This window comes from Lysinibacillus sp. NPDC098008 (genome assembly GCF_044760715.1).
Taxonomy (GTDB): Bacteria; Bacillota; Bacilli; order Bacillales_A; family Planococcaceae; genus Lysinibacillus.
The window spans coordinates 1-98742 of record NZ_JBIWBA010000016.1; the positions used below are offsets into that span (position 1 = coordinate 1).

Genomic DNA, 98742 nt, shown 5'->3' on the forward strand with positions numbered 1-98742 from the left:
ACCAACCAGTATAAAGGATTTTTTTATGCTTGGAATAGATGACAGAAATTTCAGTTTAATTAAACGCGTTGGATTATTTTAATGCGACGCTAGTGAATAGGTATAAATAATACAAAGGTTTCTTGGTATTTTGATTTAGGGATTTATGTGGCCTTACTGATGCTTTTATTAGTATTTGTATCAGCTGCGTATGAGTGGGTAAGTCAAAAGAGATTTTATTTAGAATCCTATATTTACTACGACAAAAATCATAAACTAGATTCTGTGAAAATCGCACCTAAAGATGAAGTTAAAGTATTTTTATATGTATCGCTAAAGGGTCCGAAGAATAAAATGCCGCAAAAAATTAAAGTATCATATACTGATCAATTGGACTTTCAGATTAAAAAGAGTGATTATATAGGTCCAGATGATACAAACAATTGCTATTTTATTTTTTTAGATAAATTAGTTCCTAATCAAAAAAACGTTGATTTTGAGATTAGTATACCTATAGATGTAGCAAATAGTGATGCAGGTTATGGAGTAACGATTACTCCAGCAATAATAGATGAAAAATTCATTATCCATAAAGTTATGGTGAAGGACTTTAAGTTCAATGTAAAGGAGGAGTAAATGATGGCCTTTTCAAGGTGGACCAACAATACAGAAATGAATTTTACAGAGATAGTTTCTAATATCTTTAACCATGGTGAATGGTTTGAACCGAATATAGATCCATATAATAAAGAAAGTTTACCTTATACAGTAAAATCCGTTTTTACGGAAAATCAAGAAATATTATTGAATGACTCAAAGATATACTATAACAGTTTTATATTTGAATATTCGAGGGTTAGACCAGGGGAAGAAAATAATCCTTTATATGCTAGTAGAATTCAAACTATCTCAAGCTTAGTTATTGTTTACTCAGACGGAAAGGATACGCAATTTATCATTAATAAATCGGGAAATTTAGCTAGAACCGTTTTGAGAAAACTGAATAATCACACTAATAATAATACAGTAAAAGTTAGTCCATATAATATATCGAGAGATTTCTTTGATTGGTTAATCTACATACTTTTAGAAGGTGACATGGCAGTATTAAATGAGGAACCTACAATAGAATTGAAAAAAATTGTAGGGTTTAAAGGAACTACAGATGATGAGGGACAGAAACTTGCTGAAATAATAGGATCTGGCGACAGAATAATGAAAGCTATAAGCACCTTAGCTTTTTTATTAGAAAGTGATGAGGTTGAATATGTTAAGCCGTTATTAGCTTATAATAATGACAAAACTGATCAGGATCATGTTGTGGAGATTTTATTAAGATTAAATGGAACGATTGATTTTAATTTTGAAAAATATACAGGAAGTTTCTTATTTGAGGAAGAATATCGGCTTAAAACGAAATTAATTTTACTTGTAAGTTTAGAGATTATTCCAATGATAATATCTAAATATGGAGAAAGTATAGAGGAAGATGCATGGAATACTGAAATAAAGATTAGTATGTTGGATAGTATAGGGAAGCAAATTTTAAGTAAGGTACAAGAAAAAGTAGAGGTAATCCGTAAAACATGAAAGAAAAAGTTTATCGTAGTTAAAACCGTAGTTAATCAATTTATTGAGAGGCTAAAAACCCCTAGTAATACTGCTATTACAGCAATCTACGGTGGTGTTCCCAAAAGCCCCGCCGTTTCCATACAGCTGAAAAAGAGAGCAAAAAAGACTCCTGTTAAAGAAAACCCTGAACTATCCTGAGAAACTTTAATTTAGCGTTTCACAATAGTTCAGGGTTTAATTTGTTTATTTAAAAACTATTAGGAATTTACAATGTACAAATTAGGTAAGCCAGAATTTCTTTATTCAACGAAAAAATAGTAAGGAGAGTTAGACGGAAAAACTTTGTTTGTAGTCGGAAGCATATAAACGTGCAGGGAAAAATTTAACGTCAAAAAACTTTTAAATTGATAAACGAACTGCATTGAAGGCTATAGAAACAATAAATACTAGCCAGCCGCTATCGGCAAAGTTGATTAAAGAAGTAATTCAGAATGAACAGTGTCTACCTGACTAGACACCTTTAAAACGAATATAGCTATTTTATTTGAGGAAACCCACTCAGTGAATTTGAATACCTAGCAGATCACATATACTTCCAACACCTCGCCAGTAGCTGGGTACGATTGGTTACTTGGAACTTTCTATACAAGTTTTGTAGGTGTTTTTTGATTGTGTTTTCACTGACGAATAGCTGCTGGGCGATTTCAGCATTTTTCAGACCCTTGCAAACAAAATGTAAAACCTCTCTTTCTCGTGCTGTCATTTCCAACAGTATAGAAGGCTGTGAATATTGATGTAAGGCGTACATATTTTCGATACTTTTTTTCAAATATACTAGCCTCATAACATCCTTGGCATTAAATGACTGCTCGCCAATTTTTCTTAAAAAGCCGATAACTGCTACGAGCTTATTGTCTACCTTCAAGTACATTGCCATTTCATCCTTATAACAATTTTCTCTTAAAAACACTTCCTTATAGTGCGTTTGCTTTTGTAAGCACATTGCATCATTTTTATTCATTAGCTGAATGGAAGGCTGTGTATTTATATTTTGAGGATGTAATGGGTCAAAATGTTTATATGTGTGTAAATAATCATTTAGTATATTAAGCTCTATATTAAAATGTACAGGTGCGTTTAATTCGTTGTTTGACATTTCCCAAAATAGCATATGGTGATAGTCGAGATGTTCACTTAATGTCTGCAAAAGCTCACTTTTAAAGCCTTCATTACTTTGCTTTACATTTATGTTTGAAAGATGGTAGCTAGCTTTAAACATTTTATCTATGTCATTTCCACAAAACATACAAGCACCTCATTTCTCTATTAAGCACTTATATTCTGCTTAAAGGAGAATTATCCTTTCGGGTAATATAAAAATTTTAGAATATTCAGTACATTGGAGTTATAAACTTATATGAGGTGATGATATGAATTTACAAGAATATGCGTCCTATGATGGGATTGGATTAGCAGAGCTAGTGAAATCAAAGGAAGTAACACCGCAAGAGTTAAAAGCATTAGCATTAGAAGGCATAAAAAAAGTAAATCCATCTATTAATGCAGTGGTCAGTGTGCTAGAGGAGCAGGCTGATAAAGCAATTGAGCAGGTTGATGAGCATGCTCCATTTGCGGGTGTTCCATTTTTAATTAAAGAGCTTGTGTTACATGCAGAGGGGGTTCCGCATAGTATGGGGAGTCGTCTAGCTGAAAATACAGTGCTACCTGTTGATAGTGAGCTAATGGCTCGTTTTAGAAAAGCAGGTTTGATTTTAGCAGGTACTACGACAACACCTGAGTTTGGCTATAATGCCGCTACTGAAGCAGTTATTTATGGTGCTACGCGTAATCCGTGGAATTTACAGCATAGTCCAGGTGGTTCGAGTGGTGGCTCGGCAGCAGCTGTTGCAAGTGGTATTGTACCAATTGCTCATGCAAATGATGGTGGTGGCTCTATTCGTATTCCTGCATCCTGCAGTGGGTTAGTTGGCTTAAAGCCTACGCGAGGGAGAATTCCAGCTGGTCCATTTAATAGTGAGCCTTTAAATGGTATTGCCATTGAATTCGCTGTGACTCGTACCATTCGTGATACAGCGGTTTTATTAGATCAAGTAGCAGGCCCTGACTTAGGGAGCTATTCTAAATTAGAGGTAACACATGCGCCGTATGGACAGTTAATTCAAGAAAAGGTGCGCCCTTTAAAAATAGCATGGACAACTGAAGCAAATTCTGGCGCATTTGTTGATCCAGAATGTATTGAAGCTGTGCATAAAACTGTTCAGACTTTAAAGGACCTAGGACATGAGGTAGTGGAAGCGCATCCGAAATATGAGCAAGCATCCTTTACAAAGGCAACAGTCGATATTTGGACAGCGAATATTTATCAAATGATTCAGGGGGCAGCAGCGGGAACTGGTAAAGCAGCTTCACCAGAAAATATTGAAGCGGCGATTTGGAAATGCTATGAATATGGCAGTACCTTAAAAGCGGCTGATTTATTAGAGGCTATTCATACAAATGCCGTCGTTTCACGTCAGGTAGCGGGCTTCTTTGAGGACTATGATATTTTAGTAAGCCCAACAATCGGCACACTTCCTGCTAAAATTGGTGAATTAAATGCGAATAACCCTAGTATTTCAGCTGTTGAATGGACAGAGCAAATTTTTACGTATGCGCCGTTTACGAATTTATTTAATGCTACAGGTCAGCCCTCATTATCGCTACCTTTAGCAGAAAGTAAATCAGGGTTACCAATTGGTCTACAAATGACAGCTAAATTTGCAGATGAATTAACGCTATTGCAGCTAGGAAGACAGCTAGAGGAAGCAATGCCTTGGAAGGACCGTCAGCCAGCAGTGCATGTAAGTGTAGAACAGCCTCAGCCAACAGTATAATAAATCATTAACGCACTGAGCCATAGAATAAGTATGGCTTAGTGTGTTTTGAATGCTTGAGTAAAGTAATAGGTTTAAAGTTCATATACATAAAGTAAAAGCTAATAGGAGTAGTGATGATTGGGCAAACAGCATCATAAGTACAGGTGGCTTGTGTTTGTTTCTGTGTTGTTTACGTATTTGATGATGGCGAGTCAACGAACTGCTCCGGGATTAATTACAGATCAATTGATGAAGGATTTCGGTGTGGCGGCATCGACAATTGGGTTATTGACGAGTGTACAATTTTTGGTGTATACGAGCTTGCAAATTCCAATGGGGATTTTAGCGGATCGCTTTGGTCCGAATTTTTTTCTTATCGTTGGTGCTGCTCTTACAGGCTTAGGAACGATTTTTTACAGTCTTGGTACACATGAATTTGTGCTATTTTTTTCGAGGCTGCTGATTGGGATAGGCGATGCGACGATATGGGTGAATATGGTGCTTATTTTGGCACAATGGTTTCAGAAAAAGGAGTTTGTTCGGTTAATTGGCTTTGCAGGTATGACAGGCAGCTTAGGCTTTTTATTAGCAACAGTGCCTTTTGCTACAATGATCCTTTTATTTGGCTGGCGAATAACATTTTTTGCAGCAGGAATTCTATTATGTTTATGTGGTGTGCTGCTGTATGCTGTGCTTGTGAAACATCCAAAACGTATTTTTCCAGAGGAGCCGGTAGCGGTAACAGAGGAGGCACAACGTGAGAAAACGGCTGTTTTATTACGAAGAATCTGTTCAAATCAGCAGGCATGGGCTTTATTTTTTTGCCATTTCGGGGTTGTTGGGGGATATGTTGGCTTTATTAGTTCATGGGCAGTGCCGTATGGGCTGGATATGTATGGGATGACACGGTCAGATGCAAGTCAGTTAATTATGATTGGTCTTATCGGGGCACTGCTTGGCGCTCCTTTAACAAGTGGGATTGCCAGCTGGCTAGCAACGATTAAAAAGCCATATATTGTTGTTCATATTACTGTTTTATTAAGCTGGTTGACGTTTCTATTATGTAAAGGGCAGCCATCATTTTTCTTGCTTGTTGTACTTTTCTTTCTCATTGGCTTTGGCTATGGGGCAAGTGCTTTAACCTTTGCGGCTGTTCGTCAGTCTTTTCCTCTAGCAGAGTCTGGTCTTGTTTCGGGCTTTGCGAATACAGGTGGCTTTTTAAGTGCTGCATTGCTACCAATGATTTTTGGTTATGTGTTGGATATAACTGGACGTTTAGAGGATGGATATTTCTATGGTTTCATTATACCAACCATCTTTTCTGCAATCGGCTTGATTGGTATTATTTGTTTAAGGGAGCAGCGGCAGAAAGCGGAAAATAATAGTCTTTAATAAAAACAATAGGGGGATATTGAAGGAGAGTTAGGCTCTTATTCGATATCCCCCTTCTATGTTGCTATCTAGTAAAAGAAGAATCATGAAAACTTTAGTAAAAAATCCACAACTCTATTACTTTTATGCTATATATTGTCTGGAGATGCGCTATTTTAAATGCTACACTAGTGAAGCAAATCTTAAAATTCAGAATAAGAGGGAGCCGTTTAGGAAATGAACAGATTGAAAAAAAGTATATCCATACTTAGTATAGTGGTCTTGGTTCTTGCAGCAGGTGCTTTCTTTAGCCAAACAGCTGTAAATGCACAAGAGGAGGAGCAGGATATTCATGTTACACTTCTTGCTACATCAGATATTCATGGGCGCTCTATGCCATGGGATTATGCGACGGATGGACCGAATTTAACAGGAAGCTTAACGCAGCTATATACAATTATTAAAGCTATTCGTCAAGATAATCCAAATACAATTTTATTGGAGAATGGTGATTTAATACAGGATAATTCGGCTGAATTGTTCAATGATCAACCAAAATCGCCAATGCTAGCTGCCGTAAATGAAATGGGCTATGAGGCTTGGACATATGGCAATCATGAGTTTAATTTCGGCTTGGATGTATTGGATAAGGTTTCAAGTCAATTTAATGGGGCAAGACTTGCTGGTAATGTATATAAAGAAAATGGAGAGCGGTATTTACCTGCATACACAATTATTGAACGTGAGGGTGTTAAAATTGGCGTTATTGGGATGGTAACACCGCTTATTACAGAGTATGAAAAGGGTACAAATCATTTAGACGGATTGGTTGTTAAAAATCCAATAGAAGAAACGAAAAAAGCAGTAAAAGAATTAGAGGGTCAAGTAGATGTAATGATTGGTCTTATGCATATGGGCTTGGAAAATGAAAATGGTGTTCCAGGAACGGGTGTTAAGGAAATGGCAAATGAAATTCCAGAGCTAGCAGCTATTTTTGCAGGTCATAATCATGTGCTTATTAATAAGGAAGACGTGAATGGGGTTCTTATTACAGAGCCTAATAAATATGGCTCACATATTTCACGTATTGATTTAACATTTGCTCATCAAGGGGAGCAAATAACATTAAAGGAAAAAGATGCGTCTACAATTCCAGTTAAAAATGAGGATGGAACTTTTGTTGAATCTGATAAGGAGCTAGAGGAGCTATTAAAGCCATATCATGAATTTGCACGTGCAGATGCAAATATTGAGGTGGCACAGCTAAAAGGAACAGACCTTGTGCCAGAAAATGAAATTAAAGGTATTCCCTCTGTACACATTCAAGAAACACCTTTATCAGACTTCTTCCATGAGGTAATGCTTCATTATAGTAATGCAGATGTAGTTGCACATCAGATTGATAATGATAAAGCAGCATTAGATATAGGTCCGATTAAGAAAAAGGATATTGCCTATAATTATCAATTTGCTGGTGGCGAAGTATCTGTTTATGAAGTAACAGGTCAAGATTTAAAGGATTATATGGAGTGGGCTGTTGATTATTTCAATAGCACTCGTGATGGGGATGTAACAGTAAGCTTTAATCCAACACGACGCGCCTCTAAATATAGCACAAATGATTATTTCGGTAATGTTAAATATGATATCGATTTAACAGAGCAATATGGTAATCGCATTAAAAATCTTCGTAAATTAGATGGCACACCAATTCACATGGATGACCAATTAAAGCTAGGCATGAACGCCTATCGTATGGATTTCCTTGTATCAAAGGGTCAAGCACTTGAAGGGCGTACATTTAATATGATTTGGTCTTCGAAAGAAGAAAGTGCTTACGGGGAAACAGGAGGCACAATCCGTAATTTAGCAATTCGCTATTTGCAAGAGGAAATGAATGGCGTGTATGAGCCTGTTACCCAAAATAACTGGAAAATTATTGGCGTCGATACAAAATCGCCTGCTCGTGCCGCTGTTGTGGAGCTAGTGAATAAAGGTATTTTAGACATTCCTACATCAGAGGATGGTAAGTATACAAATATCGCTTCGATTAATGTCAAAGATGCTATAACGAAAGAAGAAGTTGAAGCATTAGCAGCAAAGGCGGAAGTAGGTGCAAGTCAATTTGCTAAAGTGAAAACAACAGGAGAGTTTTATCAGAAGCTTGTCAAGGTGTTAAATACTCCTAAGGATAAGGAAGAGAAGCCAGCACCAGATAAATCAAAGCCTGTTGTAACACAACCAGAATTACCGAAAGGCATTGTGACTGCGTATCACTTAAATGTTCGTTCAAAGCCATCGAATGCTGGAAAAGTATATGGTACACTTGCCAAAAATACAGAAATAACAATTTTAGGTAAAGAGCAGGGCTGGTATAAAATCTCGTATAAAAATAAAACAGGTTATGTTTATAGTCGTTATGTAAAAATTAAAAAGTAAGTAAGAAGAAAAGAAGCAATCCTATACGGCACTTAAAAATTAGCATAAAATAACTAATTTTTAAGATGCGGTGTCGTAGGTTGCTTCTTTTTATTTTTGATAGAGTATTCATTTAAGAATATAAATCCTATAGGGCAATTCGTTGAATTGCGAAAATTCAGAAAATAAAGGAATTTTGTTAGAAGATGTCGTATTTTAACTAATATAGATATATATTGGAGGGATTTTATTATGTGGAAATTATATGAATCTGGTGTATTTTATGATGAAATGCTAGATGGGAGCAAACCTCAAAAGCATTATCAAACGTTCTATCAAAAACTGCAAGCATTTTCCGAGCAACAGCTATATGATAAGCATCATGCAGCACAATCCAGCTTCTTAAGACAAGGAATTACATTTACTGTATATGGAGCAGAAGGTGGAACAGAACGCACCATGCCATTTGATTTTATTCCGATAATTATTCCAGAAGATACATGGAAAATGATTGAGAGTGGTATGAAGCAGCGAGTCAAGGCATTAAATTATTTTTTACATGATGTTTACCATGAGCAAGAAATTGTCCAGGCAGGCATTGTTCCGAAAACGCTTATTGAGAATAATCCATACTACTATAAGCAGGTTGTTGGTACAAATATCCCGCTACAAAACCATATCTTTCTTGCTGGTATTGATTTAATTCGAGATGAAAATGGCAAGTATTGTGTGCTTGAAGACAATTTACGCAATCCCTCAGGTATGAGTTATGTCTATCAGAACCGCTATGTGATGCGTAAAATTTACCCTGAATTTTTTGATGATTATGCTATTGCGCGATTGGAGGGGCAATTGCAGCACCTACAGGAGGCAGTGCTTTCACATCGTCCGATAAATATGCCCGTGGATGAAGAGGTGCATGCGGTTTTATTAACGGCAGGTATTTATAATTCTGCCTACTATGACCATGTATTTTTAGCAAAGCATTTGAATATTCCGCTTGTAGAAGGACGCGACTTAGTAGTGAAGGAGAATGTTGTTTATTTAAAAACGATTCTCGGTCTTAAACGAGTAGATGTGATTTATCGACGGATTGATGATGATTTTCTTGATCCTGTTCATTTTAGAGAAGACTCTATGCTTGGTGTACCACATTTACTAGATGCTTATAATAAGGGCAATGTGGCGATTTTAAATGCAATTGGTAATGGTGTTGCAGATGATAAGGCGATGTATCAATATGTACCAGAAATGATTCGCTTTTATTTGGAAGAGGAACCTATTATTGATAATGTGAAGACATATTTACTTGAAGATGATGCTACAAGAGAATGGGTGCTAGCACATTTAGAGGAGCTTGTGGTGAAAAATGTGGGTGCATCTGGTGGCTATGATATGTTAATTGGACCACATTCTACGGAGGAGGAGCGGCAAATCTTCTATGAAAAAATAGTAGAGTCACCACATCAATATATTGCACAGCCAACGATTAAATTATCACGTGCTCCTGCATTTCAAAATGGACAGTTTTATCCATGTCATGTGGATTTGCGTGTCTTTGTGATGAGTGGTGAGGACATATATGTGCTGCCAGGAGGGTTGTCGCGTGTGGCTTTAAAAGAAGGTTCGCTTGTTGTGAATTCCTCTCAAGGTGGAGGCGGTAAAGATACGTGGATTGTGAAGGGAGTTGGTGAACATGCTTAGTCGTGTAGCGGATTCATTGTATTGGATTGGACGTTATGCTGAACGTACACAAGCAAATGCTCATATTTTATATGCACAATTAGAGTATACACTAGAGTCAAATCATAAGGATTCGGTGTATGAAAAGGAATCACTTATTGTGCCTACAATTTGTGGATATATTGAAGATTATCAAATACGTTATCCACAAAATACTTTAGAGGATATGATGCATTATTTAATCTATGATCGCGATAATTTAAATTCGCTAATAGCTACCATTACGAGTGTGCGCATGAATGCACGTAACACAAGGGATTGTTTGCCGAATGAGCTGTGGGAGGAATGGAATGACTTGTATTTAGACATTCAAGAGGGTGCATATCCAGAAACATCTACATTGCTCAATACGACAAATTTTTTAACACATATTCGGAAAACGGCTTTGACAGCAACAGGCGTTATTGATTCATTGATGACTAGAGATATGGGCTATAAATTTTTAAAGATTGGTAAATGGCTGGAACGTTCTGAGAAAACAGCATTAATTTTGCATCATTTATTAGAAATAGAAGGTGAATTAGAGCCAGATCGTGCTATACGATTAGGCTTACAGCTTACGAATACTGCTGAGGAATATGCATATCGTTCTCGTGTGTTAACAGTAGACAGTGTGTCGAATTTTTTAATTAGTGATGTAAAATGTTCTCGCTCTGTGGCGTATGGGCTATATAAAATTCGAGATACAGTGTATGATATAGAACAGGGATTAACAAATCAAAATGTAGAAAATATGTATCGTGCGTTAGATGAATTGATTGCTTTGACAAATGTTGATATGGCGACGTTAACGTTAGCAGAGCAGAAGCAGAGGGTAAAAGCTATTCGACAAAATTGTACAAATTTCGGTCCTATTCTAGCACAAGCCTATTATTTAACACCACCTATTCTGGCTGTGTAAAGCATGCAACACGCTACGTATACAAAAGGAGAAAACGTATGAAGTACCATATCACACACAGCAATATTTTTCTCTACGAAAGCGAAGTGGAACAATCACTGAATACAATACGTTTAAAGCCTAGAGCGGGCGAATGTCAGCGTGTTTTATCGTATAATTTAAATATTTCACCACAGTCAATGATAAAGGAATATATGGATATTTGGCTAAATAATGTTGGCAGCTTTTTTATTGCAGAACCGCATAAGGAGCTTGTCATTACTGCAACTTCTACAGTGAGTGTGCAAAAAGCGCCATATGTTTATCAAATTAACTTTTCAGAAGAAATGCGTAATATTTTTAAATCACAGCTATTTAAAAGTCATTATTTACCTTATTTGAATACATCGAAGCTGACATCACTACGTGAAGAGCAAATTCAGGAGATTTTAACGGCTATTGGAGGCCAAAGGGACAATCCATTAAAACTAGCATGCGATGTGATGACGTACTTATACTATGCGATTAAGTACGATCCACATGCAACAACAGTGAACACAACAGCTACAGAGGCATTTGAGTTGAAGGCTGGTGTGTGTCAGGATTATACACATATTATGCTAGGAGTATTGCGTTATTGTGGTATTCCAGCACGCTATATAAGTGGTTATTTATATGTTGGTAAAGATGATGACCTTATTGGGGATACGGCGACACATGCTTGGGTAGAAATTATGGTACCTGGTATCGGGTGGATAGGGCTTGATCCAACAAATAATGTAGAGGTGCTAGATAATCATATTATTTTATGTGTGGGACGTGATTATCGAGATGTAAGCCCTGTCGAAGGTGTTTACCAAGGAGGGGCACACGCATTAACCGTCAAAGTGGATGTGACAAAAATTGAGCATTTATAAGATGTGAAGTTTAACTCTATGAAATTTAATAAGATAATATAAGGTTAGCATAAAAGGATGCTAGCCAATAGAAAACCCGAATGATATTACCAAATGCTCATCTAGCGTTTTGTAATAGTTCGGGTTTTCTTGTTCTATTATTTTGTTAATTTGAGAATGATACGGCTTTTATAATGGACAAATGAGTTATGTCTCAGCTTTTCATGGCATGACTAAGTATGAATGGGACTGTTTGAAAAAGTGAATAAGAAATCATGGATTAAAAACGAAATGTTAATAAAGTTTATACTACTATATTTTCAGTGTTAAAAATATAGCTACTTTAATGATACATACATGAAGGTTGTTGAAAGATAAAAATTTCACCTTCATTTTCATGATAAAGTATACTATCATTATAAATGATATTGATTATCGTTATCAATTTGAAAGGATGGAGAAAGACAAATGATTTCAATTAAATATGAAAAAATTAATCAGTATGATGTTTCAATCGTCTTACCATCGGGCTATGATCCAGCAAAGAAGTATCGTACCATTTATATGCATGATGGTGGGAATGGTGCTATACAGGCGATGAACTATATTGATCATTTAATCATTACAGCGCAAATTGAGCCACTGATTATTATTGGTATTGTACCAATTGATCGGAATAATGATTATACACCATGGGAAGCGCCGTCTCTTATGCCAAATACATCTAATTTAGGTGGGCAGGTGAAAAATTATTTGGATACGATTGTGAACCAAATAAAGCCGTATATAGATACGCACTATGCTACAAATTCTGCACCTTCCTATACAGCTATTGCAGGATGCTCCTTTGGTGGGCTTGCTTCGATCTTTGCTTCATATTATTATCCAGAAGTATTTCATCAATATATTGTGTTATCCGCTTCTTTTTGGTATGAGGATGTTCTACAGTATATGCGAGGAGAGGAAGTAAAACGTCAAGGGAATACCTATATAAAGCCAACTGTCAATCGTCAAAATCATCAATTGTATTTATATGTGGGAGAGTTAGAAGGCATTCATAGAGATAACATTCAAAAGAATATGGTGGAGGCTACGAAAAAAGCTTATCAAGAATTAACAAAGGAGGACTATTTGGAAGGAAATCTATTATTTGAATTAAATCCTGAAGGCACACATGATGTATGTTTCTTTAGTCAGCACTTTATTCGTGCGCTTCTTTGGTTATATGCTATAGGCATGCATCAAGAAGATTGATTTCACTATTTGTCATATAAGCTGTTATGATAACATATATGAAAACAACTAATGGAGGCTATTATGGCAGAGATCAAATACGAAATTGTCGAGCATATTGGCGTGCTCTCAGAATCAGCAAAGGGCTGGAAAAAGGAGCTAAATCGTATTAGCTGGAATGGGCATGCACCGAAATATGATATTCGCGAATGGGCGCCAAATCGTGAGAAAATGGGCAAGGGTGTAACATTGTCTGACGATGAGGTACAGGCTTTAAAAGCACTATTAAAGTAAGCGAAAAGAGAGCATCCATCTATCGGATGTTCTCTTTTCACTGTTACCCCATATAAACACTTTCACACGTTCCAGCGGCAGGCTCATAAAAGCAATGATTTTTAAATTGCCCTGTAAATGGCTGGCCATACCATGTTGGCGGGCATGGTGCATACGGATTGAAATACCAAAGTGCATATTTTGCTGGATGCTCTCTCCAAAAATCCAAGTTTTGCTTTGCTAGCTTTTTTTCAGATGATCGAGCCCGCTGGTAAAATAAATTGCCCTTTTGAACGGCTTCAAAGGAATAATTATTACCTTGTACTTGAAAAATTACTTGCTCAATAGTTCTCACATCATTGAAATCTAAACAGTCCGCAATAGCACGATTGACGATAACATTACCGACGTATAGCATTCCTTGATTTCCTTCAGCCTCAGCCTCGGCTCTCATCATTCGTGCCATTAAGGCAATATCAGCATCACGATATTTTACTCTTGGCATATTACCACCTCCACCATATAGTATGAAAATGGACAGAACTCATGTCACTAATAAGCAAATAAAAACATGCCACCTTACTAGAGATGGCATGCTTTCTTAAAAGTTTCTTTTAAAGTATGGTGTTTTTTTCAGTACAATACATACAGGAATGGCAATGATTAAGCCAACAATATTTTGAATAATATCTCCAGGAATCGATGCCAATGGTGCAATCCAGCTATTGAACATAATAGCTTGCCCAACATAGTAAACCGCAATCATCATAGGCATTGATACTACTGCTCCTAAAATATTTAGCCCGATATTATCACCTTTATAGCCTTTAGACCAAGCGATTTTACCAACGATAAAGCCTTGTAATGCACGTGAAATAATAGTAGTTGGTGCCCAAATGAGCCAGCCGCCTACAATATCAAATAAGCCCATCCCGATAGCGCCAGCAAGTGCACCTTTTTTAGGTCCGAATAAAATAGCAGAAATAAACAGCATGGATGTTCCTAAGTGGATAAGTCCACCTTGCCCGAATGGAAGCTTGAGATTAATAAACATTGTGGCAACAAAAACAAGTGCCGCTAAAATAGCTGTAATAACTAAGTCAAATGTTTTTGTTCGAGGTTTTGTATAAGAATATCTTTGGATACTGTGCATTTTTCTCTTCCTCACGATCATGAATAGTTTGTGGTTTTTACTTTAGCAAAGGACTGACTGTTGTAAAAGTGTCAATTTTATAAAAAAGTAAGGGGTCAGATGAATATTATTTTCGCAATTATGTAATTGTGATACGATGAGGATAGTATATATAGGATGAGTTAGGTGGAATGGAGAATGAAAAAAGTTGCGGTGATTCAGGATATGTCATCGTTTGGCAAGTGCTCATTAACGGCTGCAATACCTGTTCTATCTGTAATGGGGGTTCAGGCAGTACCTTTGCCAACAGCGATTTTAACAGCACAAACGGGATATGCTAGCTTTTATTGTGAGGATTTAACATCAAAGATGGACTACTTTGTGGAGGAATGGAGTAAGCTTGGAGCAGCCTTCGATGGCATTCATACAGGCTTTGTTACAGGCAAGGAGCAAATTGATAATATTTTTCATTTTTTAGATAGATTTCATACAAAAGAAACCACGCTGCTTGTTGATCCAGTAATGGGCGACCATGGTGAGGTTTATAAAATGTTTACAGGTGAGCTGCTTGATCGTATGGGGGCGCTGGTGAAAAGTGCTGATCTGATTACCCCAAATGTAACGGAGTGCTGTTTGCTTACAGGAGTGTCCTATGATAAGCTACAGCATTATCAAAATAAAACGGATTATATGCAGGCGCTTGAGGAGGCAGGGCAGCAGCTCCAGCAGGCAACGGGTGCAAAGGTGCTGATTACTGGCTTGCATCCACCAGCAACAGCTATCAATAAACATTATGTAGGTAATATGTATATTGATGAAAGTCGTTCGTTTTCTAGTATGCGTGACTACAATGGTCAAAGCTATTCAGGCACAGGCGATTTATTTGCATCTATTATTATGGGTGGAATGATGCGTGGACAGGATTTAGTGGAGTCCATGAAGCTTGCAGAAGCATTTTTAGCTACGGCTATTGAAGCCACAGTAAAGGAACAAATACCGAGCGAGGCAGGCGTGCATTTTGAAAAATTTTTACATATGCTGCTGTAGTAAGAATGAAACGGCAATTATTCATATGTTACATGACTGAAAGGAATAAAAAATTATTGCACCTGAAGGACGAGGGCGCAATGTGAAATGAAAAAGCAGATAGAAGCCAGCTTTGTTGTCTTTGCACACAAAGCTGGCTTTAAGTTATTTAATAGGAGATAACGATTTTTCCATAATGTTAAAATGATGCTGCTCATGAATAGCGAGCAATTGGATCGCTTGAATAAGATTTGGATAATGTGCGACAGGGTCTGGAAAGCGAATATGTCCAGCAATATCCTCTTCAATATCTTTCACCAGCTTTTGCAATGTCAAGGTTTCATGAACAAGTTTGTGTTCAATATCACAACCGCTAAGCACAAAGCATATCTTTTTAGGAGGTAGTAATATTTTAGGGGCTGGCATACCTTTTCCTTTTTTTAATGGATATGCTGCATAAATATCATGTATTTCTGTCGCGAAGGGTTTGTTTCTTTGTATTTTGGCAATAGGTGTGAAAAATAAAGTGTACTTCGTTACGACATTCAGCATTTTAAAAATTAAATAAAGATGATAAAAATGCTCACCAATAGACCATTTGTTTTCATATGGGCGATGCCATAGCTCTTCCTGCGAAAGTGTGCGAATAGCTGGCAGGTAGCGAGTCCGTTGCTCCTCCAATAGGAGGAAATACTTAGCTATACTATGGGATTTCATAAGTTTTTGACTCCTTTATTGATGCCATTATAAAGATGATACATTAGCACTTTTGATTGCGCTTGATAATTTAATCATACACTAAAAAATTTGTAAAATTCACATAGTTTTATGGTATTATAGTTGGAATTCATAAAAATAAGCTGACATAAAAAGCTAGGGAAAGGCGGGGTTCAATGGAAACGGTAATTATTCATAAACGTAATGTCTATATGGTAGGTGTAGCTAGCTTATTACTGTCAGCGATTTTAACATCTATTAGTCAGGTTTATTATTCAAATCGTGTACAGGCAGTGCATCCATTTTTGTTTACAGGCATTAGCTTTTTTATCACCACGGTATTTTTTCAGCTTATTGCAAGTAAACAAAAGATAACAGCTAATTGGCAGACAGCAAGAATGCCGTTATTGAAGCTTAATGGTGCTTCGATTTTAGCCTTTATGGGATTTTACTTTGCACTGAAGTATATTGAGCCAGCAATTGTTAGCTCATTGGAGATGGGACTGGGACCGTTATTTGCACTTGTGCTAGCCATTCAGCAAAAGAGGCATGTGTTAAAAGCACAATGGGGTATTGCATTTGGTATATTTGCAGCAAGCTTATTATTGATTGGCGCTATTTTTACAGGAAAATCTGCCGTACAAACATGGGATCAATCGAGTATTTTAGGGGTTGGCGCAAGTATATTATGCGGTCTTGGTGCTGTGCTATGTACAGTCTATTCTAAACAGCTAAGTCAGCTAGGATGGACAAGCTCGATGATTTTATCGAAAAGGTTTTACGGTATTATCGGGCTATCCTTTGTTGCAACATATGATGTGCTGTTCGCCTATTTATTCGAAAATATTGGTTGGATTTTATTGATGACTGTGATAGGTGTATTAATACCAATGTATCTGTTACAAAAAGGAATTCAATATTGTGAGGTTTTTTTAGTGATGATGTCGCTATGCTTTATTCCTGTCTTCACCTTCTTTTTCCAGCTTTTTGATCCAAGATTGCAATGGTCAACGATTACATTGATAGGTGTGCTATTACTTTTAATTTTTGGTATTTTAAGTGTTATAGTGGAACAGAAAAATCGGAATGCTGCTTAGTTAGAGCATTCTTCAAGGGAGGAGGTAAGTGATGGAAAAGCTTCATGTTGCGATTGACGATGAAGGGCGTTGTCAACATTATCATCAACAAAATGATACAACGCTTATCAAGTTCAAGTGCTGTGATCAATATTATCCTTGCTATAAATGTCATAGCGAGCATGAATCCCACACTGCACAAGTATGGCAAAAGGAAGAGTTTCATAAAAAAGCTATTCTTTGTGGGGTATGTAGAAATGAACTAACGATCCATGACTATTTACAGCATGCCACATGTCTACACTGCCATACAGAGTTTAATCCAAATTGTGCAAAGCATTATCATATTTATTTTGAGATGGATCAAACGAGCTGTTCTCAATAAATTATGGCTAGGAAATGAACGCTCATAAACAGTATGTTCATACGCTAGTGATATGAAGGTGGAAAATATGGAAATTAGGCTTTTAACAGTAGCAGATGCTGTAGTATATAGGAAATTACGATTAGAGGGGCTACAATCAAATCCAGAGGCATTTGGCTCTAGCTTTGAGGAAGAGAAGGATATGCCGCCTGGGCTTTTTGAAAAAAGACTTGAGGCACGGTATTCCTATACACTAGGTGCATTTGCTCAAGGTGAATTGATTGGGGTTGCGACATTGCTACGGGAAAGCAAGGTAAAGCTACAGCATAAGGCAAGTGTTTTTGCCGTTTATGTTTCTCCGCAAAAGCGAGGGCTTGGTGTAGGAAAAGCTTTAATGCTAGCTGTCATCAATAAAGCACAATTATTAGATGGCATTGAGCAAATTAATTTAACAGTTGTATCCTCTAATCTATCTGCCAAAAGGCTATATGCTTCATTAGGCTTTGAGTTATTTGGAACAGAGCGGAAGGCACTAAAAATAACGCAGCAATATTTTGATGAGGATTATATGGTATTATTTCTTTAAAAAATAAACGCCAATATAGCCCTTGAGAGGCTATTTGGCGTTAAATCATTTAGCCTTTTAGGAAATCCGGCTTTTCAAAGCTTGGGTTTGGATATGTGTAGAAGCCTTCACCTGTTGCACGGCCAAGTTTGCCCTTGTCAATATACTCAGTTTTTAACAGATAGGCAAGCTTGTGCATGTTTTCATCATCAGTTGCTGCTGCTTTAGCTTCTACAATATTATGGGCGGTGTTAATGCCAACAACATCTAGGATGGCAAATGGTCCAAGTGGAGCGCCTGTCCCAATCATCCATGTTTTATCGATTGTTTCTGGATCAGCTACTTCTTTAATTAACAGTAATTCAGCCGCGTCTAACAATGGCACTAATAAAGAGTTTAGAATATAGCCAGGCTGTTCTTTATATAATGGAAGTGGTACCATACCGATTGCACGGGCAAATTCCACAACCTCATCAAATACCTTCATATCTGTATCCGCATGCTTCATAATTTCAGCCGTGTTGTTTTTCCAAATTGTATTGGCAAAATGCAAAGCTAAAAATTGTGCTGGACGGCCAGTTGCCTCTGCAAATTGGCTAGGCAATAAAGTAGAGGAGTTCGTTGCAAAAATAGTTTTTGCAGGAGCTACTTTACCCAGCTTTGTGTAGAAGTCTGTTTTAATTGCCACAACCTCAGGAATAGCTTCAATTACAAGGTCTGCATTGGCAACCGCTTCTGCTAAGTCGCTGTTAAATGTTAACCGTGCATAGGCAGCATCTACTTCCTCTTGTGTTGCCCCTAAGTCTTGCTGATAAAGTGGCTTTAATTTTGAAATGCGGTCTTGGGCATGTTGTAATGCTTCGTCATTAATATCATAGACAGTTACTTGAAAGCCTTTAAAAGCCGTTTGATAAGCAATTTGACTTCCTAGTACACCACTGCCTGCAACTGTAATATGTTGATAATTCATCGAGCTTCCTCCTTTAAAATGCTACATTGATATAATAATTTTGGTGTTTACAACTACATACTACGCCTTTTAGTAATTAAAAATCAAACCATGACCCTTATAAGGATGCTAAGGCATAAAATAAGGGGCTATGTTTACTATGTGAAGAGTAGCTCTTCTTTATAAATCACAAGGAAAAATAATGTGGAGCGGCACAGCTATATGGATTTTTATTCTACTAATATATGAAAGCTATAGCTTAATAGATAGCCTAGAAACAGATAGATGATAAAGGATTTTGCGCTAACCGCTCGAAGATGATGTAAAATAAATTCGGAAATGCTAGCAGTGGCAATTAGTCCGATAGAAATGCCCATTAAAATACCTTGCGCTTTATTTGTTAATGCCCAATATTGACCAAACCAAATAAATAGACTAAAGAAAATCGAGAAAATAAAGAAATAAATAAAGAGCTTCCATAGTCTTTCGCCTTGAGCAATGAGTGCTGTTGATAAAGCAAAGCCTTCGGGAATATGATGTAGGATAATAGAGGCTGTAAGGGAAATCGTTAATGCTGCATTGCCAAGTAAATTGCCAACAGTCAGGCTAATAGGGATTGTGTGAATAATCATCGCAAGTGTTAATAAGGAAATAGAGGACTGTTTCGTAGAAGATGTATGTAATAAGCTATCAAGTAGTTGAAAGATACAATAACCAATAAAAATGCCGAGTATGATTGCTAATGATTGATAAATATAAATAGAGGAGGGGATAATATCCAATATAAGCAAGCCAATTAAAAAGCCTCCACATAATAGTGACAGTCCCTGCGTTGTATGCTGAAAGAGCTTTGAGAAAACCCAGGCAATAGCGCCACCTACACTTATACTGAAAAATAAAAATCCACCAAGTATCATTGCACTCACCTGTAAAATTCCTCCACTCTACAATAAATTAAACATCGTTTTATCAAATATATGCGAGCTAGCTATGAATATGTTTGTAGCACTATAACTTTCAGATTGTTTAAGGGAGCTAAGGCTTATAGCGTATTTTTATAAAAGATTGGTTGAATTTGTACATAAAAGAAAAACATCCTATTTTCTTAATTTCAATAATGGTACTATATAAGAATATTTAGGTAACTCTCAATGAGCAAAAATAATTATGATAACTTTCATGTAAGAAGTAAGAGCGGGCTATATAAAAATAGATATGCTGATATTAGGTATTTACTAGCTGGTGGATGTACAAGGTGGCGACTCTAGCTTTCTATAGAGGACAATAGTAAATGAACAGGCACAATAGAAATAATTATTTTGGCATTTGCTCGTTGTGAGTCAGCAATAAAATAGAGCAGGGAGTGTGTTTATAGATTGATTAATGTGCTTGGAGGCATTGGTTTATTTTTGCTTGGCATGACAATGCTAACAAATGGTTTAAAGGAGCTTGCTGGTGATGCATTAAAGAAATGGTTGAATCGTTTTACTGGTGGAACCATTAGCTCTGTTTTATCGGGTACATTGATGACAATGCTTGTGCAATCCTCAACTGCTACAACGTTGATTACAATAGGCTTTGTTAGTGCAGGGCTACTAACATTTGTACAGTCAATTGGTGTAATTATTGGGGCGAATATTGGTAGTACCAGTACAGGATGGATTATTTCATTAATAGGCTTTAAGATCAATATGCAAACAATGTCCTTGCCCTTTATTGCACTTGGTGTTTTTGTACAATTGCTTGCACCTCGTGATTATAAAGCGGTGGGCGGACTTTTTACTGGTTTCGGGCTATTATTTTTAGGCATTGATGTTTTGCAGGGAGGAATGGCAGCCGTACAGGATAAAATTCCGTTTGATGCATTTGATGCCAATTCGATCAGTGGAAAGCTAATTTTAATTGTATTAGGTATTGTGATGACGGTTATTATGCAGGCATCGAGTGCAGCAATAGCGGCAACGTTAACTGCTTTATACGCGGGCGCTATTGACTTTGAGCAGGCGGCTTATTTAGTGATTGGGCAAAACATTGGTACAACTGCTACGGCATTATTTGCAGCAATTGGGGCATCCACGGCTGCAAAACGAACTGCTGTTACACATGTGCTATTTAATGTTGTAACCGCCCTTATTGTCACAGTTGGAGCAACATTTATCTTTACATTTACTGAATTTATCACAAAATCCATTAATGGTAGCTTTGATGCAACATTAGGGATTGCGATTTTCCATACATTATTCAGCGTAATTGGTGCGATTATCTTTATGCCATTTGTTCGTCTATTTGCCAAGGTTATTGAAAGAATGATTCCTGAAAAAGGTAATTATTTAACACGTAATTTAGATGATAGTGTCACAAAATTACCCGGTGTAGCAGTAGAGGTATCCTTTAATACATTGCAGGATATTACAAAGGAATTAACAACAGTTATTATCTCTCTGATTCGGGGAAGAAAACGAACAGCTGAGATTGATGGTCAATTAGTTCAAATTGATGATGCGATTGAAAAGACTCGTTTGTTTATGGATGCCATACAGTCCTCCTCACAAAAGGAGCGCTCTAAGCATATTGCTTTGCTACATGCTTTGGATCATTTGTATCGCTTATCAAAGGCATTACATGAGCAAAGCCCTAATGCCTTTCAATTGCAGGCAGCCTTAACACAGCAATGGCTAGAGGTGCTAGAAAAGGTGCTTGTAATTATTGGTGAAGATGAACGCTTGCCTGAGGTAGCCGATTTGTTGGAAGCTACATCCTCTGAAATGGCTGCTGTACGACGAGATAAACGAAATGCCTATTTCGAGCATACTGTTGAAAATGTAGTAGAGTTAGAAACAGCCGTGTCAAAGGTGGAGGCCTTGCTCTGGATTGACGGTCTTGTTTATCATTATTGGCGCACAACGGCTCGCTTAGCTGAGTATCAAACTGTCACAAAAAAAGGTCGTCATGCGGAAGCTGAAAAGGCACATACTGCTACAGCTGAATAATAAAAATACTCGTTTCTTCAAAGCGTGGGAACGGGCATTTTCCCTAGCTTTTTTCAGGAAAGGAGTCACACTATGACACAGCATAAATTTACAATGGATTTAACATGGGCAGAAGGAAGAAATGGAGCAGGAACGATAAAGGCACGTCATTTACAAACACAAATTTCTATTCCGCGGGAAATGAATGGACCAGATATTGGCACAAATCCTGATGAAATGCTGTTAGGCGCTGCGGCAACCTGCTATTTAATTACATTGGCGGCACTGCTCGAAAATTCAGCTATTGCTGTACATAAGCTAGCCATGCAGGCAGAGGGTTTTGTCGATGTTACAAATGGTATTTTTACGTATGAAAAAATTGTTCATAAGCCATGTATTGTTGTTCAAGGACTATCAGAGCGTTTGGAGAGGAAAATTGCTCGTTTAGCGCAAAAGGCAGAGCAAACATGTATGATTAGTAAGGCATTAAAGGGCAATGTAGTCATTGAATGTCATGTGCAAATTATTGGAGCCAATCTATAAGATAATCAAAAGAGTTATTCAACCTATTGTGTTGATAACTCTTTTTTCATATTTCTATAAATTTTTAATATACATATATAACGGTATGTACAATATTAATAGATTGTGAATATTGAAAGGAAAGGGGATATTCTTGCAGTTAATTCGTATTCGAACAGATGATGAGCTGATGTGGTACAAGGAAATTTGGGACGATATGTTAGAACAAGAGAACAATGATAACCCCTTTATTGAATTTGCTTGGTTTTATAATTGGTGGCAAATACTAGGTCGTAAAGCGCAAGTAGAGCTTTATGCTGTTGAACATCAAGGGATGATTATTGCCTTTTTCCCTTTTACTGTAGCTATGCAGTGGGGGATAAAAATCTATAGCTTTGCAGGTGAACAGTTCGCTAATTACACAGAAATTATCGCTAAAAAAGAATGGTTACTGCAAGCTACAAATTTTGTATTGGACGAGCTTCTTGCCAAGCATCAGCATATTATTTTTGCATTGCATGGTTTATTAGAAAGTAAGCTATCGACTAAAGTCATTGAGCAATACTTTGTGGAAAAACAATTGCCTGTTACTATTTTTCGAGTAGTGACACCGTATCTTGCTTTATCAGAGCAGCAAGGTCATTTGCCAACAACCAATCAGCAGGAAAGCAAGCTGCGGAATTTAGGCTTATTAATAAAACATGTACCTGTGCAGGATGAGCTTTGGCAAATGTTTCGATTATTTGATCGTCAGCAGCGTAAAGGCTTTGACGCAAGTGACTTTACAAGAGGCAAGAGCAGGGATTTTTTTGAGCGTCTAACAATGCTACAAGGGGAGGCATTGCAAGTAAAGGTCAATGCACTTATGTTTGAAAATCAATGGATTGCCTGCACATATGGGCTTTGTTGCCGTGGGCGTTATATAGCTTATGCACAAGCAATTGAACCTTTATTTCAGTTATTTCATATTGATCGCATCGCTAATCAGGACACGATTCAGCGAGCTCTTGCTGCCAAATATCGATTATTTGATATGGGGATTGGCTATAAGCCGTATAAATTAGAGTGGCGCTCTGGTGTTGATTTTTCAAGAGATATGCTGGCTAATAGTGCTACTAAGCGGACAAAATTACTGGCTGGCTTGTTAGCGCTAAAGGAGCGTCTAAAAAGGCTTGCAAAGGGTAATCAGCATTGGCAGCAGCCTAGATTTGGACATACACGAACTTTAGTAAAGTATGGAAAGATAAAAGATTGGCTAGAATATGGACAACAATTCGTAGAAAAATTTATTCGTTTGCAACAAGTGACTTTATATGAATTATCCCCATCGACGGTTGTTGCTCCACAGCAACCCATTGGTCATCTATTTGAGGAAATGTCAATTCAGGAAGCGATGCAGCTAGAACAAGAAGAGCTAATGGCTCTCTTTAAGAAGGGATATATGATTTATAAAGATTCTTTTGCAGAAACGAATAAGCCAGCGTTTGCGTTACATGCCTCACATTGGCATATGGATACATTGCAAATTGCCAAAGCTTTACCAAAGGAAACCTGTTATTTAACCTATGATGATGCTAGGCAAATTGGTATTATCACAGCTTATTTTCGCACTATCAAACCTGAACAAGCGCTATGGGTAGCGACAAGCTTTTGGCAATGGCGGAAACGAAAACGCTTAACACAATTAGGCTATCAACCTATTTCTCGAATAAAACATTGTAAATTGGCTCGTTTTGAGTCGCAGCGTATTGAAAAATATAGAGAGAGTGGGGGCGATGTTCATTCTGTCCATTAAAAGTAAGCGATGGAATATCGCAATGCAGCATTTTTATTTGTTAGAAAAGCCAGCGAATATTCGAAAATCCATGAAGGTTGTAGGTTATACACATTCACTTGTACCAAGTCGCAAGCTTGTACGAAGTGAGGCGGTTCATATTGCACTTCAAGAGCATGAGCTTTCATTGTATTTAGCGCTGTCAGAGGGCAATCGAAAAATTTTACGACGCGCACAAAAGGAATGCTATCAAGTGATTCTGTATCAAGAGCCATCAGAGGAGAATTTACGAGCCTTTCAACAGTTTTATAATCAGTTTGCCAAACGGAAAAAGCTTGAGGGCATTGGTAAGTCACAAATGGCAACGATCCTCTTATTAAATCAGCAGGGAGCTTTATTATTATCTGAAATTCGAAGTATGTGTGGACAAACACTATGTTATCGACTTGATATTGTCCATGCCCAAAAAGCGTTATCCTATTATGAAGCAACTTGTGATGCAGCAACGATCGCACCTGCTTTAAAACGACCACTACGTTATGCCAATCGCTTTTTACTTTGGCACAATTTGCTTCATTTAAAAGAGCAAGGTTTTATTTTATATGATATGGGTGCATTAACAGATAATCCAAATGTAAAAGCCTTTAAGCAAAGCTTTGGCGGACAGGTTGTCAATGTGTATTCGGGCTATATTGCACCATCTAAAATACGTGCATTGCTACTAGGCATACAAAAATGGAGGAAGTAGCAGTATGAATGGCGGGGGTCTGATTATTTCATTAGATTTTGAGCTAAATTGGGGTGTCCATGATACTTTTCGCTATGGACAATACAATAAAAACTTATACGGTGTACGCAATGCCCTGCCTCGAATATTAGCATTATTTGAGCGCTATCATATCCATGCAACATGGGCAACAGTTGGGCTATTGTTTGCAGAATCAAAGGCAGAGATGGCACATTATTTACGAGGTATCCCCGTTAAATATGAACAAATGCGCTATGCAGCATATACGCAGCTTGCAAAAGTAGGCGATAATGAGCAAGTGGACCCTTTACATTTTGGTAAATCCTTAATCGAGGAGATTAAACGTACACCTTATCAGGAAATAGCAAGCCATACCTTTTCACATTTTTATTGTTTAGAGAAAGGGCAAACAGCAGCAGATTTTGCAGCAGATTTATATGCAATGAAAATAATTACGGATGGCTATATTACTCCTATAAAATCGATTACCTTTCCACACCATCAAATAAACAAAGACTATTTTCATGCATGCTTAAAAGCGGGCTATATTTGCTATAGAGGTCCAATCAATCATGTCTTGTACAATGCGTCACAGAGCAGATGGCAAGGAGCAAAGCAATGGTTAGATAGTTATATTAATTTAACGGGTCATCATATAGTGACATTTGAAGACATACAAAAGGAACCACTGCTTAATATTCGTGCAAGTGCTTTTTTACGACCTTACTGTAGCCCGTTGCGTGTGTTTGAAAGGTTAAAGATCAAGCGTATAAAAGAAGGGATGCTAGAGGCTGCTAAAGCACAAGCATTTTATCACTTATGGTGGCATCCTCATAATTTTGGGAAGCATATTGATAAAAATTTAGCAATGCTAGAGGAGCTATTATGTTATTTTCAGGAATTGCGCAATCAATATAATTTTAAAAGCTATTCGATGCATGAGGTGGCAGCACTATGCCTCCATTCAGAAAGAGGTATCTCAAATGATCTTTGAGATGCCTTTTTTGCTGCTTATACATAGTCGCAATCAAGAAAAATTTTTAGAAGTAGGAGAAAAACATAACGAAGATATGTGTACAAATGGTACTATAACGTTAATAAAATATCTATTAGGTCATTTTAAGGAGAGTATAAGTTGGCATAGGTCAATTTGACTTGAGGCGAAATAATATAAAGGTGGAGATGAATATGTTTATACAACCAAAATGCCAATGGAAGCAGGAAAATGGTTCAGCATTACATCAATGGATTAAGCAACAGGCGAATCCTAACCCAAATGATGTGGATATTATTGTATATGGTGCTTTATTATCATATGCCAGCGAAAGGACGATGACAGCGCAATATCCGCATGCCTTTCGGAAAGTGTGGCCAAGCTTTCAATCGTATAATTTGGATGAGCAAATAAATTTACGTGCGCTGGCTGTTGCTGATATTGGGGATGTAGCAATTAATGAAAATGATAGAATGCTATCAGAGTCTGCGATTGAAGCAGCAGCAGAAAATTTAAGCATCGCCTATCCAAAAAGCTTTACTTGTTTAATAGGAGGCGACCATGCGATTACAGCATGCTCATTAAAAGGGATAAAAAATGCTTTTCCACAGGATCGCATTGGTGTGATTCAAATTGATACACATTTAGATGCAAGAAATCAGGAGGAGATTGGCTTAGCACAGGATTCACCAATTCATCAGCTAATAGCGGCAGGAATTGTAAAGGGGGAGCATATCTATAATGTTGGCTTACATGGCTTTTTCAATTCCCCGGAAATGATTCATTATGCACGAGAGCAAGGTATTCATATGATTACTTTAAAGCAAATGCGACGTGATGGCATTCAGCTAACAATACGTGAAATGCTGCGTCAGCTGATGTATGAGGTAGATCGAATTTATGTATCTGTTGATTTAGATGCACTGGATATTATGTTTGCACGAGATGTGCCAGCAGCAACACCAGGTGGTTTAACAGCCTATGAATTATTTGATATTCTTAAGCTGATTGGCGAAAATGAAGGGGTTCGGCATATTGATTTTGTCTATGCAGACCCAAAGGAAGGCACGCTTCGACCAGAAACCGTAAAAATAGGCGTTACAGCATTTTTACAATGGTTAACAGGCATTCAATTGGATCATCGTAATCGTATTTCCAAAAAAGGAAAGGCGATGCTGTAAAAGCACTAGATGGACAAAGCCTATAATTGAAAGTTTGTTATAATATGAAAGAGCAAACCTTGTATTGAAATAGAGAGGATTTTAGTATGACAACAAAACCAAAGCTATTAATTGTTGACGGTATGGCACTGTTATTTCGCTCCTTTTTTGCCTCTGCGGCAATGGGACATTTTATCCGACTTGCAGATGGGACACCAACAAATGGTGCGCAAGGGTTTGTACGCCATGTACTCACGGCACAATCCATTATGAAGCCAACCCATATGGCTGTTTGCTGGGATATGGGCGCACATACATTCCGCAATGATTTATTTGATGGCTATAAAGCAAATCGTCCAGCACCACCAGAGGAGATGCTGCCACAATTCGATATGGCAAAAAATTTAGCACAGCAAATCGGCTGGCAAAATTTTGGCGTAGAAGGAATGGAAGCCGATGATTTAATCGGCTCTATGATTACCAAATGGCAGGATGAGGCGGATATTACGGTTATTAGTGGCGATAAAGATTTACTTCAGCTTTTAAGACCATCCACAGAGATTGCTTTTACCAAAAAAGGCTATACAGAATACGATATCTATACACATGCGCGCTTTCAAGAGGAGTACCGTATTGAGCCAGCACAATTTGCTCAAGTGAAAGCCTTTATGGGAGATACGAGTGATGGCTATCCAGGTGTAAAAGGCATCGGCCCTAAGCAGGCACTTACGTTAATTCAAACATATGGCTCTATCGATAATATTTTGGCATCACTGGATGAATTAAAGCCTGGCCAACGAACAAAAATTCAAGAAAATCTAGAGATGTTGCAATTATCACATGAGCTTGCAACCATTCAAACAGATGTACCAATCGAAGCGGATTTTACAAGCTTAGTATTGCCAAAATATGAACGACAAACGTTTCAAGAGATAGAGGAGCGTGGCTATACGCTTATTGCCAAGCATGCTCGTTCGTTGTATTCGGTGTAATTTTTACAAAAGATAGCACCTTTGCATTATTGTGGAATAGTGCTTGCTGAATTTTGCTATTACGATTTGGGCCACCATTATCATGAAAAATCAGCCATAGCTGGTCATTTTTTATTTCATAGCCAATAAGGGGGACCCAATGGTAGGCAAAGGTAGAGGTTTGATCTCGCCAATTTAGACTAAAATAGCGATCAAAGCGCATTGCAACAGGACGACCTGCGTCAATTTCCTGTAAAGCTTCCTTTAAGGAACAGCCGCGAATATCCCAAGTTGGCTGTAAGCGACGAAGATAATAAATAAGCCGCCACTTAAATAAACCAATTTTTGTGCTACCAAGCTGTTGATATAGCTCGTTAATGCTAGGGGCTGATTTGTTGAAGTAGTTTAAAATCACATAAATTGTTGCTGGCCCACAGGCAGAGTTGCGATAGCTTGGTGCAACAGATGCATCATATTGTGATGTTCCAGTTAAAATCAATTGTTGGCGCATCCTATCGTGTCCTTTCAAAAAGAGCTGCATTCTATGAAAAGAATGCAGCTCGTTGGTTATTGTTGGGCAGCTAAAAACTCAGTTACTTGCTGAGGTGTTTTAGCGTTTGCACTATGTAAGTGTGCAAGCTTTTCACCGTTTTGGAAAATTAATAAGCTTGGAATGCCCATCACATCATATTTTTCTGCGATTTCTGGTAGCTCATCACGGTTTAGCTCATACCAATCATATTGGCTGTATTCCTCGATAATTGGGTCGATAAACATATTCATACGCGTGCAATCTGGACACCAGCCTGCATAGAATTTTACTAGCACCTTTTGGTCACCAGCAATTAGTTCATTAAATTGTTCTGTAGTAGTAATTGTTTTCATAGTATTCACGCTCCTTGCCTTCCATTCTACACATTTTTTGTGCAGTCGGAAAGTTTTCTGTTTCGCTGTAATGTTCGCTACTTATTGTGTGCTTTTCGCTCGTAAAAAACGAAAAAAGTTGTATAGTGCAAAAATAAATCGTGAAAAAAGATTGCTAAATTAAACAAAATAATCTACACTAAAAACAGAAAAAGTAGTTTTATCTTCATTACCTAATGCAAATGGAGATAAGCCTTAGCTGTATTCGGTTGAAAAATTCAACACAGAATAAAAAATCACTAAGGTTACACTTGATATTTTTTTGGTCAAAAAATGAATGGCTATTCATTCAATGGGAGAATAAGGGGGAATTGCTTGTGACTTACAACATTCAAAAAGCAGCTGTTCTAGGTTCTGGGGTGATGGGCTCTGGAATTGCAGCACATTTAGCAAATATCGGTATACCGACACTACTATTGGATATTGCACCAAAGGAACTGACGCAAGAGGAAGAGGCAAAGGGACTTTCTTTAGAGCATCCAGCTGTTAGAAATCGTATTGTCAACGGAGCCTTGCAAAAGTTATTAAAGCAAAAGCCAGCACCACTTACTTCTAAGAAAAATTTATCACTACTAACGGTCGGCAACTTTGAGGATGATTTAGATAAATTAAAGGATGTCGATTGGATTATCGAAGTTGTTGTAGAAAACTTAGCAATTAAACAAAGTTTGTATGAAAAAATTGATGCGATTCACACACCGGGCACAATTATTAGCTCTAATACATCAGGCATTAGCATTAATGCCATGGCAGAGGGACGCTCAGATGATTTTAAAAAGCATTTCCTAGGAACACACTTTTTCAATCCACCTCGCTATTTAAAATTACTAGAGGTAATTCCAGCTGATACAACTGCACCTGAAGTTGTAAGCTTTATGAAAACATTTGGTGAAGATGTACTTGGAAAAGGTGTTGTACTTGCAAAGGATACACCAAACTTTATTGCCAACCGCATTGGCACTTATGGTTTATTAATTACTTTACAGGAAATGTTAAAAGGGGGTTACTCTGTTGGTGAGGTAGACTCTGTAACAGGTCCGCTTATCGGCCGTCCAAAGTCTGCAACTTTCCGTACGCTAGATGTAGTTGGTTTAGATACATTTATTCATGTAGCGAAAAATGTTTACGATCAAACAACAGGTGAGGAGCAGCAAGTATTTGCAGTACCTGAATTTTTACAAAAAATGGTGGAAAATGGTTGGCTTGGAGCGAAATCAGGTCAAGGCTTCTTCTTAAAGCAAGGAAAAGAAATTCTTGAAATTGACCCAACAACATTTGCATATAGTCCAGTAAAAAAATTAAAAACACCTTCTATTGAAATGGCAAAACAAACACGTGGATTAGCAAATAAAGTAAAAGCATTAACATATGCAAAGGATCGTACAGGTGAGCTGCTATGGGGAATTTTTGCACCAACATTAATTTACTCAGCACAGCTTCATGGTGAGATTGCAGATGATATCGTAGCCATTGATAATGCGATGAAATGGGGCTTTGGCTGGCAGCAAGGACCATTTGAAATTTGGGATGCTCTTGGTGTAAAGGACTCTGTAGCAAAAATGGAAGCAGAGGGTCGAGAAGTACCAGCATTTGTAAAAGACATGTTAGCACATGGCTTTGATACCTTCTATTCAGAAATAGATGGTGATTTAGCTTACTATAATGGTTCGCAATATGTAAAAGTACCAGTCAATGAAAAAGAGATTAATTTAAAACGCTATAAGAAAAAGCATGGTGTTATTAAATCAAACACAGGTGCTAGTTTAATAGATTTAGGTGATGGTATTGCGCTGTTAGAATTCCATTCCCAATCAAATGCGATTGGCTTAGATATTATCCAAATGATTAACTTTGCAGTAGATGAAGTAGAGGCTAACTATAAGGGCTTAGTCATCGGTAATCAAGGGAAAAACTTCTGTGTTGGGGCAAATCTAGGAATGATTTTAGTAGAAGCACAGGATGATAATATATTTGAGCTAGATTTCGTTATTAAATCATTCCAAGATGCCATGCAAAAAATTAAATATTGTCGTAAGCCAGTTGTAGCAGCACCATTTGGTATGACATTAGGCGGAGGAGCAGAGGTTTGCTTACCAGCTGCACATATTCAGGCAACGATGGAAACGTATATGGGCTTAGTAGAAGTAGGCGTTGGTTTAATTCCCGGCGGTGGCGGCAACAAGGCGCTTTATGAAAAGTTCTTAAAAGGTTTACCAAATGGGGTGGAGGTAGACTATCAGCATATTGCTAATAAAGTATTTGAAACAATTGCAATGGCAAAGGTTTCAACTTCTGGTGAGGAAGCACGTGAAAATAACTTCTTAAATTTTGCGGATGGTATTTCTGTGAATCCAGATCATCAATTATATGATGCAAAGCAAGCGGCATTAGCGCTTTATGAGGCAGGCTATCAACCACCTGTACCAACAAAAGTGCCAGTGGTTGGTGCATCAGGCTACGGTACATTACTGATTGGTGCGCAAGGTCTGTTTGAGTCAGGCTTTATTAGCGAGCATGATTTAAAAATTGCTAAAAAACTAGCCTATGTAATTGCGGGTGGTAAGGTTCCATACGGCACATTAGTGGATGAACAGTATTTATTAAATCTAGAGCGTGAGGCATTCTTAAGCCTAGTAGCAGACCCGCTTTCTCAGCAACGAATGCAGCACATGCTGTTAAAAGGTAAACCACTTCGTAACTAATAGACGGAATAGACAATTCTTGCACATGAAACAAAGGGGGATTAATACGATGCGTGAAGCCGTTATTGTAGCAGGAGCACGAACTCCAATTGGAAAAGCAAAAAAAGGTTCTTTAGCAACAGTAAGACCAGATGATTTTGGTGCTGTCGTAGTCAAAGAAACATTGAAAAGAGCGGGCTATGAAGGACCGGTTGATGATTTAATTTTAGGCTGTGCGATGCCAGAAGCAGAGCAAGGGATGAATGTAGCACGCAGTATTGGTGCACTTGCAGGATTACCAGATACAACGCCTGCTTTAACGATTAATAGATTTTGCTCATCAGGCTTACAGGCAATTGCCTATGCAGCAGAGCGAATTATGCTAGGTCATTCAAAGGCAATTCTTGCTGGCGGCGTAGAGTCGATGAGCATGGTCCCGATGGTGGGAAATACACCACGTTTAAATCCAACGTTAGCGGAAACAGCTCCACAATACTATATGGGCATGGGGCATACAGCGGAGGAAGTAGCTCGTCAGTATAATGTTAGTCGTGAAGACCAAGATGCTTTTGCTGTTCGCTCACACGAGCTTGCTGAAAAGGCAATTAAAGAAGGTAAATTCAATGATGAAATTGTGCCAATCGACGTGGAACAGTATTACGTAGATGAGAATAATAAACCGCAAGTGAAAAAATTTACATTTAGTATGGATGAGGGTGTGCGTCCAGGAACATCTGTAGAGGGCTTAGCAAAGCTACGTCCAGCCTTCCATGTGAAAGGCTCTGTAACAGCTGGTAATGCCTCTCAAACATCTGATGGAGCAGCAGCTGTACTAGTAATGGATCGTGAAGAAGCGGAAAAACAAGGTTTGACACCAATGGCAAAATTCCTAGGATTTGCAGTAGGTGGTGTGCCGCCTGAGGTAATGGGTATCGGTCCAATTGTGGCAGTACCGAAGGCATTAGAAATTGCAGGACTATCAATAGAAGATATTGATTTATGGGAAATTAATGAAGCATTTGCCTCACAATCATTACAGGTGGTACGCCATTTAGGCATCGACCAAGAGAAGGTTAATGTGAATGGTGGAGCGATTGCATTAGGTCATCCGCTAGGCGCAACGGGGGCGATTTTAACATTAAAGCTGATCCATGAATTGAAGCGTCAAGGGAAGAAATATGGCGTTGTAACAATGTGTATCGGTGGCGGTATGGGCGCTGCTGGCGTATTTGAAATTTTATAATTTTGCTAGATCAGCTTGGGGTGCACTGTTTCCGGTTGCCTCCGAACATTGTGCCTCAGGCTTTTCTATAAATAGGGGACTACATTAGATATATTGGGAGGAATATAACATGACAGAAAAAACAACGGATTTCATTAAAGGCGGCGGGTTTCTTATTGAAGATGTGGAATTAGATCGTGTATTCACACCTGAGGATTTCACAGATGAGCATAAAATGATTGCAAAAACAACAGAAGAATATGTAGCAAACGAAGTATTACCAGTCGTTGAAAATTTAGAGCATCATGAATTCGAGCACTCCGTACGACTGCTAAAAAGCGCGGGGGAGCTAGGCTTACTTGGAGCAGATGTACCTGAAGAATACGAAGGGCTTGGCTTAGACAAAGTTTCCTCTGCTTTAATTGCAGAAAAAATGTCTGTAGCAGGCGGTTTCTCTATTACACACGGTGCACACGTTGGGATTGGGTCATTACCAATCGTATTATTCGGTAATGAAGATCAAAAGCAAAAATACTTACCTAAGCTTGCTTCAGGTGAATTAATTGCTGCCTATGCATTAACAGAGCCAGGTTCAGGTTCAGATGCGTTAGGTGCAAAAACGACTGCGAAGCTCAATGATGCAGGCACACATTATATTTTAAACGGTGAAAAGCAATGGATTACAAATGCAGGCTTTGCAGATGTGTTTGTTGTCTATGCGAAAATTGATGGCGACAAATTCTCGGCATTTATCGTAGAGCGAAGCTATAATGGCGTTTCAGTAGGACCAGAAGAAAAGAAAATGGGGATTAAATCTTCATCTACACGTACATTAGTGCTAGAAGATGCGGAGGTACCTGTTGAAAACCTATTAGGCGAAATTGGTCGTGGTCATGTTATTGCGTTCAATATTTTAAATATTGGTCGTTATAAACTAGGTGTTGGGACAATTGGTGGCTCTAAGCGTGCATTAGAGCTTGCGATTCAATATACCAACCAACGTCAACAATTTAAAACAAAGCTTTCTGACTTTAATTTAACAAAAGAGAAACTATCAACAATGGCTTCTCATTTATATGCATCTGAATCATTAAACTATCGTACAGTAGGTTTATTTGAGGATCGTTTAAGCCAGCTAAGCCCTGAGGAGCAAAAGCAAGGGAAGGTAATTGCAGGAGCTGTTGCTGAGTATGCGATTGAATGCTCCATTGCAAAAGTATTTGGTTCTGAAACTTTAGACTATATTGCGGATGAAGCGGTACAGCTACATGGTGGCTATGGCTTTATGGCTGAATATGAAGTAGAGCGTATTTACCGTGATTCTCGCATTAATCGTATTTTCGAAGGTACAAATGAAATTAACCGTATGATTGTACCTGGCACATTTATGAAAAAGGCACTAAAAGGCGAGCTGCCATTATTACAAGTGGCGCAAAACTTACAGCAGGAGCTGTTAATGTTAATGCCAGAAGATATCGGCACAGAGCCACTAGCACAAGAAAAATATTTAGTGAAAAATGCGAAGAAAATTGCTGTATTAGCAGCAGGCTTAGCAGCGCAACGCTTTGGTGCAAAGCTTGATCAAGAGCAAGAGGTTTTGGTGAATATTGCGAATATCGCCAACCAATTATTTGCGATGGAATCTGCAGTGTTACGTACAGAAAAGGCAATTGCTCGTGATGGTGCTGAAAAAGCACATCAAAAATTGCTATATACGCAAATTTTCTGTCAGGAGGCATTCGCAGAAATCGAAAAAGAAGCAAAAGATACAATTCTTGCTTCAGCAGATGGCGATGTAGCACGTATGACATTATCAGCATTGCGCAAGCTAACACGCAATAATCCATACAACTTAATTGCCAAAAAACGCGAAGCTTCTGTGAAATTAATTGAAGCAGAAAAATATATTGTTTAATGATATGATGATGCGAAACCTAGCTCCTATTTCTTCTGGAGAGCTAGGTTTTTTTATGGGCGAAGGGTGGTAAGGTGGATAGAAGCTCTAAATAGATGGATAGAATGGTAAAGGTGACGGATAGCTGCCCAGCCAACTAGTTATGATGGTATACTATAAAAAAACAGTAGAGGAGCATTTTAATGACGATTCAATTTATTCATTATCCAAAATGTACAACATGTAAAAAGGCACAAAAGTGGTTAAATGATCATGATATTTCCTATCAAGAGGTGCATATTGTAGAGCAAACGCCAACAAAAGATGAGATCAAGGCATTTTGGCAGGCGAGTGGACTGCCTTTAAAGAAGTTTTTCAATACATCTGGCATGAAATATCGCGAGCTAGGATTAAAGGATAAGCTTGCTGAGATGACAGAGGAGGAGCAGCTTGAATTGCTTGCTTCTGATGGCATGTTAATCAAACGTCCAATTGTAACAGATGGAAAAAACGTTACTTTAGGGTTTAAAGAATCAGATTTTGAACAAGCTTGGAAATAACCGCATTTCTCCTTGTTTTTATAGGAGAAATATGGCACACTGAAAGTGAATCGATTACATATTTATGGAGGGGTTTTGGCATGAGCACACCTAAAGATTTACGATATTCTGAAGAGCATGAATGGGTAAAAGTAGAAGACGGTAAAGTACGTATTGGTATTACACACTTTGCACAATCTGAGCTAGGAGATATCGTATTTGTTGAGCTTCCACAAGTTGGCGATGAAATCAAAACAGATGACCCATTCGGTAGCGTAGAATCAGTAAAAACAGTTTCTGAATTATATGCGCCAATCTCAGGCACTGTTGTTGAAGTGAATGCAGATTTAGAAGATAGCCCAGAATTCGTAAATGAATCACCATATGAAAAAGCATGGATGATCGTTGTAGAGCCTGCTGATGCATCAGAAGTTGACAAACTTATGACAGCAGAGCAATACGAAGAAATGATTGCAGAATAAGACAAGCTATAATCAAAAAACGTCGGCAACTACCGGCGTTTTTTATTATATAATAATTTATAAGTGGGGATGTCTAAACTGGAGGTGGCGTAATGTTCGAGGGAAAATGCTTGATAGTAGAAGGACGCTCAGATAAGCTTCAGATTGAGCCTATTTTAAATGAGAATGTTACAATACTATGTACAAATGGCACAATTGGTGTACATCAATTAGAGGAGTTGCTTGATCCGTATGAGGGCTGCGAGCTTTTTACATTTTTCGATGCAGATACTTCAGGTGATAAGCTACGTGCATTAATGGACAGACATTATCCAGAGGCTGAGCATTTGCGTACAATGCCAACCTATAAGGAAGTGGAAACGACACCTAGAAAAGTGTTGGCGATGATTTTATTGCGTGCACATTTCTCCATCCATAATGAGTATATTTTGTAAGTAAGGTTGCGTGAATAATGAAAGAATGGTCAACAGAGCAGTGGGAAGCGGCTATACAGTCGGGAGAGCAAGCTGCATTTTATTTATATACACCAATGTGTGGAACATGTGCAGTGGCATCGAAAATGATGACAATTGTTGAACAATTACTACCACAGCTGCAGTTAGGTAAAGCGAATATTAATTTTTTAGAGCATATTGCAAGTGAGCATCAAATTGAAAGTGTTCCTTGTTTGCTTGTCTGTGATGACGGAAAAGTGACAAATAAGATCTATGCATTTCAATCCGTACCATTTTTATATGAATTATTAAAAAAAGCAATTGACTGAACTTTGCTGGCATGGTAAAGTAACACATAGATTACGAAAACATTAAATATATCGAACTCTTATAAAGAGTGGCGGAGGGAAGTGCCCTATGAAGCCCGGCAACCATCACAGTGTGAAAAGGTGCCAAATCACTCAAAGATTCTTCTTTGAAAGATGAGAGAACGGTTAAACGTATAAATACGCTAACCCCTTCTGCTTGTCTGTGAGTGAAGGGGTTTTCTATATGAGAAAAGAGGAGTATTGGCGATGATCCAGCTTCATAATATTACAAAAAAATATAAAACAGCAAATGGCGAATTAACGGCAGTCAAAAACGTAGACCTCTCTATCGATAAAGGTGAAATTTTTGGCATTATCGGCTATAGTGGTGCTGGTAAAAGTACGATGATTCGTTTATTAAATGGACTAGAGAAACCGACATCAGGAACGGTTATAGTGAACGATCAAGAGTTCTCATCCATTAAAGGGCAAAAGCTTCGAGCTGCTCGACAAAAGGTAAGTATGATTTTCCAGCATTTTAATTTGCTATGGTCTAGAACCGTTGCAGAAAATATTGCTTTTCCATTAGAGATTGCAGGTGTTCCAAAGGCGCAACGTGAGGCACGTGTCAAAGAATTAATTGCACTTGTAGGATTGGAAGGGCGTGATAAAGCTTACCCATCACAGCTTTCTGGTGGACAGAAGCAACGTGTTGGCATAGCGCGTGCACTAGCCAATAATCCAGAGGTGCTATTATGTGATGAGGCAACATCTGCGCTTGATCCTGAAACGACAGATGCAATTCTAGATTTGCTTGTGGATATCAATGAACGCCTAGGTTTAACCATTGTGCTCATCACCCATGAGATGCATGTAATTCGTAAAATTTGTCATCGTGTGGCTGTAATGGAAGCGGGCGAAATTGTAGAGCGTGGCGAGGTATTACAAGTTTTCCAATCACCGCAAGCAGCTATTACGAAAAAATTTGTAGCGCAAATTACAGATACAAAGGAAACACAGGAAACAGTAGCACAAATCAAAGCCAATTATCCAACTGGACAACTTGTTAAACTGATTTTTGTAGGTGAAAAAACAGAGCAGCCTGTTATTTCGCATCTAGTTAAACAATTTGATGTGGAAGTTAGTATTGTTCATGGTAATATTTCGCAAACAAAAAATGGAGCATACGGTACATTAATTGTACAAATCGATGGCTCGGAGGCAAATGTAGCAGCAGCACTTGATTACTTAAATACAGTCGAAGTACAAACGGAGGTGATTGTAAATGCTAACTAATCTCTTTCCGAACGTAGACTGGGAAAATATGTGGGAGGCTACATATGAAACACTATATATGACAGCCATCTCTACTGTTGTGACATTTGTTTTAGGGTTAGTGATTGGAATTGTGCTCTTTTTAACAAGTCCTAATCAGCTATGGGCTAATAAGATTGTGAACTTTTTAACAGGTTCACTTGTGAATATTTTCCGCTCTATTCCATTTATTGTGTTAATTATTTTATTAATTCCATTTACAAAGTTTTTACTTGGTACAATTCGTGGCGCCAATGCCGCATTGCCTGCATTAATTATTGGCGCAGCACCATTTTATGCCCGCATGGTTTTAATAGCTTTACGTGAAATTGATAAAGGTGTAATAGAAGCTGCTCGCTCAATGGGTGCAAAGACATCGACAATTATTTGGAAGGTACTAATTCCTGAATCGTTACCAGCATTAATCTCAGGTATTACTGTAACGGCTGTGGCGCTTGTTGGTTATACAGCAATGGCAGGAATTATCGGTGCGGGGGGTCTTGGTAACTTAGCTTTCTTAGACGGCTTCCAACGTAATCGTACAGATGTGACATTAATGGCAACTATTTTGATATTAGTGGTTGTATTTATTATTCAATGGATTGGTGATTTGATTACCGAAAAAATTGATAAACGTTAACAGGTTATTCCGGTTTTTTACCGCTAACATACTTTATACAAAATAAAAGGGAGTGTTATACATGAAGAAGTTATTAGCAGGATTATTTTTATCAATACTTGTACTAGCTTTAGCAGCTTGTGGTGCTGATAAAAAGGAGGATGCCAATTCAGCATCTGATGGGGAAACAGATAGTAAAGAAAATGTAACATTAAAAGTAGGTGCTTCTAATACACCACACGCTGTCATTTTAGAAAAAGCAAAACCGATTTTAGCTGAGCAAGGTATTGATCTTGAAGTTGAAACGTATACAGATTATGTACTGCCAAACCAAGATTTAGAATCAAAAGAGCTGGATGCAAACTACTTCCAACATATTCCTTACCTTGAGTTGCAAATTAAAGATAATGGCTATGATTTTGTAAATGCTGGTGGTGTTCATATTGAGCCAATCGGTATTTACTCTAAAAAATATAAATCTTTAGAAGAGCTTCCAGAAGGTGCAACAATTTTACTTTCTAACTCAGTATCTGACCATGGTCGTATGCTATCATTATTAGAGGCTAAAGGCTTAATTAAATTAAAAGAAGGCATTGATAAAACAGCAGCAGAATTAAAGGATATTGAAGAAAATCCTAAAAACTTTGAATTTGATGCAAATACAGCTCCTGAAATGCTTGTACAAATGTATGAAAACGATGAAGGAGATGCGGTTTTAATTAACTCTAACTTTGCCATTGATAATGGCTTAAACCCAATTGAGGATGCTATTTCTCTTGAGGATAAAGAATCTCCATATGTAAATATTATTGCAGTACGTGCAGGCGATGAAACAAAAGAAGAAATTAAAAAATTATTAGAGGTGCTAACATCCCAAGAAATCCAAGACTTTATTTTAGAGGAATGGAAAGGTGCAGTAGTACCCGTAAAATAATAGTAGATTTTAGAGTACATAGGCTTTCAACCTATGTGCTCTTTTTCTTTAGTGAGTAATCAATAAAAAAATCGCCTTTATTGGCGACTCAGACTGTAGACAAACTCAATGAATTTTGAGTTTGCCTACAGTCATTTTTCTTTTACAATGAAATCAAGGAAAGCCGCTGATTGCCACTACGGGCGGACGCTTTCCGCGGGAGTCGCCGCCCTTCGTTCCAATCAACTTCTACATAAAGAACGCCTTATGCATATGTTGATAAAAAGTAAATTTTTGAGGTGATCACTCCTGATGACAAAGCATCAAATTCATGAACTTGAACAAGTAGAAATGCTAACGATTTTTCCCAAGACCATTTAGTATGAAAATTAAAGGCTGCTATTGATTTTTCATCTAACCATTAGTAGGAAATCTCTATTCATCACAAAAGAAATGATGCATCATGAACTCCTCCATGCAGACCCTCTATTTATTGATGCTACACAAAGAAATTTTCCCATAAGCATGTATATATTAAAAATAAACACTATAGAAGAAAAAATGACAAAAGGAATCGAGAAGTTCACGCTCGATTCCTTTTGTCTACAATCTGAATCGCCTTTATTGGCGACTTTTTTATTGGAATTGTGATAGGCGAGAGAAGAAGTTTTTGACAAAGTCTAAAAAAATGATTTCAGATGGGGCAATTTCCCGATTAACAGGTGAAATAATGCCGACAGTTCTAGGAATTGTAGGTGCTTTAATTGGAACCTTTACGGTAAAGCGAGCAGTTGAATCATAAAGTGAACTTTCGGGCAAGAGGCTAACGCCGATACCTGCTGCAACTAAACCTTTTAATGCATCTAAGTCTTCTCCCTCTGAAATGATATTTGGCAAAAAGCCTGCGGCACGGCAAGCATCCATTGCTACTTTATGCAAAATATAGCCGTCTGGGAATAACACAAAGAGATCGTTTCTTAATTCCGCGAGTTGAATGCTTTCTCTTTTTGCTAATGGGTGATTTGCTGGGAGTAAGGCTGCGATATTTTCCGTAAATAATATGGTTGATTGAATGGATTCATCTTTTGGGGGAAGTGGTCCCAAAAAGGCTAGGTTTAAATCTCGATTTTTAACAGCATCGATTAAAAATCGATAGGAGCCCTGACGTAGCTGAAATTGTAAATCAGGATATTCACGTTTAAAGGCAGATATAACGGTTGGCAGTACATAGCTAGCTAAACTTGTTGGAAAGCCGATTTTAATGGAGCCCTTGGCAGGATCAAGATATTCCTCTACCTGTTTGGCAGCAAAATCAATCGCTTTTAAAGCAGTAATGGTATGCTCAAGAAATATTTTTCCGATTGGTGTTAATTTTACATTTCGACCGACACGTTCAAATAATGGCGTGCCTAATTCATCTTCAAGATTTGCTATTTGCCGACTAATGGCAGATTGTGCAACATGGAGATGCTCAGCAGCCTCTGAAATATGTTCACGTTCAGCGACCTCGACAAAATAACGTAATTGACGTAACTCCACTAACTTTTCACCTCTATTAATCTAAAAATAAGATTGATTTTATTTTAATTATAGTATTTAAGATGAAAAATGACTATCAATGTTTACAGGTTATTTTAAACATATAGCTAAAATATTTGTTTCCTTAATTGATTTCATTATCGTGAAAAAGGTTATAGTATAGATAGCACTCTCTATGTATTTTTGTTAGAAAACCGCTATAATTCGCCCTTTTCACGGGGTTTCCACTATGTAGCTAGATGAAATTAATTCTCAATTAGAAGTAATTTATTGAAAATGGAGAAACGTTATTCTCATTGATAAGTTTGCTAAGTAACTAGCTGAAAATGCTTACAAAGTCTTTATTTTTCAAGATTTTATTTAAGAAAACCGAAAGTAATTGAAATGGTTTGCATAGAGAACAATTTTCAGTTAAGATTAGAATGATGATAATTAAGGAATGGATATCCATTCACTGAACACTATGGAGGTATTTTCATGTCAACTTTAGTAATTAAAGATCTTCACGTTGAAATCGACGGGAAAGAGATTTTAAAAGGCGTAAATCTTACAATTAATACAAATGAAATTCACGCAATTATGGGACCAAACGGAACTGGTAAATCGACACTAGCATCTGCTATTATGGGTCATCCAAAATACGAAGTTACTTCAGGTAGAGTTGAACTTGATGGTGAAGATGTGCTTGAAATGGAAGTAGATGAGCGTGCTCAAGCTGGTTTATTCCTAGCAATGCAATATCCATCTGAAATCGCTGGTGTAACAAATGCTGATTTCTTACGTTCAGCTATTAATGCACGACGTGAAGAAGGCGATGAAATCTCATTAATGAAATTTATTCGCGAATTAGATAAGAACATGGAATTCCTTGAAATGGATGAAGATATGGCACAGCGTTACTTAAATGAAGGATTTTCTGGCGGTGAGAAAAAACGTAATGAAATTCTTCAATTAATGATGATTAAGCCAACATTTGCAATTTTAGATGAAATTGACTCTGGTCTTGATATTGATGCATTAAAAGTTGTATCAAAAGGTATTAATGCAATGCGTGGCGAAGGCTTTGGCTGCTTAATGATTACACACTATCAACGCCTATTAAACTACATTACACCAGATCATGTACATGTAATGATGCAAGGTCGTATTGTGAAATCAGGTGGTGCAGAGCTTGCACAACGTTTAGAGGCAGAAGGCTATGACTGGATCAAAAAAGAATTAGGCATCGAAGAAGAAACAGAAGAACAAGAAGCATAAGAGGGAGGACGAACTAGCATGACAGTGGAACTTAACTTGCCTGTAACAGTACAGGACGTGCGCTCGTTCTCAGAAGCAAATGGTGAACCAGCTTGGTTTACAGAGCTTCGTGCGGCAGCACTAGACAAAGTAACTGGTTTAGACTTGCCAAAACCAGATAGAACAAATATTACAAAATGGGACTTTGTAAATTTCCCAACACATACAGTTCAGAGTGAGGCATTTTCTTCATTGGATGCGTTACCTGAAGAAGCAAAAGGTTTAATTGACCTTGAAGCACAAGAAAACCTATATATTCAACGTAATAATACACCAGCTTATTTAAAAACATCACAAGGGCTTGCTGATAAAGGTGTTATTTTTACTGATATTTTAACAGCAGTTCGTGAACATGGTGAGCTTGTTCAAAAGTACTTTATGTCAGAGGCAGTTAAAGTAGATGAGCATAAATTAACAGCACTTCATACAGCGCTTGTTAACGGTGGCGTATTTGTGTATGTGCCAAAAAATGTAGTGATTGAACAACCATTACAAGTTATTTTCCTCAACGATAATGCAGAAGCTTCACTTTATAACCATGTTTTAGTAGTAGCAGAAGCAAACGCTGCTGTAACATATGTTGAAACATATATTTCAACAGTTGAAGAAGCACAAGGTCAGGCGAATATTATTTCAGAGGTAGTTGTTCAAGATAATGCACAAGTAACATATGGTGCAGTGGATGTACTGGCTAAAGGCTATACAACATATGTCAATCGTCGTGCACGCCTAGCACGTGATGGAAAAGTAGATTGGGCTCTTGGTTTAATGAATGACTCGGATACAATCTCTGAAAACATTACACACTTAGTTGGTGACGGTTCTCATGCTGATACAAAAACAGTAGTAGTTGGTCGCGGCGAACAAAAATTGAACTTCACTACAGAGGTTCGTCATTGGGGTAAAAACTCCATCGGGCATATTCTAAAACATGGCGTTATGAAAGATGCAGCGCAATCTATTTTCAACGGTATTGGCTATATTGAGCATGGCGCAACAAAAGCAGATGCACAGCAAGAATCACGTGTATTAATGCTATCAGAAAAAGCTCGAGGGGATGCAAACCCTATTTTATTGATTGATGAAGATGATGTAACAGCAGGACACGCAGCCTCTGTTGGTCGAGTAGACCCACTACAACTTTATTATTTAATGAGTCGTGGTATCTCGAAAACAGAAGCAGAGCGCCTTGTTATCCATGGATTCCTTGCGCCAGTTGTTACGCAATTACCAATTGAAGGCGTTCAAAAGCAACTGACGGAGGTTATTGAAAGGAAAGTGCGCTAATGATGAATAAAGATATTAAAAGCTACTTCCCAATTTTAAATCAGGATGTAAACGGTCATCGACTTGTTTATCTTGATAGCGCAGCAACGTCACAAAAGCCTGTTCAAGTGATTGAAGCAATCAAATCTTACTATGAATTTGATAATTCCAATGTGCATCGTGGTGTCCATACATTAGGAAATCGTGCTACTGATCGCTACGAAGGTGCACGCGAAAAGGTTCGTAAGTTTATTAATGCAACGTCAACACAGGAAATTATTTTTACACGTGGTACAACAACATCTTTAAATACAGTAGCAGCGAGCTATGGTCGTGCAAATGTTGCAGAAGGTGATGAAATTGTTATTACACAAATGGAGCACCATTCCAATATTATCCCTTGGCAGCAGCTAGCGAAAGAGAAAAATGCAACATTGAAATATATAGAGCTAGAAGCAGATGGCACTATTAGTTTAGAAAAAGTACGTGCAACGATTACGCCTCAAACGAAAATTGTTGCGGTATCAATGGCGTCAAACGTCCTTGGTACGATTAATCCAATTAAAGAAATTGCTCAAATTGCACATGCTAATGGAGCTGTTATGGTAGCTGATGGTGCGCAGGCAGCCCCACATATGAAAATTGATGTGCAAGATTTGGATATCGATTTTTTAGGGTTCTCAGGGCATAAAATGTGCGGACCGACTGGAATAGGTGTACTATATGGTAAAAAAGAACACCTTGAAAAAATGGAGCCAGTTGAATTTGGTGGCGAAATGATTGACTTTGTTGGGCTTTATGACTCAACGTGGAAGGAATTACCGTGGAAGTTTGAGGGCGGCACACCTATTATTGCAGGTGCAATTGGTTTAGGTGCTGCTATCGACTTCTTAACGGATATTGGACTAGATACAATTGCAGAGCATGAGCATAAGCTTGTAGGCTATGCAATGGATCAGCTTGAAACAATTGACGGTCTGAAAATTTTCGGCCCACGTGACCCAATGAAGCGCTGTGGACTTGTAACATTTAACTTAGATGATGTACATCCACATGATGTAGCAACGGTTCTGGATATGAATGGTATTGCTATTCGTGCAGGACATCATTGCGCACAGCCATTAATGAAATGTCTTCAGCAAGTAGCAACTGCACGTGCAAGCTTCTACCTGTATAACACAGAGGAAGATATTGATCGTCTAGTTGCAGGGTTACGTTCTGCGAAGGAGTATTTTGGCGATGTCTTTTAATAATTTAGATCAACTATACCGTTCTGTTATTATGGATCACTATAAAAACCCTCGTAACAAAGGGTCTTTAGAGGGTGATGCCGTAACAATTGATATGAACAATCCGACATGTGGCGATCGTATTCACTTAACATTAAAAGTGATGGACGGCGTTGTAGAGGATGCAAAATTTGATGGTGAAGGCTGTTCTATCTCCATGTCATCTGCATCCATGATGACACAGCTTATTAAAGGAAAAAAAGTAGAGGAAGCATTGGAGCTTGCCGATATTTTTTCTAAAATGATGATGGGTGAAGAATACAGCGATAAATATGACCTTGAGGATGTTGAAGCACTACAAGGCGTTTCACAATTTCCTGCACGTATTAAATGTGCCACATTGGCTTGGAAAGCAATGGAGAAAGGTATTAAATAACAACCTTGTGGCTGAGTGAAAGTACCCTTTACTTTCACTCAAAGCAAGGATTGAATATCTTGAAAAATATAACTCAATGAACGGAGGAGAAACGATGGCTAAAAAAATGCCTGATATCGGCGATTACAAATACGGATTCCATGACAAGGACGTATCAATTTTCCGTTCAAAACGTGGTTTAACTGAAGAAATCGTCCGTGAAATTTCAAATATGAAGCAAGAGCCAGAGTGGATGTTAGAGTACCGCTTAAAAGCGCTTGAAACATTCTATACAAAACCAATGCCACAATGGGGTGGTGATCTTAGTGACTTAAATTTCGATGAGATTACGTACTATGTAAAACCATCAGAAGCTACACAAAGATCATGGGATGAGGTACCTGATGAAATCAAAGCTACTTTCGATAAATTAGGTATTCCAGAAGCAGAACAAAAATATCTTGCAGGTGTATCTGCGCAATACGAATCAGAGGTAGTGTATCATAATATGAAACAAGACCTTGAAGACCTTGGTATTGTCTTTAAAGACACAGACTCAGCGTTACGTGAAAACGAAGATATTTTCAAAGCACACTGGGGTAAAGTTATTCCTTACACTGACAATAAATTTGCGGCACTTAACTCAGCAGTATGGTCAGGTGGCTCATTTATCTATGTACCACCAGGTGTAAAGGTAGAAACACCATTACAAGCATACTTCCGTATTAACTCAGAAAATATGGGTCAATTCGAGCGTACTTTAATTATTGTGGACGAGGGTGCACATGTACACTATGTTGAAGGCTGTACAGCGCCTGTTTATACAACAAATTCTCTCCACTCAGCAGTTGTAGAAATTATCGTGAAAAAAGATGCCTATTGCCGTTACACAACAATTCAAAACTGGGCAAACAATGTCTATAACCTTGTAACAAAACGTACAGTTGTTGAAGAAAACGGAACAATGGAATGGATTGATGGTAACATCGGTTCTAAATTAACAATGAAATACCCAGCATGTATCCTAAAAGGTGAAGGTGCTCGTGGTATGACATTATCCATTGCATTAGCAGGTAAAGGGCAACACCAACATGCTGGAGCAAAAATGATCCATATGGCACCAAATACATCTTCAACAATCGTGTCAAAATCGATTGCAAAACAAGGTGGTAAGGTAACATATATGGGACAAGTTCGTTTCGGTCCTAAAGCAAGTGGTGCACGTGCCAATATTGAGTGTGATACGCTCATTATGGATAATGAATCAACGTCTGATACAATTCCATACAATGAAATCTTTAATGATAATGTTTCTTTAGAGCATGAAGCAAAAGTTTCTAAAGTATCTGAAGAGCAATTATTCTATTTAATGTCACGTGGTATTTCTGAAGAAGAAGCAACAGAAATGATCGTAATGGGCTTTATCGAGCCATTTACAAAAGAATTACCAATGGAATACGCAGTCGAAATGAATCGATTGATTAAATTCGAGATGGAAGGTTCTATCGGTTAATAAAGCTCAATCCCTGTCACATAAAAATTTGTGGCAGGGGTTTTTTAGTCGAGAATATCAGGTTTAATTAAGAAATAATGTTAATTAAAGTAGATTGAGGATTTAAAAAGAATCCAATTGTTCAAAATATGAATGCCTGTAAAATAATCAACTATTCGTCAATATTGTAGACCCATTAATGGAGGGTGGACTAGCTTATAGTCGTATTGAATTTTTAAAAGGTATTGAAGAAAAACTTGTTAAATCAAGTAGATTGGTATGAGTTCAATGATAGAGGAATTCATGCCTTTTTGTTTGTCAAAAGTGACATAATGATTTCCCCCTATTAGAATGAAAAGAAAGCGATAATTTTTACAGGATATTTAATTGTAGTGTGAAACTGTATGCTATGATTATGTACATAGAGGAGGGGGTCACATGATTGTAGTTGGCTTAACTGGTTGGGGAGATCACCCTTCACTTTATAGTGGAGTGACTACCTCAAAAGATAAATTATTTGATTATACAGGTCATTTTTTAACGGTAGAGGTGGATACTTCTTTTTATGCCATACCATCAAAAGAGCATGTTCGTAAATGGTGTGAGGATACACCAGAACATTTCCGCTTTGTTGTGAAAGCCTATCAAGGTATGACAGGTCATTTACGAGGCGATATTCCTTTTGAAACAAGAAATGATATGTTTAATGTATTTATTGAATGTGCCAATGAATTTAAACGTTATGGTAAATTAGGGATGATTTTAGCCCAATTTCCACCATGGTTTGATTGTCAGGCAAAGAATGTTCAATATTTATTGTATATTCGACAGCAGCTCAAGGATTTTGAGGTGGCAATCGAGTTTCGCAATCAAACATGGTATGCAGATAAAGTAGTGCAACAGACGATGGATTTTTTACGAGAGCATCAATTTATTCATACAGTTTGTGATGAACCACAGGCTGGTGTAGGGTCAGTTCCCTTTTATCCTGTTGCAACTGCCAAGAAGGCACTTGTGCGTATTCATGGCCGCAATATTCATGGATGGCGCAATACAGGAAATGCAGAAAATTGGCGTAAAGTTCGCTTTTTATATGATTATAATAAAGAGGAGCTACAACAACTTGGACAAAGTATTGAAAAGCTTCATGCAGAGGCGGACGATTTATTTGTCTTATTTAATAATAATTCAGGGCATCATGCAGCAAAAAATGCGAAGGAGCTACAGGAGATTTTGCATATTAAAGATGATGGGCTAGCGCCAAAGCAATTAAATATATTTGAAGGGGAACTATAATGGAGTTTATTTTACTAATCATCATTGCACTACTTGCTGGTCTAATGGGTGCATTGGTGGGGCTAGGTGGCGGTGCCATATTAGTGCCAGCTACATTATATATTGGCTTAAATTTAGGAATGATACCAGATATTACACCACAAAAAGTCGTTGGTTTATCTGTCATTATGATGATTTTTACTGGGCTTGCCTCAACATTAAGCTATATGAAATCAAAAACGGTAGATTATAAAAGTGGTTTTATATTTTTTATTGGCAGCATTCCGGGAACAATTCTAGGCGCTTGGGTCAATAAAGGATTAGACTTACCTTCATTCAATTTATATTTCGGTATTTTATTAATTATTTTATCAATCATTTTACTTATTCGAGATAAATTAAAGCCTGTCAAATGGTTTATTAAAAATGGTACACAGCAAACATTTACAGATGCTGAAGGGAAAACATATGTATATGGTTATCCTATTTGGTTTGCAATTGCATTAACATTTGGCATCGGCTTTGCTTCGGGCTTGTTTGGCATAGGTGGTGGCTCAATGATTGTGCCAGCGATGATTATTTTATTTTTATTTCCACCACATGTTGCAGTGGCAACATCAATGTTTATGGTATTTTTAACATCTATTGTTAATTCTGCTAGCCATATTTATTTAGGTCATGTACCATGGCTTTATACAATTCCTGTTATTCCAGGCGCTTATATTGGTGCCAAGCTAGGAGCAGCATTAAATAAGAAAATTAAATCAGATACGCTTGTACTAGCACTGAGAATTATTTTATTATTATTAGGGATTCGTTCCATTATTGAAGGTATATTAGCGAGTAGCTAATTGAAGTGAGGTGGCTTAAATGCTTGAAAAAATCCATATTTTTCACACAAATGATTTGCATAGTCATTTTAAGTATTGGCCACGAATGCAAAGCTATGTGAAAGAGCGGCGCAAAGAGCTAAAGCGAATAGGAGAAACAAGCTATTTGTTTGATATTGGAGATCATCTAGATCGCTCTAATATTTATACAGATGCAACGCTTGGTAAGGGTAATGTGCAATTGCTAAATGAGGCAGGTTATGATGTTGTAACAATCGGTAATAATGAAGGCATTACCCTATCCCATCAAGAGCTTTTTCATCTATATGATGATGCAAAGTTTGATGTTATTGTTGCAAATGTTTATGCTACAAATGGCAATAATCCAGCTTGGTTAAAGCCTTATATTATTCTAACAACAGAGCAGGGAACAAAGCTGGGAGTTATTGCTGCTACAGCTATGTTTGAAGTGTATTATGAGGAATTAAATTGGCAAATGGACGAGGCACGAAGTACGCTGTTACGACTAGCGCATCAGCTACGTAAAGAGGTCGATATTGTTGTATGCTTATCACATCTAGGTATTACAGAGGATGAGCTACTTGCTGAAGAATGTCCTGAAATTGATGTTATATTTGGTTCTCATACACATCATATTTTTCCAAATGGTAAATATATTAATGGTGTCTTATTAACAGGTGGGGGCAAATTTGGGCAATATATTGGACATTTGACAATCTTGTACGATAAAAAAACAAGGAAAATTGTTGAAAAAAAGGATGTCTTATTGCATAATAAGAATTTGCCAATTGTGCAAAATGAACAAGATATTGTACAGTTTTTAGAAGATGAAGGAAAAAGAATATTGGATACTCCAGTATTTACAACAACGAAAGCTTATAATAAGGAATGGTTTCATTACTCACAGCTTTCCGATTTATTTGCACATGCAATTTTAGAGAAAAGCGGTGCAGATTGCGCTTTATTTAACGCTGGAATTTTTTTAGACGGTCTTCCTAAAGGAACGGTGACATCATTAGATTTGCATCGAATTTTTCCACATCCCATTAATTTATGTACAATTGAATTATCAGTTGCTGAAATGAAGGAAATTTATCTACAATCCAAAAATGAAGAGTGGCCTTATATTGAATTAAAAGGATTAGGCTTTCGAGGTGTTATTTTTGGGAAAATATTAACATATGGCTTTGCAATAAATGATAATCGGCAACTGCTAATTAATGGTAAGCCAGCAGACCAAGATCGTATTTATAAGCTTGTAACGCTAGATTTATTTACATTTGGCTACTTTTATCCAAGTTTTAAATATGCAAAAAAACAATATATTTTGCCTGATTTTTTACGAAATATTATGATAGATTATGGTCAAAGATTCTTTCAGCCGTAAAGATAGCTGGAAGAATGGATTGGGGAAGAAGTCATGCGATTAATTTCAATCGATGTATTAAAAGAAGGTATGGTTTTAGGGAGAACTATTTGGAATGAAGCAGGTCACCCGCTTTTAAAAAAGGATGTTGTTATAAATGCTCGTATTATTCAAAGACTTCAACAGTTAAATATCCATTATTTATATATTGATGATGAAATTTCTGAAGGTATTGAAGTTGAAGAAACAGTGCCACCTACTATGCGCAATAAAGCCATTTCAACGATTAAAAGTTCGTTCCAGTCACTAGATGGCTGTAATCCAGTAAATGCTTCATATATATTAGATCAGCAGTCTAAAACAATTGTGTCCATTGTCGATGAGCTGCTGTCAGTAGTTGCTGGAAATGATGAAATTTTAACGATACTAACAGATGCCTATTTATTTGATGAATATTTATATCAACATTCTTTCCAAGTGACATTGTACTCAATAGCAATTGCAAAAGAGCTTGGTTATTCTGCTGAGGATTTGCGCTTAATTGGTATTGGCGCTTTGTTGCATGATGTTGGCAAGCTAATGGTACCAAAAGAAATTTTAACAAAGCCAGGCCGTTTAACGAGTGATGAGTTTAAGGCAATGCAAATGCATGCCCGTTATGGCTTTGATTTATTACGAAATTTGCATTCTATTTCATTGCTTGTGGCGCACTGTGCTTTCCAGCATCATGAGCGTATTGATGGTAGTGGCTACCCACGAGGTCTTGTTGATTTTGAAATCCACCCATTTGCGAAAATTATTGGTGTTGCAGATGTTTTTGATGCTGTGACAACAAATCGTGTGTACCGAGAAAAAATGCTGCCTTCACAAGGGCTAGCTATTGTAGAATCAGGTTCCGGCACACTTTACGATGCCCGTATCGTAAAGGCTTTAAAAAAGGCTGTTGTCCATTATCCAAATGGCGTAATTTTAAAATTATCAGATGGCCGACGTGGTATTGTATCAAAGCAAAATACATTAGATGCAGCATTGCCATGGATTCGTATTTTTGAGGAGCAAAATCAATTGTTAACAGCCACATATGAAATCAATTTAGTGGACTACCCAACAGTGACAATAGAAGGCGTTGAAACGGATTATATCATGCCTCCAAAAGTAGAATAAATTGCTCCTCCTGTTCATACGTTATGGAACAGGAGGAGATTTTTTTGTTATTCCCTCGAAAAAGAATGAAATTACGCTCTTATGGTAAACGAGGAGCACGTCTTAATCGATTAACGATTTTAATTGTTAGTACGGTTATTTGTCTGATTTTATTTATCTATTATTTAAATGAACGTCTAATGCCAACCTACTTACAATATGCTGAAGTACAAACAAATAAAATTGCGTCTTATGTTGTGAGTAAAGCTATTAATTCTCGTACGTCAAATGTTTTAGACGTCAATGATATTATTGAAGATATTCCACCAGGTACTTCCGATATGATGACAACGAAATTTAATACAGAGATTATTAATCGTGTTCGAGCAGAAACATTAGAGCTTGTGAAAATGTACCTAGAGCAAGCTGAACAAGGAGAGCTATCTCATTTACCTGAATTAGAAAATGTGGAATATGATATTAACAGAATCCAAGAAGGAGATGGTATTGTCTTTTTTGTACCACTTGGTCAGGCAGCCAATATTCCTTTGCTTGGTAATTTAGGACCAAAGATTCCGATTCGCTTTCATGTAATTGGGAATGTCCATAGTGATGTTACAGCATCTATCGAAGAATTTGGCATTAACAGTGCTTATGTAGAGGTTGGTATTCATATGGAAGTAAATGTTCAAATTATTGTCCCATTTGCCAGTAAATCATCGACTGTATCGCAAAATATTCCTGTAGCAATGGGCTTAACAAGAGGCCCAGTTCCAAATATTTATACGAATAGCACGGATGCGCCTCAGCCTTCCATCGAAATACCTGTTCCTTATAAGTAGAAATGTATGCTGTGATAGTTGTTGGAGTTCATTTAATATGTTACATTGACAACAGTGAAGATAGTTAATATAAAAAAATGTATATTTTTGATAGGGGCGATATCCGTATGACATCTTGTAAACCTACAAGTAAAGAAGAACATGTAAGAAAACCAGACTGGCTCAAAATAAAATTAAACACAAATGATGAATATAAAGGTCTTAAAAAGCTGATGCGTGAGAAAAACCTGCATACAGTATGTGAGGAAGCTCGCTGTCCAAATATCCATGAATGCTGGGGAGAAAGACGTACAGCAACAATGATGATTCTAGGCTCTGTTTGTACACGTGCTTGCCGTTTCTGTGCAGTAAAAACAGGTTTACCGAATGAATTGGACCTAGCAGAGCCAGAGCGCGTAGCAGATTCAGTAGCCATTATGAATTTAAAGCATGTTGTCATTACAATGGTAGCGCGTGATGATTTAAAAGATGGCGGTGCTCAAGTGTTAGCAGAAACAGTACGTGCCATCCGCCGCAAAAGTCCAGCGACATCTGTTGAAGTATTGCCATCAGATTTAGGTGGTGTGAAGGAAAACCTTCAATTGTTAATGGATGCAAAGCCAGATATTTTAAATCATAATATTGAAACAGTACGTCGTTTAACACCAAGAGTACGCGCGCGTGCGAAATACGAGCGCTCTTTAGAGTTTCTTCGTTTAGCAAAAGAGATGCAGCCAGATATTCCAACGAAATCGTCTTTAATGATTGGATTAGGCGAAACACATGAAGAAATTTTAGAAGTAATGGATGATTTACGTGCAAATAATGTGGATATTATGACAATTGGTCAATATTTACAGCCAACGAAAAAGCATTTACCAGTTAAAAAATATTATTCACCAATCGAATTTGGCAAGCTACGTAAAATTGCAATGGAAAAAGGCTTTAAGCATTGCGAAGCTGGCCCGCTTGTACGTAGTAGTTATCATGCAGATGAGCAAGTAAATGCTGCCACAAAAGAGCGTCAGTTACAAGCTGAGCTTTAGGCAAAAAAGGTGGTGTCACTTTGATCATAGTTGACGGAATAGAATATGAGCTAATAGAAGAATATCGCGATGCCTTTCAGGCGGAAGCTTTTCAGGAAAGATACTCTGATATACTAGCCAGATATGATTATATTGTTGGTGATTGGGGTTATAGTCAATTACGTTTAAAAGGATTTTTTGATGACAAAAATCAAAAATCGACATTTGATACAAAGATAAGTACGCTACAGGATTACTTATATGAGTATTGCAATTTTGGCTGCGCTTATTTTGTTTTGCGTAAAGTAGGTAAAATGGCAAAGCAGCCTGAAGCGTTAGAGTCTACAGATAATGAACCATTAACCGAATAATAAAATGGATGGAAACCTGATGTGCTAAGCATCAGGTTTTTATTGATAGGTATAAATAAAAGTGACGGATAGAACGCTTGAATAGACGGATAGAATGAGAAAAGTGACGGATAGCATCATGAAATAGACGGATAGCAGTAAAAAGAGCACTGTGCTGTATTGTTTTTTATACATAGGGTAAAGCTAGGGATAAAAGGTGTGGTGTTGATGAAAAGGGCTATATTTTTAGATCGCGATGGTGTGATTAATGAAGTGTTAAGCCATCGTGTAAAGTTTGTCAATAAGCCTAAGGATTTTTATTTTTTACCGAAAGTGCCTGAAGCTATTAGGATATTGAATAAACATTTTGATTATATTTTTGTTGTCACAAATCAGGGTGGTATTGGCTTGGGCTTTATGAAGGAAAAAGACTTGGAAAAAATCCATGCCTATATGATCAAGGAGCTAAAGAAAAAGGGAGCTATTATCCATGAAGCTGTTTATTGTCCACATAAGCCAAAGTCGGGCTGTGCATGTAGAAAGCCAAATAGTAAATTAATTGTGGATTTAGGCAAGAAGTATCGTGTGAATTTAGCGAAATCCTATATGGTAGGAGACACAGACACAGATATTATGGCAGGAAAGGGAGCAGGAACAAAGGGCGTATTTTTAGGTGAGCAAGACGCATTAGCAGATGCTGTGTTTCCAGATTTAATAAGCGCAGCACATTGGATTGTAAAAGATGCTAAGACTGTATAGTTCGTTGAAAAAAGCACAGTCTATGAGCAGAGGTGATAAAATTGACAAAGGAAAAGCATAATAAAAAAACGGTAGATCGTGAAGAATATGGCTATGGTTACGATATTAGCGTAGAGGATTTAGCTGTTATTGGGCAAAATCAGCAAGCTAAAAAGCAACAAAACAATGAAAATAAAGACAAGCCACATAATGAAGATAATCCATCAACGCTTAATCAATAATAAGCAACAAAAAAATTTCGCAACTCCTTATGGGCTAGCGAAATTTTTTTGCATCATATAAAAAGGCTGTTAGTTCAGTAGCTCACGTAAATATTCACGAAGCTCGATAGTTTCTTCTTCCGTGCGATTATAGACATGCTCTAAATAACCAGGCTCTTCTACATCGTCAGGGCCGATAATAGCAAAGCGGCCAAATTGAATATCCATTACAAGCACCTTGCCAAAGAAGCGGCCTGATTGTAAAATGGCTAAATCATAGCGTAGCTTTTTCCCAGCAAAACTGACAAAGCGTGTTTTTGTATCCTCTACATCATCGTATAAAAAAAAACGTTCCATCTTTTAATCTCCTTCCAGTCCTATAGATATGGTACTATAGAAGAGAAAAAACTATCAACTTTTAATGATTTGAATGGGGGCTTTCCTTGTGTATTTTGTAGATCGTAATAAAATCACAAAAAATTTACAGTATTTAGATGGGCTATTAGCTATTTTGGAAGCAGAGGAGAATTGGCTTCAACATGATATAAAGAAATTAGCGATTGAGCGCATTGGACATAATATTATGGAGTCCATGATGGATGTAGGAAATTTAATGATTGACGGTTTTATTATGCGTGACCCAGGAAGCTATGAGGATATTATTGATATTTTAATCGATGAAAAAGTAATAACTGCTGATCTGGAGGCTCCATATAAAGCAGTTGTTGGCTTGCGTAAAATGCTTGTACGCGAATTTATCGATGTAGATAGTGAAGAGGTTGTAGATGTATTAACAACAAATTTAATAGCATTAAAGCACTTCTCACCAGCAGTTCAGCATTATTTAACAAATGAATTAGGGCCCGTTTCAGCGTTTTTACCAGAGGATTATCAATGAGAGATTATAAGGCATATTGCTTTGATTTAGATGGTACAGTCTATCGTGGTAAGGAAGGGATACCTTCTGCCATTGCTTTTATTCATCGTTTACAGCAAGCTGGCATTGAGCCATTCTATGTTACCAATAATGCTTCTAAAACAAGGATACAATTGCAGGAAGCTTTAATGGCTGTTGGTGTTAGTGCGCCATTAGACCATATTTACTCAAGTGCATTAGTGACAGCGAAATATGTTGCTCTTCATTTTACAGGCAAAAAAGTAGCAATGATGGGGTCGGATGGTATTCGGCAGGCGTTGCATGACGAAGGAATTGAGCCTGTGGAGGATAATCCTGAAGTATTTGTGATGGGCATTGATCGTAATCTTAATTATATGGCACTTGCAAGAGCTACGGTCTTTGTTCAGCGAGGGGCGACGTTTATTGCGACCAATCAAGATATAAAATTTCCGACAGAATATGGCTTTTTGCCGGGCAATGGCTCTTTTGCTCGCTTAGTAGGTGATGTTGCAGATGTTGAGCCTATCTATATTGGGAAGCCATCAGCTGCCATATTAGAAGTAATCGCTATAGAACATGGCTTCTCGAAAGAGGATATGGTGATGATTGGTGATAACTATGATACGGATATTATGTGTGGTATTAACTTTGGCTGTGATACGATTCATGTCAATACAGGTGTAACACCAACGAAAATTGTGCTGGAGAAAGAACAGCAGCCTACATATATCGTAGATACATTATAAGAAAAGGATGTTATGCGAAAAATAGCATAACATCCTTTTGATTTATACATATAAATTTACCATAAAGGGTTTTCTTCAATAAATTGATAAATAGCTTTTGTTAGAGCTTCAGGAGAATCTGCCTCTACTAATTCACCATTGACAATTGCATAAAAAGTTTCTGAGCACTTTGTACAATAACTGAGGCAGCCATACTCCAAAACATCAATATTTGGATCACGTTCAAGCGCTTCATAGGTTGCCTGAGAGCCATTTGCTAAATTGCTAATACAAAATTCAACCATTGGATTCATATGTGTGTCACCTCACCAAAGTAATGCTACTCGCTTTTAGGATATTCGTCAATAATTTACGTTTTGAAATAGTATTACTTTCATTTTTGAGTGACAAACTTAAAGAAAGTCGTTATGATTCACATTAAAAGCTATCGAAACAAACAAGTTCTCGTTTATTTTGTGAAATCTTTCACAAAAATGCATTCTTATATTGTGAAACATCTCACAATCGGTTATACTCATTTGTGGATACTTTGTGAACAATGATTATAAGATGTATATAAAGGAGACTATTATGGGAAAATTAGTACTTTTAGGTGGCGGCTACGGCAATATGCGAGTAATGTTGCGTCTATTAAATAACCTTCCATTAGACAGAGAAATCGTGCTAGTAGACAGAGCCCCTTTCCATAGTTTAAAAACAGAATTTTACGCATTAGCAGCAGGGACTTCAACAGATAAAGAAATTCGTGTAAGCTTCCCAGAGCATGAACGTTTAACGGCTGTATATGGAGAAGTCGTTGATATTAATCGTGCAGAAAAGGTAGTCATTCTAGAAGATGGGCAACGTATTGAGTATGATGATTTAGTGATTGGTCTTGGCTGTGAGGATAAATATCATGGTGTGTCAGGTGCGGCAGAGCACACATATAGCATTCAAACAATGGCGAAATCACGTGCAACATACCAAGCACTTTGTGGCTTACCAGCAGGCTCTACAGTCGGTATTGTAGGGGCTGGTTTAAGTGGTATTGAGCTTGCAAGTGAGCTACGTGAAAGCCGCTCAGATTTAAAAATTAAGCTATTTGACCGTGGTCCACGTATTCTAAAGGATTTTCCAGAAAAGCTAAGTAAATACGTAAAGGATTGGTTTGTTAAGCATAATGTCGATGTCGTTGCCAATTCTAATATTACAAAAGTGGAGCCAGGTAAGATTTTTAATCATGATGATGAAATTTTACTCGATGCTGTCGTATGGACAGCAGGTGTGCAGCCTGTCAAAATCGTTCGTGACTTGGATGTTGAGAAGGATAAACACGATCGCCCACTTGTAACACAGTATTTTAATGTACTTGACGATGAGCATGTCTATGTTGTAGGGGATTGTGCTGCATCAGATTTGCCTCCAACAGCCCAGTTAGCTGAGGAACAAGCAGAGCAAATCGTGAAAGTGCTTCGTATGCGTTGGAAAGGTGAGCATTTACCAGAGAAAATGCCAGATATTAAGTTAAAAGGCTTTATGGGGGCTCTTGGTAAAAAACAAGGCTTTGTATACTTAGCAGATACAACCGTAACAGGACGTATTGCTCGCTTAATGAAATCAGGATTATTATGGTATTACAAACGTCAAAATGATTAATTAGTTGAAAGGGATTGTTTCAAAATGATGTTGAAACAATCCCTTTGCCTTAGCTATACTGTTTCGTCTGGCGCAAAGCCTAGTTTTTCAAGCGCTGTAAATACAGGCTTTAACTGTATATAACCTTCGCCAACAATCTCATTATTAATAAGAACAAGTGGATAGAAAAACTCATCTTCTTGAATACGTGTTGCATATTCTTGATCTCGCTCATTCTCAATTGGGCCTTCAATATCGATATAGCGAATATCATAGGCTTGATGTGGATATTTGCGATTGATGGCAGCTTGTAGCCATTCGTATGTATCTTTGGAAGATGGGGCATTGACACAGCTCGCACAGATAACAGCTGTTCCATAAATTTCAATTACAGGTTTAGAGGGTAGCATTGTATTTTCTCTCCTTGTGATTCAATATTGGATTTTTTCTGTTGCTAACATTATAATCATTATAAGGAAAGGAGTCGAGATAAATGGCAGAAGCAACAATTAACAACCAAGTTCAAGAGGTATTAGATAAATTACGTCCATTCTTACTACGTGACGGTGGAGACTGTGAATTAGTAGATGTTGAGGATGGCGTTGTAAAATTACGCCTATTAGGTGCATGTGGTAGCTGCCCAAGTTCTACAATTACACTAAAGGCTGGTATCGAACGTGCATTGCTAGAAGAAGTACCAGGTATTGTAGAAGTAGAGCAAGTGTTTTAATGGATAATAGCAGCCTATCCTTGTTCCCTTGGAGATAGGTAATGAAGAAAAGGTGCTGTCTGTATGTATTTTGCAGATGGCATTCTTTTTTAGTGTAACTGCCCTGCGAATAGTCAATAAACAACAATAATGATTCGTGGACACCCTAAGAAAATATAATGTAGAATAGCCATCCATCCGTAGATACACGAATAAAATATTATTTGTAAAATTATGAATGGCAGTTATTCCATAAATATAATCATTTTTAACAACATTTTATAGAGAACTAGTAAAACAATTTTCAACCAAATAACAAGTATGATATTATTCAAGAAATATGCTTTTTGAGGCGGAGGGAAAACTTTATGAAAATACTTGTCGTAGATGATTCTATGTTCTCTCAAAAAACAACAATCAAAACATTAAAATCCATTTATCCAGACGCTATCTATGAAACAGCAAACGATGGGGTTGAATGTATTCAAGTATTTGCAACCTTCCAACCTGACCTCGTATTCATGGATTTGTTAATGCCCAAGATGGGTGGACAAGAGGCAGTTCAAAAAATACTCGAACAATACCCAACAGCTAAAATTATCGTGCTTTCAGCTGACGTACAATTGGCAGTTCGTAATGAAGTTTTATCTGCTGGAGCAGTAGCATTTATTAATAAGCCAATAAATGCTGCAAAGCTAAAGGAGATTGAATTATTGATAGAAGGGTGATTCCGTTGTTAACAACAACACAAGAGGATATATTAAAAGAACTGTATAATGTATTTGTTGGCGAGGCAGCTAACTTATTATCAGAAATTCTTCAAAAAAGAATTTTTTTATCAGTGCCAGAAATAAAGCTACTATCATTGCAGGAATTAAAAGCTAGCAAGCAAGAGAATTTCATCCCTGTGTTAAATGGAACGGTACTTTCTGCTTCTTTAAAGTTTGGTAATGTTTTTTCTGGCAGAGCGGATTTTATTTTTCCTGCTGAACAAATTAAATATGTTACTACGCTTTGTTTAGGGGAAGAATATATTGTAGAGGATGGGGAATTTTCATTTAATGATGAAGATTTCGATATTGTGAAAGAAATAGGGAACATTATCCTAAATGCCATTATGGGTGGTATGGGAAGCCTGATGGAAATGAAGTTGGAGTACGATGTACCACAGGTAATTTTACACAATGCAGGGGAGTTTTATAAAGCACTTGCTAGCTCAGAGGAGAGCAATTTATTATTGCTGTATGTGAGCTTTGGTGTGGATGATTCAAAGGTGCTAGGATTAATTTTAATTAAATTTTCATTAGAGTCAATTGAATTTTTAATACAAAAAGTGGATGAGATTAGTAGGGATTTGAATGAATGATTTATACGCAGCAATCATCAATCAACTAGATAATGGCATAATTTTATTGGATGAACAATTAAATATTCAGCTATGGAATACATGGTTAGTCAACTACACAGGTAAAAGTGAGGAAGAAGTGAAGGGCTTACCAATTACAGCAGTTGTTCCACGCTTTAATAAAAAAGTGTATGCTTATATGTTTGAGAAAGCTTTAGTGGATGGTCAAAAAAGCTTTTGCTCAGCAGCAATGCATCAATATTTTGTCGAAAGCCACTGTGCAAATATGAGGCTGCCACGTCAAAATATTTTAATACAGCATTTGCAATTGGAGCATCAATCCTATTTAATGATAGAGCTATATGATGTAGCCAACCATTATAAGCGTATTCAAAACTTAAATAAGTCTTTACAAAGTTCTATTGATTTCTCCAGAAGCTTAGAGCGATTTGTTTATTATGATAGCTTAACAGGTTTACCGAATCGAAAATTTGTCTTAGATCGTTTAGAGAATTTGATTAAAGAAGAGCATAAGGTATTTTCCTTATTTTTCATCGACTTGAATGGCTTTAAGGCTGTAAATGACCAATATGGACACTTACAGGGAGATTTATTATTACAAATGTTTGCGGAGCGGTGCAAGCATATTGTTCAAAAGCAAGGAATCCTAGCACGACTTGGCGGAGATGAGTTTGTATTATTGGTTGAAAATATTATATCCACCAATGACGTTGAACAGTGTACAGCTAACATAAATAGGCTATTACAGGAGCCATTTATGATTGAGGGGCAGCAAGTTGTCATTTCAGCAAGTATTGGTTATGCGCGCTTTCCACAGGATGGAATGACAGCAAAGCAGTTATTAAATGTTGCAGATTATCAAATGTATGTACAAAAAAAGGCTATGAAAAAAGAATTTTAAAGTACCCTATAGCTAGATTTTGCTATCTATGCTATAGGGTATATTTTATCTTTGTTCAGCAAATTTTTTGTATCGAAAGCGAAGCGTCAGCGGCAGATGTTTTATGTACCGAAAGCATTAGCAGCAGGTACAATTGCGCTGTGGTGTAATGGATAGCAAGCTAACATTTATGCATCAGGTGTTTGCTTTTTCGCTTCCCGTATAATTGCCCATTGCTCTTTTGCCATATCAATAATTTTTGCTTCACCGCCAGCACTTTGTTTTTCAATAACTCTTGAAAAGAAACGTGTAGCATTTTCAATATCGCCAATACGTCTTGATAATTCGGCAATCATATACATAATACGCACTGTAGACATTTGTGTAGAGCTGTAATCCTCTGTGGAGTAGGAGTCCATGTATTTATCGCGCGCTAGTTTCAAAAATCGCTCCTCTTGTCCTTTGTTGCTGAGGGAACGATAGAGCCAGGCAAGACGTAAAACTAATCCAGCAATAGCGACATTCTTTTCTTTTTTTAGTGTGCCACAAAGAAAAGCGAGCTTATAGGCTTGAATAGCTTGGAAGATAGTACGTTCTCCCTTGAAGTCATGATGCACCCATTTTTCGGTAATTTGCGTACGAATTTCATCTTGAATACCTGGCGCAAAATATTTGCTAAAGTCTTCAGTAAAAGAAAAGCCACAATGCTCACAAACAAAAACATTGTAGTAAAGAGCATTCACATCGTTTGCATAAATAGGCTGAAAGTCCGTTTCAGTATGATCTACTTTAATAAATTTTGAGCGCACTTTTAATGTTGGAAATTCTTTTTTACAATTTAAACATTGAATTTGTTTTTCATAATACGGTGAAATTTCCATAGATATTGCCTCCCCATCGCAGTCATTGTAACTATTATACCAATGACCTGTATGGAAACATGAATAAAAAATACTAAATATGTGAAAAATATAAGAATTATAATGAGAAATTGATTTGAAGCTGAATGTTTGTCATACAATAGCTGAAATTGATATGATAATACATAAGAAGGAAGGTGACTGGGATGACAAGTTTAAAGCAAGTAATTGAAATCACACAAGCTGCTGGCTTCCATATTCAAGAAATGATGGAGCACAACGAGGAGCAAGGTTCTTGTTTACGTGTAGTTGTAAATGGTGGTGGTTGCAGCGGGCTCTCTTATGGGATGCATTTTGATAAAGAGAAAAAGGAAGACGACTTTGAAGATGTACAACACGGTTTAACAATTCTTGTTTCCCGTGAAGATGCGCCGATTTTAATGGGAACAAAAATTGACTATAAACAATCGCTGATGGGTGGAGGCTTCACCATTGACAATCCAAATGCCATTGCTTCATGTGGCTGTGGAACGTCATTTAAAACAGCCAAACGTGAAGGTACGCCTGAGGTTTGTGAATAGTTAAACGTGATATAAATGTTGAAGAAGGATTGTAAATTGCAATGAACATAGGTGTGCACACAATCCCGATAATATGTAAACACAACCCTTAAATAGCGTATTTAGGACTGTAAATACCAAGCCTCTTTGATTTGTAGCTATATCAAAGAGGCTTTTATAAATGTTATATAAAAAATGCTACTATTAACAACAAGATAAATAAGCAAATTCCCCCAATCATTAAATACTAATTATTTCCACTGGTGTTGGAGTCTTTTTAATATCGACTTGGTCTGGCATACCTATATGCTGCTTTAAAAAGTCATTGCCGTCATCAAACGGTTCTTTACGATTCATACAATCAACTCCATTCTATCTTTTTATAAATTTATTCCCCTATAATGCTTCTTTATAACTTTAAAAGGTATTTCTACCACTTATAACGAATTTGTAGAGTAAGGAGATATATTTTTGGGATTGTGATACTTATAGGATATTCTGATGATCAGCAATTAGAGGTCAGTTCAACTTTTAATGATGGTATAGAAAAAGGAGCTGTTTCAAAGAACTTTTGAAGCAGTTCCTTTTTCCATTGAGTATTCACGCGACTAAAAGTAAGCAGGTATAATAGCTATACAGAGGTGAGAGCTATGAGAAAAGATCGAGGGAAAATTTGGCTAGGTGTATCAGGTGTGACGGTAAATCAGCGTGGACAGTGGCTAGTGGTGAAAAAAGCGTATAGTGGCTTAAAAGGGCGTTGGTCATTGCCAGCAGGTTTTGTACAAGCAGGTGAAACTGTCGATGAGGCGGTTATGCGTGAAATAAAGGAAGAAACGGGAATTGACTGTAAAGTATCGGGATTAATCGGCTTTCGCACAGGGGTTATTCGTGATGAAATTAGCGATAATATGGCTATTTTTTATTGCCATATGCAAGATGAGCAGCAGCAAATAATGGTTCAGGAAAATGAAATATTAGAAGCCAAATGGTTATATCCACAGGAGCTAGTACAGGATGAAATGACATCTGTTATGTTAAAGGAGATGGCGTCCAACCAATTTGAAAAGCACCAATTAGAGGCGATAGAAGGGATCAATCCAGGTGATATTTTTGGCTATACTTCCTATCGCTTATTCTTTAAAAAGTAATTGGATTTCAGGAGGAAAACAATGATGGAGCTATTTTTATTTATGCTAGAGCGAGTCGGGCTAATCATTGTGTTTGCCTTTTTAATGTCACGATGGAAGCTTTTTCGAGAGAAGCTGTTTCATGAGCAAGGAATAAAAGAGAGAATATGGCTTATTATTATTTTCAGTGGTGTATGTATTATCAGCAGCTATACAGGTATTAAAATTGAAAGTGGCACAATTCATCCATTAAATCAGATGGTACATAGTACGATCAATGCAGAGGAAGCCATTGCCAATACAAGATTAATTGGGGTAGCCATTGCAGGTATTTTTGGTGGACCGTTTGTTGGTGTTTGCGTAGGCATTATTGCAGGCATTCACCGTATTACACTTGGGGGCTTTACAGCAATTGCCTGCGGTATTTCTACAATTCTTGCAGGAATTATTACAGGTGTGCTTAGTAAACGTTTTAAAATACGACAAACATTTTCCTATAAGAAGGCTGTTATGATTGGCATTTGTGCAGAAACGGTGCAAATGGTCGTAATATTGTTGGTTGCTAAGCCATTTGAACAAGCACTGCAGTTAGTATCGTTAATTGCAATGCCAATGATTATGATGAATGCCTTTGGAATATTTTTATTTTTTATCATTATTAAAATGTTTATTGATGAAGAGGAACGAACAAAGGCATTGCAAACACATCAAGCCTTTTCAATTGCTCAGCAAACGATTGAGCATTTTCGCAAAGGCTTAAATGAGGAATCATGCCAAACAGTTGCAGAAATTATTAAAAGAGAAATAAAGGTAGATGCTGTTGCCATTACTGATAGAAATGGTATCTTGGCTCATGTCGGGGTTGGTGAGGATCATCATTTAATTCATCGAGGAATTATGACGGCTTTGACGAAGCGGGTATTGGAGGAAGGAAAAATTTTAATGGCTACGTCTGCAAAGGAGATTCAATGCCCCCATAAGGATTGTCCGTTATGCGCAGCAATTGTCCTTCCTTTAAAAGTGCAACATCGGACGGTTGGAAGCTTAAAGCTTTATTTCACCAAAGAAGATTCTTTAACAGGGGTGAAAAAGGAGCTTGCGGAGGGCTTAAGCAAACTTTTTTCCTCCCAGCTTGAGTATGCAGAAATTGAGCAGCAGAGGAAATTATTAAAAGATGCAGAAATTAAGGCATTGCAAGCACAAGTGCATCCGCATTTCTTTTTTAATAGTCTTAATACCATTTCAAGCTTGATTCGCACAGATGCTGATGAGGCAAGAGCTTTATTAATTAAGCTTAGTACATTTTTTAGAAGTAATTTACAGGGTGCACGGCAAATGTTAATTCCATTAAAAAATGAAATTGACCATGTTGAAGCTTATTTAGCGATTGAACAAACGAGATTTCCAAATCGATATAAGGTTGAATTTATGCTGGATGAATCATTGTTTGATATTCAGATTCCTCCATTTACTTTACAGCCACTTGTTGAAAATGCTATTTTTCATGCTTTCAAAAATCGTAAGGAAGGCAAAATTTATGTCAAGGTACAGCGCGTGAACGATAAATTATTATTGCTAACAGAGGATAATGGCTGTGGCATGAGAAAAGAGCAAGTGAAACAGCTTGGGAAACGTATTATGCAATCAGATCAAGGGACAGGAACAGCTTTATGGAATATTTATCAGCGTATCCATGAAATTTATGGCTCAGAGGCTGATTTTCATATATCAAGTACATTGGATGTAGGTACAAAAATTATGATTCAATTGCCATTAAAGGCAACGAGATGGGAGTAGAACAAATTGAATGTTTATATTGTTGATGATGAACCATTAGCACGAGCTGAACTACGTTATTTATTAGAGCAAACAGGGTTAGTGACAGTTTGTGGTGAGTCTGAGGGATTAGAGGAGCTTTGCCAAGAGTTTAAATTTGTTGAAGTGGATTGTATATTTTTAGATATTGAATTAGGTGGAAGTAATGGAGTCGATTTAGCAAAGGAGCTAATGTTAAATACACAGAGGCCAGAAATTATTTTTGCCACGGCTTATGACGAGTATGCACTGCAGGCATTTGAAGTGAATGCTTTTGATTATATTTTAAAACCATTTGAAGCACAGCGGGTTCAAACAGCCGTTGAAAAATTAGTAGCGAAAAAAAGAGCAGCACAGGCAAAAACAATCGAAGAATTAAAGTATTCGCAGCTAGACAAGCTAGATAAACTAACAGCTTTTGCCAATGATCGAATTTTATTAATTAAAATACAGGATATTTTATATTGTACATCTGAGGATAGTAGAACAATTATTGTGACAGAGCAAGGAAGATTTTTTGCTTCAGAGTCGTTGGCAGCATTGGAAAAAAAGCTTGCTTTAAAAGGCTTTGTACGTGTTCATCGTGCGTATATTGTGAATTTAGAGCATATTGTGGAGCTGGAGCCTTGGAGCAATTCGAAATATAATTTAATTTTGCATAATAGGCAATCAATTCCTGTAAGTAGATTATATATGAAGGATGTAAGGAAAATCTTTGATTTATCAAAATAGTTGCATTTCAACAGTAAAATATAACCTTTCAGCTTAAATTTCTGACATTTTAGTTAATTTTACGAATAATTAGTAGATTCATTTGCTATGATGTGGAAAAAGCAAAAAGGGGTGTTTACATGAATGCAATTACAATTGTGATAGGCTCAATGTGTATATTGATGATTAGCTATCGCTTGTATGGTATCTTCTTTACAAAAAAGGTGTTAAAAATTAAGGATGATATACCCACGCCAGCGCACGCTTTGGAAGATGGTAAAGACTATGTTCCAACGAATAAATGGGTAACCTTTGGGCATCATTTTGCAGCCATTGCCGCAGCAGGACCTTTAGTTGGACCTATTTTAGCTGCACAATTTGGTTATCTCCCAGGACTTCTTTGGCTACTAATCGGCGCTGTTATTGGCGGGGCTGTACATGATGCAGTTGTGCTATTTGCCTCTATGCGTCATGGTGGTAAGTCATTATCAGAAGTGATGAAGGAAGAGCTTGGTCCTGTTGCTGGTTTTTGTACTGGACTTGCGATGCTGTTTATTATTACCATTACAATGGCAGGGCTATCAATGGTAGTGCTAGGAGCTTTAGAACGAAATCCATGGGGAACATTTGCGGTAGGGATTACGATTCCGATTGCCATGCTTGTAGGAATTGCCTATCGAAAAACAGGCAATTTAATTGTTACATCTACAGTAGGCTTTATATTGTTAATGATTGGCGTGTTTATTGGACCACTTATTCAGGGCACAGCATTTGGCGATTTTTTAACGTTAGATCGTGATACATTAGCAATTATTTTACCTATTTATGCGTTTTTTGCTGCTGCATTACCTGTATGGCTACTATTAGCGCCTCGTGATTATTTAAGTAGCTTTATGAAAATTGGCGTATTTATTGCATTAATTATTGGGGTATTTTTCGTCAACCCAGCGATTCAATTCCCGCCATTTACAGAATTTATTCATGGTGGTGGACCAGTTATAGCAGGTCCTGTATGGCCATTTGTATCAATTACAATTGCCTGCGGTGCTATTTCAGGATTCCATGCATTTGTAGGGTCGGGAACTACGCCTAAAATGATTGATCGTTGGGAAGATATTCGTATTGTTGGTTTTGGCGCGATGCTAGTAGAGTGTTTAGTAGGTATAATGGCTTTAATTGCTGCAACAGCTCTTCATCCAGCAGACTATTTTGCGATTAACTCAGCACCTGCTGTCTTTGCAACATTAGGAATGGAACCTGTTCATTTACAAGCGTTATCGCAAAGCATTGGCATGGATTTGGAAGGGCGAACAGGTGGTGCTGTAACATTAGCCGTTGGGATGACTGATATTTTTACAGGTATTCCTTGGTTTGCGGAATTATCGTCTTATTTCTATCAATTTGTCATTATGTTTGAGGCTGTGTTCATTTTAACAGCTATTGATGCAGGAACACGAGTAGCGCGTTATTTAATTCAAGATTTTGGTGGCAATGTCTATAAGCCATTGAAGCGTACAAATTGGATACCAGGTACAATTTTTGCAAGTGCACTCGCTTGCTTTATGTGGGGTTATTTATTGTACTCAGGGGATATTAGCTCGATTTGGGTATTATTCGGTGTGTCCAATCAGCTAATGGCAGCCATTGGTTTAGTATGTGGTGTGACAATGGTATTAAGGGTTGCAGACAAGCGAGTCTATGCGTTAACTTGCTTTATTCCATTAGCCTATCTATACATCACAGTTAATGTTGCAGGCTATTGGATGATTAAAAATGTATATTGGAACCCAGACGCTGCTGGTTTCAATATGTTAAATGGTATATTATCCGTTATTATGTTGTTATTAGGCTTAATTATTGTTATTACAGCCTTTAAAAAGTGGGCACAGCTTTGGAAATCACCAAGATTTCTATTATCGCAATCAGCTTCATAATCTATAAAACTATTGAAGATATATGGTTATCTTCAATAGTTTTTTTATGATAGCAAGAACTTTTCTTATGGGAAGACAATACTTAGGCTGTTAAATATGTCGAACAGGCGAAAACAGGGCTGTGTTCATTGAAAGCATTGTTGTAATCATGTAAACTAATGAGAGGAAAACGGAGGTTATACATACATGGAAGGTCCAGTTTCATTAGTCCAGCTAATCATTTCTATTTTGCTGTTTTTTGTGATGTTTTTTGGTATCGGCTTTTTGCTAAATATGCTATTACGCATGACATGGTTAATGGCAATTGTGTATCCAATTGTTGTGATTTTTATTGTGGATGAAGTAAGCTTTTTCGATTATATTTTCAATCCAGGCTCTGCCTTTCCTGCGTTAATGGATAAGTTGCAGGCACTTCAATTTGTTGATATTGCTATTTTATCAGGCGGTTTTGCAGGTGCTATTGTGGCGGGGATTGTGATGATTTATTTACGAAAAAATGGATACCGAATGTTTTAATGTGCTTAGTATTCTTCTTTCAACTGAGGGAGGAATACTTTTTTAGTACCTGAGAATGCTTACGACTGTGCAAACAAAAAACACAGCCTCCGTTCAGAGGATGTGCTGCTATGGTTATAGTAAAAGCTCGTAGGTAATAATAGCGATAAAAATACCTGTAAGGGCTCCGAAAAATACTTCACTTCGTTTATGACCTAGTAATGTTTTTAATTCCTCCATCTTCTCTTGCCCATCCATTTGCGGCCATTTTTTTAAATCATGGAGCAATGTTTGAAAATCTTTACGTAACTGATTTAAAACTGCCGCATGTTGTCCAGCTTGATAGCGTACACCACTTGCATCATACATAACGATAAAGGAGAACATAGCAGCTACTGCAAAAATGGGAGAGTCTAAGCCCGTTTCATAAGCAATAGAGGTTGTTAGTGCAGTGACAGAAGCGGAATGGGAGCTAGGCATACCACCTGTTGATGTAAAGAGGCCCCATTTGATTTTTCTTGTCATTAAAAAATGAATAGGAATTTTAACAAATTGTGCAAAGAGAACGGCAAAGAGGGCAACGAGTAAAGGGGTATTTTGAAGTAAACTCAAATTCATCACAGCCTTTGCAAATAATTACGTTTATTATAACATTCATTATTTTCTAAAAGAAGCTATAGGCAAATATTACGCGCATTTCAGAAACTTCGCTATAATAGTATATGGAATGGAGGAGTTTACATGCATATTGTAAAAGAAGCAAAAACATTTGAAACGATTTCTACTGAGCTATTAATAGTGGGAGTCCCAAAACATCGTGAACAAATGCAAGATTGGGCCAGCTTTTCATCCTTTTTCGGTGAATCCCTTGATACATGGATTAATGCAGGGGATATATCGACTGCATTAAAAAAGCTAACGAAATTACCATTTGTCAAAGAGCATGCCAATTTGAAACGTCTTTTGTTTGTTGGGTTAGATGAGCGTAAAAACTTAACAGAGGGCGATCTTCGAGCAGCATTTGGCTTAGTAGGGAAAGAGCTAAGAGCTTTAAAGGTGAAAGAGTATTCGGTTTGGCTTGAATCATTTACAACAGAATCCATTACTGTAGCAGATGTAGCCTTTTTAGCGGGTGAAGGCACAGGGCTTGGCTACTATTCAATTCCTCATTATAAAACGACTTCCAATGAGGTGGATAAACGTATTGAGGCGGTTCATTTTGTTACAGCAGCTGATGATTTAGATGAAGTAGTAGCGAGCTTTGAAGTTGGTGCGATTTATGCGGATGCGGTGAATGAGGCACGTAGCTTAATTAATTTACCACCAAATTTATTAACAGCGACTGATTTAGCTAATTATGCAGAGTCGCTTGCGGTTAACTATAATTTTGAAGTAGAGATTTTAGATAAAGCCCAATTAGAGGAGCTTGGTATGGGTGGTATTTTAAGTGTAAACCAAGGCTCCTATGAAGAACCCCGTTTAATTACCTTAAAGTACAAAGCAACAGATGATTTTGCAGAGCCAATTGGGCTTGTAGGTAAAGGTGTAACATATGATACAGGTGGCTATTCATTAAAACCTAAAGATGGAATGGTTGGTATGAAAGGCGATATGGGCGGTGCTGCTGCTGTACTGGGAGCAATGAAAATTATTGGTGAGTTACGTCCAGCTAAAAATGTTGTCGCTGTGATTGGCTCTACAGATAATATGGTATCTGATACAGCATTTAAACCAGATGATGTGATTACAACCTATAGCGGGAAAACAGTAGAAGTCTTAAACACGGATGCAGAAGGGCGCTTAGTGCTGGCAGATGCGACTACATATGCGAAACAGCAGGGGGCTACAGCACTAATTGATGTTGCTACTTTAACTGGAGGCGTTATTACTGCACTAGGCATGGACAAAACAGGTGCATTATCAAACGACGATGCATTTTTTGCCGCATTTATGGAAGCCGCACAAGAAACAGATGAGTTTGTATGGCGTATGCCTTTAACAGAAAACGATAAAAAACGTATTCGTAAATCAGATGTGGCTGATTTAAACAATTCTCCTGGACGTGATGGTCATATGATTTTTGGTGGAGGCTTTGTTGGTGAGTTTGTTGGTGATACACCATGGATTCATTTAGATATTGCTGGTACATCTGATGCCACGACTGCACATGATTTAGGTCCTAAAGGCGGTACAGGTGTAATGGTACGTACACTTGCTAATTTTGTGCAACGCTTAGGCGAGGAATAATCAACAATAAAAAATCAGCGTGTCTTTGCTATCGCTGATTTTTTTTATGATATACGTGCTAACCCCAGTAGGTTAGGCATTGCACATATGAGAGATGTATCCTTCTTCATACGATAGAGTAAAAAGAGGAGGTAGCATATGCGTAATTTTGGAGGTTATCCTGGAGGAGGCTTTGGCGGTTTTATTTGGCCATTTGGCGCACCGTTTTTTGGTGGATTTTTAGGCAGCTTACTTGGCTCACAATTTAATCAATATCCAAATTATCCGTATTACCCAAACTATCCAAGCTATCAGCCGTATCCACGAGGCCCATATTTTCGACCGGGTCCACGATATCGTAGACCTTGGTGAGAATATAACAATCATAACCAGTTGTCGATTTGCAAATCGGCAATTGGTTTTTTTATGCCTAAAAATCAGTATTTTATGAAGTATCAAAATTTATGTTGACAGAATATCCTAGATTATATATTATTCTTATTATATTACTAAGAATTAAATAATGTAGCTGACTAGCAAACTAGAGGCTTTTATTGTTTTTAGGCATTAGTATGCCTATGGATAATATTGGCCTTTTTTCTTTACATAAGGAGTGAAGTGGAATGGGAAAAGTTTATATTGTAGGAGCTGGTCCTGGCGATATTGATCTTATTACAGTTAAAGGATTGCGCTGTATTGAATGTGCAGATGTTATTTTATATGACAGGCTGATTAATAAAGAGCTGTTATCCTACGCTAAAAAAGACGCTAAGCTCATTTTTTGTGGTAAGTTGCCTCAACAACATGCCATGATTCAGGAGCATATTAACCAAACACTTGTTAATTACGCACAGCAAGGGTTAATTGTTACAAGATTAAAAGGGGGGGACCCATTTGTTTTTGGAAGAGGTGCAGAGGAAGCTGAAGTGTTAGCGCAGTATCATATTCCATTCGAAATTATACCCGGTATTACATCAGGCATTGCTGCACCAGCTTATGCGGGTATTCCAGTGACACACCGTGATTTAGGCTCAAGCTTTGCGATGGTGACAGGTCATATGCAGGATGATAAGGAAGATGCAATTCGCTGGGAAAGTCTTGCAAAAGGAATTGATACGATTGCCATTTATATGGGGGTTGGTAATCTGCCATATGTCCGTCAACAGCTACTAAAATATGGACGTGATCCAGAAACACCTGTTGCGCTTATTCATTGGGGCACATTTTCTGCTCAACAAAAAACTGTGACAGGTACTCTAGCAACAATAGAAGATATTGTACGTACAGAAAATATTCAAAATCCAAGCATTATATTGGTCGGGAAGGTTGTGACATTAAGAGAAACTATTCAATGGTTTGAGGATAGTCATTCACAGCTAGCCGAAATTTCTGAATAAGGATGTGAAATGATGCAAGCCATTTTATATATTGCACATGGCAGTCGCGTAAAGGCAGGAGTAGAGCAAGCTGTGACATTTCTTCAGGGTGTACAGCAGGAAGTGTACGTGCCCATTCAGGAAATCTGCTTTTTAGAGCTTGCAACACCAACCATTGCGGAGGGAATTGCCAATTGTATTTATAAAGGTGCGACAACCATTGCCGTGATGCCGATTTTATTGTTAGCTGCTCAGCATGCTAAGCATGATATTCCACATGAGATTGCCAAGGCTCAAAAGCAATATCCATATGTAAAGTTTACATATGGTGCACCACTTGGTGTTCATGAATTACTAATTGATACATTGCAAGCAAGAATTCTAGAACAGCAGCAACCTAACCCACATGCTCGTGTCTTATTGATAGGACGTGGCAGCAGTGACCCTGCGGTGAAACGAGATTTAGCTAATATTGCGACAAGATTACGCACGAAATATCACTATAAGGCTGTAGACACATGCTTTTTATATGGAATGGGACCAACTTTTGAGGAATGGCTACAACAAGAACAGTATAAGCAGCAGCAAGTTTTTATTGTGCCTTATTTATTATTTACAGGTATTTTACGGCAAAGCATTACAAAGCGATTACAGGGGGTTGAAGGCAAGAATATTATTTTATGTGAAAGCTTAGGCTATGACGACAATGTAAAAAAGGTGTTAGTGGAGCGTATTGATGAACTATTACATTTTAAAGAGGAAGGTGTTTCGTAATGGTAGATAAAAAGACTGAAAATGTAAATCTAGCATTAGAAAATGTCCGCCAAATGTTGAATACTGTGAACCACGGGTCTATTACATTGATTGTACAAAATTCCTATGTGGTTCAAATTGAAAAAAAGGAAAAAATAAGACTTCGATAATCATCAATAACTATTATTTTGTGAGGTGGCAAAGATTGAAACTGCAAGTAATAAACAGTCCATTTAATGAAGAGCAGATAAAGCTATTGAATGAGCTTCTGCCAAAACTAACGGTTGAACAAAAAATTTGGCTTAACGGCTATTTGAGCGCACCACAAGCAACACTTGATGCCCTTGTTGAAAGTGCACCGCCAGCAGCACAACCAATTACGCAAACAATCACGATTTTATATGGCTCTCAAACAGGGAATAGTCAAGGGCTAGCTGAAAAATATGCATCTACACTAAAAGCTCAAAATGTTGATGTGACTGTTGCATCATTGGGGAAATTTAAAGCGGCTAATTTAAAAAAGATAACAAATCTTTTACTGATTGTTAGTACACATGGTGAGGGCGATCCGCCAGATCAAGCAATCCAATTTTATGAATTTTTGCATAGTAAACGAGCACCAAAGCTAGATCATTTACATTATTCGGTGCTTGCATTAGGCGATAGCTCCTATGAATTTTTCTGTAAAACAGGTAAGGACTTTGATGAGCAATTTGCCAAACTAGGAGCAACAAGGATAGCTCCTCGTATCGACTGTGATGTGGATTATGATGATGATGCAGCACAATGGTTCTCGGCTGTGCAAGAGAAGTTTTTACAACAGCCTGCGGAGGTAGCAGCAACTGTAGTACAAAATGAGCTAACACAAGCACCAGCAGCTACTACATATTCTAAGAAAAACCCGTTTTACGCTGAAGTGCTTGAAAATATTAATCTAAATGGTCGTGGCTCTAATAAAGAAACACGCCATCTTGAATTATCAATTGAAGGTGCTAATTTCCAATTTGAGCCTGGTGACAGTATTGGTATTCAGCCAGAGAATGATGAAAAGCTAGTCGATGCATTATTAACCGCATTGCATCTTGATCCAGCAGCAGAGGTAACGGTTGCTGATGAAACATTGTCATTGAAGGATGCATTACAAAAAAGGCTTGAGATTACAGTACTATCAAAGCCATTGCTTGAAAAAATTAGCGTTTATACAGAACATCCTGAATTTTCGAGGCTTCTTGCAGAGTCAAATGCATGGAAGGACTATGCAAAGGGAAGAGATTTACTTGATGTAGTAGAGGATTTTGCGCCATTTACATGGAGTGCACAGCAATTTATTGAAATATTGCGTAAAATCCCTGCTAGACTTTATTCCATTGCGAGTAGTCAAAAGGCAAATCCTGATGAAGTACATTTAACAATTGGCAAAGTAAGCTATGAAACAGCTGGACGACAACGTTTGGGCGTTTGCTCTGGCAGTGTAGCGGAGCGCCTTCAAATTGGAGATACATTGCCAATTTATGTTCATAAAAATCCAAACTTTAGATTGCCAGAAAATCAGGATACACCAATTATTATGATTGGTGCAGGCACAGGTATTGCGCCATATCGAGCCTTTTTAGAGGAACGAGAGGAGTTAGGCATTGAGGGTAACGCTTGGCTTATTTTTGGCGACCAGCATTTTGTTACAGATTTCCTTTATCAAACAGACTGGCAGCGCTGGCTTGCCGCAGGTACGTTAAGTCAGATGCATGTAGCCTTTTCACGCGATACAGATAAAAAAGTATATGTACAACATAAATTGGAAGAAAATGCAGCAAGCTTTTATGAATGGCTTGAGCAGGGCGCTGTTATTTATGTATGTGGTGATGAAAAAACAATGGCAGCTGATGTAGATGCAACCATTCACCGTATTATTGAACAGCAGGGTCAGAAAACCCCTGAGGAAGCAAAAGCTTTTGTGAACGAATTAAAGCAGCAAAAACGTTATCAACGTGATGTTTATTAAGTTTTAATTAGAGGAGCGATTGAGCATGACAGAAAAAATAGTTTTACCGCCACAGCCTGGGAAACCAAGTGATGTAGAGCGTATTAAGACTGAGAGTAATTATCTTCGCGGAACACTTGAACGTACAATGAATGACCCATTAAGCTCTGGCATTCCAGAGGATGATAACCGCCTGATGAAATTCCACGGTAGCTACTTACAGGATGATCGTGATGTTCGTAATGAGCGTCAGCGTCAAAAACTGGAACCTGCTTATCAATTTATGGTACGTGTCCGCACACCTGGGGGCGCAGCAACACCAGCGCAATGGCTTGTGATGGATGAAATGGCAAGAAAATATGGTAATGGTTCCTTAAAGCTAACGACACGTCAAGCATTCCAAGTACATGGTATTTTAAAATGGAATGTAAAAAAATATATGCAGGAAATTAATGAAGTGCTATTAGATTCTCTTGCTGCCTGTGGAGATGTAAACCGTAATGTAATGTGTAATGTGAATCCTAATCAATCAGCATTGCATGAGGAGGTTTACAATTGGTCCGCAAAACTAAGTGAGCATTTATTGCCTCGTACACGTGCCTATCATGAATTATGGCTGGATGGCGAAAAGGTAGTAGACAGTCAGGATGAAGAGATTGAGCCAATTTATGGTGCACAATATTTACCGCGTAAATTTAAAATTGGTATTGCGATTCCTCCAAGCAATGATGTGGATGTTTTTTCACAAGATATTGGGCTCATTGCGATTGTGGAGAATAATCAGCTTGTTGGCTTTAATGTAGCTGTTGGTGGAGGAATGGGTATGACACATGGTGATAATGCTACCTACCCACAGCTTGCACGTGTTATTGGCTTTATTACACCAGATAAGCTGCTGGAAACAGCGGAAAAAATTATTACAATCCAGCGTGATTATGGTAATCGTTCTGTCCGTAAAAATGCTCGTTTTAAATATACAATCGATGCAAGAGGGCTTGATTGGTTTAAAGAGGAGCTAACACGTCGCCTAGGCTGGGAAATCGGAGAGGCTCGCCCATATACATTTGAGCGTACAGGTGATGAGTTTGGCTGGATTAAAGGCACTGATGGTAATTGGCATTACACATTATTTATTCAAAATGGCCGTATCAAGGACTTTGAAGATTATGAGCTATTAACAGGCTTACGTGAAATTGCTAAGGTGCATACAGGTGATTTCCGCTTAACACCAAATCAAAATTTAATGATTAGCAATGTAACGCCACAGAAGAAGAGAAAAATTAATACGCTTATCGAGCAATACAAGCTAACAGATGGAGCACACTATTCAGCATTACGTCGCAATTCAATTGCCTGCGTATCTTTACCAACATGTGGCTTAGCTATGGCTGAGGCAGAACGTTATTTACCTTCTCTTATTACAAAAATCGATGCTATTATTGATGAGGCAGGCTTAAATGAAACCGAGATTGTTATTCGTATGTCTGGTTGTCCAAATGGCTGTTCGCGTGCAGCAATGGGTGAGATCGGCTTTATTGGTAAAGGACCAGGTAAATACAATATGTATCTAGGTGCTAGTTTTACAGGCAATCGCTTAAATAAAATTTATCGTGAAAATATTGGCGAAGAGGAAATTTTAGCAGAGCTGCGCCCAATTCTTTTACATTTTGCAAAGGATCGTTTAGAGGGCGAGCATTTTGGAGATTTTGTGGTTCGCGCTGGTTATGTAACGGCTGTCTATGATGGACGAGAATTCCACTCTGTGTCAAATGAAAATACTGAAAGCTATGTTCATAATGTATAGAATTGTAGCTATATAAACAGAGGCTGTAAGGAAGAGGATGCTTTTCCTTACAGCCCTTTTGTGTTGCGAATTAAGCCTTGTTCCAGTGCCTTTACAACAGCACCTACTCGTGATTGAACACTCAGTTTTCGTAGAATAGAGGAAATATGATGTTCTACAGTCCGTTTACTAATAGCAAGCTCTTTACTAATCACTTCGCTTGTTTTTTCTGCTACAATAAGCTGCAAAATTTCTAGCTCTTTTGGTGTAAGTCGTGTTTTTTTAAAGGATGGAAATACAGTATCTCCCGCATAAATTTTTTTCACTGTGTCAATTAGCTCTTCATTGGATTGTTCCTTTGTCATAAAGGCTTTAGCTCCAGCATTTTGAGCAGCTTGAACATAGGCATCATCATCATAGCCTGATAGGATAATAACTTTTATATGAGGAAATTGTTGTGTGATAGATTTTGTTAAGGTTAGCCCATTATGAGATTTGATACGAATATCCATTAGTATCACATCAGGCTGCAATTGTAACAGTTCCTCTAAAAGTTGTGATGGATCAGCAATAGTGCCAACTACATGAATACTTGGTTCGTTTTCTAGTACTGCTTTCAAGCCTTCCAATAGTAATAAATGGTCATCTATTAATAATATCTTAATAGTCATATTGTTCACTCCATTCTAATAGCAATGTGATTGTAATAGTTGTCTGCTCACTTAGCTGAGATGCAATCGTAAATTATCCTCCTAATTGCTCTACCCTTTCCTGAAATAGTGAATAATTTAAAGTGTTGCTGTACAAATAGTATCTGATGTTCAAAATATAAAAGCCTTGTCCATTATCAGCTACAATCATTAATAGCAGTATAAATTTATGTTGCTTCTGCATGTTTTACTATTATTGACGAGCTCTTTGTTACTCGCACATCAATGACATGTTATTAAATATTTTTGCCATATAGATTGGATGCTAAAAAAATCCTTCACTATGATGGAGGCAAATCATGTCATATAACACGAAGAGTTATAACCGTACCTACTAATGTCTGCTGAAATGTAGTCTGTATTTTATGTACAACTAATAATTGTTACTGTAAAACATCGTCATGAAGGAAAAGTGGTAATTGTTTACGCTCCTCCCTTGTTGCCTCTAGATGACGAATTGAAATACCTTTAATTCTAGTCGTATCCCTGCTCTCCTGTAAGGACATCCTTTTTTCTTTAAATAATTAAGTGATTTTCCGTAATATTTTATTTATTTTCAAAAACCTCCCTAATAATCAAAGTTTTACCTATTATTAATACTATAAAAATAAATGATAGTAAAATATTATCATTCATATTGAATCTCATTGAATAGGTATATCCTGCAAAAAAATGGCGGGATATACGGATGTTTTTTTATGTTATATTTTGTTATGATTTAGGAAATTAAATAAAAAATTGTATATTTTTTATTGAGGCTTAAAAATAGAATAGAGGTGATTTTTTCGTGTTTAGAAATAATCTACTGAGCAAAAAATCATTGATAGGAATCACCTTGTTATACGCTCCGATGATTTATCTATTTACTAATCCATATGTGCCACATACGGGTGAATTTTTACTTTATACTAAATATTTGGTAATAACCGGAATTATTGCTTCCATCTATTGGGGTTATGTTATGGCATCGGTAATTTATGTGAAGGTTGATTCGACTAGTATGTTTTATCACGCAACATCCATTAATTATTTTCGCCAAAACTTAATTCTATGGTATTTGAAAATAGTAATTGGCTTTACGACTTTACATAGCATATTTCTATTTCTTTTTATTTGCTATTATAGCTATTTATTTGATTTTTCTGTTGAAATAATGATTAATCTTATTAAAGAATATGGTAATTATTACTATATGCCGTTTTTAATAGGGTTATTGCTTGGTATTTTTAGTGCGGATATATCCTATCGAAAGCATAGAATGCTTGGAATATTCTTCGGATTAATGTTTTGTGTTCCTTTGTCAGTTAGTATGTTAATTGAATGGAAAAGACCCTATTATGATTTGTTTATTATGAATAGTCTACCTTATTATCCTGTATTCTCAGGATCACTTCAGGCAGATGAATCATTAGTGTTTAAAGGACTATGTATAGTAGTCGTTATTATTTTATGGTTTGTATATGTGAGTATAAAGCAGCCAAAAATACTTCTAGCAATAATGCTTTTGGGTGTAGTTGCAATGAGTATAGGAGTGGAATATTTATATGCAAATATTCCTCAAGCAACAAAGCAGAAGCTTTACTTCGAGCAGTACATTCATCTTAATACGGAGTTATTAGGGCAAAAAACACCGTTGTATAGTGAAGGTGATGACCAACAAATAAATATAGAAAAAATTGAAGTATCTCAGTTGCCAGATCAAAGTATTGCATTTAATACTACGTTACTTTTATCAACTACTGATCAGACTCGATTTTTTTTAAATAAGCTATTCAATTTAAAACGAGTAACAGCTAATAATCAAGAAATCGATTTTGAACGACACGGTAATCTAATTGTTTTAAAAGATAGAGCACAAGATAAGATAACATTTGAATATATAGCTAAGTATGGTGATGGTTTAACACCTATTCAAGACGGCAATATTTATTTGCCATATCACTTTAATTGGTATCCTACAGTGATAGCACCTATCGACTATTTGTTAAATGAAAATCAGCAACCTACGTTGAATCGTTTCAACGGTACATGTGAAAAAAATAGTATTACAGTGGCATCATCATTAGCTAAATTACAACCAATAGAATCAACAGCCTGTCCTACATTGATTATTGGAAAATATAGTACAAAAATAGTTGGGCGTTATACAGTATATATGCCTATTATGTGGAGTGCTACTGATAGTGCAATTAGCAACTATTTAAATCAAGTAGAGCAATTCCATAGAATGCAGCTAGAGAATCAACACTTTTCGCAGGTGAAAAAAGTAGTTGTTGTTCCTAAATTTGAAGTGGATATTCCTAACTCAATTGATGATTTTTGGATCAATGGAGATACCCTTTATATGATGATCACACCATTTCAAAATATAAACGATGTGGGGTTATTTGAAGGAATCACAGAAGCATCGCTACAATCTATTGCCTACCATTATTTTTTACAGCAAGGGGTAGATACTAAAGAAGCTATAGAAAGAGCGCTAGAACAAGTTCACTATTTTCTTAAATCATATAAATAAGGAGAAAGACAACATGCTTATATTTCAAAATGTTTCTTATAAAAAAATTTTATATGATGTCACAATTGAAATACCAAAAACATCCTACATTGTTGGGAGAAATAATATAGGAAAAACAGATTTACTCCACATGCTTTTTTATCAGAAAAAATTGACGGAAGGTGAAATTCACTTACAAGAAAATCTGACATTGGGACATTCAGTATTAGGGAAAAGACAAGCATTTTTTTTAGTCCCTGAAGACTTTAGTTTAAAATGGAATGGTTTTAAATTGCACACGATATATAGATTGTTCACTAAAAAATCCTTTGTAGTATCAGGATTATGCTTAGATTACCAATTAGATGGTCGAATGTATTTTCAACAATTAAATCAGTTTTTAAAGTTAGTCTTTTATACACATATTGCTATGACGATGAGAATTCCCATTATTTTATATGACGAACCCTTTAAAATACTAGATTTTGAAGAACGATCTCAGTTTTTTGATTTTCTTAAAAAATGGGAAAATAAATTATCTTTTGTTATTACAGGTAATCGTATGGAACCTGATATTTCACAATCTGTACAACAAACATTTTTGTTAGATAATGGTACATTAACACCATTGAAAGGAGGTGAGAAATATGCTAATTTGTAAGAAAAAAGGTAAGCTGAATAAAATACTTAAATGTGGTGCATTGGCTGTTATGCTTGGCGTTGCTGGCTCAGCCTATGCAGCAGGGACATCTACAGCTTACATACCTGTAGGTAGTTCGAGTGCAACAGGAAGTAACGTAACAGCTACTGGAACATCTGGAACTTTGACAGTGACATCATCAGGTCCGGCATTTTACGTACAAGGCTATGCTAAAGTATATAAAAATTGGTGGCCAGATACGATTAAGGCAAACTTAATTGCAAATCCAGGAACATCCACATCCACATCTTTTACAACAACAAGTGGAGAACAGTATTATGCACAAGCAAATACACAGGCGAATACAACACAAATTTCGGGTAGCGCTAAAGTTACGGTGAAGTAAGCTAAAGGATGCATCGCAGTTTATTGCGATGCATCTTTACTAGTATGTGAGGAAAGGATGGAGCGGATGAGTCGGTGGATGAATTTAGTCATTTTTTATAGTAAACGTCTAATAACTAGTAAATTTTATGTAGGGGCTTTACTTGTCTATACAGTGATGCTTTCTGTTCGTTATATTGTACTATATAACGGCACTTCAACAGACTATGGCAATGTATTAGGGGAGCTTTTTGTGCCAGGGCAAATGCTTTTTATGATTTATATGGTCTTTTTTTATCGCTTATTTGCTGAAGAGCGTGCTTTTGGCATGGAACGTTATTTCTCAGATGCCTACCGTATATTATGGCAGAAAATCGTAGCAATGGCAGTTGTACATATGAGTATTCAAGGTATATTTTTTATTGTCCAAACACTGCTTGTATGGTGCTTTTATAGGGCTGTTTCGGTTCCGTGGTCAAACTTTTATCTAGAAGTAGCTCTATTTATTGTGCTCTATTGTTGGCTACCAACCTTGATTGGTTTAGCGATTGGTGTGTTGATTGCTAGTGTAGTGGGCAAACATAAGATAAGTTTTGTGATTTTACTGATAATTTGGTTTTTACTAGGACCGATAAATACAGAAATTTTTATCAACTATTTTCGACAAATTCAGGCGGATGATTGGCGTAGCTTTTCATATTTATCTACAATGAGTCTCTACCAAGTCTATCAATCATATATGGGCTATAGTTATTCAGGTGGGACAGCGTGGAAAGGAATTGGCTGGATATTGGTGTCGGTCTTATTACTTTTGATTAGCTTATTGCGTTATAGCATGTTCCGTCAACAACGTATAGCTACTGTAATTGCTATATTTCTAGTAGGTGGGCTAACAATAGGAAGTATTGAGCAGATGACACGTAATGAATCAAGAGTTTTTAACTATGCAGATGAAGAAGCTGAAAGTCTTTATTATAAAAACTATACTATACCACCAGCCGATTTACGTTATCATATCGCTAATTATACAATTAACATCAGCGATACAGGCAATCAATTATCGACAACAGTTGCCTTAGAGCAAGTACAAACAACGACACCGACCTTTCAACTCCATCATGCCTTTCCGATTCAGCGCATTGTAGATGAGCATGGGAAGGAGCAGTCTTTTCAACGTCAAGGAGATACAGTAAGTGTTACAATTCAACCAACAACAACTGCTTTAACTTTTGACTATACATTAACGAGTCAATTTTTTGTTAAGGTGCATCGAGATCGTTGGCTATTACCTGCTACAGTGGGCTGGTATCCAAAAAGAAGTGCGGAACCGCTTATACAGTATATTGATTTTATAGGCTATGGTCGAGCTATTCTGAAGCCAATTCAAGAGCCAGCAGTGAAATTTCAGGTGCATAGCAAGCAAGAGTTGCTTTTAAATATTCCGCAAATTCAGCCAACCATTTATGAGGGCGTTGTAGATGGCCTAGCAGTAATCAAGGCACCGTTCCAACAGCAAACAATTGGGCACTATCAAATAGTTTATCCATTAGATTGGACGGAAACAAAAGAGCAATTTGAGGTGATGATTACACGTATGGAGCAGGTTAATCAAGACCTTCAAAAGCTAATATCTGCTAGCCGAGCTTTGCCAGATTTGCTTGTTTTTCAATCAGGTGGGGGAGCGGTACAATGGCATGATAATTTCCTGTTATATCCAACAGATTCTCTCTATGCTATTGACTCTATTGATGGGACAGCTTATTTAATGCCAAGTAAGCTGGCATTTGCACATATTAATCAGCAATTGAGCAATCCAGCAGTAGCTGAGGAATGGCTGGATTTGACAAGCCAAATTTTAGCAACGCGTCATAAAATTAACCAACCAGGATCTGAATTATTCCGCCCAAGCCCATTTTATTATCACGAGTTCTCAGCTACAGATCAACAATCGGCTGATTTTGTTTATAGCCAGGTGTTGCAAGCAGACGAAGCATTACAAAATCGGCTATTAAGTGCATGGTTTAGTAATATTGAGCAGGTGCAAAATGACTGGCAGCAAATTGAACAACTTGTACGGGGGGTGCTTCAGCATGAGAATGGAAATTGAGAATTTAACAAAAACGATTAAAAAGCGCAATATATTAGATGATATTTCATTAACAGTAGAAGGGATTTATGGTTTAATTGGTCCAAATGGGGCAGGTAAGACAACATTAATGAAAATATTAGCAGGATTGCAGACGTTGACGGCTGGTTCAATTAAAATTGATGATCAACACTATGTCCATCGTCATGCTAGTTATATTACTGTTAATACCTTGATCGGTTATTTACCGCAAGATTTTATGATTTATCCTGAAATTTCAGTCTATGAGGTGCTTGATCATATTGCTGTTTTGCAGGGAATTGTGAAAAAAAGTGAGCGACAGCAGCAAATAGAAGAGGCATTAGCGATTGTAAATTTAAGTGGACAGCAACATAAAAAAATGAATGAGCTATCTGGGGGAATGCGAAGAAGAGTCGGTATTGCCCAATTATTAATGAGAAAGCCATCTATTTTACTGTTTGATGAGCCGACTGCAGGGCTTGATATTGAAGAACGAATTCGTTTTCGTAACTTATTATTAGAGCTAGGGAAGCAACATACGGTTGTTATCTCCTCCCATATTGTGGAGGATATTGAGTTTCTTTGTACTAAAATTGGTATTCTGACACAAGGACAGCTGCGTTTTGAAGGTACACCTGAGGAGCTAAAGCAACGAGCGGACGGTTATGTCTATCATATGGATGTGCAGGCAGAGGGATTAAGTGAGCTTTTAATGACACAGGATGTTACACAAATTAATGAAGAGGAACAACATTTAAAGGTGCGTATCTTTTCAACGGAAGCTTTAGGTCAGCCAAGGGTGATTCCTCGTTTAATGGAAGGCTATTTAGCGGTTGTACGAGGTGTTGATAATGGAAAATAGTAGGCTATTGTTTGCATTTGATAAAAAAAGCATGAAAGGGGCATTTTATGTGCCATTTTTCATGTGGGGAGTAGCTTTACTAGGGATTTTATTTTATGCCTCGATGGAGAAAGATTACTATAACCATTTTATTATTGTGCAAGGTATTTTTTTGCCATTTTGCTGCTGGCATTTAGTGTATCGCTATAGCGAGCTATTAGTGCATGGAGCCGAGGATACATTGTTTCCCTATTATCGCAAATGGTTTTTTTATGATATTGCTCGTTATGGTATTCTCTATAGTTTGTTGCTAATTGTGCTATTGCTAATTATCGGAATAAAGGGAGGTGCTGCTGTCTTTGATAGCATTACCTTAACCCATTTACCTGTACTACTGTTGTTTTATTTGTTTGGCGGACTTGCCTTGCTTTTTACGATGAGGAGTGTTGAGCTAACCTTAGCGATTATTTTTATTTATACTGTGATTGAGGTAGTGACATTAGGAACATCGGGTCTGCCATGGCCACATATTTTTATTTTCCTTCCACCTTTACCAGAGGACCCAGAGATGACGAAGAAGTTTACATTTTTATTGTTAATAACAGTTAGTATGGCGATGTATGTAGCTAAAAAAGTGCGACTATTTTAATAGAGAAGAAACTGCATAAACCCTAAGATTTTTAGAGCTTGGGATTTATGCAGCTTTATTAAATAGAGTAATCCTCAGGAATAAACACCTTTAAATGCTTTGGTTTGACATAAACTTGATCGCCAATTGTCAGCTGAAGCTGAAAAAATTGTTCTTTTGATAATTCTGCCTCTAAAAATTCGTCAAGGTCTTCGCGTCGTAGCTCAATTTGTACGATCGGCCCTAGTAAATGAATATGACTGACTTTGACAGGGACTGTACCCGGCATATTGGTTTTCTCAATATGAATATCGTGAGGACGTACATACCCTATGGCGTTGTCTTCCGTATGTGTATGGCTATCAGGGACATCAAGGGCAACTGCACCATGCAATAGCTTGCCATTCGCTAAGCGCCCCTTAAAGAGATTGACATTGCCTAAAAAATCATAGACAAATGGGCTTTTTGGATTTGTATAGACCTCATCAGGGCTTCCAATTTGCTCGATTTTGCCATTGTTCATCACAACAATGCGATCTGCTACATCTAAAGCTTCCTCCTGATCATGCGTGACAAAGATACTTGTAATATGAAACTCATCATGCAGCTTGCGTAGCCAACGACGTAATTCCTTTCGTACTTTGGCATCCAGCGCTCCAAAGGGCTCATCCAGTAAAAGCACCTTAGGCTCTACAGCGAGAGCTCTGGCAAGCGCTACACGTTGTCGTTGTCCACCTGATAGCTGTGTAGGGTAGCGATCCGCGAAATTTTCAAGTTTAACAAGCCGCAGCAGCTCCATTACTTTGTCTTTTATGTCTTGTTTAGAGGGTCTCGTTTTTCGAGGACGCACCTTTAGCCCATAAGCGACATTATCAAAAACAGTCATATGGCGAAAAAGTGCATAATGTTGAAAGACAAAGCCTACATTGCGTTCCTTTGGATGCCGATCTGTCATGGACTGCCCATCAAATAAAATGTCGCCCACATCAGAGGATTCAAGACCTGCAATGACACGTAATAATGAAGTTTTTCCTGAGCCAGAGGGGCCAAGTAAAGCTACTAGCTCTCCAGATTGAATATTAACTGAAATATCCTCTAATGCTTGAAAAGAGCCATATTTTTTCGATATGTTGTGAATGTGGATACTCATATGAACCATCCCCTTTTAAACGGATTTTGATTTCCATGCAATGATGTCTTTTATAACTAATGTTAAGATTGCCATCACACTCATTAGTGAGGCGACAGCAAAGGCGGCTGAAAATTGATATTCATTATATAAAATTTCAATATGAAGCGGCATTGTATTGGTCATGCCACGTATATGACCTGACACAACAGAAACAGCACCAAATTCTCCAATGGCACGTGCATTACATAAGATTAGCCCATAAAATAAACCCCATTTAATATTCGGTAATGTGACATACCAAAATGTTTTAAAGCCACTAGCACCAAGAGAAATGGATGCCTCCTCCTCAGACGTTCCCTGTGCCTGCATCAAAGGTATTAGCTCACGTGCTACAAAGGGCAATGTAACAAAAATAGTAGCAAGCACAATACCAGGCAGTGCAAAAACAATTTTAATATTATGTGCGAACAGCCAATCACCAAATAGCCCCTGAGAGCCAAACAATAAAATAAATACTAAGCCAGCAATAACAGGGGAAACGGCAAAGGGTAAATCAACAATAGTAAGCAATAGATTTTTTCCTTTAAAATTAAATTTTGTAAGCACCCAAGCAGCCATTACACCGAAAATAGCATTTAATGGTACAGCAATAGCAACAACTATTAACGTTAGTTTAATAGCAGCTAAGGCATCTGGATGTGTAATCGCTGCAAAATATACCTCTGCTCCTTTTTGAAATGCTGTAATAAAAATAGATACTAAAGGCAGCACGATAAAAAAGGCTAAAAACGCTAAAGCAATAAACGTTAATAAATACCGAATAATGCGAGGCTCTTGTAAGGCAGCAGGCTTTGATAGAGCTATTGAATATTCCATATATAACCTCCTAATGTATAAAACGGCGATTCGTTAGCCATTGTATGAAATTGATCATGAATAGTAACACAAAGGATGTGACAAGCATAACGACTGCAATGGCAGTAGCACCAGCATAATCATATTGTTCGAGCTTTGTCATAATAATTAAAGGCGTAATTTCCGTTTTCATCGGCATATTTCCAGCAATGAATACAACGGAGCCGTATTCACCTAATGCACGGGCAAAGGCCAAAGAAAAGCCTGTTAAAATAGCAGGTGTCAGCTCTGGCAAAATGATTTTACGAAAGGTTTGTAAACGATTTGCACCAAGGCTTGCAGAAGCCTCCTCGACCTCGGCGCTAATATTTTGTAAGACTGGCTGTACTGTTCGAACAACAAATGGTAGCCCAATAAATGTTAAGGCGATAATAATGCCAAGAGGCGAAAAGGCAATTTTAAACTCGAAAAATTGACCAATCCAACCGTTTGGTGCATAGAGTGAAGTCAAAGCAATCCCAGTTACAGCAGTAGGTAAGGCAAAGGGTAAGTCTACCAGTCCATCAATCATTCGCTTAAATGGAAATGGATAGCGTACAAGAACCCAAGCAATAATTGTGCCGAAAATAGCATTGATAATACCAGCGACTAGTGCTGTACCAAAGCTGATTTTATACGAGGCAACAGCACGAGGGTCTGTAATGATCGTAATAAATTCAGTCCAACTTAGGGACATCGTATGAATAAAGATCATTGACAATGGTAACAACACAAGCAAACTAACATAGAGCATTGTATAGCCAAGTGACAGATGAAAGCCGGGAATAATTCTACGTGATTTTTTCGGTAAGCTTACATTATTCATGACAACGCTCCTTATTGTGGTACATAGATTTCATCAAAAGTACCGCCATCCTTAAAGTGAGTTGTCTGTGCTTTTGACCAGCCGCCAAAATCATCAATGGTAACAAGCTCAAGCTGAGGGAATTGCTTCTGATACTTAGCTAAAATCTCCTCGTTACGTGGTCGATAATAGTTTTTTGCAGCAATTTCTTGACCAGTATCACTATATAAATGCTGTAAGTAAGCCTCAGCAACTTCACGCGTATCCTTTTTATCCACGATTTTATCAACAATGGCAACAGGTGGCTCTGCTAAAATACTTAATGAAGGGGTAATAATTTCAAATTCATCCTTACCCAACTCATGAAGCGATAGATAAGCCTCATTTTCCCAAGCAATTAGAACATCCCCAATTTGTCGTTCTACGAATGTTGTTGTAGCACCACGAGCACCAGAATCTAGTACCTCTACATTGCTATAAAGTGCATTCATAAACTCTTTTATTTTAGCTTCGTCATTATTGTATAATTCCCCAGCATAAGCCCAAGCAGCTAAGTAATTCCAACGAGCCCCGCCAGATGTTTTAGGATTAGGTGTGATGACTGATACATCGTCCTTTGTTAAATCATCCCAGTCTTGAATATTTTTTGGGTTGCCCTTGCGTACTAAAAAGACAATGGTTGATGTGTATGGGGTAGAATTATGGTCAAATTCTGCTTGCCAATCTTCATTTAACAGCTCACGAGCCTGTGCAATTTCATCGATATCATAGGCTAGTGCAAGTGTGACAACATCTGCTTCAAGCCCGTCAATCACTGCTCGCCCTTGTTTGCCAGAGCCACCATGTGATTGCTTAATCGTGACCTCTTGACCTGTTTCATCCTTCCATTTTTTAATAAAATCTTGATTGAATTCATCGTAAAGCTCACGTGTAGGGTCATAGGATACATTTAATAGTTCCACAGATTTTGTTGTTTTTGGGGCATCTGCAGTTTCATTTGAAGCACTGCCACAGCCTGTTAAAGCTAATGTGAATACAGATAGAAGTGCTAATGATCGGAAAAGATGTGTTTTTTTCATATTGATTCTCTCCTTTTTCTGAATTCAAGAATACAAAAAAGCCATCTTCTACAATGAATTAACATCATAGATAGATGGCCTTCAGATCCTCTGATCAGCATTTTTTTGTTTGCGTTATCGCTTAGTAATACATTAAACATACATTTCTTATTAGTCAACAAGGAATTTGAAAAAATGCTTATTCGAAAAATGTTAAAATATAGTTATTTTGAGTGACTAAGAAAATTGAGCGAAAAAAGCTTTAAAATTCAAAAAATATAAAAAACCTAGTTGACTACTAGGTATGCTGTGTTATATATTGTAAATAAGAAAAGTGATTGCGACATGAAATAGTGAACAATCACAAATAATAGGCTGACTAGTTAAACTAGAGGCGTTTTAACAAAGACCTGTTTTGCGGTGTCTTATGTTAGAACGCCTTTTTCGCTATGAGGAGGATTTGATGTTAACACATGCAACTTGGCAGGAGCCAACCATTGATTTTCAGATTGATGAAACATATAAGGCTGCACTAGAGGTTTTACGGTGGAGCTATCAGGAATATGGGGATGAAATCGTTTATGCATGTAGCTTTGGCATTGAGGGCATTGTTTTAATTGACCTTATTTCAAAAGTAAAGCCAGATGCAACGATTGTCTTTCTAGATACAGATGTTCATTTTAAAGAAACATATGAAACAATTCAGCGTGTGAAAGAAAAATATCCGCAATTAAATATTGTGATGAAGAAGCCAGCACTTACACTAGAACAGCAGGCGGCTCAATATGGTGATGAACTATGGAAATCCAATCCAAATCAATGCTGTGATATTCGTAAAATTAAGCCTTTATATGAAGCGCTATCAGGTACAAAGGCATGGATATCAGGCTTACGCCGTGAACAATCGCCAACACGCCAAAAAACAAATTTCCTTAATCGTGATGATAAATTTCAGTCAATTAAAGTATGTCCGCTGATTCATTGGACTTGGAAGGATGTTTGGCGTTATGTTTCCAAGCATGATTTGCCATACAATCCATTGCACGATCAAGGCTATCCAAGTATCGGCTGTGAGCATTGTACAAAGCCAGCCTTTACGATGGAGGATTTACGTTCAGGCAGATGGCAAGGTTCTGGTAAAACAGAATGCGGATTACATGAGTAAAGGAGTTATGCCATGCTTGAATATTTTGCAATAGCGATTAGCTTATTTTTTGCGATGAATATAGGTGCAAGTGGAGCAGCCGCTTCAATGGGGGTTGCTTATGGCGCAGGTGCTATTAAAAAAGCTTGGCAAGCCTTACTATTATGCGCAATTGGTGTCTATAGCGGCGCTGTATTAGGCGGAGGAGAAGTTGTGAAAACAATTAGCTCAGGTATTATGCCTACAGAGTATATTACTGTTAAGGTTGTTATTATTATTTTAATCTCTGCCACAAGCTCGCTATTTTTCGCCAATCTTTTAGGTATCCCATTATCAACAAGTGAAGTAACAGTAGGCGCTGTTGTTGGTGTAGGAATTGCTTATAAAGTGTTATTTGTAAAATCCTTACTTGTCATTATGTCATTTTGGGTAATTGTTCCGATTGTAGCATTTGTAATTGCACTTGTATTTGGTCGGTTATTATACAAATTACAGGGCAAAGGATTATTAAAGGATCGTCCAATTTTAACCATTCTTCTAATATTAGCTGGATTTTTCGAAGCATTTTCAGCAGGGATGAACAATGTTGCCAATGCAGTTGGACCACTTGTTGGTGCAGGGATGATGGATGTTACAACAGGCATTGTGCTTGGTGGGGCATTTGTTGCAATAGGTGCAATATTGCTTGGTAAGCGAGTGCTTGAAACAAATGGTAAAAAAATTGTGCGTTTTCAGAAGGCTGAAGGTATTTTAATTTCAAGTACAGGTGCACTGCTTGTAGGTATTAGTTCAATATTTGGGCTTCCAGTACCACTTACACAAGTAACATCCTCATCTATTATTGGAATGGGGATGGCGAAAAATGGAGCACAAATTTTCAACAAAAATATTGTGAAAAAGATATTTCGAATTTGGATTGTTTCACCGATTTTTTCATTAGCGATTTCTTATTTTTTAGTACAGTTATTTTTAGAGAAAGACCTCTATGCCATTATTTTGATTGGTAGCATTATTGTAGGAACACTCGGTGTAATTAGTTTAATGCGTATTATGCGTGAAGAAGAGCAATCGATTTATGATGCAGGAGAAGGTATTTAATTTTATTAAAACATAGTATTTAACTAGAATTAGGAGGATTTTAAGATGAGTTTACAACCACATGGCGGATTACTTGTGCAAGCATTTGACCCTAAGAAAGATTTAACAGCTATATATAAGGAAATTGAGCTAGATGCAATTTCATTAAGTGACTTGGAATTAATTGCAATAGGTGGCTATAGTCCAATTGAAGGCTTTTTAACACAAAAGGACTATGAATCAGTGGTGGAACAAAGTCGTTTAGCATCGGGTGTTGTTTGGAGCATTCCGATTACATTGCCTGTAACAAAGGAGAAGGCAGCAACACTACAACTAGGTGATGAGGCGAAATTAGTTTATAACCATGAAGTTTATGGTGTGATTCAAGTTACAGATATTTATGAGCCAAATAAGAGAAAAGAGGCATTACTTGTCTATGGCACAGAGGATTTAGCACATCCAGGTGTTCAAAAATTATATGATCGTCCTGCAATTTATGTTGGCGGAAAAATTACATTAGTAAAGCGTATTGCACAGCAGTTTCCTGCCTATTCATTTGATCCAGTTGAAACACGTCAATTGTTTGCAGACAAGGGCTGGAAAACAATTGTAGGCTTCCAAACACGTAACCCTGTGCATCGTGCACATGAATATATTCAAAAGGCAGCACTTGAAACAATCGATGGTTTATTTTTAAATCCGCTTGTTGGGGAAACAAAATCAGATGATGTTTCTGCGGCTATTCGTATGGAGAGTTACGAGGTGCTACTGCAAAACTATTACCCTGAAAGCCGTGTACAATTAGGGGTATTTCCAGCCGCTATGCGCTATGCAGGACCAAAGGAAGCCATTTTCCATGCGCTTGTTCGAAAAAATTATGGCTGTACGCATTTTATTGTCGGTCGTGACCATGCAGGTGTTGGTGATTACTATGGCACATATGATGCACAAAAAATCTTTGAGCAATTTACAGAGGATGAGTTAGGCATTGTGCCATTGAAATTTGAGCATAGCTTCTACTGCAAGCTATGTGAAGGTATGGCTACTACAAAAACATGTCCACATGATAGCACTGCACATGTAATTTTATCAGGAACAAAGGTGCGTGAAATGCTGCGTAATGGTGAAGTGCCACCAAGTACATTTAGCCGTAAGGAAGTAGTAGATGTATTAATTAAAGGCATGCGTAAGGAGGTAGTGAAATGAGTTCAAATATTGTCTGGCATGAAGCCTCCGTTACAAAAGAAGAGCGCCGTTCAAAAAATAAGCATCAAAGCTTTATTTTATGGTTTACGGGCTTGTCGGCATCAGGTAAATCATCTGTAGCCAATGCATTTGCTCGTCAATTATTTGAAAGCGGCAATCAGGCCTTTGTATTAGATGGAGATAATGTGCGCCATGGCTTAAATAAAGATTTAGGCTTTGATGAGGTAGGGCGCAAGGAAAATATCCGCCGTATCGGAGAAGTTGCAAAGCTGTTTGTGGAGAGCGGTCAAATCGTTTTAACAGCGTTTATTTCGCCCTATCGTGAGGATCGTCAAGTGGTACGTGAGCTTGTAGCGGATGGTGAATTTATTGAGGTGTATGTAAAATGTTCCGTGGAAACTTGTGAGCAAAGAGATCCAAAGGGTTTATATAAAAAAGCGAGAAATGCAGAAATTCCTAACTTTACAGGGATTAGTGCACCCTATGAGGAACCAGAAAATCCAGAAATTATTTTAGATACAGAGCACTATTCCATTGAAGAATGTGCTCAACAGCTTACACAGATTTTAACAGATAAAGGCTATATTTAAGCAAAAGCTGCCCGATACATACATATCAGGCAGCTTTTTTATGGATTATTTAATATTTTGTTCCTTCTTCATTCTTTCAATTTCAGGGCCTAACTCGTCACGTACAGTTCCCTTCCATGGCTTGACACCAGCGATATAGGAGGAGCGTGTCATAATATGCCCTCCAACAGGTCCTGTAATAAACAAGAATAATACCCCTAGTAAAATGCGTGGATTAAAGTGACCTTCAATTAGCCAAAAGTGAAAGAATACACCAATCAATACACACATAACACCAAGCGTTGCACTTTTAGAGGCGGCATGGGCGCGCGTATATAAATCAGGCAAACGAATAAGCCCAATAGCCGTTACAACAATAAAAAGTGTTCCAATTGCAATAAAAAAGATAACTAAGCTATTAGCGAGAATTGTCACGTTTTAAGATATCTCCTTTCTCTATAAATTTAGAGAAAGCCACTGTGCCGATAAACGATAAAATCGCTAACAATAAAATAATCTCTAGGAAAAAGCTTGTTTCCACTAAGATCGAAAATAGTCCGATAAGTGAAATCAGTGATACACCAAGTGAATCTAGTGCTACAACACGGTCTGATGCAGCAGGGCCTTTAATCATTCGATAAATAACCCCAATCATTGATAAGCAAATCACTACAATGATAGCGATAATAAATATTGTCATGATTTACTCACCTCCAAAATGGCTTTTTCAAATGAATCGTGAATGGAAGCAATCGCTTCATCCACATCGCTAATATCAATCGCATGGATATACAATGTTTTAGCATCATCAGATACATGTACTACTACGGTTCCAGGTGTTAATGTAATTAAGCTAGATAATAGCGTAATTTCCCACTCTTCCTTTAAAACAGTAGGGTAAGCAAAAAAGGCAGGCTGCATATTTAGCTCTGGTTTTAAAACAACTCGCAACACCTGAACATTGGCTAATATTAGTTCTTTAAAGAATAGCAATGTTAGTTTGATAATTGCCCATATACGGTAAATATAAAGGCGTGAAGTGAAAAAGCGTCGCATCATCAGCAGTAAGATAATGCCTAGCAAAAATCCAATAATAAAGCCTGTTGCTGTGTAATTAGAGGATAGGAACATCCAGACAAAGGCAAGTACAACATTTAAAATAATTTGAAATGCCATCCGCGTTACTCCTCCTTCATCACAGCATCTATATAAATAGATGGATCATTTAATAGTTTTGCAGCATCATCCATAAATGGCGTAATCCATTCAGAGCCAACACCATATGCCACAGTAATACATACTAACAGGGCAGTAGGGATAAAGAGCATTTTATAAACCTTTGTATTGACAGTGCCACTTGTTTCTTTTTCCTCACCCCAAAAGGCGTAGATGAAAATACGAATCACTGATAATAGCACAAGCAATGAGGAAGCTAAGATAAAAATACTGCCCCACATACTACCAGCCTCAAAGCCACCTTGAACAATTAATAGCTTACCAACAAATCCACTGAGTGGTGGGATACCTGCTAAGCCAAACGCTGCAATTAAATAGCTCCAGCCAAGAACAGGATATTTCTTCATTAGTCCACCCATTTTACGTAAATCGGATGTGCCTGTAATATACATAACAATCCCAATTAGCATAAAGAGAGCAGCTTTAATAAGCATATCGTGAATAAAATAAAACATTGCGCCTTTTAAGGCAACCTCGTTCATTTGGGAAACACCAAATAAAATAACACCTACTGCAATGACAATATTATAAATAATAATAAGTTTGACATCGAAATAAGCAAGTGCACCAATGCAGCCTGCTACAATTGTGGCAATAGCTAGCACCATTAGTAACTGATGTGTATACGATAAATCATGTACAAAAAATAGTGTATAGGTACGTGTAATAGCATAAACGCCGACCTTTGTTAGTAGTGCCCCAAATAGTGTGAGCACAGGAATCGGTGCTGCCGCATAAGAAGTTGGTAACCAAAAATATAATGGGAAAATAGCTGCTTTTAAGCCAAATACCATTAAAAAGAGTACAGCAATAACCGTAATAATGCCTGGCTGCTGAATATCTGCTATTTTAACAGCAATATCCGCCATATTTAATGTACCAACTACAGAATATAAAAAGGCAACTGTAATAACAAACAGGGCAGATGAAATAACATTAATTAAAATATATTTAATCGACCCTTTGAGCTGACCCTTTTCCCCTCCAAGTACAATGAGTAAATAGGACGCCATTAATAATACTTCAAAGAATACAAAAAGGTTAAAAATATCACCTGTTGTAAATGCCCCATTGACTCCTGTTAAAATAAACATAATGCCTGGGTAGTAAAAGAAGTGTTCGCGCTCCTTTGTAATGGAGTCAAAGCCATACCATACAACAAAAAAGGCAATAAGCAATGTTGTTGTAACAAGCAATACAGACACCATATCAGAAACCATTGTAATCCCATAAGGAACAGGCCAGTCACCAAATGTTACCTTTTGGATACCATCATGCTTTACTTTAAAGAGCAGGGCAATGGCTGAAATAAGAGCAAGCCCAACACCAAGCAATGCAAATACTCGTTGATAGGTTAAATTCTTTCTACCAAGCATTAATATAATACCAAAGAAAAATGGGATGATAATAGGTAGTAGTAGGAAGTTATTCATCCTCATCACTTCCTCTCATTAAACTAATATCATCTGTTTTCAGCTCCTGATACGAGCGGTAAGCAAGAACAAGGAAAAATGCTGTTACCCCAAAGCTAATAACAATCGCTGTTAAAATAAGTGCCTGTGGTAATGGGTCAGCAAATGTTTTTGCCCCATCGCTTAAAACAGGAGGAGCCTCTCCACCAAGACCACCCATTGTTAAAATAAGTAAATGTGCCCCATGGCTTAACAAGCCTGTACCAATAATAATACGTAATAGGCTTTTGGATAGCATTAAATAAACTGCTGCCATAAAGAGAAAGCCAATGACAAAGGCCATAATTATTTCCATTATTCATCCTCCCCAATCGTTTGAATAATGGTCATCGTAACACCCACAACAACCAAATAAACGCCCGTATCAAACAGCATAGCCGTATGGAGTGACTGTTTGCCTAGCAGCGGTAAATCAAAATAATCAAAGAAATGTGTGAAAAACGGCTTGCCAACAAACATTGGGTATGCTGCTGTTGCAAGAGCTAGCAGTAAGCCACCAGCTGTAAAATACGTATAATTGATAGGTAAAATATGGCGAATTGTATTAATATCAAATGTTATAATTAAAAGTACAATAGCGCTTGATGTTAACAGTCCACCAACAAAGCCACCCCCAGGAGTGTAATGCCCTGCTAGAAAAATATGAATGGAGAAGAAGAAAATAATAAAGAATACAATTTTAGCAGTAAATTGTATAATCACATCATTTGTTTTCATGTGTTTTCTCCTTTCGATTCATACGCAACTTAATCATAGCTAAAATACCCATTCCAGCAATGCCTAGTACCGTAATTTCAAATAATGTATCAAAGCCACGATAGTCTACTAAAATAACATTGACAATATTGCCTCCACCCGCTAATGAATAAACTGTTTCCTCATAATATTTAGAAATAGATGGAATCAGCTTTTGAGAGTGAGCAGATAGTGCTACAAGCGTTACCATAATACCAACCGTAATCGAAATAATGGCACGATGTAATTGGAATTTCATACGCTCTTCTCGTTTGCCCATTCTTGGTAGATGGTAAAATGCCATTAAAAATAATGCTACTGAAATGGTTTCAATAACAAGCTGTGTAAGGGCTAAATCAGGTGCGTTAAAAATAACAAAGAATAAAGCAACCGTGTAGCCTACAGCACCTAGCCCAATAATGGCTGTAAGTCGTGATTTTGCTAAGATAACAATGGCTGTACCGATTACTAAAACGACCACAATGATAATTTCATACGGTCGAATCGGTGATGCTTCTTGCCAAGCAATGCGAAAGGCATCTTTGATAAAAAGAGAACCTATCACAATTACCGTAATGCCGCTAAACATATAGAGTAAGTAGTGACGCATTGATTCTGTCATATAACGTTGTGATAGACGATTTAAGCCAGTATCTAACCCTTGCATCATTTTGTCATAAGCATTGTTCAATGTGAATGCTTGTGGCAAGTATTGATAGAGCCCCTGCCATTTTGGTAAGGCAACAAATAATAAAACACCAATAATAACAATACCAATCGTCATTAATAGCTCAGGCGTAATATGTCCATGCCAAGCAGCCACATGAATATCAACATCTTGTGGTGCTGTATATAAAAATGGTTGAATCGCCTGCACGGCTGGCTTTACAAACATATCGCCGATAAAGTTTGGTACGAAAAAGATAGCGATTACAAATACTGCTAAAATAATTGGCGAAATAAGCATGCCAATTGGTGCTTCATGTGGTTGGTGTGGTAATTGTTCTGGTTTGTAATTACCTGTAAATGTTTTAGCAACAAAATAAAAGCTATAAATAAATGTGAAAATACTAGCGACCCAAGCGACAATTGGGAAAAGTGCTCCCCATGTATCAAAGCCGAAAAATTCAAACTTTTGTAGTGCCAGCATAGCTGTTAAAAACATTTCCTTACTTAAGAAGCCATTGAATGGAGGAAGACCAGCCATTGATAAGCTTCCAATTGCAGCAACGGTAAAGCTTATTGGCATAATGCTCATTAAGCCACCAAGCTTTCGAATATCACGCGTACCTGTTTCATGGTCCACAATTCCTGCAATCATAAACAGACTACCCTTAAATGTTGCATGGTTGATAAGATGGAAAATAGCAGCAAAAGCCGCATATTTAATCGTATCGACTGAGCTATTTGTATGAAATGCAACGGCACTTGCCCCAAGCAGTGACATAATAAGCCCAAGCTGACTGACGGTAGAAAATGCTAGAATTCCTTTTAAGTCCGTTTGCTTGATAGCAAAGAAGGAACCCCAGAAAAGTGTTAAAATACCGATACCTGTTACTAGCCATACCCAAAGCTCAGATGCAGCAAAAATTGGTGTAAAGCGCGCAACTAAATAAATACCTGCTTTCACCATTGTTGCAGAGTGAAGGTAGGCACTCACGGGTGTTGGCGCTTCCATTGCATCTGGCAGCCAAATGTAGAATGGGAATTGTGCGGATTTGGTAAACGCACCTAATAGTAATAATATTAGTGACCATGTAAAGAAAGGATGTTCGACTAAATTAGGTGCTATCGTAATTAGCTCACGTATGGAGAAAGTTCCACCCATTAAATAAAGAAGAACAAATCCTCCTAGCATCATTAAGCCGCCACCAACTGTAATCATCATTGACTTTAATGCACCAAGGCGTGAGGCATCTCGTGTATACCAGTAGCCAATTAGTAAAAATGATGAAATTGATGTTAGCTCCCAAAAGAAATAAAGTGTGATTAAATGGTCTGACTGTACAACTCCTAGCATTGCAGACATAAATAGTAGTAAATAAACATAAAAATTATGTAATTTTTCTTTATGCTTGTCTAAGTAAAAAATGGAGTAAAGTACAACTAATGAGCCAATACCAGTAATTAGCAGCGAGAATAATAAGCTAAGTCCATCTAAATAAGAGATAACTGAAATATCGAGCGATGGAATCCAAGGTAGCTCTGCAGTAAATACTTCTCCTTTTGCTACTTGAGCAATATAAGTTGCATAAATAATTGCAAGTGTAGCAGGTACAGCAAGAACAAACCAGCCTGTGTGAATATGTTTCATGCGTTTATACAAAAGTGGCACGAATATTGCAACAAGCATTGGTATGAAAATATAAAGTACTTGTAACAAAAAAACCCTCCTTTATGCAAGTAAGTATACCAATTATAACGTACTTTCATTACGAATGCATATGGACGAATGGGATTTAGCTTGCAGTTGTAGAAGAGTTTTGGCTATATTATAAATAGGAAGTTATTAATAAAAATAGAGGAAAAAAATTTTTTATGAGGAACCCATATATCTATGGTTATTTACCATTAATTACAATTTTATTATTTAGTTTAACATTTGGCATGTATGCTGTGGGAAAATCGTTACAAGTTTTTCAAGCAATCGGTGTTTATTCAGGCATGCGAGAATTTTTATCCGATTTTGAATTACGTGTATTTTTATTGATTGTTTTTGCCATTGCTTTTTTTATGGTCTTTTCAGCGCTTAAACTAGTAGGGGAAACGATTCATGAGCTAGGCATGCTGTTCTTTTCAAAAGATAGTGATGGGGCAACAGTACACCAAGCTAGAGGCGGCTATATTATTTTATTTATTGGTGCAATGTGTTCAGCCTTTGCGATTCAATTTATTTATGTGCTAGTCGGCATCTTTATTTTAACGATATTTGCCTACTTTATTTATTTGATTTACAAAATGAGCCATTTTATGTCCATGGGCAGCACAATTGGCTTGTTGGTTTTTGAGCTGTTTATGTGGGCAATCCTATTAACATTAGTGATTTATGTTATCTTAAAATTATATAATGGTATTTTGGCAAGCTTACCATTTGCGCATTAGATGAGTAGTCTATTAAAAACATACTAACATTAGTAGTACAAACCAAGGCCATGGTTTGTGCTACTATTTTTTTATAGTAGAAGTGAAGAAAAGCCGACCAGCCTCTGGG

General features: G+C 37.4%; 102 protein-coding genes and 1 riboswitch. Of the genes, 76 read left to right on the forward strand and 26 right to left on the reverse strand.

Going from position 1 to position 98742, the window contains the following annotated elements; all coding sequences use genetic code 11:
* The first annotated feature begins 159 nt into the window (after positions 1-159).
* Positions 160-615: a hypothetical protein gene (locus ACIQVU_RS13525; RefSeq protein ID WP_402895973.1), complete on the forward strand. Its 456-nt coding sequence runs from the start codon at positions 160-162 to the stop codon at positions 613-615.
* The gene (locus ACIQVU_RS13530) at positions 616-1569 is read left to right on the forward strand and encodes a hypothetical protein (RefSeq protein ID WP_402895975.1); all 954 of its coding nucleotides are present in this window, start codon (positions 616-618) and stop codon (positions 1567-1569) included.
* Between the two features lie 565 nt (positions 1570-2134).
* Here ACIQVU_RS13530 and ACIQVU_RS13535 read toward each other — a convergent pair.
* A complete protein-coding gene (locus ACIQVU_RS13535; protein WP_340807272.1) occupies positions 2135-2857 on the reverse strand; it encodes a response regulator transcription factor in 723 nt (240 codons plus the stop codon).
* 124 nt (positions 2858-2981) lie between these two features.
* On the opposite strand from ACIQVU_RS13535, the gene ACIQVU_RS13540 reads away from it, so the two are divergent.
* From ACIQVU_RS13540 to ACIQVU_RS13575, 8 genes are all read left to right on the forward strand, one after another.
* Positions 2982-4445 (forward strand): amidase, encoded by a 1464-nt coding sequence (locus tag ACIQVU_RS13540; protein WP_402895978.1) that lies wholly within the window; start codon positions 2982-2984, stop codon positions 4443-4445.
* A gap of 120 nt (positions 4446-4565) precedes the next feature.
* The gene (locus ACIQVU_RS13545) at positions 4566-5819 is read left to right on the forward strand and encodes an MFS transporter (protein WP_402895980.1); all 1254 of its coding nucleotides are present in this window, start codon (positions 4566-4568) and stop codon (positions 5817-5819) included.
* Positions 5820-6035: 216 nt separating this feature from the next.
* Complete coding sequence (locus ACIQVU_RS13550; protein ID WP_402895982.1) at positions 6036-8237, forward strand: 5'-nucleotidase C-terminal domain-containing protein; 2202 nt, start codon at positions 6036-6038, stop codon at positions 8235-8237.
* A gap of 231 nt (positions 8238-8468) precedes the next feature.
* Positions 8469-9920, forward strand: coding sequence for a circularly permuted type 2 ATP-grasp protein (locus tag ACIQVU_RS13555; RefSeq protein WP_402895984.1), 1452 nt, complete (start codon positions 8469-8471; stop codon positions 9918-9920).
* On the forward strand, positions 9913-10860 hold the full coding sequence (locus tag ACIQVU_RS13560) for an alpha-E domain-containing protein (protein ID WP_340807264.1): 948 nt from the start codon (positions 9913-9915) through the stop codon (positions 10858-10860). The genes ACIQVU_RS13555 and ACIQVU_RS13560 overlap by 8 nt, the downstream gene beginning before the upstream one ends.
* Positions 10861-10898: 38 nt before the next feature.
* Positions 10899-11756, forward strand: coding sequence for a transglutaminase family protein (locus tag ACIQVU_RS13565; RefSeq protein ID WP_340807262.1), 858 nt, complete (start codon positions 10899-10901; stop codon positions 11754-11756).
* Between the two features lie 447 nt (positions 11757-12203).
* Positions 12204-12989 (forward strand): alpha/beta hydrolase, encoded by a 786-nt coding sequence (locus ACIQVU_RS13570; RefSeq protein ID WP_340807260.1) that lies wholly within the window; start codon positions 12204-12206, stop codon positions 12987-12989.
* A gap of 63 nt (positions 12990-13052) precedes the next feature.
* Positions 13053-13262, forward strand: a complete 210-nt coding sequence (locus ACIQVU_RS13575) for a YdbC family protein (protein ID WP_340807259.1) — start codon at positions 13053-13055, stop codon at positions 13260-13262.
* Between the two features lie 43 nt (positions 13263-13305).
* Here ACIQVU_RS13575 and ACIQVU_RS13580 read toward each other — a convergent pair whose 3' ends face one another.
* On the reverse strand, positions 13306-13746 hold the full coding sequence (locus tag ACIQVU_RS13580) for a cell wall hydrolase (protein WP_053995061.1): 441 nt from the start codon (positions 13744-13746) through the stop codon (positions 13306-13308).
* A 96-nt stretch (positions 13747-13842) separates the two neighbouring features.
* A complete protein-coding gene (locus tag ACIQVU_RS13585) occupies positions 13843-14394 on the reverse strand; it encodes an ECF transporter S component (RefSeq protein WP_340807257.1) in 552 nt (183 codons plus the stop codon).
* 177 nt (positions 14395-14571) lie between these two features.
* On the opposite strand from ACIQVU_RS13585, the gene ACIQVU_RS13590 reads away from it, so the two are divergent.
* The gene (locus ACIQVU_RS13590; protein WP_402895988.1) at positions 14572-15420 is read left to right on the forward strand and encodes a pyridoxamine kinase; all 849 of its coding nucleotides are present in this window, start codon (positions 14572-14574) and stop codon (positions 15418-15420) included.
* 144 nt (positions 15421-15564) lie between these two features.
* Here ACIQVU_RS13590 and ACIQVU_RS13595 read toward each other — a convergent pair whose 3' ends face one another.
* The gene (locus ACIQVU_RS13595; RefSeq protein WP_340807255.1) at positions 15565-16116 is read right to left on the reverse strand and encodes a DinB family protein; all 552 of its coding nucleotides are present in this window, start codon (positions 16114-16116) and stop codon (positions 15565-15567) included.
* Positions 16117-16292: 176 nt separating this feature from the next.
* Here ACIQVU_RS13595 and ACIQVU_RS13600 point away from each other — a divergent pair, with 176 nt between their 5' ends.
* The 3 genes from ACIQVU_RS13600 to ACIQVU_RS13610 all read left to right on the forward strand — a co-directional run bounded on the left by ACIQVU_RS13600 (position 16293) and on the right by ACIQVU_RS13610 (position 18142).
* A complete protein-coding gene (locus ACIQVU_RS13600) occupies positions 16293-17213 on the forward strand; it encodes a DMT family transporter (RefSeq protein WP_340807253.1) in 921 nt (306 codons plus the stop codon).
* 31 nt (positions 17214-17244) lie between these two features.
* Entirely contained in the window at positions 17245-17577 is a 333-nt protein-coding gene (locus tag ACIQVU_RS13605; protein WP_340807252.1) for a CHY zinc finger protein, read from the forward strand.
* Between the two features lie 67 nt (positions 17578-17644).
* A complete protein-coding gene (locus tag ACIQVU_RS13610; RefSeq protein ID WP_402895992.1) occupies positions 17645-18142 on the forward strand; it encodes a GNAT family N-acetyltransferase in 498 nt (165 codons plus the stop codon).
* A 49-nt stretch (positions 18143-18191) separates the two neighbouring features.
* Here ACIQVU_RS13610 and ACIQVU_RS13615 read toward each other — a convergent pair whose 3' ends face one another.
* Entirely contained in the window at positions 18192-19091 is a 900-nt protein-coding gene (locus ACIQVU_RS13615; RefSeq protein ID WP_402895994.1) for a 3-hydroxyacyl-CoA dehydrogenase, read from the reverse strand.
* Positions 19092-19300: 209 nt separating this feature from the next.
* The gene (locus ACIQVU_RS13620) at positions 19301-19987 is read right to left on the reverse strand and encodes a ZIP family metal transporter (RefSeq protein ID WP_340808612.1); all 687 of its coding nucleotides are present in this window, start codon (positions 19985-19987) and stop codon (positions 19301-19303) included.
* A gap of 468 nt (positions 19988-20455) precedes the next feature.
* Between ACIQVU_RS13620 and ACIQVU_RS13625 the strand changes: the two genes are divergently transcribed.
* The 7 genes from ACIQVU_RS13625 (at position 20456) to ACIQVU_RS13655 (ending at position 28229) form a co-directional block, all read left to right on the forward strand.
* The gene (locus ACIQVU_RS13625) at positions 20456-22060 is read left to right on the forward strand and encodes a Na/Pi cotransporter family protein (RefSeq protein WP_340808611.1); all 1605 of its coding nucleotides are present in this window, start codon (positions 20456-20458) and stop codon (positions 22058-22060) included.
* A 72-nt stretch (positions 22061-22132) separates the two neighbouring features.
* Positions 22133-22582 carry an SACOL1771 family peroxiredoxin gene (locus ACIQVU_RS13630; RefSeq protein ID WP_340807247.1) on the forward strand — a complete coding sequence of 150 codons (450 nt, stop codon included), beginning with the start codon at positions 22133-22135 and terminating at the stop codon, positions 22580-22582.
* A 133-nt stretch (positions 22583-22715) separates the two neighbouring features.
* Positions 22716-24356 carry a GNAT family N-acetyltransferase gene (locus ACIQVU_RS13635; RefSeq protein ID WP_340807246.1) on the forward strand — a complete coding sequence of 547 codons (1641 nt, stop codon included), beginning with the start codon at positions 22716-22718 and terminating at the stop codon, positions 24354-24356.
* Positions 24337-25083: a hypothetical protein gene (locus tag ACIQVU_RS13640; protein WP_402895996.1), complete on the forward strand. Its 747-nt coding sequence runs from the start codon at positions 24337-24339 to the stop codon at positions 25081-25083. Before ACIQVU_RS13635 ends, ACIQVU_RS13640 begins: the two co-directional genes overlap by 20 nt.
* 4 nt (positions 25084-25087) lie before the next feature.
* The gene (locus ACIQVU_RS13645) at positions 25088-26077 is read left to right on the forward strand and encodes a polysaccharide deacetylase family protein (protein ID WP_340807243.1); all 990 of its coding nucleotides are present in this window, start codon (positions 25088-25090) and stop codon (positions 26075-26077) included.
* Positions 26078-26271: 194 nt separating this feature from the next.
* Positions 26272-27258, forward strand: coding sequence for an agmatinase family protein (locus ACIQVU_RS13650; RefSeq protein WP_402895998.1), 987 nt, complete (start codon positions 26272-26274; stop codon positions 27256-27258).
* An 86-nt stretch (positions 27259-27344) separates the two neighbouring features.
* The gene (locus ACIQVU_RS13655) at positions 27345-28229 is read left to right on the forward strand and encodes a 5'-3' exonuclease (protein WP_340807241.1); all 885 of its coding nucleotides are present in this window, start codon (positions 27345-27347) and stop codon (positions 28227-28229) included.
* Here the strand turns inward: ACIQVU_RS13655 and ACIQVU_RS13660 are convergent.
* On the reverse strand, positions 28192-28719 hold the full coding sequence (locus ACIQVU_RS13660) for a C39 family peptidase (protein WP_340807239.1): 528 nt from the start codon (positions 28717-28719) through the stop codon (positions 28192-28194). The two genes, ACIQVU_RS13655 and ACIQVU_RS13660, sit on opposite strands and share 38 nt — an antisense overlap.
* Positions 28720-28775: 56 nt before the next feature.
* Positions 28776-29093 (reverse strand): thioredoxin family protein, encoded by a 318-nt coding sequence (locus tag ACIQVU_RS13665; protein WP_340807237.1) that lies wholly within the window; start codon positions 29091-29093, stop codon positions 28776-28778.
* A 356-nt stretch (positions 29094-29449) separates the two neighbouring features.
* On the opposite strand from ACIQVU_RS13665, the gene ACIQVU_RS13670 reads away from it, so the two are divergent.
* The 10 genes from ACIQVU_RS13670 (at position 29450) to ACIQVU_RS13715 (ending at position 39559) form a co-directional block, all read left to right on the forward strand.
* A complete protein-coding gene (locus ACIQVU_RS13670) occupies positions 29450-31834 on the forward strand; it encodes a 3-hydroxyacyl-CoA dehydrogenase/enoyl-CoA hydratase family protein (protein ID WP_402896001.1) in 2385 nt (794 codons plus the stop codon).
* 49 nt (positions 31835-31883) lie between these two features.
* Positions 31884-33056: an acetyl-CoA C-acetyltransferase gene (locus ACIQVU_RS13675; protein WP_340807235.1), complete on the forward strand. Its 1173-nt coding sequence runs from the start codon at positions 31884-31886 to the stop codon at positions 33054-33056.
* A gap of 109 nt (positions 33057-33165) precedes the next feature.
* Entirely contained in the window at positions 33166-34950 is a 1785-nt protein-coding gene (locus ACIQVU_RS13680) for an acyl-CoA dehydrogenase family protein (protein ID WP_340807234.1), read from the forward strand.
* Between the two features lie 182 nt (positions 34951-35132).
* Positions 35133-35489, forward strand: a complete 357-nt coding sequence (locus ACIQVU_RS13685) for an arsenate reductase family protein (RefSeq protein ID WP_340807233.1) — start codon at positions 35133-35135, stop codon at positions 35487-35489.
* An 80-nt stretch (positions 35490-35569) separates the two neighbouring features.
* The gene (gene gcvH, locus ACIQVU_RS13690) at positions 35570-35950 is read left to right on the forward strand and encodes a glycine cleavage system protein GcvH (protein ID WP_340807231.1); all 381 of its coding nucleotides are present in this window, start codon (positions 35570-35572) and stop codon (positions 35948-35950) included.
* A gap of 92 nt (positions 35951-36042) precedes the next feature.
* Positions 36043-36384, forward strand: coding sequence for a toprim domain-containing protein (locus ACIQVU_RS13695; RefSeq protein WP_004228229.1), 342 nt, complete (start codon positions 36043-36045; stop codon positions 36382-36384).
* Between the two features lie 17 nt (positions 36385-36401).
* Complete coding sequence (locus ACIQVU_RS13700; protein ID WP_340807224.1) at positions 36402-36713, forward strand: thioredoxin family protein; 312 nt, start codon at positions 36402-36404, stop codon at positions 36711-36713.
* A gap of 56 nt (positions 36714-36769) precedes the next feature.
* Positions 36770-36873, forward strand: a riboswitch (SAM riboswitch).
* Positions 36874-36959: 86 nt separating this feature from the next.
* A complete protein-coding gene (locus ACIQVU_RS13705; protein WP_340807223.1) occupies positions 36960-37988 on the forward strand; it encodes a methionine ABC transporter ATP-binding protein in 1029 nt (342 codons plus the stop codon).
* Positions 37978-38646 carry a methionine ABC transporter permease gene (locus ACIQVU_RS13710; RefSeq protein WP_340807221.1) on the forward strand — a complete coding sequence of 223 codons (669 nt, stop codon included), beginning with the start codon at positions 37978-37980 and terminating at the stop codon, positions 38644-38646. Before ACIQVU_RS13705 ends, ACIQVU_RS13710 begins: the two co-directional genes overlap by 11 nt.
* Positions 38647-38707: 61 nt before the next feature.
* Positions 38708-39559 (forward strand): MetQ/NlpA family ABC transporter substrate-binding protein, encoded by an 852-nt coding sequence (locus ACIQVU_RS13715; protein ID WP_402896006.1) that lies wholly within the window; start codon positions 38708-38710, stop codon positions 39557-39559.
* A gap of 615 nt (positions 39560-40174) precedes the next feature.
* Here the strand turns inward: ACIQVU_RS13715 and gltC are convergent.
* Positions 40175-41077, reverse strand: coding sequence for a glutamate biosynthesis transcriptional regulator GltC (gene gltC, locus ACIQVU_RS13720; protein ID WP_340807217.1), 903 nt, complete (start codon positions 41075-41077; stop codon positions 40175-40177).
* Between the two features lie 477 nt (positions 41078-41554).
* Here gltC and sufC point away from each other — a divergent pair, with 477 nt between their 5' ends.
* The 14 genes from sufC to ACIQVU_RS13790 all read left to right on the forward strand — a co-directional run bounded on the left by sufC (position 41555) and on the right by ACIQVU_RS13790 (position 54586).
* Positions 41555-42334, forward strand: coding sequence for a Fe-S cluster assembly ATPase SufC (sufC, locus tag ACIQVU_RS13725; protein ID WP_402896008.1), 780 nt, complete (start codon positions 41555-41557; stop codon positions 42332-42334).
* Positions 42335-42352: 18 nt separating this feature from the next.
* A complete protein-coding gene (sufD, locus tag ACIQVU_RS13730; protein ID WP_402896010.1) occupies positions 42353-43660 on the forward strand; it encodes a Fe-S cluster assembly protein SufD in 1308 nt (435 codons plus the stop codon).
* Complete coding sequence (locus tag ACIQVU_RS13735) at positions 43660-44889, forward strand: cysteine desulfurase (RefSeq protein WP_340807213.1); 1230 nt, start codon at positions 43660-43662, stop codon at positions 44887-44889. Before sufD ends, ACIQVU_RS13735 begins: the two co-directional genes overlap by 1 nt.
* Entirely contained in the window at positions 44879-45304 is a 426-nt protein-coding gene (sufU, locus tag ACIQVU_RS13740; protein ID WP_340807212.1) for a Fe-S cluster assembly sulfur transfer protein SufU, read from the forward strand. The genes ACIQVU_RS13735 and sufU overlap by 11 nt, the downstream gene beginning before the upstream one ends.
* A gap of 94 nt (positions 45305-45398) precedes the next feature.
* Positions 45399-46796: a Fe-S cluster assembly protein SufB gene (gene sufB / locus ACIQVU_RS13745; protein ID WP_340807211.1), complete on the forward strand. Its 1398-nt coding sequence runs from the start codon at positions 45399-45401 to the stop codon at positions 46794-46796.
* Positions 46797-47213: 417 nt separating this feature from the next.
* A complete protein-coding gene (locus ACIQVU_RS13750; RefSeq protein ID WP_402896013.1) occupies positions 47214-48071 on the forward strand; it encodes a DUF72 domain-containing protein in 858 nt (285 codons plus the stop codon).
* On the forward strand, positions 48071-48901 hold the full coding sequence (locus ACIQVU_RS13755; protein ID WP_340807208.1) for a sulfite exporter TauE/SafE family protein: 831 nt from the start codon (positions 48071-48073) through the stop codon (positions 48899-48901). Before ACIQVU_RS13750 ends, ACIQVU_RS13755 begins: the two co-directional genes overlap by 1 nt.
* Positions 48902-48920: 19 nt before the next feature.
* Entirely contained in the window at positions 48921-50288 is a 1368-nt protein-coding gene (locus ACIQVU_RS13760; protein WP_402896015.1) for a bifunctional metallophosphatase/5'-nucleotidase, read from the forward strand.
* Positions 50289-50321: 33 nt separating this feature from the next.
* Positions 50322-51431: an HD-GYP domain-containing protein gene (locus ACIQVU_RS13765; RefSeq protein WP_340807204.1), complete on the forward strand. Its 1110-nt coding sequence runs from the start codon at positions 50322-50324 to the stop codon at positions 51429-51431.
* A 23-nt stretch (positions 51432-51454) separates the two neighbouring features.
* Positions 51455-52252, forward strand: coding sequence for a sporulation protein YunB (yunB, locus tag ACIQVU_RS13770; RefSeq protein WP_340807202.1), 798 nt, complete (start codon positions 51455-51457; stop codon positions 52250-52252).
* Positions 52253-52359: 107 nt separating this feature from the next.
* The gene (lipA, locus tag ACIQVU_RS13775; RefSeq protein ID WP_340807200.1) at positions 52360-53277 is read left to right on the forward strand and encodes a lipoyl synthase; all 918 of its coding nucleotides are present in this window, start codon (positions 52360-52362) and stop codon (positions 53275-53277) included.
* 20 nt (positions 53278-53297) lie between these two features.
* Positions 53298-53627 carry a YutD family protein gene (locus tag ACIQVU_RS13780; protein WP_340807198.1) on the forward strand — a complete coding sequence of 110 codons (330 nt, stop codon included), beginning with the start codon at positions 53298-53300 and terminating at the stop codon, positions 53625-53627.
* Positions 53628-53834: 207 nt separating this feature from the next.
* Positions 53835-54365 (forward strand): D-glycero-alpha-D-manno-heptose-1,7-bisphosphate 7-phosphatase, encoded by a 531-nt coding sequence (locus ACIQVU_RS13785; protein WP_340807196.1) that lies wholly within the window; start codon positions 53835-53837, stop codon positions 54363-54365.
* A gap of 32 nt (positions 54366-54397) precedes the next feature.
* Positions 54398-54586, forward strand: coding sequence for a hypothetical protein (locus ACIQVU_RS13790; RefSeq protein WP_340807194.1), 189 nt, complete (start codon positions 54398-54400; stop codon positions 54584-54586).
* Positions 54587-54655: 69 nt separating this feature from the next.
* Here the strand turns inward: ACIQVU_RS13790 and ACIQVU_RS13795 are convergent, their stop codons facing one another.
* A complete protein-coding gene (locus ACIQVU_RS13795) occupies positions 54656-54922 on the reverse strand; it encodes a DUF3055 domain-containing protein (RefSeq protein WP_322605515.1) in 267 nt (88 codons plus the stop codon).
* An 88-nt stretch (positions 54923-55010) separates the two neighbouring features.
* On the opposite strand from ACIQVU_RS13795, the gene ACIQVU_RS13800 reads away from it, so the two are divergent.
* Together ACIQVU_RS13800 and ACIQVU_RS13805 are read left to right on the forward strand one after the other, a co-directional pair.
* Positions 55011-55463 (forward strand): DUF86 domain-containing protein, encoded by a 453-nt coding sequence (locus tag ACIQVU_RS13800; protein ID WP_402896020.1) that lies wholly within the window; start codon positions 55011-55013, stop codon positions 55461-55463.
* A complete protein-coding gene (locus tag ACIQVU_RS13805) occupies positions 55460-56209 on the forward strand; it encodes a TIGR01457 family HAD-type hydrolase (RefSeq protein WP_340807192.1) in 750 nt (249 codons plus the stop codon). Before ACIQVU_RS13800 ends, ACIQVU_RS13805 begins: the two co-directional genes overlap by 4 nt.
* Positions 56210-56265: 56 nt before the next feature.
* Here ACIQVU_RS13805 and ACIQVU_RS13810 read toward each other — a convergent pair whose 3' ends face one another.
* Entirely contained in the window at positions 56266-56502 is a 237-nt protein-coding gene (locus ACIQVU_RS13810) for a YuzB family protein (protein ID WP_053995016.1), read from the reverse strand.
* Between the two features lie 277 nt (positions 56503-56779).
* On the opposite strand from ACIQVU_RS13810, the gene ACIQVU_RS13815 reads away from it, so the two are divergent.
* Positions 56780-57844 carry an NAD(P)/FAD-dependent oxidoreductase gene (locus ACIQVU_RS13815; protein ID WP_340807190.1) on the forward strand — a complete coding sequence of 355 codons (1065 nt, stop codon included), beginning with the start codon at positions 56780-56782 and terminating at the stop codon, positions 57842-57844.
* Between the two features lie 53 nt (positions 57845-57897).
* Here the strand turns inward: ACIQVU_RS13815 and ACIQVU_RS13820 are convergent, their stop codons facing one another.
* Positions 57898-58233 (reverse strand): YuzD family protein, encoded by a 336-nt coding sequence (locus ACIQVU_RS13820; RefSeq protein WP_402896023.1) that lies wholly within the window; start codon positions 58231-58233, stop codon positions 57898-57900.
* 83 nt (positions 58234-58316) lie between these two features.
* Here ACIQVU_RS13820 and ACIQVU_RS13825 point away from each other — a divergent pair, with 83 nt between their 5' ends.
* The 4 genes from ACIQVU_RS13825 to ACIQVU_RS13840 all read left to right on the forward strand — a co-directional run bounded on the left by ACIQVU_RS13825 (position 58317) and on the right by ACIQVU_RS13840 (position 60799).
* Positions 58317-58553, forward strand: a complete 237-nt coding sequence (locus ACIQVU_RS13825; RefSeq protein ID WP_340807188.1) for a NifU family protein — start codon at positions 58317-58319, stop codon at positions 58551-58553.
* Between the two features lie 347 nt (positions 58554-58900).
* Positions 58901-59260, forward strand: a complete 360-nt coding sequence (locus ACIQVU_RS13830) for a response regulator (RefSeq protein WP_340807187.1) — start codon at positions 58901-58903, stop codon at positions 59258-59260.
* 5 nt (positions 59261-59265) lie between these two features.
* The gene (locus ACIQVU_RS13835) at positions 59266-59898 is read left to right on the forward strand and encodes a hypothetical protein (RefSeq protein ID WP_340807186.1); all 633 of its coding nucleotides are present in this window, start codon (positions 59266-59268) and stop codon (positions 59896-59898) included.
* A complete protein-coding gene (locus ACIQVU_RS13840; RefSeq protein WP_340807185.1) occupies positions 59891-60799 on the forward strand; it encodes a diguanylate cyclase domain-containing protein in 909 nt (302 codons plus the stop codon). Before ACIQVU_RS13835 ends, ACIQVU_RS13840 begins: the two co-directional genes overlap by 8 nt.
* A 167-nt stretch (positions 60800-60966) precedes the next feature.
* Here the strand turns inward: ACIQVU_RS13840 and ACIQVU_RS13845 are convergent, their stop codons facing one another.
* Positions 60967-61659 carry a DUF2225 domain-containing protein gene (locus tag ACIQVU_RS13845; protein ID WP_402896026.1) on the reverse strand — a complete coding sequence of 231 codons (693 nt, stop codon included), beginning with the start codon at positions 61657-61659 and terminating at the stop codon, positions 60967-60969.
* Positions 61660-61844: 185 nt separating this feature from the next.
* Here ACIQVU_RS13845 and ACIQVU_RS13850 point away from each other — a divergent pair, with 185 nt between their 5' ends.
* From ACIQVU_RS13850 to ACIQVU_RS13875, 6 genes are all read left to right on the forward strand, one after another.
* Positions 61845-62219: a HesB/IscA family protein gene (locus tag ACIQVU_RS13850; protein ID WP_340807182.1), complete on the forward strand. Its 375-nt coding sequence runs from the start codon at positions 61845-61847 to the stop codon at positions 62217-62219.
* A 629-nt stretch (positions 62220-62848) separates the two neighbouring features.
* Positions 62849-63346, forward strand: a complete 498-nt coding sequence (locus ACIQVU_RS13855; RefSeq protein WP_340807180.1) for an NUDIX hydrolase — start codon at positions 62849-62851, stop codon at positions 63344-63346.
* Positions 63347-63370: 24 nt separating this feature from the next.
* A complete protein-coding gene (locus ACIQVU_RS13860; RefSeq protein WP_340808610.1) occupies positions 63371-65122 on the forward strand; it encodes a LytS/YhcK type 5TM receptor domain-containing protein in 1752 nt (583 codons plus the stop codon).
* Positions 65123-65128: 6 nt separating this feature from the next.
* Positions 65129-65872, forward strand: coding sequence for a LytR/AlgR family response regulator transcription factor (locus ACIQVU_RS13865; RefSeq protein WP_340807179.1), 744 nt, complete (start codon positions 65129-65131; stop codon positions 65870-65872).
* 119 nt (positions 65873-65991) lie between these two features.
* Positions 65992-67785 (forward strand): carbon starvation protein CstA, encoded by a 1794-nt coding sequence (cstA, locus tag ACIQVU_RS13870; RefSeq protein WP_340807177.1) that lies wholly within the window; start codon positions 65992-65994, stop codon positions 67783-67785.
* A 186-nt stretch (positions 67786-67971) separates the two neighbouring features.
* Positions 67972-68301 (forward strand): YuiB family protein, encoded by a 330-nt coding sequence (locus ACIQVU_RS13875; RefSeq protein ID WP_340807176.1) that lies wholly within the window; start codon positions 67972-67974, stop codon positions 68299-68301.
* Between the two features lie 114 nt (positions 68302-68415).
* Here ACIQVU_RS13875 and ACIQVU_RS13880 read toward each other — a convergent pair whose 3' ends face one another.
* Positions 68416-68898: a divergent PAP2 family protein gene (locus ACIQVU_RS13880; protein WP_340808609.1), complete on the reverse strand. Its 483-nt coding sequence runs from the start codon at positions 68896-68898 to the stop codon at positions 68416-68418.
* Positions 68899-69021: 123 nt separating this feature from the next.
* On the opposite strand from ACIQVU_RS13880, the gene ACIQVU_RS13885 reads away from it, so the two are divergent.
* From ACIQVU_RS13885 to cysI, 7 genes are all read left to right on the forward strand, one after another.
* Positions 69022-70527: a leucyl aminopeptidase gene (locus ACIQVU_RS13885; protein WP_340807175.1), complete on the forward strand. Its 1506-nt coding sequence runs from the start codon at positions 69022-69024 to the stop codon at positions 70525-70527.
* Positions 70528-70665: 138 nt separating this feature from the next.
* Positions 70666-70878 carry a uroporphyrin-III methyltransferase gene (locus tag ACIQVU_RS13890; protein ID WP_340807174.1) on the forward strand — a complete coding sequence of 71 codons (213 nt, stop codon included), beginning with the start codon at positions 70666-70668 and terminating at the stop codon, positions 70876-70878.
* A gap of 251 nt (positions 70879-71129) precedes the next feature.
* Entirely contained in the window at positions 71130-71903 is a 774-nt protein-coding gene (cobA, locus tag ACIQVU_RS13895; RefSeq protein ID WP_340807172.1) for a uroporphyrinogen-III C-methyltransferase, read from the forward strand.
* A gap of 12 nt (positions 71904-71915) precedes the next feature.
* Entirely contained in the window at positions 71916-72656 is a 741-nt protein-coding gene (locus ACIQVU_RS13900; protein WP_402896032.1) for a sirohydrochlorin chelatase, read from the forward strand.
* A complete protein-coding gene (locus ACIQVU_RS13905; RefSeq protein WP_340807169.1) occupies positions 72656-72805 on the forward strand; it encodes a YezD family protein in 150 nt (49 codons plus the stop codon). Before ACIQVU_RS13900 ends, ACIQVU_RS13905 begins: the two co-directional genes overlap by 1 nt.
* Before the next feature lie 35 nt (positions 72806-72840).
* Positions 72841-74634, forward strand: coding sequence for an assimilatory sulfite reductase (NADPH) flavoprotein subunit (locus ACIQVU_RS13910; protein WP_402896034.1), 1794 nt, complete (start codon positions 72841-72843; stop codon positions 74632-74634).
* A gap of 25 nt (positions 74635-74659) precedes the next feature.
* Positions 74660-76417: an assimilatory sulfite reductase (NADPH) hemoprotein subunit gene (gene cysI, locus ACIQVU_RS13915; protein WP_340807167.1), complete on the forward strand. Its 1758-nt coding sequence runs from the start codon at positions 74660-74662 to the stop codon at positions 76415-76417.
* A gap of 47 nt (positions 76418-76464) precedes the next feature.
* Here cysI and ACIQVU_RS13920 read toward each other — a convergent pair whose 3' ends face one another.
* Positions 76465-77067, reverse strand: a complete 603-nt coding sequence (locus ACIQVU_RS13920) for a response regulator (RefSeq protein ID WP_340807166.1) — start codon at positions 77065-77067, stop codon at positions 76465-76467.
* 826 nt (positions 77068-77893) lie between these two features.
* Here ACIQVU_RS13920 and ACIQVU_RS13925 point away from each other — a divergent pair.
* The 6 genes from ACIQVU_RS13925 (at position 77894) to ACIQVU_RS13950 (ending at position 84224) form a co-directional block, all read left to right on the forward strand.
* A complete protein-coding gene (locus tag ACIQVU_RS13925) occupies positions 77894-79624 on the forward strand; it encodes a hypothetical protein (RefSeq protein ID WP_340807163.1) in 1731 nt (576 codons plus the stop codon).
* Positions 79625-79637: 13 nt separating this feature from the next.
* On the forward strand, positions 79638-80264 hold the full coding sequence (locus ACIQVU_RS13930; RefSeq protein ID WP_340807161.1) for an ATP-binding cassette domain-containing protein: 627 nt from the start codon (positions 79638-79640) through the stop codon (positions 80262-80264).
* Positions 80251-80649: a hypothetical protein gene (locus ACIQVU_RS13935; RefSeq protein WP_402896038.1), complete on the forward strand. Its 399-nt coding sequence runs from the start codon at positions 80251-80253 to the stop codon at positions 80647-80649. The genes ACIQVU_RS13930 and ACIQVU_RS13935 overlap by 14 nt, the downstream gene beginning before the upstream one ends.
* Positions 80650-80715: 66 nt before the next feature.
* The gene (locus ACIQVU_RS13940; protein WP_340807159.1) at positions 80716-82734 is read left to right on the forward strand and encodes an ABC transporter permease; all 2019 of its coding nucleotides are present in this window, start codon (positions 80716-80718) and stop codon (positions 82732-82734) included.
* Positions 82718-83596, forward strand: coding sequence for an ATP-binding cassette domain-containing protein (locus tag ACIQVU_RS13945; protein WP_402896040.1), 879 nt, complete (start codon positions 82718-82720; stop codon positions 83594-83596). Before ACIQVU_RS13940 ends, ACIQVU_RS13945 begins: the two co-directional genes overlap by 17 nt.
* On the forward strand, positions 83586-84224 hold the full coding sequence (locus ACIQVU_RS13950) for a hypothetical protein (protein ID WP_402896042.1): 639 nt from the start codon (positions 83586-83588) through the stop codon (positions 84222-84224). The genes ACIQVU_RS13945 and ACIQVU_RS13950 overlap by 11 nt, the downstream gene beginning before the upstream one ends.
* Positions 84225-84282: 58 nt before the next feature.
* On the opposite strand, the gene ACIQVU_RS13955 is transcribed toward ACIQVU_RS13950, so the two are convergent.
* The 4 genes from ACIQVU_RS13955 to ACIQVU_RS13970 are packed head-to-tail and all read right to left on the reverse strand — an operon-like array spanning position 84283 to position 88113.
* A complete protein-coding gene (locus ACIQVU_RS13955) occupies positions 84283-85353 on the reverse strand; it encodes a sulfate/molybdate ABC transporter ATP-binding protein (RefSeq protein WP_340807155.1) in 1071 nt (356 codons plus the stop codon).
* Positions 85354-85368: 15 nt separating this feature from the next.
* Complete coding sequence (gene cysW, locus ACIQVU_RS13960; RefSeq protein ID WP_340807154.1) at positions 85369-86211, reverse strand: sulfate ABC transporter permease subunit CysW; 843 nt, start codon at positions 86209-86211, stop codon at positions 85369-85371.
* Between the two features lie 10 nt (positions 86212-86221).
* Positions 86222-87055 (reverse strand): sulfate ABC transporter permease subunit CysT, encoded by an 834-nt coding sequence (gene cysT / locus ACIQVU_RS13965; protein ID WP_402896045.1) that lies wholly within the window; start codon positions 87053-87055, stop codon positions 86222-86224.
* Positions 87056-87066: 11 nt separating this feature from the next.
* The gene (locus ACIQVU_RS13970) at positions 87067-88113 is read right to left on the reverse strand and encodes a sulfate ABC transporter substrate-binding protein (RefSeq protein WP_340807152.1); all 1047 of its coding nucleotides are present in this window, start codon (positions 88111-88113) and stop codon (positions 87067-87069) included.
* 442 nt (positions 88114-88555) lie between these two features.
* On the opposite strand from ACIQVU_RS13970, the gene ACIQVU_RS13975 reads away from it, so the two are divergent.
* From ACIQVU_RS13975 to cysC, 4 genes are read left to right on the forward strand one after another with little or no spacing between them, the layout of a single operon-like run.
* Positions 88556-89257 (forward strand): phosphoadenylyl-sulfate reductase, encoded by a 702-nt coding sequence (locus tag ACIQVU_RS13975; RefSeq protein ID WP_340807150.1) that lies wholly within the window; start codon positions 88556-88558, stop codon positions 89255-89257.
* A 12-nt stretch (positions 89258-89269) separates the two neighbouring features.
* Positions 89270-90334: a sulfate permease gene (locus ACIQVU_RS13980; protein ID WP_340807148.1), complete on the forward strand. Its 1065-nt coding sequence runs from the start codon at positions 89270-89272 to the stop codon at positions 90332-90334.
* A gap of 45 nt (positions 90335-90379) precedes the next feature.
* On the forward strand, positions 90380-91519 hold the full coding sequence (sat, locus tag ACIQVU_RS13985; protein WP_340807147.1) for a sulfate adenylyltransferase: 1140 nt from the start codon (positions 90380-90382) through the stop codon (positions 91517-91519).
* Positions 91516-92109 carry an adenylyl-sulfate kinase gene (gene cysC, locus ACIQVU_RS13990; RefSeq protein ID WP_340807146.1) on the forward strand — a complete coding sequence of 198 codons (594 nt, stop codon included), beginning with the start codon at positions 91516-91518 and terminating at the stop codon, positions 92107-92109. The genes sat and cysC overlap by 4 nt, the downstream gene beginning before the upstream one ends.
* Positions 92110-92154: 45 nt before the next feature.
* Here the strand turns inward: cysC and mnhG are convergent, their stop codons facing one another.
* Genes mnhG through ACIQVU_RS14025 form a run of 7 tightly spaced genes read right to left on the reverse strand, consistent with a single transcriptional unit; the run spans position 92155 to position 97914 of the window.
* Complete coding sequence (gene mnhG, locus ACIQVU_RS13995) at positions 92155-92523, reverse strand: monovalent cation/H(+) antiporter subunit G (protein WP_340807145.1); 369 nt, start codon at positions 92521-92523, stop codon at positions 92155-92157.
* The gene (locus tag ACIQVU_RS14000; protein ID WP_340807144.1) at positions 92507-92788 is read right to left on the reverse strand and encodes a Na(+)/H(+) antiporter subunit F1; all 282 of its coding nucleotides are present in this window, start codon (positions 92786-92788) and stop codon (positions 92507-92509) included. Before ACIQVU_RS14000 ends, mnhG begins: the two co-directional genes overlap by 17 nt.
* Positions 92785-93264: a Na+/H+ antiporter subunit E gene (locus ACIQVU_RS14005; protein ID WP_340807142.1), complete on the reverse strand. Its 480-nt coding sequence runs from the start codon at positions 93262-93264 to the stop codon at positions 92785-92787. The genes ACIQVU_RS14000 and ACIQVU_RS14005 overlap by 4 nt, the downstream gene beginning before the upstream one ends.
* Positions 93265-93269: 5 nt before the next feature.
* Entirely contained in the window at positions 93270-94757 is a 1488-nt protein-coding gene (locus ACIQVU_RS14010) for a Na+/H+ antiporter subunit D (RefSeq protein WP_340807141.1), read from the reverse strand.
* Positions 94750-95091, reverse strand: a complete 342-nt coding sequence (locus tag ACIQVU_RS14015) for a Na(+)/H(+) antiporter subunit C (RefSeq protein ID WP_340807140.1) — start codon at positions 95089-95091, stop codon at positions 94750-94752. Before ACIQVU_RS14015 ends, ACIQVU_RS14010 begins: the two co-directional genes overlap by 8 nt.
* Complete coding sequence (locus tag ACIQVU_RS14020) at positions 95091-95513, reverse strand: Na(+)/H(+) antiporter subunit B (RefSeq protein ID WP_340807139.1); 423 nt, start codon at positions 95511-95513, stop codon at positions 95091-95093. The genes ACIQVU_RS14015 and ACIQVU_RS14020 overlap by 1 nt, the downstream gene beginning before the upstream one ends.
* Positions 95500-97914 carry a Na+/H+ antiporter subunit A gene (locus ACIQVU_RS14025; protein ID WP_340807138.1) on the reverse strand — a complete coding sequence of 805 codons (2415 nt, stop codon included), beginning with the start codon at positions 97912-97914 and terminating at the stop codon, positions 95500-95502. The genes ACIQVU_RS14020 and ACIQVU_RS14025 overlap by 14 nt, the downstream gene beginning before the upstream one ends.
* A 155-nt stretch (positions 97915-98069) precedes the next feature.
* On the opposite strand from ACIQVU_RS14025, the gene ACIQVU_RS14030 reads away from it, so the two are divergent.
* Positions 98070-98633, forward strand: coding sequence for a DUF5366 family protein (locus ACIQVU_RS14030; RefSeq protein ID WP_340807136.1), 564 nt, complete (start codon positions 98070-98072; stop codon positions 98631-98633).
* Positions 98634-98742 lie beyond the last annotated feature (109 nt).

Bases quoted from the DNA above. Each gene is read 5' to 3' on its own strand.
- ACIQVU_RS13630 (WP_340807247.1), top strand. From the start codon at position 22,133: ATGACACAGCATAAATTTACAATGGATTTAACATGGGCAGAAGGAAGA.
- ACIQVU_RS13640 (WP_402895996.1), top strand. From the start codon at position 24,337: ATGTTCATTCTGTCCATTAAAAGTAAGCGATGGAATATCGCAATGCAG.
- ACIQVU_RS14020 (WP_340807139.1), bottom strand. From the start codon at position 95,513: ATGAAAACAAATGATGTGATTATACAATTTACTGCTAAAATTGTATTC.
- ACIQVU_RS13750 (WP_402896013.1), top strand. From the start codon at position 47,214: ATGATTGTAGTTGGCTTAACTGGTTGGGGAGATCACCCTTCACTTTAT.
- ACIQVU_RS13605 (WP_340807252.1), top strand. From the start codon at position 17,245: ATGGAAAAGCTTCATGTTGCGATTGACGATGAAGGGCGTTGTCAACAT.
- cysW (WP_340807154.1), bottom strand. From the start codon at position 86,211: ATGGAATATTCAATAGCTCTATCAAAGCCTGCTGCCTTACAAGAGCCT.
- sufD (WP_402896010.1), top strand. From the start codon at position 42,353: ATGACAGTGGAACTTAACTTGCCTGTAACAGTACAGGACGTGCGCTCG.
- ACIQVU_RS13820 (WP_402896023.1), bottom strand. From the start codon at position 58,233: ATGCTACCCTCTAAACCTGTAATTGAAATTTATGGAACAGCTGTTATC.
- ACIQVU_RS13760 (WP_402896015.1), top strand. From the start codon at position 48,921: ATGCTTGAAAAAATCCATATTTTTCACACAAATGATTTGCATAGTCAT.
- ACIQVU_RS13620 (WP_340808612.1), bottom strand. From the start codon at position 19,987: ATGATACTTGGTGGATTTTTATTTTTCAGTATAAGTGTAGGTGGCGCT.
- ACIQVU_RS13945 (WP_402896040.1), top strand. From the start codon at position 82,718: ATGAGAATGGAAATTGAGAATTTAACAAAAACGATTAAAAAGCGCAAT.
- ACIQVU_RS13675 (WP_340807235.1), top strand. From the start codon at position 31,884: ATGCGTGAAGCCGTTATTGTAGCAGGAGCACGAACTCCAATTGGAAAA.
- ACIQVU_RS13890 (WP_340807174.1), top strand. From the start codon at position 70,666: ATGCGTAATTTTGGAGGTTATCCTGGAGGAGGCTTTGGCGGTTTTATT.
- ACIQVU_RS13805 (WP_340807192.1), top strand. From the start codon at position 55,460: ATGAGAGATTATAAGGCATATTGCTTTGATTTAGATGGTACAGTCTAT.
- ACIQVU_RS13705 (WP_340807223.1), top strand. From the start codon at position 36,960: ATGATCCAGCTTCATAATATTACAAAAAAATATAAAACAGCAAATGGC.
- ACIQVU_RS13565 (WP_340807262.1), top strand. From the start codon at position 10,899: ATGAAGTACCATATCACACACAGCAATATTTTTCTCTACGAAAGCGAA.
- ACIQVU_RS13810 (WP_053995016.1), bottom strand. From the start codon at position 56,502: ATGAATCCAATGGTTGAATTTTGTATTAGCAATTTAGCAAATGGCTCT.
- ACIQVU_RS13885 (WP_340807175.1), top strand. From the start codon at position 69,022: ATGCATATTGTAAAAGAAGCAAAAACATTTGAAACGATTTCTACTGAG.
- lipA (WP_340807200.1), top strand. From the start codon at position 52,360: ATGACATCTTGTAAACCTACAAGTAAAGAAGAACATGTAAGAAAACCA.
- ACIQVU_RS13645 (WP_340807243.1), top strand. From the start codon at position 25,088: ATGAATGGCGGGGGTCTGATTATTTCATTAGATTTTGAGCTAAATTGG.
- ACIQVU_RS13710 (WP_340807221.1), top strand. From the start codon at position 37,978: ATGCTAACTAATCTCTTTCCGAACGTAGACTGGGAAAATATGTGGGAG.
- ACIQVU_RS13735 (WP_340807213.1), top strand. From the start codon at position 43,660: ATGATGAATAAAGATATTAAAAGCTACTTCCCAATTTTAAATCAGGAT.
- ACIQVU_RS13935 (WP_402896038.1), top strand. From the start codon at position 80,251: ATGCTAATTTGTAAGAAAAAAGGTAAGCTGAATAAAATACTTAAATGT.
- ACIQVU_RS13525 (WP_402895973.1), top strand. From the start codon at position 160: ATGCTTTTATTAGTATTTGTATCAGCTGCGTATGAGTGGGTAAGTCAA.
- cysT (WP_402896045.1), bottom strand. From the start codon at position 87,055: ATGAATAATGTAAGCTTACCGAAAAAATCACGTAGAATTATTCCCGGC.
- ACIQVU_RS13560 (WP_340807264.1), top strand. From the start codon at position 9,913: ATGCTTAGTCGTGTAGCGGATTCATTGTATTGGATTGGACGTTATGCT.
- cstA (WP_340807177.1), top strand. From the start codon at position 65,992: ATGAATGCAATTACAATTGTGATAGGCTCAATGTGTATATTGATGATT.
- ACIQVU_RS13575 (WP_340807259.1), top strand. From the start codon at position 13,053: ATGGCAGAGATCAAATACGAAATTGTCGAGCATATTGGCGTGCTCTCA.
- ACIQVU_RS13930 (WP_340807161.1), top strand. From the start codon at position 79,638: ATGCTTATATTTCAAAATGTTTCTTATAAAAAAATTTTATATGATGTC.
- ACIQVU_RS13970 (WP_340807152.1), bottom strand. From the start codon at position 88,113: ATGAAAAAAACACATCTTTTCCGATCATTAGCACTTCTATCTGTATTC.
- sufB (WP_340807211.1), top strand. From the start codon at position 45,399: ATGGCTAAAAAAATGCCTGATATCGGCGATTACAAATACGGATTCCAT.
- ACIQVU_RS13615 (WP_402895994.1), bottom strand. From the start codon at position 19,091: ATGAATTATCAACATATTACAGTTGCAGGCAGTGGTGTACTAGGAAGT.
- sat (WP_340807147.1), top strand. From the start codon at position 90,380: ATGAGTTTACAACCACATGGCGGATTACTTGTGCAAGCATTTGACCCT.
- ACIQVU_RS13655 (WP_340807241.1), top strand. From the start codon at position 27,345: ATGACAACAAAACCAAAGCTATTAATTGTTGACGGTATGGCACTGTTA.
- ACIQVU_RS13555 (WP_402895984.1), top strand. From the start codon at position 8,469: ATGTGGAAATTATATGAATCTGGTGTATTTTATGATGAAATGCTAGAT.
- ACIQVU_RS13580 (WP_053995061.1), bottom strand. From the start codon at position 13,746: ATGCCAAGAGTAAAATATCGTGATGCTGATATTGCCTTAATGGCACGA.
- ACIQVU_RS13955 (WP_340807155.1), bottom strand. From the start codon at position 85,353: ATGAGTATCCACATTCACAACATATCGAAAAAATATGGCTCTTTTCAA.
- ACIQVU_RS13755 (WP_340807208.1), top strand. From the start codon at position 48,071: ATGGAGTTTATTTTACTAATCATCATTGCACTACTTGCTGGTCTAATG.
- ACIQVU_RS13875 (WP_340807176.1), top strand. From the start codon at position 67,972: ATGGAAGGTCCAGTTTCATTAGTCCAGCTAATCATTTCTATTTTGCTG.
- ACIQVU_RS13840 (WP_340807185.1), top strand. From the start codon at position 59,891: ATGAATGATTTATACGCAGCAATCATCAATCAACTAGATAATGGCATA.
- ACIQVU_RS13540 (WP_402895978.1), top strand. From the start codon at position 2,982: ATGAATTTACAAGAATATGCGTCCTATGATGGGATTGGATTAGCAGAG.
- ACIQVU_RS13550 (WP_402895982.1), top strand. From the start codon at position 6,036: ATGAACAGATTGAAAAAAAGTATATCCATACTTAGTATAGTGGTCTTG.
- ACIQVU_RS14005 (WP_340807142.1), bottom strand. From the start codon at position 93,264: ATGGCATTTCAAATTATTTTAAATGTTGTACTTGCCTTTGTCTGGATG.
- ACIQVU_RS13980 (WP_340807148.1), top strand. From the start codon at position 89,270: ATGCTTGAATATTTTGCAATAGCGATTAGCTTATTTTTTGCGATGAAT.
- ACIQVU_RS13900 (WP_402896032.1), top strand. From the start codon at position 71,916: ATGCAAGCCATTTTATATATTGCACATGGCAGTCGCGTAAAGGCAGGA.
- ACIQVU_RS13920 (WP_340807166.1), bottom strand. From the start codon at position 77,067: ATGACTATTAAGATATTATTAATAGATGACCATTTATTACTATTGGAA.
- ACIQVU_RS14000 (WP_340807144.1), bottom strand. From the start codon at position 92,788: ATGACAATATTTATTATCGCTATCATTGTAGTGATTTGCTTATCAATG.
- cysI (WP_340807167.1), top strand. From the start codon at position 74,660: ATGACAGAAAAAATAGTTTTACCGCCACAGCCTGGGAAACCAAGTGAT.
- yunB (WP_340807202.1), top strand. From the start codon at position 51,455: ATGGAACAGGAGGAGATTTTTTTGTTATTCCCTCGAAAAAGAATGAAA.
- gcvH (WP_340807231.1), top strand. From the start codon at position 35,570: ATGAGCACACCTAAAGATTTACGATATTCTGAAGAGCATGAATGGGTA.
- ACIQVU_RS13650 (WP_402895998.1), top strand. From the start codon at position 26,272: ATGTTTATACAACCAAAATGCCAATGGAAGCAGGAAAATGGTTCAGCA.
- ACIQVU_RS13665 (WP_340807237.1), bottom strand. From the start codon at position 29,093: ATGAAAACAATTACTACTACAGAACAATTTAATGAACTAATTGCTGGT.
- ACIQVU_RS13680 (WP_340807234.1), top strand. From the start codon at position 33,166: ATGACAGAAAAAACAACGGATTTCATTAAAGGCGGCGGGTTTCTTATT.
- ACIQVU_RS13715 (WP_402896006.1), top strand. From the start codon at position 38,708: ATGAAGAAGTTATTAGCAGGATTATTTTTATCAATACTTGTACTAGCT.
- ACIQVU_RS13600 (WP_340807253.1), top strand. From the start codon at position 16,293: ATGGAAACGGTAATTATTCATAAACGTAATGTCTATATGGTAGGTGTA.
- sufC (WP_402896008.1), top strand. From the start codon at position 41,555: ATGTCAACTTTAGTAATTAAAGATCTTCACGTTGAAATCGACGGGAAA.
- ACIQVU_RS14010 (WP_340807141.1), bottom strand. From the start codon at position 94,757: ATGAATAACTTCCTACTACTACCTATTATCATCCCATTTTTCTTTGGT.
- ACIQVU_RS13585 (WP_340807257.1), bottom strand. From the start codon at position 14,394: ATGCACAGTATCCAAAGATATTCTTATACAAAACCTCGAACAAAAACA.
- sufU (WP_340807212.1), top strand. From the start codon at position 44,879: ATGTCTTTTAATAATTTAGATCAACTATACCGTTCTGTTATTATGGAT.
- ACIQVU_RS13765 (WP_340807204.1), top strand. From the start codon at position 50,322: ATGCGATTAATTTCAATCGATGTATTAAAAGAAGGTATGGTTTTAGGG.
- ACIQVU_RS13695 (WP_004228229.1), top strand. From the start codon at position 36,043: ATGTTCGAGGGAAAATGCTTGATAGTAGAAGGACGCTCAGATAAGCTT.
- ACIQVU_RS13860 (WP_340808610.1), top strand. From the start codon at position 63,371: ATGGAGCTATTTTTATTTATGCTAGAGCGAGTCGGGCTAATCATTGTG.
- ACIQVU_RS13570 (WP_340807260.1), top strand. From the start codon at position 12,204: ATGATTTCAATTAAATATGAAAAAATTAATCAGTATGATGTTTCAATC.
- ACIQVU_RS13590 (WP_402895988.1), top strand. From the start codon at position 14,572: ATGAAAAAAGTTGCGGTGATTCAGGATATGTCATCGTTTGGCAAGTGC.
- ACIQVU_RS13940 (WP_340807159.1), top strand. From the start codon at position 80,716: ATGAGTCGGTGGATGAATTTAGTCATTTTTTATAGTAAACGTCTAATA.
- ACIQVU_RS13530 (WP_402895975.1), top strand. From the start codon at position 616: ATGATGGCCTTTTCAAGGTGGACCAACAATACAGAAATGAATTTTACA.
- ACIQVU_RS14030 (WP_340807136.1), top strand. From the start codon at position 98,070: ATGAGGAACCCATATATCTATGGTTATTTACCATTAATTACAATTTTA.
- ACIQVU_RS13880 (WP_340808609.1), bottom strand. From the start codon at position 68,898: ATGAATTTGAGTTTACTTCAAAATACCCCTTTACTCGTTGCCCTCTTT.
- ACIQVU_RS13975 (WP_340807150.1), top strand. From the start codon at position 88,556: ATGTTAACACATGCAACTTGGCAGGAGCCAACCATTGATTTTCAGATT.
- ACIQVU_RS13685 (WP_340807233.1), top strand. From the start codon at position 35,133: ATGACGATTCAATTTATTCATTATCCAAAATGTACAACATGTAAAAAG.
- ACIQVU_RS13700 (WP_340807224.1), top strand. From the start codon at position 36,402: ATGAAAGAATGGTCAACAGAGCAGTGGGAAGCGGCTATACAGTCGGGA.
- ACIQVU_RS13785 (WP_340807196.1), top strand. From the start codon at position 53,835: ATGAAAAGGGCTATATTTTTAGATCGCGATGGTGTGATTAATGAAGTG.
- ACIQVU_RS13830 (WP_340807187.1), top strand. From the start codon at position 58,901: ATGAAAATACTTGTCGTAGATGATTCTATGTTCTCTCAAAAAACAACA.
- ACIQVU_RS14015 (WP_340807140.1), bottom strand. From the start codon at position 95,091: ATGGAAATAATTATGGCCTTTGTCATTGGCTTTCTCTTTATGGCAGCA.
- ACIQVU_RS13660 (WP_340807239.1), bottom strand. From the start codon at position 28,719: ATGCGCCAACAATTGATTTTAACTGGAACATCACAATATGATGCATCT.
- ACIQVU_RS13845 (WP_402896026.1), bottom strand. From the start codon at position 61,659: ATGGAAATTTCACCGTATTATGAAAAACAAATTCAATGTTTAAATTGT.
- ACIQVU_RS13825 (WP_340807188.1), top strand. From the start codon at position 58,317: ATGGCAGAAGCAACAATTAACAACCAAGTTCAAGAGGTATTAGATAAA.
- ACIQVU_RS13850 (WP_340807182.1), top strand. From the start codon at position 61,845: ATGACAAGTTTAAAGCAAGTAATTGAAATCACACAAGCTGCTGGCTTC.
- cobA (WP_340807172.1), top strand. From the start codon at position 71,130: ATGGGAAAAGTTTATATTGTAGGAGCTGGTCCTGGCGATATTGATCTT.
- ACIQVU_RS13595 (WP_340807255.1), bottom strand. From the start codon at position 16,116: ATGAAATCCCATAGTATAGCTAAGTATTTCCTCCTATTGGAGGAGCAA.
- ACIQVU_RS13610 (WP_402895992.1), top strand. From the start codon at position 17,645: ATGGAAATTAGGCTTTTAACAGTAGCAGATGCTGTAGTATATAGGAAA.
- ACIQVU_RS13815 (WP_340807190.1), top strand. From the start codon at position 56,780: ATGGGAAAATTAGTACTTTTAGGTGGCGGCTACGGCAATATGCGAGTA.
- ACIQVU_RS13950 (WP_402896042.1), top strand. From the start codon at position 83,586: ATGGAAAATAGTAGGCTATTGTTTGCATTTGATAAAAAAAGCATGAAA.
- cysC (WP_340807146.1), top strand. From the start codon at position 91,516: ATGAGTTCAAATATTGTCTGGCATGAAGCCTCCGTTACAAAAGAAGAG.
- ACIQVU_RS13535 (WP_340807272.1), bottom strand. From the start codon at position 2,857: ATGTTTTGTGGAAATGACATAGATAAAATGTTTAAAGCTAGCTACCAT.
- ACIQVU_RS13855 (WP_340807180.1), top strand. From the start codon at position 62,849: ATGAGAAAAGATCGAGGGAAAATTTGGCTAGGTGTATCAGGTGTGACG.
- ACIQVU_RS13795 (WP_322605515.1), bottom strand. From the start codon at position 54,922: ATGGAACGTTTTTTTTTATACGATGATGTAGAGGATACAAAAACACGC.
- ACIQVU_RS13905 (WP_340807169.1), top strand. From the start codon at position 72,656: ATGGTAGATAAAAAGACTGAAAATGTAAATCTAGCATTAGAAAATGTC.